General features: G+C 46.6%; 108 protein-coding genes and 2 other annotated features (1 of these 110 cut by a window edge). Of the genes, 29 read left to right on the top strand and 79 right to left on the bottom strand.

Annotated elements, in window-relative coordinates:
- The 4 genes in view from ACHWTJ_RS04850 to zapA are tightly spaced (at most 46 nt apart) and all read right to left on the bottom strand, a layout consistent with a single transcriptional unit that may run on beyond the window.
- Positions 1-1,516 carry the 5' portion of an endonuclease MutS2 gene (locus tag ACHWTJ_RS04850; RefSeq protein ID WP_394679207.1) on the bottom strand. 851 nt of this gene lie to the left of the window's left edge, so the window shows 1,516 of its 2,367 coding nt (coding positions 1-1,516); it begins with the start codon at positions 1,514-1,516; its stop codon lies off the left edge, out of view.
- Positions 1,517-3,232, bottom strand: a complete 1,716-nt coding sequence (gene polX / locus ACHWTJ_RS04845) for a DNA polymerase/3'-5' exonuclease PolX (protein ID WP_294750979.1) — start codon at positions 3,230-3,232, stop codon at positions 1,517-1,519.
- A 46-nt stretch (positions 3,233-3,278) separates the two neighbouring features.
- Entirely contained in the window at positions 3,279-3,827 is a 549-nt protein-coding gene (locus ACHWTJ_RS04840; RefSeq protein WP_294740443.1) for a CvpA family protein, read from the bottom strand.
- Positions 3,828-3,830: 3 nt separating this feature from the next.
- Positions 3,831-4,067, bottom strand: a complete 237-nt coding sequence (gene zapA / locus ACHWTJ_RS04835) for a cell division protein ZapA (protein WP_029342308.1) — start codon at positions 4,065-4,067, stop codon at positions 3,831-3,833.
- A gap of 120 nt (positions 4,068-4,187) precedes the next feature.
- On the opposite strand from zapA, the gene rnhC reads away from it, so the two are divergent.
- Positions 4,188-5,108, top strand: a complete 921-nt coding sequence (rnhC, locus tag ACHWTJ_RS04830) for a ribonuclease HIII (protein ID WP_294740442.1) — start codon at positions 4,188-4,190, stop codon at positions 5,106-5,108.
- Between the two features lie 22 nt (positions 5,109-5,130).
- On the opposite strand, the gene ACHWTJ_RS04825 is transcribed toward rnhC, so the two are convergent.
- Positions 5,131-6,597, bottom strand: a complete 1,467-nt coding sequence (locus tag ACHWTJ_RS04825) for a UDP-N-acetylmuramoyl-L-alanyl-D-glutamate--2,6-diaminopimelate ligase (protein WP_394679206.1) — start codon at positions 6,595-6,597, stop codon at positions 5,131-5,133.
- 246 nt (positions 6,598-6,843) lie between these two features.
- Here ACHWTJ_RS04825 and ACHWTJ_RS04820 point away from each other — a divergent pair, with 246 nt between their 5' ends.
- Both ACHWTJ_RS04820 and ACHWTJ_RS04815 read left to right on the top strand, forming a co-directional pair.
- Complete coding sequence (locus ACHWTJ_RS04820) at positions 6,844-7,272, top strand: MarR family winged helix-turn-helix transcriptional regulator (RefSeq protein ID WP_394679205.1); 429 nt, start codon at positions 6,844-6,846, stop codon at positions 7,270-7,272.
- Positions 7,269-8,456, top strand: coding sequence for an MFS transporter (locus ACHWTJ_RS04815; protein ID WP_394679204.1), 1,188 nt, complete (start codon positions 7,269-7,271; stop codon positions 8,454-8,456). Before ACHWTJ_RS04820 ends, ACHWTJ_RS04815 begins: the two co-directional genes overlap by 4 nt.
- Before the next feature lie 64 nt (positions 8,457-8,520).
- Here ACHWTJ_RS04815 and pheT read toward each other — a convergent pair whose 3' ends face one another.
- From pheT to infC, 8 genes are all read right to left on the bottom strand, one after another.
- Entirely contained in the window at positions 8,521-10,917 is a 2,397-nt protein-coding gene (gene pheT / locus ACHWTJ_RS04810; protein WP_294740438.1) for a phenylalanine--tRNA ligase subunit beta, read from the bottom strand.
- 12 nt (positions 10,918-10,929) lie between these two features.
- Complete coding sequence (gene pheS / locus ACHWTJ_RS04805; protein ID WP_035396564.1) at positions 10,930-11,952, bottom strand: phenylalanine--tRNA ligase subunit alpha; 1,023 nt, start codon at positions 11,950-11,952, stop codon at positions 10,930-10,932.
- 308 nt (positions 11,953-12,260) lie between these two features.
- Positions 12,261-13,046 carry a TrmH family RNA methyltransferase gene (locus ACHWTJ_RS04800; RefSeq protein ID WP_394679826.1) on the bottom strand — a complete coding sequence of 262 codons (786 nt, stop codon included), beginning with the start codon at positions 13,044-13,046 and terminating at the stop codon, positions 12,261-12,263.
- Positions 13,021-14,103, bottom strand: a complete 1,083-nt coding sequence (locus tag ACHWTJ_RS04795; RefSeq protein ID WP_294740436.1) for a M42 family metallopeptidase — start codon at positions 14,101-14,103, stop codon at positions 13,021-13,023. The genes ACHWTJ_RS04800 and ACHWTJ_RS04795 overlap by 26 nt, the downstream gene beginning before the upstream one ends.
- A 12-nt stretch (positions 14,104-14,115) precedes the next feature.
- Complete coding sequence (locus tag ACHWTJ_RS04790) at positions 14,116-14,598, bottom strand: dUTP diphosphatase (RefSeq protein WP_053454017.1); 483 nt, start codon at positions 14,596-14,598, stop codon at positions 14,116-14,118.
- A 117-nt stretch (positions 14,599-14,715) separates the two neighbouring features.
- A complete protein-coding gene (gene rplT, locus ACHWTJ_RS04785; protein WP_012371057.1) occupies positions 14,716-15,075 on the bottom strand; it encodes a 50S ribosomal protein L20 in 360 nt (119 codons plus the stop codon).
- Positions 15,076-15,112: 37 nt separating this feature from the next.
- Positions 15,113-15,307, bottom strand: coding sequence for a 50S ribosomal protein L35 (rpmI, locus tag ACHWTJ_RS04780; RefSeq protein ID WP_023469015.1), 195 nt, complete (start codon positions 15,305-15,307; stop codon positions 15,113-15,115).
- Between the two features lie 27 nt (positions 15,308-15,334).
- Complete coding sequence (gene infC / locus ACHWTJ_RS04775) at positions 15,335-15,865, bottom strand: translation initiation factor IF-3 (protein WP_029342318.1); 531 nt, start codon at positions 15,863-15,865, stop codon at positions 15,335-15,337.
- A 433-nt stretch (positions 15,866-16,298) separates the two neighbouring features.
- Here infC and ACHWTJ_RS04770 point away from each other — a divergent pair, with 433 nt between their 5' ends.
- Positions 16,299-17,768: a catalase gene (locus ACHWTJ_RS04770; protein WP_023469017.1), complete on the top strand. Its 1,470-nt coding sequence runs from the start codon at positions 16,299-16,301 to the stop codon at positions 17,766-17,768.
- Between the two features lie 48 nt (positions 17,769-17,816).
- Here ACHWTJ_RS04770 and ACHWTJ_RS04765 read toward each other — a convergent pair whose 3' ends face one another.
- The 13 genes from ACHWTJ_RS04765 to ACHWTJ_RS04705 form a co-directional block, all read right to left on the bottom strand.
- Positions 17,817-19,028 (bottom strand): hypothetical protein, encoded by a 1,212-nt coding sequence (locus ACHWTJ_RS04765; protein WP_394679203.1) that lies wholly within the window; start codon positions 19,026-19,028, stop codon positions 17,817-17,819.
- A gap of 194 nt (positions 19,029-19,222) precedes the next feature.
- On the bottom strand, positions 19,223-21,163 hold the full coding sequence (thrS, locus tag ACHWTJ_RS04760; protein WP_029342321.1) for a threonine--tRNA ligase: 1,941 nt from the start codon (positions 21,161-21,163) through the stop codon (positions 19,223-19,225).
- Positions 21,164-21,474: 311 nt separating this feature from the next.
- Positions 21,475-22,392, bottom strand: coding sequence for a primosomal protein DnaI (dnaI, locus tag ACHWTJ_RS04755; protein ID WP_023469020.1), 918 nt, complete (start codon positions 22,390-22,392; stop codon positions 21,475-21,477).
- A gap of 12 nt (positions 22,393-22,404) precedes the next feature.
- Positions 22,405-23,766 (bottom strand): replication initiation and membrane attachment family protein, encoded by a 1,362-nt coding sequence (locus tag ACHWTJ_RS04750; protein ID WP_023469021.1) that lies wholly within the window; start codon positions 23,764-23,766, stop codon positions 22,405-22,407.
- 72 nt (positions 23,767-23,838) lie between these two features.
- A complete protein-coding gene (nrdR, locus tag ACHWTJ_RS04745; protein WP_087681224.1) occupies positions 23,839-24,315 on the bottom strand; it encodes a transcriptional regulator NrdR in 477 nt (158 codons plus the stop codon).
- Between the two features lie 13 nt (positions 24,316-24,328).
- A complete protein-coding gene (locus ACHWTJ_RS04740; RefSeq protein ID WP_294740433.1) occupies positions 24,329-24,697 on the bottom strand; it encodes a hypothetical protein in 369 nt (122 codons plus the stop codon).
- 107 nt (positions 24,698-24,804) lie between these two features.
- Entirely contained in the window at positions 24,805-25,191 is a 387-nt protein-coding gene (gene speD, locus ACHWTJ_RS04735; RefSeq protein ID WP_023469024.1) for an adenosylmethionine decarboxylase, read from the bottom strand.
- A gap of 258 nt (positions 25,192-25,449) precedes the next feature.
- Entirely contained in the window at positions 25,450-26,493 is a 1,044-nt protein-coding gene (locus tag ACHWTJ_RS04730) for a glyceraldehyde-3-phosphate dehydrogenase (RefSeq protein WP_023469025.1), read from the bottom strand.
- Between the two features lie 148 nt (positions 26,494-26,641).
- Positions 26,642-27,235, bottom strand: a complete 594-nt coding sequence (coaE, locus tag ACHWTJ_RS04725) for a dephospho-CoA kinase (protein WP_294745335.1) — start codon at positions 27,233-27,235, stop codon at positions 26,642-26,644.
- Positions 27,232-28,062: a DNA-formamidopyrimidine glycosylase gene (mutM, locus tag ACHWTJ_RS04720; protein WP_394679202.1), complete on the bottom strand. Its 831-nt coding sequence runs from the start codon at positions 28,060-28,062 to the stop codon at positions 27,232-27,234. The genes coaE and mutM overlap by 4 nt, the downstream gene beginning before the upstream one ends.
- Before the next feature lie 16 nt (positions 28,063-28,078).
- On the bottom strand, positions 28,079-30,676 hold the full coding sequence (polA, locus tag ACHWTJ_RS04715; protein WP_394679201.1) for a DNA polymerase I: 2,598 nt from the start codon (positions 30,674-30,676) through the stop codon (positions 28,079-28,081).
- Positions 30,677-30,888: 212 nt separating this feature from the next.
- On the bottom strand, positions 30,889-32,622 hold the full coding sequence (gene pnpS / locus ACHWTJ_RS04710) for a two-component system histidine kinase PnpS (protein ID WP_294740429.1): 1,734 nt from the start codon (positions 32,620-32,622) through the stop codon (positions 30,889-30,891).
- The gene (locus tag ACHWTJ_RS04705) at positions 32,619-33,338 is read right to left on the bottom strand and encodes a response regulator (RefSeq protein WP_394679200.1); all 720 of its coding nucleotides are present in this window, start codon (positions 33,336-33,338) and stop codon (positions 32,619-32,621) included. The genes pnpS and ACHWTJ_RS04705 overlap by 4 nt, the downstream gene beginning before the upstream one ends.
- 211 nt (positions 33,339-33,549) lie before the next feature.
- Here ACHWTJ_RS04705 and ACHWTJ_RS04700 point away from each other — a divergent pair, with 211 nt between their 5' ends.
- Positions 33,550-33,975, top strand: coding sequence for a divergent PAP2 family protein (locus ACHWTJ_RS04700; RefSeq protein ID WP_035406299.1), 426 nt, complete (start codon positions 33,550-33,552; stop codon positions 33,973-33,975).
- Positions 33,976-34,024: 49 nt separating this feature from the next.
- Here the strand turns inward: ACHWTJ_RS04700 and ACHWTJ_RS04695 are convergent, their stop codons facing one another.
- The 11 genes from ACHWTJ_RS04695 to dnaE all read right to left on the bottom strand — a co-directional run bounded on the left by ACHWTJ_RS04695 (position 34,025) and on the right by dnaE (position 48,292).
- Positions 34,025-35,164, bottom strand: coding sequence for a zinc-dependent alcohol dehydrogenase (locus ACHWTJ_RS04695; protein WP_294745331.1), 1,140 nt, complete (start codon positions 35,162-35,164; stop codon positions 34,025-34,027).
- Positions 35,165-35,618: 454 nt separating this feature from the next.
- Positions 35,619-36,557 carry a malate dehydrogenase gene (gene mdh, locus ACHWTJ_RS04690; protein WP_294740425.1) on the bottom strand — a complete coding sequence of 313 codons (939 nt, stop codon included), beginning with the start codon at positions 36,555-36,557 and terminating at the stop codon, positions 35,619-35,621.
- A 22-nt stretch (positions 36,558-36,579) separates the two neighbouring features.
- Positions 36,580-37,854: an NADP-dependent isocitrate dehydrogenase gene (icd, locus tag ACHWTJ_RS04685; protein ID WP_294740424.1), complete on the bottom strand. Its 1,275-nt coding sequence runs from the start codon at positions 37,852-37,854 to the stop codon at positions 36,580-36,582.
- 71 nt (positions 37,855-37,925) lie between these two features.
- Positions 37,926-39,038 (bottom strand): citrate synthase, encoded by a 1,113-nt coding sequence (citZ, locus tag ACHWTJ_RS04680; RefSeq protein WP_294740423.1) that lies wholly within the window; start codon positions 39,036-39,038, stop codon positions 37,926-37,928.
- A 209-nt stretch (positions 39,039-39,247) separates the two neighbouring features.
- Positions 39,248-39,718: a DUF441 domain-containing protein gene (locus ACHWTJ_RS04675; protein ID WP_294740422.1), complete on the bottom strand. Its 471-nt coding sequence runs from the start codon at positions 39,716-39,718 to the stop codon at positions 39,248-39,250.
- A 57-nt stretch (positions 39,719-39,775) separates the two neighbouring features.
- Entirely contained in the window at positions 39,776-41,524 is a 1,749-nt protein-coding gene (pyk, locus tag ACHWTJ_RS04670) for a pyruvate kinase (RefSeq protein WP_294740421.1), read from the bottom strand.
- Between the two features lie 65 nt (positions 41,525-41,589).
- Entirely contained in the window at positions 41,590-42,558 is a 969-nt protein-coding gene (gene pfkA, locus ACHWTJ_RS04665; RefSeq protein ID WP_082318568.1) for a 6-phosphofructokinase, read from the bottom strand.
- 147 nt (positions 42,559-42,705) lie between these two features.
- The gene (gene accA, locus ACHWTJ_RS04660; protein WP_294740420.1) at positions 42,706-43,641 is read right to left on the bottom strand and encodes an acetyl-CoA carboxylase carboxyl transferase subunit alpha; all 936 of its coding nucleotides are present in this window, start codon (positions 43,639-43,641) and stop codon (positions 42,706-42,708) included.
- Positions 43,628-44,488: an acetyl-CoA carboxylase, carboxyltransferase subunit beta gene (accD, locus tag ACHWTJ_RS04655; RefSeq protein WP_294740419.1), complete on the bottom strand. Its 861-nt coding sequence runs from the start codon at positions 44,486-44,488 to the stop codon at positions 43,628-43,630. Before accD ends, accA begins: the two co-directional genes overlap by 14 nt.
- A gap of 21 nt (positions 44,489-44,509) precedes the next feature.
- On the bottom strand, positions 44,510-45,028 hold the full coding sequence (locus tag ACHWTJ_RS04650; protein WP_238237553.1) for a FadR/GntR family transcriptional regulator: 519 nt from the start codon (positions 45,026-45,028) through the stop codon (positions 44,510-44,512).
- Between the two features lie 102 nt (positions 45,029-45,130).
- Positions 45,131-48,292, bottom strand: a complete 3,162-nt coding sequence (gene dnaE, locus ACHWTJ_RS04645) for a DNA polymerase III subunit alpha (protein WP_394679199.1) — start codon at positions 48,290-48,292, stop codon at positions 45,131-45,133.
- A gap of 147 nt (positions 48,293-48,439) precedes the next feature.
- On the opposite strand from dnaE, the gene ACHWTJ_RS04640 reads away from it, so the two are divergent.
- Positions 48,440-48,634 (top strand): hypothetical protein, encoded by a 195-nt coding sequence (locus ACHWTJ_RS04640; RefSeq protein WP_294740417.1) that lies wholly within the window; start codon positions 48,440-48,442, stop codon positions 48,632-48,634.
- Between the two features lie 65 nt (positions 48,635-48,699).
- Here ACHWTJ_RS04640 and ACHWTJ_RS04635 read toward each other — a convergent pair whose 3' ends face one another.
- Positions 48,700-49,635, bottom strand: a complete 936-nt coding sequence (locus tag ACHWTJ_RS04635; protein WP_294740416.1) for a bifunctional oligoribonuclease/PAP phosphatase NrnA — start codon at positions 49,633-49,635, stop codon at positions 48,700-48,702.
- A gap of 63 nt (positions 49,636-49,698) precedes the next feature.
- Between ACHWTJ_RS04635 and ACHWTJ_RS04630 the strand changes: the two genes are divergently transcribed.
- On the top strand, positions 49,699-50,007 hold the full coding sequence (locus tag ACHWTJ_RS04630; RefSeq protein ID WP_035406252.1) for a YtpI family protein: 309 nt from the start codon (positions 49,699-49,701) through the stop codon (positions 50,005-50,007).
- A 52-nt stretch (positions 50,008-50,059) separates the two neighbouring features.
- On the opposite strand, the gene ACHWTJ_RS04625 is transcribed toward ACHWTJ_RS04630, so the two are convergent.
- Complete coding sequence (locus ACHWTJ_RS04625) at positions 50,060-51,370, bottom strand: DRTGG domain-containing protein (RefSeq protein ID WP_023469046.1); 1,311 nt, start codon at positions 51,368-51,370, stop codon at positions 50,060-50,062.
- 155 nt (positions 51,371-51,525) lie between these two features.
- On the opposite strand from ACHWTJ_RS04625, the gene ACHWTJ_RS04620 reads away from it, so the two are divergent.
- Positions 51,526-52,629 (top strand): Xaa-Pro peptidase family protein, encoded by a 1,104-nt coding sequence (locus tag ACHWTJ_RS04620; RefSeq protein ID WP_294740415.1) that lies wholly within the window; start codon positions 51,526-51,528, stop codon positions 52,627-52,629.
- Positions 52,630-52,674: 45 nt separating this feature from the next.
- On the opposite strand, the gene ACHWTJ_RS04615 is transcribed toward ACHWTJ_RS04620, so the two are convergent.
- The gene (locus ACHWTJ_RS04615; RefSeq protein ID WP_294740414.1) at positions 52,675-53,400 is read right to left on the bottom strand and encodes an SDR family oxidoreductase; all 726 of its coding nucleotides are present in this window, start codon (positions 53,398-53,400) and stop codon (positions 52,675-52,677) included.
- 154 nt (positions 53,401-53,554) lie between these two features.
- Between ACHWTJ_RS04615 and ACHWTJ_RS04610 the strand changes: the two genes are divergently transcribed.
- Positions 53,555-53,992 (top strand): universal stress protein, encoded by a 438-nt coding sequence (locus tag ACHWTJ_RS04610; protein ID WP_294740413.1) that lies wholly within the window; start codon positions 53,555-53,557, stop codon positions 53,990-53,992.
- Between the two features lie 108 nt (positions 53,993-54,100).
- Here ACHWTJ_RS04610 and ACHWTJ_RS04605 read toward each other — a convergent pair whose 3' ends face one another.
- The 4 genes from ACHWTJ_RS04605 to tpx all read right to left on the bottom strand — a co-directional run bounded on the left by ACHWTJ_RS04605 (position 54,101) and on the right by tpx (position 57,848).
- The gene (locus tag ACHWTJ_RS04605; protein WP_294740412.1) at positions 54,101-54,706 is read right to left on the bottom strand and encodes a 3D domain-containing protein; all 606 of its coding nucleotides are present in this window, start codon (positions 54,704-54,706) and stop codon (positions 54,101-54,103) included.
- Between the two features lie 303 nt (positions 54,707-55,009).
- Positions 55,010-56,221 (bottom strand): acetate kinase, encoded by a 1,212-nt coding sequence (locus tag ACHWTJ_RS04600; protein ID WP_023469051.1) that lies wholly within the window; start codon positions 56,219-56,221, stop codon positions 55,010-55,012.
- Positions 56,222-56,341: 120 nt separating this feature from the next.
- Positions 56,342-57,250, bottom strand: coding sequence for a class I SAM-dependent methyltransferase (locus ACHWTJ_RS04595; protein ID WP_294740410.1), 909 nt, complete (start codon positions 57,248-57,250; stop codon positions 56,342-56,344).
- Between the two features lie 100 nt (positions 57,251-57,350).
- Positions 57,351-57,848 (bottom strand): thiol peroxidase, encoded by a 498-nt coding sequence (gene tpx, locus ACHWTJ_RS04590; RefSeq protein ID WP_294743313.1) that lies wholly within the window; start codon positions 57,846-57,848, stop codon positions 57,351-57,353.
- A gap of 165 nt (positions 57,849-58,013) precedes the next feature.
- Here tpx and ACHWTJ_RS04585 point away from each other — a divergent pair, with 165 nt between their 5' ends.
- Together ACHWTJ_RS04585 and ACHWTJ_RS04580 are read left to right on the top strand one after the other, a co-directional pair.
- Positions 58,014-58,829 carry an NAD kinase gene (locus tag ACHWTJ_RS04585; protein ID WP_023469054.1) on the top strand — a complete coding sequence of 272 codons (816 nt, stop codon included), beginning with the start codon at positions 58,014-58,016 and terminating at the stop codon, positions 58,827-58,829.
- 90 nt (positions 58,830-58,919) lie between these two features.
- The gene (locus ACHWTJ_RS04580) at positions 58,920-59,687 is read left to right on the top strand and encodes a MerR family transcriptional regulator (RefSeq protein ID WP_394679198.1); all 768 of its coding nucleotides are present in this window, start codon (positions 58,920-58,922) and stop codon (positions 59,685-59,687) included.
- On the opposite strand, the gene ACHWTJ_RS04575 is transcribed toward ACHWTJ_RS04580, so the two are convergent.
- Both ACHWTJ_RS04575 and ezrA read right to left on the bottom strand, forming a co-directional pair.
- Complete coding sequence (locus ACHWTJ_RS04575) at positions 59,679-61,238, bottom strand: amidohydrolase (RefSeq protein WP_394679197.1); 1,560 nt, start codon at positions 61,236-61,238, stop codon at positions 59,679-59,681. The genes ACHWTJ_RS04580 and ACHWTJ_RS04575 overlap by 9 nt on opposite strands.
- Positions 61,239-61,305: 67 nt before the next feature.
- Complete coding sequence (gene ezrA, locus ACHWTJ_RS04570; protein ID WP_294740407.1) at positions 61,306-63,012, bottom strand: septation ring formation regulator EzrA; 1,707 nt, start codon at positions 63,010-63,012, stop codon at positions 61,306-61,308.
- A gap of 223 nt (positions 63,013-63,235) precedes the next feature.
- On the opposite strand from ezrA, the gene ACHWTJ_RS04565 reads away from it, so the two are divergent.
- The 3 genes from ACHWTJ_RS04565 (at position 63,236) to ACHWTJ_RS04555 (ending at position 65,235) form a co-directional block, all read left to right on the top strand.
- Complete coding sequence (locus tag ACHWTJ_RS04565; protein ID WP_394679196.1) at positions 63,236-63,721, top strand: GAF domain-containing protein; 486 nt, start codon at positions 63,236-63,238, stop codon at positions 63,719-63,721.
- A gap of 233 nt (positions 63,722-63,954) precedes the next feature.
- Positions 63,955-64,554 (top strand): 30S ribosomal protein S4, encoded by a 600-nt coding sequence (gene rpsD, locus ACHWTJ_RS04560; protein ID WP_023469059.1) that lies wholly within the window; start codon positions 63,955-63,957, stop codon positions 64,552-64,554.
- Between the two features lie 153 nt (positions 64,555-64,707).
- Positions 64,708-65,235, top strand: a complete 528-nt coding sequence (locus ACHWTJ_RS04555) for a biotin transporter BioY (protein WP_394679195.1) — start codon at positions 64,708-64,710, stop codon at positions 65,233-65,235.
- Between the two features lie 45 nt (positions 65,236-65,280).
- Here ACHWTJ_RS04555 and tyrS read toward each other — a convergent pair whose 3' ends face one another.
- Positions 65,281-66,528 (bottom strand): tyrosine--tRNA ligase, encoded by a 1,248-nt coding sequence (gene tyrS / locus ACHWTJ_RS04550; RefSeq protein WP_029342350.1) that lies wholly within the window; start codon positions 66,526-66,528, stop codon positions 65,281-65,283.
- Between the two features lie 56 nt (positions 66,529-66,584).
- Positions 66,585-66,791: a binding site (T-box leader), on the bottom strand.
- Positions 66,792-66,939: 148 nt separating this feature from the next.
- Here tyrS and ACHWTJ_RS04545 point away from each other — a divergent pair.
- The gene (locus ACHWTJ_RS04545; protein ID WP_294740406.1) at positions 66,940-69,462 is read left to right on the top strand and encodes a transglycosylase domain-containing protein; all 2,523 of its coding nucleotides are present in this window, start codon (positions 66,940-66,942) and stop codon (positions 69,460-69,462) included.
- A 46-nt stretch (positions 69,463-69,508) separates the two neighbouring features.
- Here ACHWTJ_RS04545 and acsA read toward each other — a convergent pair whose 3' ends face one another.
- Positions 69,509-71,212 (bottom strand): acetate--CoA ligase, encoded by a 1,704-nt coding sequence (acsA, locus tag ACHWTJ_RS04540; RefSeq protein ID WP_394679194.1) that lies wholly within the window; start codon positions 71,210-71,212, stop codon positions 69,509-69,511.
- A 146-nt stretch (positions 71,213-71,358) separates the two neighbouring features.
- On the opposite strand from acsA, the gene ACHWTJ_RS04535 reads away from it, so the two are divergent.
- The 4 genes from ACHWTJ_RS04535 to ACHWTJ_RS04520 all read left to right on the top strand — a co-directional run bounded on the left by ACHWTJ_RS04535 (position 71,359) and on the right by ACHWTJ_RS04520 (position 74,693).
- The gene (locus tag ACHWTJ_RS04535; RefSeq protein WP_394679193.1) at positions 71,359-71,991 is read left to right on the top strand and encodes a GNAT family N-acetyltransferase; all 633 of its coding nucleotides are present in this window, start codon (positions 71,359-71,361) and stop codon (positions 71,989-71,991) included.
- An 18-nt stretch (positions 71,992-72,009) separates the two neighbouring features.
- A complete protein-coding gene (locus tag ACHWTJ_RS04530) occupies positions 72,010-72,642 on the top strand; it encodes an acetoin utilization AcuB family protein (RefSeq protein WP_294740403.1) in 633 nt (210 codons plus the stop codon).
- Entirely contained in the window at positions 72,639-73,832 is a 1,194-nt protein-coding gene (locus ACHWTJ_RS04525) for an acetoin utilization protein AcuC (protein WP_294740402.1), read from the top strand. The genes ACHWTJ_RS04530 and ACHWTJ_RS04525 overlap by 4 nt, the downstream gene beginning before the upstream one ends.
- Before the next feature lie 105 nt (positions 73,833-73,937).
- Positions 73,938-74,693 carry a maltotransferase domain-containing protein gene (locus ACHWTJ_RS04520; protein ID WP_394679192.1) on the top strand — a complete coding sequence of 252 codons (756 nt, stop codon included), beginning with the start codon at positions 73,938-73,940 and terminating at the stop codon, positions 74,691-74,693.
- A gap of 53 nt (positions 74,694-74,746) precedes the next feature.
- Here ACHWTJ_RS04520 and ccpA read toward each other — a convergent pair whose 3' ends face one another.
- The 4 genes from ccpA to ACHWTJ_RS04500 all read right to left on the bottom strand — a co-directional run bounded on the left by ccpA (position 74,747) and on the right by ACHWTJ_RS04500 (position 78,307).
- On the bottom strand, positions 74,747-75,757 hold the full coding sequence (ccpA, locus tag ACHWTJ_RS04515) for a catabolite control protein A (RefSeq protein ID WP_394679191.1): 1,011 nt from the start codon (positions 75,755-75,757) through the stop codon (positions 74,747-74,749).
- Between the two features lie 158 nt (positions 75,758-75,915).
- Positions 75,916-77,001, bottom strand: a complete 1,086-nt coding sequence (locus tag ACHWTJ_RS04510; protein ID WP_023469069.1) for a bifunctional 3-deoxy-7-phosphoheptulonate synthase/chorismate mutase — start codon at positions 76,999-77,001, stop codon at positions 75,916-75,918.
- 203 nt (positions 77,002-77,204) lie between these two features.
- Positions 77,205-77,741, bottom strand: a complete 537-nt coding sequence (locus tag ACHWTJ_RS04505; protein WP_064299494.1) for a YtxH domain-containing protein — start codon at positions 77,739-77,741, stop codon at positions 77,205-77,207.
- Entirely contained in the window at positions 77,738-78,307 is a 570-nt protein-coding gene (locus ACHWTJ_RS04500; RefSeq protein ID WP_029342359.1) for a DUF948 domain-containing protein, read from the bottom strand. Before ACHWTJ_RS04500 ends, ACHWTJ_RS04505 begins: the two co-directional genes overlap by 4 nt.
- A 139-nt stretch (positions 78,308-78,446) precedes the next feature.
- Between ACHWTJ_RS04500 and ACHWTJ_RS04495 the strand changes: the two genes are divergently transcribed.
- Positions 78,447-79,559 carry an aminopeptidase gene (locus ACHWTJ_RS04495; RefSeq protein ID WP_294740400.1) on the top strand — a complete coding sequence of 371 codons (1,113 nt, stop codon included), beginning with the start codon at positions 78,447-78,449 and terminating at the stop codon, positions 79,557-79,559.
- Positions 79,560-79,612: 53 nt separating this feature from the next.
- Here the strand turns inward: ACHWTJ_RS04495 and ACHWTJ_RS04490 are convergent, their stop codons facing one another.
- From ACHWTJ_RS04490 to ACHWTJ_RS04460, 7 genes are all read right to left on the bottom strand, one after another.
- Positions 79,613-80,053 (bottom strand): DNA starvation/stationary phase protection protein, encoded by a 441-nt coding sequence (locus ACHWTJ_RS04490; protein ID WP_294740399.1) that lies wholly within the window; start codon positions 80,051-80,053, stop codon positions 79,613-79,615.
- A 92-nt stretch (positions 80,054-80,145) separates the two neighbouring features.
- Positions 80,146-80,661, bottom strand: a complete 516-nt coding sequence (locus ACHWTJ_RS04485; protein ID WP_023469074.1) for a DUF2179 domain-containing protein — start codon at positions 80,659-80,661, stop codon at positions 80,146-80,148.
- A 171-nt stretch (positions 80,662-80,832) separates the two neighbouring features.
- Positions 80,833-82,128 (bottom strand): UDP-N-acetylmuramate--L-alanine ligase, encoded by a 1,296-nt coding sequence (murC, locus tag ACHWTJ_RS04480; RefSeq protein WP_023469075.1) that lies wholly within the window; start codon positions 82,126-82,128, stop codon positions 80,833-80,835.
- A gap of 78 nt (positions 82,129-82,206) precedes the next feature.
- Entirely contained in the window at positions 82,207-82,941 is a 735-nt protein-coding gene (locus ACHWTJ_RS04475) for a hypothetical protein (RefSeq protein ID WP_294750582.1), read from the bottom strand.
- A 37-nt stretch (positions 82,942-82,978) separates the two neighbouring features.
- The gene (ytpR, locus tag ACHWTJ_RS04470) at positions 82,979-83,587 is read right to left on the bottom strand and encodes a YtpR family tRNA-binding protein (protein WP_394679190.1); all 609 of its coding nucleotides are present in this window, start codon (positions 83,585-83,587) and stop codon (positions 82,979-82,981) included.
- Positions 83,588-83,640: 53 nt separating this feature from the next.
- Positions 83,641-84,438, bottom strand: coding sequence for a DUF1444 domain-containing protein (locus ACHWTJ_RS04465; protein ID WP_294745250.1), 798 nt, complete (start codon positions 84,436-84,438; stop codon positions 83,641-83,643).
- Positions 84,439-84,491: 53 nt separating this feature from the next.
- Positions 84,492-84,800 carry a thioredoxin family protein gene (locus ACHWTJ_RS04460; protein ID WP_294745247.1) on the bottom strand — a complete coding sequence of 103 codons (309 nt, stop codon included), beginning with the start codon at positions 84,798-84,800 and terminating at the stop codon, positions 84,492-84,494.
- 126 nt (positions 84,801-84,926) lie between these two features.
- Between ACHWTJ_RS04460 and ACHWTJ_RS04455 the strand changes: the two genes are divergently transcribed.
- Positions 84,927-85,217, top strand: a complete 291-nt coding sequence (locus tag ACHWTJ_RS04455) for a hypothetical protein (RefSeq protein ID WP_294740394.1) — start codon at positions 84,927-84,929, stop codon at positions 85,215-85,217.
- An 88-nt stretch (positions 85,218-85,305) separates the two neighbouring features.
- On the opposite strand, the gene ACHWTJ_RS04450 is transcribed toward ACHWTJ_RS04455, so the two are convergent.
- Positions 85,306-86,319, bottom strand: a complete 1,014-nt coding sequence (locus tag ACHWTJ_RS04450; RefSeq protein WP_394679189.1) for a PTS transporter subunit IIC — start codon at positions 86,317-86,319, stop codon at positions 85,306-85,308.
- A 157-nt stretch (positions 86,320-86,476) separates the two neighbouring features.
- Positions 86,477-87,547: a M42 family metallopeptidase gene (locus ACHWTJ_RS04445; RefSeq protein ID WP_294745240.1), complete on the bottom strand. Its 1,071-nt coding sequence runs from the start codon at positions 87,545-87,547 to the stop codon at positions 86,477-86,479.
- A 119-nt stretch (positions 87,548-87,666) separates the two neighbouring features.
- Here ACHWTJ_RS04445 and ACHWTJ_RS04440 point away from each other — a divergent pair, with 119 nt between their 5' ends.
- Together ACHWTJ_RS04440 and ACHWTJ_RS04435 are read left to right on the top strand one after the other, a co-directional pair.
- The gene (locus ACHWTJ_RS04440; protein ID WP_012371126.1) at positions 87,667-87,969 is read left to right on the top strand and encodes a PepSY domain-containing protein; all 303 of its coding nucleotides are present in this window, start codon (positions 87,667-87,669) and stop codon (positions 87,967-87,969) included.
- Positions 87,970-88,038: 69 nt separating this feature from the next.
- Positions 88,039-88,395 carry a DUF1304 domain-containing protein gene (locus ACHWTJ_RS04435; protein WP_294740391.1) on the top strand — a complete coding sequence of 119 codons (357 nt, stop codon included), beginning with the start codon at positions 88,039-88,041 and terminating at the stop codon, positions 88,393-88,395.
- 35 nt (positions 88,396-88,430) lie between these two features.
- On the opposite strand, the gene ACHWTJ_RS04430 is transcribed toward ACHWTJ_RS04435, so the two are convergent.
- Positions 88,431-88,946, bottom strand: a complete 516-nt coding sequence (locus ACHWTJ_RS04430) for a hypothetical protein (RefSeq protein ID WP_294740390.1) — start codon at positions 88,944-88,946, stop codon at positions 88,431-88,433.
- 116 nt (positions 88,947-89,062) lie between these two features.
- Positions 89,063-89,704, bottom strand: coding sequence for a tRNA (guanosine(46)-N7)-methyltransferase TrmB (gene trmB / locus ACHWTJ_RS04425; protein WP_294740389.1), 642 nt, complete (start codon positions 89,702-89,704; stop codon positions 89,063-89,065).
- Positions 89,705-90,145: 441 nt separating this feature from the next.
- Between trmB and alsS the strand changes: the two genes are divergently transcribed.
- Positions 90,146-91,837, top strand: coding sequence for an acetolactate synthase AlsS (gene alsS, locus ACHWTJ_RS04420; protein WP_394679188.1), 1,692 nt, complete (start codon positions 90,146-90,148; stop codon positions 91,835-91,837).
- 11 nt (positions 91,838-91,848) lie between these two features.
- Complete coding sequence (gene budA, locus ACHWTJ_RS04415) at positions 91,849-92,562, top strand: acetolactate decarboxylase (protein WP_394679187.1); 714 nt, start codon at positions 91,849-91,851, stop codon at positions 92,560-92,562.
- A 41-nt stretch (positions 92,563-92,603) separates the two neighbouring features.
- On the opposite strand, the gene ACHWTJ_RS04410 is transcribed toward budA, so the two are convergent.
- From ACHWTJ_RS04410 to pepV, 6 genes are read right to left on the bottom strand one after another with little or no spacing between them, the layout of a single operon-like run.
- Positions 92,604-93,404: a phosphotransferase family protein gene (locus ACHWTJ_RS04410; RefSeq protein ID WP_294740386.1), complete on the bottom strand. Its 801-nt coding sequence runs from the start codon at positions 93,402-93,404 to the stop codon at positions 92,604-92,606.
- 51 nt (positions 93,405-93,455) lie between these two features.
- A complete protein-coding gene (gene pulA / locus ACHWTJ_RS04405) occupies positions 93,456-95,582 on the bottom strand; it encodes a type I pullulanase (protein WP_394679186.1) in 2,127 nt (708 codons plus the stop codon).
- Between the two features lie 49 nt (positions 95,583-95,631).
- A complete protein-coding gene (locus tag ACHWTJ_RS04400) occupies positions 95,632-96,507 on the bottom strand; it encodes a hypothetical protein (protein WP_294745232.1) in 876 nt (291 codons plus the stop codon).
- 1 nt (position 96,508) lies between these two features.
- A complete protein-coding gene (gene thpR, locus ACHWTJ_RS04395) occupies positions 96,509-97,027 on the bottom strand; it encodes an RNA 2',3'-cyclic phosphodiesterase (protein WP_294740383.1) in 519 nt (172 codons plus the stop codon).
- 7 nt (positions 97,028-97,034) lie between these two features.
- Positions 97,035-98,183, bottom strand: coding sequence for an MFS transporter (locus tag ACHWTJ_RS04390; RefSeq protein ID WP_394679185.1), 1,149 nt, complete (start codon positions 98,181-98,183; stop codon positions 97,035-97,037).
- Between the two features lie 59 nt (positions 98,184-98,242).
- Complete coding sequence (gene pepV / locus ACHWTJ_RS04385; RefSeq protein WP_394679184.1) at positions 98,243-99,640, bottom strand: dipeptidase PepV; 1,398 nt, start codon at positions 99,638-99,640, stop codon at positions 98,243-98,245.
- Between the two features lie 321 nt (positions 99,641-99,961).
- Here pepV and ACHWTJ_RS04380 point away from each other — a divergent pair, with 321 nt between their 5' ends.
- The gene (locus ACHWTJ_RS04380; RefSeq protein ID WP_023469095.1) at positions 99,962-100,180 is read left to right on the top strand and encodes a DeoR family transcriptional regulator; all 219 of its coding nucleotides are present in this window, start codon (positions 99,962-99,964) and stop codon (positions 100,178-100,180) included.
- A gap of 107 nt (positions 100,181-100,287) precedes the next feature.
- The gene (locus ACHWTJ_RS04375; RefSeq protein ID WP_394679183.1) at positions 100,288-100,920 is read left to right on the top strand and encodes an SDR family oxidoreductase; all 633 of its coding nucleotides are present in this window, start codon (positions 100,288-100,290) and stop codon (positions 100,918-100,920) included.
- A gap of 61 nt (positions 100,921-100,981) precedes the next feature.
- Here the strand turns inward: ACHWTJ_RS04375 and ACHWTJ_RS04370 are convergent, their stop codons facing one another.
- Together ACHWTJ_RS04370 and ACHWTJ_RS04365 are read right to left on the bottom strand one after the other, a co-directional pair.
- The gene (locus tag ACHWTJ_RS04370) at positions 100,982-101,701 is read right to left on the bottom strand and encodes a pseudouridine synthase (RefSeq protein ID WP_394679182.1); all 720 of its coding nucleotides are present in this window, start codon (positions 101,699-101,701) and stop codon (positions 100,982-100,984) included.
- Positions 101,688-103,352, bottom strand: a complete 1,665-nt coding sequence (locus ACHWTJ_RS04365; protein WP_394679181.1) for an oligosaccharide flippase family protein — start codon at positions 103,350-103,352, stop codon at positions 101,688-101,690. The genes ACHWTJ_RS04370 and ACHWTJ_RS04365 overlap by 14 nt, the downstream gene beginning before the upstream one ends.
- 192 nt (positions 103,353-103,544) lie before the next feature.
- Here ACHWTJ_RS04365 and ACHWTJ_RS04360 point away from each other — a divergent pair, with 192 nt between their 5' ends.
- Complete coding sequence (locus ACHWTJ_RS04360) at positions 103,545-104,816, top strand: NAD(P)/FAD-dependent oxidoreductase (protein ID WP_294740377.1); 1,272 nt, start codon at positions 103,545-103,547, stop codon at positions 104,814-104,816.
- A 61-nt stretch (positions 104,817-104,877) separates the two neighbouring features.
- On the opposite strand, the gene ACHWTJ_RS04355 is transcribed toward ACHWTJ_RS04360, so the two are convergent.
- The 5 genes from ACHWTJ_RS04355 to ACHWTJ_RS04335 form a co-directional block, all read right to left on the bottom strand.
- Complete coding sequence (locus tag ACHWTJ_RS04355; protein WP_023469100.1) at positions 104,878-105,855, bottom strand: hypothetical protein; 978 nt, start codon at positions 105,853-105,855, stop codon at positions 104,878-104,880.
- A 131-nt stretch (positions 105,856-105,986) separates the two neighbouring features.
- Positions 105,987-108,392 (bottom strand): leucine--tRNA ligase, encoded by a 2,406-nt coding sequence (gene leuS, locus ACHWTJ_RS04350; protein WP_294740376.1) that lies wholly within the window; start codon positions 108,390-108,392, stop codon positions 105,987-105,989.
- 46 nt (positions 108,393-108,438) lie between these two features.
- Positions 108,439-108,661: a binding site (T-box leader), on the bottom strand.
- A gap of 38 nt (positions 108,662-108,699) precedes the next feature.
- On the bottom strand, positions 108,700-109,344 hold the full coding sequence (locus ACHWTJ_RS04345) for an HAD family hydrolase (protein WP_394679180.1): 645 nt from the start codon (positions 109,342-109,344) through the stop codon (positions 108,700-108,702).
- Positions 109,345-109,438: 94 nt separating this feature from the next.
- Complete coding sequence (locus tag ACHWTJ_RS04340) at positions 109,439-110,473, bottom strand: GNAT family N-acetyltransferase (RefSeq protein ID WP_394679179.1); 1,035 nt, start codon at positions 110,471-110,473, stop codon at positions 109,439-109,441.
- Positions 110,474-110,656: 183 nt separating this feature from the next.
- The gene (locus ACHWTJ_RS04335; protein ID WP_394679178.1) at positions 110,657-111,835 is read right to left on the bottom strand and encodes an MDR family MFS transporter; all 1,179 of its coding nucleotides are present in this window, start codon (positions 111,833-111,835) and stop codon (positions 110,657-110,659) included.
- A 153-nt stretch (positions 111,836-111,988) separates the two neighbouring features.
- On the opposite strand from ACHWTJ_RS04335, the gene ACHWTJ_RS04330 reads away from it, so the two are divergent.
- The gene (locus tag ACHWTJ_RS04330) at positions 111,989-112,588 is read left to right on the top strand and encodes a class I SAM-dependent methyltransferase (RefSeq protein ID WP_294743311.1); all 600 of its coding nucleotides are present in this window, start codon (positions 111,989-111,991) and stop codon (positions 112,586-112,588) included.
- A 50-nt stretch (positions 112,589-112,638) separates the two neighbouring features.
- Here the strand turns inward: ACHWTJ_RS04330 and ACHWTJ_RS04325 are convergent, their stop codons facing one another.
- The 3 genes from ACHWTJ_RS04325 to metK form a co-directional block, all read right to left on the bottom strand.
- Positions 112,639-113,343: a serine aminopeptidase domain-containing protein gene (locus tag ACHWTJ_RS04325; RefSeq protein WP_035396459.1), complete on the bottom strand. Its 705-nt coding sequence runs from the start codon at positions 113,341-113,343 to the stop codon at positions 112,639-112,641.
- 78 nt (positions 113,344-113,421) lie between these two features.
- A complete protein-coding gene (locus ACHWTJ_RS04320) occupies positions 113,422-113,910 on the bottom strand; it encodes a GNAT family N-acetyltransferase (RefSeq protein WP_394679177.1) in 489 nt (162 codons plus the stop codon).
- Positions 113,911-114,047: 137 nt separating this feature from the next.
- Positions 114,048-115,256 (bottom strand): methionine adenosyltransferase, encoded by a 1,209-nt coding sequence (gene metK / locus ACHWTJ_RS04315; RefSeq protein ID WP_023469108.1) that lies wholly within the window; start codon positions 115,254-115,256, stop codon positions 114,048-114,050.
- Between the last annotated feature and the right edge of the window lie 87 nt (positions 115,257-115,343).

Below are 115,343 nucleotides of genomic sequence, written 5' to 3'. Positions count from 1 at the left end.
CGATGATCCGGTCTTCGAGTCCGAGACGTTTTGAAATCTCGAACGCGTTTGAGCGTCCGGGTACACCGATGAGTAAGCGATACGTCGGACTGAGTGACTCGACATCAAATTCCATCGATGCATTGACGACTCCTTCTCGATTATAGCCGTACGCTTTTAATTCCGAATAGTGTGTCGTCGCTGCAACACGTGCTCCGCGGCGTTTCACTTCATCAAGAATCGCGATCGCTAGGGCAGCCCCTTCTGTCGGGTCCGTTCCCGCCCCTAATTCATCAAACAGCACCAAACTCATAAAATCGATTTTCTCCATCATCGAGACGATGTTCGTCATGTGCGAACTGAACGTCGACAAGTTTTGTTCAATCGATTGTTCATCCCCGATATCGGCATAAATCGCATCGAAGACACTGAGCTCCGTCTCATCTGCTGCCGGTACGTATAGTCCTGATTGCACCATCAATTGCAGAAGACCGATCGTCTTTAAGGTAACCGTCTTACCACCGGTGTTCGGACCGGTGATGACGAGTGATGTAAAATCGCCACCTAGCGAGACAGTGATCGGTACGACTTCATCTTTCGGGATGAACGGGTGTCGAGCTTCCTTCAAAATGATATGGCGATTTTCATTCAAGCGTGGCTCGACCGCTCCGATCTGATGACCGTACAATGCTTTCGCCATGATGAAATCAAGTTCTGCTAATACATCAAGATTGATGCGCAGCGAATCACCGACACTCCCGACAAGTGCTGATAATTGGGCAAGGATTCGTTCGATTTCCGCCCGTTCTTTCAAACGCGCTTCTTGAATCTCGTTGTTCGCAGAAACGACAGCTTGCGGTTCGATGAATAACGTCGCACCGGACGCTGACTGATCGTGGACGATCCCACCGAACGCTTGACGGTATTCTTGTTTGACCGGGACACAGTAGCGATCATTTCGCATCGTCACGATGGCGTCAGACAGCATCTTTGCTTTACTGCGTAAGACGTTATCGATTTTTGAACGGACCTGTCCTTCGAGCGAGCGTAGCTGACTGCGTAACGCTCGTAATTTATCACTTGCCGAATCTTGGACAGTTCCTTGATCGTCAATAGCATGTCGAATCCCTTGTTCAATCTCAACGAGCTTTGTGATTTGTTCGATGCGGCTATCGAGGCGCGGTAATCGTAAATCCGCATGGTCTTCATGTAGTCGTTCCTGGAACGCCTTCACTTGACGTCCCGAATAGACGACGTCTGCGACGGATAGAAGTTCACTCGTCGAGAGGACCGAACCGATTTCTGCTCGTTTGACTTCACTCCGAACGTCCGTCAATCCACCGAACGGGTAACGGTCACGTAATCGGTAAACCGTTGTTGCTTCCGTCGTGACAGCTAACAATTCCTTGACCTGTTCGAACTCTTCCGCCGGACGCATCGCTCGGACGAACTGTGCTCCGAGTGAACTGGCCGTGAAGGCTAACATATTTTCTTTTAATTTTTCATATTCTAAGACGCGTAATGCGTTGGCATTCATTTAATCCACTCCTAAACGTTTTCGACCGAAGAATTCAACTGCTGCTTCAGCCGTCCACGTATTGATGACATCAGACGCCTCCAAATAAGCTTTACGAGCATGGAGGACTCCAAGTTTCATATCTTCTAACATTTCTGGTCGGTGTGTATCCGTATTGATCAAAATTTTCACACCAGCAGCCTTTGCTTTCGCCAAGGAACTTGCTGTCAAATCAAATCGTGCCGGGTTGGCATTCATCTCAAGCGCAGTTCCTGTCTCGGCTGCTAGTTCGATCAATTGATCGACGTTGACGGCATAGCCCTCTCGTCTACCGATGATTCGTCCCGTCGGATGGGCAATCAAGGAAACATAAGGATTACGACAAGCATTCTCGAGCCGCTGCATGATCTCTTCTTCCGTCTGATCGAACTTTGAGTGAATCGAGGCGATGACATAATCCATTTCTTTTAAGAAATCATCTGCATAATCGAGTGATCCATCAGGCAAGATATCCATCTCGACACCACATAAGATCGTCATCTCAGGATGTTTCTTGCGTGCTGCTTCAATTTCGACACGTTGCGCACGTAGACGCTCTTCCGTCAATCCATTGACGAACTTCATATATTTACTATGGTCGGTAATCGCCATCCATGTATACCCTCGTGCAGCACACGCATCGACCAGTTCTTCAACAGATAATGTGCCATCTGACCATGTCGTATGCATGTGCACATCGGCTTGAATATCCTGTTCCGTCAAAAGGCGTGACAAATCCTGCTCGAATTCGTGTCGTCCTGCACGTAATTCAGGGGCGATGAACGGTAAATCATACCGCGCAAACAATTCTTCTTCCGTCTTCGGCTGCACTAAACCGTTCTCTGTCTCAACGCCATATTCAGAAATACTTTCCCCTCGCTCTTTCGCAAGTTGGCGCATTCGCACATTGTGATCCTTCGAACCTGTGAAGTGATGTAAGGTGGATGCATACGCCGCATCATCAACGATTCGGAAATCAACCGCGATATAATGAACGTCTCGTTTTAAGACGAGCGATACTTTTGTACTACCGGCAGCGATGACTTCATCGATGAGCGACAGTTCCAAGAGTTGCTCTTTGATCCGTTCTGGTTCGTTCGTCGAGAGAATGAAATCAAGATCCTTGCACGTCTCCTCTGCTCGACGGAAACTTCCCCCTACTTCAAACCGAATGATTGCATCAAACGATGCAATTGTCTGATTTAATTCAGCGACGACCTTTCGCATGACACCATATGGTAATCGTTCCGGTCGTGTTTCAAACGTTTCAAGTGCTTTAACATATTTCTCGACCGTCTTTTTGCCGAATCCAGGCATCGCCTCGACTGTACCATCTGCCAATTTCTCCGCAAAGGAATCTGCATCAATGACGCCGACTTCATGCAGTTTAGCGAGCTTTTTACCACCAAGACCCGGAATTTTTAGTAAAGCAATCAGTCCTTCCGGAACTTCTTGTTCGAGTTCCGTTAGTGCCGTACTCGTTCCCGTTTCCCGGTATTCCTCTAGAACAGCAGCCGTTCCTTTACCAATCCCCTTCATCGCCGTGAAATCCTCGATCGCCATGAAGTCGGCATCAGACGCTTCGAGGATACTTGCTGCTTTTCGGAAAGCATTGATCTTAAACGGGTTTTCCCCTTTAACCTCTAGGTAGACTGAAATTCGTTCCAAGTGACGCATTGCATCTTGAATCGTACGCATGTGCAATTCTCCCCTCAAAAAAAGCTCCCATTTAACGGGAGCATGTTTATTTTATCAATCCAACTTGATCCATCAGCCAATTCGCAAGAAGCGGTGTGTGTTGGATGATGAAGCTTGCTAAACTCGAGTCTGCGATCGCATCCTGTATCGACTGAATCGGAACGAATGCCGCTAAGAACAAGAGCAAGAAGATGAAGATATACATCTCGATGAAACCAAAGACGCCACCTAACAATCCTTTGACTTGTTTTAAGATCGGGACATTTGTCAACGAATCAAACATCGACAATAAGATCGCTAAGATGATTTTTGTACCGAAGAACAGGACGACGAACCAAAAGGCTTTGTAGAACACCTCGTCGAGTCGTGCTGAACTTGGAATTGCAAACATCGTCAAGTCGATTCCCGCATCATCTAGTGTCGACGGATACGGTACCCACAAACGGAATTTCGTCGCCAGTTCCTCATAGAACGACAAGGCGACGATGAAGGAAATGATCAGGCTGAGCAAATGCCCGGCCTGCAATATGACTCCCCGTCGGACCCCTGTCATGACACCTAAGGCGAGAAGTAATAAAATAACGAGAGAAATCATAGTTTATAGTTCACCCAAATTCTTTTTGATTTTTACATAATCACTACCAATATTAAGCGCCGCTAGGACGGCGATTTGACGAACGTCGAGTTGTGGAGCTTGTTCTCGGATTTCTCGAATTTTCGTATCCACGAGGAGACCCACTTCGCGTACGTGTTCTGGCGACTCCGTTCCGACAATCGTATAATCATTGCCTGCGATATGAATCGTCGTCCGGTTCAACCCTTCTGAATCAGCCATTTTTCTGTCCTCCTCATACTTTGCTTCTTTCATATAGTACCATCATTTTCGTTTTAGGAAAAGAAGTCCCCCATCGGTCTTAAGGATGGTATGCTTAATCCCGGAAAGGGAGGTTATCTCGTGGGAACTACCGTTTTACGCTTATCTAAAGAAAAGCAAGACCTCGTCATACAAGAGTTTAAACAAGGACAGACGAAGAGTCCACCATATGCCCGCTTCGCCGCCAAAGTACCTGGATGTGTCATCACGATTTATAATTCTGGAAAAGTGATGTTTCAAGGAACAAAAGCAGAAGAGATCGCCGCACGTTTTGGTACGGCTACGCCGACCAAATCGAAAGAACCACTTGTTTCATCGTTACCGAATGGTTTTGCAGAATGGTCCGTCGCTGGCAGTGACGAAGTCGGGAAAGGCGATTTCTTTGGTCCACTCGTCGTCGTCGCTTCCTTCGTCGATCGAAGGCAGATCGCACTTCTTCACGAACTTGGTGTTCGGGACTCAAAATATCTGAACGATACCGAAATTCGTCGGATTGCTCACGATCTCCATGCCGTCATTCCGTATACGTACCGCATCCTACACAATCCAGAATACAATCAGATGCAACGCACGATGACACAAGGAAAGATGACCGCTCTGATGCATAATGATGTACTTGAGCGACTTCTTGACCAACTGGAGACAAAACCAGAAGCGATTTTGATTGATCAGTTCGCTGAAAAGACCGTTTACTACAAACACTTGTCTGGTGTCATCAATCCCGTTCGAGAAAATGTCTACTTCTCGACCAAGGCGGAACAACTCCATGTCGCCGTCGCTGCATCATCGATCATCGCTCGTGCCATTTTTCTGAAGGAAATGGACAAGTTAAGTGAAACAACAGGTGTCGTCATTCCGAAAGGTGCTGGCGCGAAAGTCGATCAGGTCGCTGCTTCACTGATTTTACGTCATGGCGCTGACAAACTACGTGACTGGACGAAAGCCCATTTTGCAAATACGAAAAAGGCACAACAACTAGCTACGAAACGAAACCGACCATGACCTTAACGGAATGGTCGGTTTTTCAAATGACGGATTCTCCTTCAGACAACCGTTCTAGTTCCGCAAGCAGTATGTGTTTTTCATTAAAAGGGATCGCTTTTGCACCGATTCGTTCTACCTCATCATGACCCTTCCCGATGATGACGATGCGTTTCCCTTCGTGCGCTAGATGCGCTGCTTGTACGAGTGCTTCATGACGGGACATATAACAACCAATTAACCGATTTTTTGGAATATCAACGATTAACTCATCGATGATTTGATTCGGCGCTTCTGACCTTGGATCATGGACCGTCGCGATGATGTGTTCACAATATCTACCCGCGATTCGTCCCATCTCCGCTCGTTTTGTTCGATCACGTTCTCCAGCTGCACTTAAGACGACCGATAGCGACTCCCCGGAAGAAGTGAGTGCCTGTAAACATTTTTCTAGACCATCCGGTGTATGGGCATAGTCGAGATAAATCTCGCAAGGTGCCCAGTCCAGCCGTTCGAGTCGTCCTTTCGGCAATTCCAGTTCTGGAATATGACGAATCAATGCGTACAGATTGGCATCACCCGCTCGAAGTAATCCCATCGCTGCGGCTAAATTCGCCGCGTTGAATTCACCTAGTAAAGCTGTCGGCACGCGTGTCGTCGTTTCGTCGATCCGCACATTGACGGTGTCCGTCAACCATTCAACCGCGATCTGTGACGTACGGTGTGGCTGCGTCGTATACCAAATGACAGGTTGCAAAGGTGCAGATTTTCGCATGACACGACTCCATCCATCTTCTCGATTCAAGACGATCGCTCGACCATTTGACGCGGCGACTTGTTGAAACAACAAAGTTTTCGTCTTGGCATAATCCTCCATGGAATGATGGTAATCCAAATGATCATGCGTCAGGTTCGTAAACGCTGCCGAGTGGAAAGACACTCCCTCGACTCGACCTTCAGCTAGCGCATGAGAAGACACTTCAATGATGCAATCAGTCACGCCCTTTTCAACCATTTCATACAACAGTCGATGTAAGATGATCGCTTCGGGCGTCGTATTCGGCGTCTCGATGAGTTCCTCATCAATTCGTGCGCCGACCGTGCTAATCATGCCGGCTTTTACTCCTGTCGCCCGAAAAAGATCGTACGCCAATTTCGTCGTCGTCGTTTTTCCGTTCGTTCCCGTTACTCCATAGACACGTATTTTTTGACTCGGGTGATCGTAAAAACGATTAGCGACTTGACCTGCGAGGCGCTTTGTATCTGGTACGGTGATGACTGGAATCGGACAGTCGGAAAACGATCGTTCAGCTAAAATTGCTACAGCACCGTTCTCGATCGCTTGATTGATATAATCGTGACCATCAACGGTGTAGCCGTTGATACAGATAAATAATCCGTCCGATGTGATTTGCCGTGAATCGGTGGCGATATTCGTGATGATTGGATTGATTGCTTCATTGATGTTGATTGGCAATAATTCAGTCAGAAGCTTCGCTAGTCGATTCATGATGTACTCTTCCCTTCTTCTCTCTATGTCCAAATAACCCAGTCTACTTGTCGAAAGAGCAGTCGCTTAATGTTTCAAGTAAATCAAATACTCTTTTACGGAACATACCCCGTTTGAAGGTTGCTTAATCTTTTCATTCGATAACATCATTTATGTTAGAGAAGGAATGACAGTCTTTCACCTTGCACATCTTAATCGGCTTTGATACACTCTTAAAGTTAACTAGTTAACTAAAGGAGAAATAAAATGCTCTATACACAAGAAGATGTTCTCGGACAATTATCAAAAGTCTCACGTCTCGTCAAACGAGAGATTGATGCTACTTTGCTTCCATACTCGTTACACACGGGTCAATGGGCATTAATTAAAGCAGTTGCATTACTACAACCTGTTTCACAAGTCCAATTGGCCAATTATCTAATCATTGAAAAACCAGCTGTGACGAAAACTGTCTCACGTCTTGAGACGCTTGGTTTCATCACTCGGACGAAAGAAGGACGAACGCACTTTGTCTCGTTGACACCTCTAGCCATCGAACGTTTCGATCAAATCGACGCTGCGGTCCAAAAGACCCATCAACGATTACTCGCCTCCTTCTCCCTCACCAATCAGCAACAGCTCGGTGAATGGATGACACACCTACTCACTCTACATCGACAGGAGGAATCTTCATGACCGCTCGATTATTCTCGCGTCATTACGTCATGACGCTCATCATTAATCTATTGCTCTTCATCACGTTTTATTTATTAAATGCCTCACTTCCTTTACTCGCTGCTAAACAGTTTCCAGTTTCCGCTTCAGCACTCGGGTGGATCGTGACGAGTTTTATCCTGGCAACCGTCTGTTCTCGACCATTGATTGGTCACTGGTTGGATCGTTACGACTTAAAGCGCATCCTGATGATCTCTGCCAGTCTCTTTACAGTCATGAGTATCTGCTACATGCTCGTTCTACCTTTGGAATCATTTTTTTATCTAATCATCATCCGTATCATCCACGGGTTTAGTTTCGGAATGTTATCTTCTTCGATTAGTCTCGCCGTTACGACATTGATTCCAAAAACACGTCAAGGTGAAGGGATGGGCTATTTCGTCCTATCGATGAACTTGGCATCCGTCCTCGGTCCTGTCATTGGTCTTGCCTTTATTCAAGAAAAAGCATTCGTTTTGTACTTCGTGACAGTTGCTGCCCTAGCAGTCATCGCCTTGTTGTTAATGACACGTCTACCGCTGACGAGTCAACATGTTCCAAGCACGTCCGCGTTTCGTTTAAGTCAGTCCCTCTTCTTATCGCGTCCGCTTTTGTTAGTAGCAACTCTGTTGGCAGGCGTTGCGATTTCTAGTACATCAGCGTTTATTTCACTGTATACGGACTCAATCGGACATGTCGCATATGCTTCTTATTTTTATGCGTTAGTCGCTCTCGGGATGGTCGGGATTCGACCGATTGCTGGGAAACTGTTCGACCAGCGAGGTGCCGCATTCGTGTTGTTGCCATCGTACGCCCTATATATGATGGGTTTTGTCATTCTCGGCATGTATCCATCATTTGCTGGTTTATTGACTGCTGCTATCATCATTGGTATCGGTTCTGCGTCCATCTTCCCGGGTCTTCAAACGGTCCTATTGAACTTCGCACCTCCTGCACAGAAAGGGAAAGCCATCTCGACCTTTTTCCTTGCTTACGATACAGGTTTTGGAATCGGTGCCTTGATTCTTGCTTCTGTCGCAAGCGGTATCGGCTATTCCAATATGTTCTTGTCCTGTAGTCTGATCGTTCTCGTAAGTGGTCTACTGTATTTCATCTTTACGAAACGACAAGCTGCGTCATCTGAAACAGAAGAACTTGCTTCTTGAATCTGTCGTCAAACGAAAACAGCCGCCTTCCTCTGAAAGGAAAGCGGCTGTTTATTTATTCTGATTATGCGCGAAGTTCCGCATTGAACGATTCTTTCACTGCATCAACGACTCGCTGTTGCGCTGTCGTGATTTCTTCATCAACTAATGTCCGTTCTTTGTTTTGATAACGGAGGGAGAAAGCGAATGATTTTTCATTCTCTCCAACATTCTCACCTGTATAGACATCGAACAATTCGATTGTCTGAAGAAGTGGACCGGCTGCTTCCGTCATGACATCGACGATAGATTGTGCCGTCACTGATCGCTCGACGACGATTGCTAAGTCACGTGTCATCGATGGGAAACGTGAGATTTCCGAGTAGACCTGCTCTTCTTTCGTACGTAGTGCCATTGCCTCTACCTCGAAGACGTACACTTCTTTTAGACCATACTGTTCTTTTGACAGACCAGGATGCACTTGACCGACGAATCCGATCGCTTCTCCGTCAAGCAGAATGCGTGCCGTCCGTCCTGGGTGCATCGAAGGAATGCTCGCTGTCTCGAACGTCAACGTGACACCGACTGCAGTTGCGAGCGTCTCGACGATTCCTTTCATGACGAAGAAATCCGTTTTAACAAGTGTTCCGTGAGCACGATGTTGTTCTGAGACACCAACAGCGACGCCACCGATCATTTCTTGTTCGATCGGAAGTGTCTCAAGTGACGCATCTCGTTGCAAATAGACGCTGCCGAGTTCATAAAATGCGACATCGGCATGCTGTCGTGCGACGTTATGCTGCGCGACTTCAAGAAGTCCTGGAATGAGTGACGTCCGTAGTGTCGAACGGGCTTCACTGATTGGCATTGCCAGTTTGACTGGGTGCAAATCTTCTCGTTCATTGAATTGCATCGCGCGTTGTTCGCTTGTCAATGAATACGTAATCGCTTGCGAAAGACCCGCTCCCTGCAATGTCCGGCGTAATTGACGACGGTGGATGTTCCGTTTTGGTAAGAAACCACGGCTCGCTTCAGACGGTAAGCTTGAAGTCAGTGCATCATATCCATAAAGACGAGCGACTTCTTCCGCTAAATCAGCTGGAATTTTCAAGTCTTGGCGGCGCGTCGGTACGCTGACCGTCAAGGCATCACCCGACAACTCAACACCAAGACCAAGACGCTCGAGTAACGTTTGCATGACCGTTCCTTCGATTTCCATACCAAGACGGTGATTGATGTACGAGACACTCGCTTCAATCAAGTGATCATCAAGCTCAAGCGTTCCGGCTTGAGCGACACCCGCTTGAACCGTTCCACCCGAGAGTTCAGCAATCAAAGCTGCTGCCCGATCGAGTGCTAACAAGACACGACGTGGATCAACACCTTTTTCAAAACGAGCACTCGAGTCCGAACGAAGCCCAAGAACACGGCTCGTCTTCCGGACAGAAATCGGTGCGAAGTAAGCTGATTCTAAAATGATCGATGTCGTGTTTTCATCGACTTCAGTATTCGCTCCGCCCATGACACCAGCAAGCGCGACCGGGCGTTCACCGTCTGTGATGACGAGCATCGAAGAATCGAGCGTCCGTTCGACTTCGTCGAGCGTCGTGAACGATTCCCCTGCGCGCGCTTGACGCACGACGATCCGTTTGCCGAGTTTTTCAGCATCGAACGAATGTAGCGGTTGACCTGTCTCAAGTAAGACGAAGTTCGTAACGTCGACGACATTGTTGATCGGACGAATGCCGTTCGCGATCAAGCGGTTTTTTAACCAAGTCGGTGATTCTTGAATCGTCACGCCTTGAATTTCTCGTGCTGCGTAGAACGGGCAGTCCTCTGAATCAAGCGTCACGTCGACTGTCGTCGCAGTTCCTGCTTCTTTGACTTCAACGACCGGAAAAGTCGGTGTCGTATCATAAAGCGCCGCCACTTCGTGTGCGACACCATACATGCTGAGGCAGTCCGACCGGTTCGGGGTCAATCCAAGTTCGAGGATTTCATCGCGTAGACCGAGTAATTCTAGAACATCTTGTCCCGGTGTGACGGGTTCACGGAACGTATGGATTCCGTCTTGCTCATCTTCTCGGATGTATTTCTTTTCGAATCCGAGTTCTTCGAGTGAACAGATCATCCCTTCCGAGACGACACCGCGCAATTTGGCACGTTTGATTTTAATACCCGGTAAGCGAGCTCCGACACGCGCGACGATGACATCTTGTCCGGCTTCGACGTTCGGCGCACCACATACGATTTGGACCGGTTCGTCTTGTCCGATATCGACCGTCGTGACGTTCAATTTATCTGCTTCTGGATGTTTTTCTTTCGTTAACACACGTCCGACTACGATGTTGTTTAACGCTTCATCCCGGACATCGACACCTTCGACTTCGATTCCGCTCTTTGTAATCAAATCAGCCAAGTCTTGTCCTGATGTGTGACTGACATCCACATATTCGTTTAACCATTGTTTTGAGACTAACATCTGCGTTCCCCCTTAAAACTGTTCGCTGAAGCGAACGTCATTCGTATAGAAGTGACGAATATCATCGACACCGTATTTCAACATGGCAATCCGTTCGATACCCATCCCGAATGCGAAACCTGACATTTTCGTGCTATCATACTCAGCCATTTCGAGAACGTGAGGATGAACCATTCCCGCACCCAGAATTTCAATCCAGCCTGTCTGTTTACAGATGTTGCATCCTTTACCGCCACATTTGAAGCACGAGACGTCGACTTCGACGGACGGCTCTGTGAACGGGAAGAAACTTGGGCGTAAACGGACTTCACGTGCTTCACCGAACATCTGCTTCGCGAAGGCTTCAAGCGTTCCTTTTAAATCTGCCATCGAAATCGATTCTCCGACGACGAGTCCTTCGACTTGCATGAATTGGTGCGAGTGCGTCGCATCGTCTTCGTCTCGACGGTAGACTTTACCTGGGCAAAGAATGCGAATCGGTTCACCTTTAGAAGCAAGCATCGTCCGTGCTTGAACCGGTGACGTATGCGTTCGCATCAAAATTTCTTCCGTGATGTAGAACGAGTCTTGCATATCACGTGCCGGGTGATCCTTCGGTAAATTCAACATCTCGAAGTTGAACAGATCTTGCTCGACTTCTGGACCTTCGGCAATCGTATAACCGAGTCCGACGAAGATGTCTTCAATCTCATCCGTCACCTGTTGCAAGAGGTGCGCATGACCGACCTTTTTTGGACGTCCTGGTAACGTGACGTCAATTGCTTCCGCTGCCAGTTTCGCATCCATTTCTTGTTGTTTGACAGCTGTCAGACGTTGTTCCAATTGCTCTTGGATCGCTTGACGGACCGTATTCGCGATCTCACCGACGACTGGTCGTTCTTCCGCTGATAACTTTCCCATTCCTCGTAATACTTCTGTGATCGGTCCCTTTTTCCCGAGATACTTGACTCGGACATCATTGAGATCTTTTTGTGTTGTTGCCTGATCGACTAATGTCAACGCTTCATCGCGTAATGCTTCTAATTGCTCGCGCATCTTTCCCACTCCTTTAGTTGAAGATATAAAAAAACGCCCCTCCGGCAAATGCCGAAGGGACGATGTAAACACCGTGGTACCACCCTTGTTTGACTTTTCAATCGAAAAGTCCTCCAATTGCGCGATAACGGGCGCATCCCGTCACGATCTCTCGTGCGACTCCGGAGTGAATTCGGTTAGCAGATTCACGAAGCAGTTTTCAGTCTACGACCGCTTCTCCCTGATTGAATCGTTCCCTAACGTACTCTGTTCCATCAACGTCCATGATGTATTCCTGATGTTCACTTTAGCATGAACGCCTGTTGGTTTCAATCCACGCTTGCAAAATGATAGAGCAAAATGCCTGCCGCTACTGCCGCATTCAATGACTCCGCTTTACCACGGATCGGGATGTAGGCACGCTCATCACAGTACGAGAGTAACTCTGGCGCCACGCCTTGTGCTTCGTTCCCGATAATTAAACCGAGTGCATCCATCGGTGCGATCCCTTGATAAGACGTCGCTCCTTCTAACGCCGTGCCGATTACCGCAATCCCTTGTTCATGCAAGGCATTGACTGCCTCTTCGAGTGGCATGGAGATGACCGGTAGGTGGAACAGCGATCCTTGCGTCGCACGGATGACTTTTCCGTTATAGACGTCAACTGTTCCCGGTCCGACGACGACACCATCGAATCCAGCTGCGTCAGCAGTCCGAATCATCGTCCCGACGTTCCCTGGATCTTGCAGACGATCGAGCAACAAATAGCGTCCTCGCTCTAATTGTGCCGAAGCTTGTTTCATCTCACAGACAGCGAAGATGCCTTGCGACGTTTCCGTTTCAGCCAGTACTTTGATGACGGCTTCATCAATCGTAAAGACATCGGCATTTCGTTTCCAAGAACCGGGTACTTGATACGATTCACGCACGATCAATTCCTTGACGATTCCAGCGCGAACAGCCTCTTCAATCAAGTGTTCTCCCTCAATCAAAAAGCGATTCGTCTGCAGACGTCCTTTTTTCGTTAAGAGTTTTTTCCATTGTTTAACGATTTCGTTCTTTGCTGATGCGATATGCTTCATTATTTTATTACCCCTCGTAGATCGCTTGGACAGTCTCCGCATCAAGACGTTTTGTCACAGCAACGACTAAATCGACGGCTGCTTCGAAATCGGCTTTATGCATGATTGAGACGTTCGTGTGCAGATAACGAATCGGTACAGTCAATGCAAGTGATGGAACACCTGTATTCGATAAGTGGAACTTCGCTGCATCCGTTCCGCCACCTGGAGTTAAGTCCAGTTGATATTTGATATTTTCTTCTGTTGCGACTTTCGTCACGAAATCGATCAATCCACGATGTGCGATCATCGACGCATCGAACATGATGACTTGAACGCCTTCACCGAGTTTCGATAATGCTTCACGATCAGTCATTCCTGGCGTATCACCTGGGATACCTGTATCGACAGCAAAGGCGATCGATGGTTTGAGTAGATGTGCGACGGTTTGAGCCCCACGTAACCCGACTTCTTCCTGAACAGTTGCTCCCGCGAAAATCGTATTCGGATGTCCGTCTGCTTTTAAGCGTTTGATTGCTTCAATCGCAATAGCACAACCAATCCGGTTGTCCCACGCTTTTGCCATCAAGAAGTTCTCATTTTTCATCACAGTAAATTCGCAATGTGGAACGACCGTATCACCTGGACGAATTCCCCAACCGTCGACTTCGTCTTTTGATGAAGCACCGATATCGATGAACATTTCTTTGATGTCGACCGGCTTATTGCGCGCTTCCGGTGGTAAAACATGAGGTGGTTTTGCACCGATTACACCTGGAATGACTTCACCAGATGACGTCACAATATTCATACGCTGTGCCAAGAGAACCTGACCCCACCAACCGCCGAGTGGTTGGAAACGAAGGAATCCTTTTTCATCAATCTTCGTGACCATGAATCCGACTTCATCCATGTGACCAGCAATCAATACACGTGGTGCATCTTCGCCTGCGCCTTTATGTTCAGCAAAGAGACTACCGAGACCATCCTGGTGGAATGCTTCTGCATGAGGTTCTAAATATTCACGCATGAGGCTCCGGACTTCTTTTTCGTTTCCCGGTACACCTGTTGCGTCCGTGAGACGTTTTAGCATATGTAATTGTTCGTTCATCTGATTTCCTCCTTAGTAACCGTTGTCTTGTCGCACATGGTTTGCTTCATTTTTAGAAATGTAAGCCTTGAAAATCATATCCTGTGTAAAGCCTAGTGTAGCACCTAATGCAAGGTATGCACCAATCAGAACATCATAACTTTGTTCCGTCCGCGAAATCGCGAAGACGTTCGTTTTGTTATAGACGTCTAAAAAAGCATCCGTTGCCGTTAAATAGAAGTCACCTTCTGCAAAATGATTCTTCTTATACTCAAGTGCTAGACCTAGTGAGAGTAGAAAATGGACGCCATCGACATATTCCTCAAGAATTGTGACTTGAGCGGATGGTCCCTTCTTCGACCAGAACTTAAAGCAACGTGTCTCGTTCGCAAGTTCACCGAGCTCGACCAATAAGGCGAGCAGACGCTCGTCGAATTGATTGCCTGTCAATTGATGTTCTGACTGAATCCGTTTATCCAACTGTTCTTGCATCTCAAAAAGTGTCAACCAATCCATCTTTAATTCTCCTTCTATCTAAAAAAATCATATGACCGTCTCATCGACGTGCCTTCTTATTTTATCATTAAATCGAAAAAACGTCGGAGAATTAAATTCCCCGACGAATTGTAGAACTTAAGCGTTCAATTTTGCTTTTGCTGTGTCAGCAAGTGAAGCAAATGCAGTTGCATCTGTAACTGCGAGGTCAGCGAGCATCTTACGGTTAACGTCGATACCTGCTAATTTAAGACCATGCATCATGCGGCTGTAAGAAAGACCGTTGATACGTGCTGCCGCATTGATCCGAGTGATCCAGAGGCGACGGAAGTCACGTTTCTTTTGACGACGGTCACGGTAAGCGTACATGAGAGATTTCATGACTTGCTGTTTCGCAACCTTGAAGAGTGTATGTTTCGAGCCGTAGTAGCCCTTAGCTAATTTGAGTTGTTTTTTACGACGTTGACGAGTCGTATATCCGCCTTTTACGCGTGGCATATAAATTCCCTCCTAAATCTGTATACGATTGGATAAATTACTTCGCGATCATGTGACGGATGCGTTTGAAGTCACCCGTAGATACCATGCTAGCTTTACGTAATTTACGTTTCGCTTTTGTTGATTTGTTACCGAACAAGTGGCTTGTGTAAGCACGACCACGTTTCAATTTGCCAGAAGCAGTACGTTTGAAACGTTTAGAAGCACCGCGGTGCGATTTCATTTTAGGCATGAGAGATTCCCTCCTACTTCGATTCGATTAGTCTTCTTTCTTAGGAGCAAGCACGAGGAACATGCTGCGTCCTTCCATCTTCGGTCTCTGTTCCACAACACCGAACTCACTTAAATCCGTTGCGAGGCGTTCGAGAACGCGTTTACCGATTTCCGAGTGAGTGATGGCACGACCGCGGAAACGAATGCTCGCTTTCACTTTGTTACCATTCTCCAAGAATTTCTTCGCATTACGGAATTTCGTTTGGAAGTCGTTCTCCTCGATCGTCGGGCTAAGACGAACTTCTTTCATCTGAATCACTTTCTGATTCTTCCGAGTTTCTTTGTCCTTCTTTTGCATCTCGAAACGGTATTTACCGTAGTCCATGATCTTACAAACTGGCGGCGTCGCTTGTGGAGCGACCATGACGAGGTCAAGTTCCGCTTCCTCTGCGAGACGTAGCGCTTCGTTGCGTGATTGGACACCTAGTTGAGCACCATCCGCTCCGATAAGACGAACTTCCCGGGCACGGATGCTTTCATTGATTAACAGATCTTTGCTAATGGTTAGCACCTCCATCGTGCAATGCACGAAAAATGAATGATAGAAAACGCTATAAAAAAAGCGTCGGCAGTTCTTCCCGCCCACACTCATAAGGAACGTCAAGGCATAGCAATCGCTACACATTGCGTATCTTCATGATGAACCAGTACGAGTCGTCATACATGGTGAGAAGCGGGATGCTTCTGCTTTGTTGTCATTTCACTTTGCTATCATAGCACTTGTTTTCCCGTGATGTCAAGCCGCTTTCTATGTTCTTACAGAACGTTGCTCACATACTTGATTATAATAGCAATCCTTTAACGGATAAGCAAGAAGTTTCTAACCTGTTTTTCACGGGTACACTCTTTACATGGAAAAAAGATTCAGAACATTCGCAAGCAAAATTGTTTATTTAGAATGATTATTGTTTTATAATCAATTTAATCTTACATAAGGAGGAGAATAACAGATGACTGAAAAACGATTAACGACCAATCAAGGTGTACCGATTGGAGACAACCAGAATTCACGTACTGCTGGACGTCGCGGACCGACGCTATTAGAAGACTATCAATTAATTGAAAAGATGGCCCATTTCGACCGGGAACGTGTTCCTGAGCGCGTCGTACATGCTCGTGGATTCGGTGCTCACGGTGTCTTCACTGTGAAAAACTCGATGAAAAAGTACACGAAAGCTGCGTTTTTACAAGAAGAAGGGACAGAAGTTCCTGTCTTCGCCCGTTTCTCGACTGTTATTCACGGCACGCATTCTCCAGAGACACTCCGCGATCCACGTGGATTCTCTGTCAAGTTCTATACAGAAGAAGGAAACTGGGATTTCGTCGGGAACAACTTGCCTGTCTTCTTCATTCGTGACGCCATGAAGTTCCCGGATATGGTGCATTCGCTTAAACCAGATCCACGCACGAACATTCAAGATCCTGACCGTTACTGGGACTTCATGACACTTCGACCGGAATCAACGAATATGCTCATGCACCTCTTTACGGATGAAGGAATTCCTGCAAGCTACCGTAAAATGCGTGGTTCTTCCGTCCATTCATTCAAATGGGTGAACGCTCATGGCAATACGGTTTACGTCAAATTACGCTGGGTACCGAAAGCTGGTATTCATAATCTCTCAGCAGAAGAAGCGACAGAGATTCAAGGAAAAGACTTCAACCATGCTTCAAACGATACGTTCCAAGCGATTGAAGATGGCGATTACCCGGAATGGGATCTGTTCGTACAGGTGCTCGATCCGGCTGACGTCGATCAGTTCGATTTCGATCCGCTCGATGCGACAAAGGATTGGTTTGAAGATGTTATCCCGTTCCAACACGTCGGTACGATGACATTGAACAAAAATGTCGATAACTATTTCGCTGAAACAGAATCAGTCGGGTTCAACCCAGGTGTCTTGATTCCAGGGATGTTGCCATCTGAAGATAAGTTGTTACAAGGTCGCTTGTTCTCTTACTCGGACACACAACGTTACCGTATCGGAACGAACTACCAACAACTTCCGATCAACTGTCCGTTCGCACAAGTGAACAACTATCAACGCGACGGCGCAATGCCAGTCGGTCAGCAAACGAGTCCGGTGAACTACGAACCGAACCGCTATCAAGAAGAACCTAAGGAAACACCAGAGTACACGGAAGAAAATCAACCGTTGCTTGATGATAAACATGGTCGTCTCGAAATCGAGAAGACGAATAACTTCGGTCAAGCCGGCGAAGTATACCGTCGTTTGACAGAAGACGAGCAAGCAGCCCTTCTGAAAAACCTTGTTAATGATCTCGAGCAGGTTCGTCATGAAAACACGGTCTTGCTTGCAATCTGTAACTTCTACCGTGCTGATGCTTCACTCGGTCAGAAACTATCAGAAGCGCTTCAAGTCGATATCGAACCGTTCTTACAACAAATGCGTTCATAACGTAAAACAAGCACCCTCGACGCTAGTCTTGGGTGCTTGTGCTTGGTTTTAGTACGGAACAAAGTCATATCGTTCAGCTGTTGCATACGTATATTCGTTTAATTTCGTAAATAAGACGATTCTTCCTAATCCAACATCTTTGACACTATTTTGTTGCATGTATTGTTTTTCTGTTTCCGTAAATGAGTTATAAATTGGTGCATATCCATCGCTTTGAAACGGTTGCATTTGAATCGCACGATCGGCGTTTTCGAACGTATTATAGCGAATCGTTCCGCCGATGATGCCTCGCCCTAAAATCGTCATTGCTTTTCCGTCTGCCCGGTGTACATTGCGAATCGTATTGTTGATAACGGTCGGATTTTTCCAGTTCATCATTGAAATGGCATAGTCCTTCGTCTTATCGATCAAGTTATTTTCAATCCGGATATTCGTGTGTAAACGATTCTCTGTATATTGATGTGTGCCAATGGCGACGTTAATGTTAGAAAAAACATTGTTTCGAATCGTGATATCCGAATTCGGTGTACCATCTTGAGCAGACCACTTCCACGGAAAACCTTTCGTGATTGGATCCGGTGTGTCTAAGTTGATCGATTCGTTTGGTCCTGTATTCGCTATCATCGTCGCATCCACAAACTTCATATTTTCAATCGTCGCGTTTTTCGTCGCGTCTAACTCCATCGCATGTGACCCTTTTTGATTACGCACTGTGATGCCACCGATATATAAATTTTGATTGTGTGCAATCGCAAAGGCAGATCCTCGTGAAAAACCGTTTAAATCGATTTGCGCGTTCCCTTTTCCTATGATGCGTGCGTTTTTCGTACCGTTGTATTTCGACATTTTTTTATTCAGACGTAACACAGACGGTGCTACTAGGTCAAAGACACTCGTGGTCGCACTGATTTTCGACGTCCCCGTTTCAGATGTCTTTTTGATGATGACTCCGTCTTCTAAAATGACCGTCGTGTTCGATGGGATTCCGACACGCAGGGGAGATAGATACGTTCCTTTCGTTAAAACTAGTGTACCTCCACCCTCTTTTTCAAGTCTTTCTAAATAAGAACGCATCGTATAATGATTTCGCGTTTTCGCATTGTAGGTCGTATATTTTCGAATCAAGGGATCGATCGCTTCTGTTTTTGGTGTAATGCGATATGTCTTTTTTGTTGTCGCTGCTTTGGGCTGTTCAGCTGAAGTTCCCATGAACAAGAGAGAGGCAGCAAGCGTTACTGTCAGTGTTCGTTTCAATGTCATACGTCCTTTCTACTCATAAAACAAATTTATCCATTTCCCATTACATTCTAATCCTTTTCCAAATAAAAATAAATATTTCCATCTTCTTTTTTTAAAAATTAACTCTCTTGTTTATCGGATCTACTCCATTTGTTTTAAAGGATATACAAAAAAAACCGATCATCCCGTAAAACGGAACAATCGGTAATACGTCATTATTTTGAACGGTTCGCGATTTCTTGTTCTAAATCAGCGACGAATTGTTCAAGTGATGCGTTGCTTGAGTCTTTTGAACCGTAGCGACGAATGTTGACTTCGCGCGATTCGACTTCTTTATCACCTAGAACGAGCATGACTGGTACTTTATTGACTTGTGCTTCACGAATCCGGTATCCGAGTTTCTCGTCACGGAAATCTGTTTCGACACGAATTCCTTTTTTCAACAAGATCGCTTTGATTTCACGGGCATAGTCTTCATGAACTTTAGAAACCGGAATCAATTTCACTTGAACAGGTGCGAGCCATGTTGGGAAAGCGCCTTTGTATTCTTCGATCAAGTATGCAACGAATCGTTCCATCGTCGAAACGACACCTCGGTGTAAGACGACCGGACGGTGATCTTGTCCGTCATTTCCTTTGTACGTCAATTCGAATCGCTCTGGTAAGAGGAAGTCGAGTTGGACTGTCGAAAGCGTCTCATCTTTACCAAGTGCTGTCCGAACTTGAACGTCAAGCTTTGGTCCGTAGAAGGCAGCTTCGCCTTCTGCTTCGAAATATTCCAGTTCGAGCTCATCCATTGTTTCTTTCAACTCACGTTGCGCCATTTCCCAAATCGCATCGTTATCGAAGTACTTCTCTTTATCCGCTGGGTCACGGTACGAAAGACGGAATTTGTAATCCGTGATTCCGAAGTCAGCATAGACTTCTTGAATGAGGTGAACGATAGCTTTGAACTCATCCTTCATTTGGTCAGGGCGAACGAACGTATGCCCATCGTTAAGGACCATGTAGCGAACGCGCTGAAGACCAGTCAAGGCACCAGACATTTCGTAACGGTGCATGCCACCAAGCTCCGCGACACGAAGCGGTAAATCACGGTACGAACGCGGTTCGTTCTTGTAGACCATCATGTGATGTGGACAGTTCATCGGACGAAGAACGAGTTCTTCATTGTCCATCTCCATTTTCGGGAACATGTCATCTTGATAGTGATCCCAGTGACCCGATGTCTTGTATAGATCGACTGAACCGAGAACCGGTGTGTAGACGTGCTCATATCCAAGTTCGAGTTCTTTATCGACGATATAACGCTCGACCGTCCGACGGATTGCTGCTCCTTTTGGTAGCCACATCGGGAGTCCTTGACCGACTTCTTGAGAAGTGAAGAACAAGCCAAGTTCCTTCCCGAGCTTACGGTGATCCCGCTCTTTCGCTTCAGCGAGGAAGTGGAGATGTTGTTTCAGCTGATCTTTTGTCGCCCATGCTGTACCGTAAATCCGTTGTAACATCTTGTTTTTGGAATCACCACGCCAGTAAGCACCAGCAATGCTCATCAATTTGAAGACTTGTAACTTCGCTGTCGCTGGAACGTGAGGTCCACGGCAGAGATCGAAGAATTCGCCTTGACGGTAAATCGTCAAATCCTGATCAGCAGGAATCGATTCGATCAATTCGACTTTCAACGGATCATTGAGTTCTTTATAGATCGCGAGTGCTTCGTCGCGCGAGACGACTTCCCGTTCGATTGGCAAATTCTCACCGGCGATTTTATTCATCATTTTCTCGATTTCTGGTAAGTCTTCTTCTGTCAGACGACGTTCCATATCGATGTCATAGTAGAAACCATTCTCGATTGTCGGTCCGATTCCAAGATGAATCGTTTCATCTGGGTACAGACGTTTGATCGCTTGTGCCATCAAGTGAGCTGAAGAGTGACGAATCAAGTCGAGTCCTTCTTCTGAATCCGGCATGATCAATTCGATTGTGCCGTCCTCTTCGATTGGACGACGGTAATCGATGGCGTGCCCGTTTAGTTTGGCAGCAAATGCTTTTTTACGAAGTCCTGGGCTGATTGATGCAGCGACTTCTTCTGCTGTCGTACCGACTGCGAATTCCTTTACGGCGCCATCTGGAAATGTAAGTGCGATGTTTGACATGACTGTTTCCCCCTTTAACAAAATAAAAAAGACTCATCCCTAAAAAGGGACGAGTCTTAATCTCGTGGTACCACCCTCGTTCCCGGACCATTCACTGGTTCGGCTCGAACACGCGTTAACGGGCGTGAGGCGCAAACGGATTAGCCCCGTTCGTGCTATGAGGGAGTAAAGACATGAATGATTCCATGAGAAGCTTCCACCATTCTTCTCTCGCTAGTTTGGTTCATTTCATACTTCATATCCTCAATCGTTGCATCGTCTATTGACGTGTCATTAGTATAACGAATCGGCCGCTTCCTTGACAAGGAAAATTAGTAGCGACGTCGATTTTCACCAAGGAACTCGATCGGTTGTGTCGTCGTCCGGATCCGTTCCATCAGTCGTGCGGCTTTTAATTTATCGCCTTGATCGTTCGTAATCCCGAAATGGAGCTCGAGTTCATCATACGATAAGTTCGAGCTGAACAATGTCGGCAGACGATGCATCATACGATATTGCAAAATGATCCCAAACAATTCATCCCGTACCCACGGACTGATCGACTCTGCGCCGATATCGTCAATTAATAAGACTGGAATCGTTTGGAAGCCTTCGAGGAACGTATCGAACGAGTCAGACCGGATCCGTCGTTTCGCTTCAGCGACGAACCCCGGGGCATGGACGAGAATCGTAGCAATCCGTTCTTTCTTCAGTGCATTCCCGATCGCAGCCAAGAGATACGTTTTCCCGACACCAAAGCTACCGTGCAGGTACAGTCCCTTTACATGCTCTTTTGAACGCAGATGATTGAGGAACTGCGAAGCCGCACGCAAGGCGAGCTTCCGGTCCGTCGTCGACAAGTCGAAATCACTGAAGTTCGCATCGCGCACTTCATCTGGCAGGAACAAGCTCTTGAATTTCTTCTCAAGCGCACGTTCATCCTCGCGGTCTTTGAGTGCTTGTGACTTCTCATACGAGACGACGATCTGTCCTTTTTCGACGTGCAGGATCGGCTGGTAGCCTTCGATGACGGCTTTACTTTCAATCAGTCGATTTCCGTCCATCTGTTCCGCGTATTCATTCAGCTTGAGCATGCCCCGTTCGATCATCCGTTGATCGATTTCCGGATGTGTCCGTAAGAACATGACGACCCCCGGATGAGACAACACCCGTTGTTGAATCGCTCGAACCGATTCTGCGACGTCCGGTCGACTTAATATTTTTTCGATAGATGATTGGATATGTTCCATGTCCCGACTCCTTTAGTTCCCCTTCAGTTCTCGTAAGATCCGTTCCATCTCTTCATCGTCTGGAACATCTGCTTCGAAACTCGCTTTTTTAGAGGCTTCATACTGCTGTTGTTTTGCCTTTTCTTCTTGCAACCACTTCGGATTCGGACCACCGTTCGTATTGCTTGTCCGTCCCCGACGTCCACCAACGGTCTGACGCGCGCGTTCTTGTTTTTGCTCCTGTTTCTTCGCGATCAAGTCATCCTGCTCCTGCGTTTTCGCCAGTGCTTCGGACGCCGTCACGTACCCTTTCTGTTTCCAATCATCGACGATCGATAAAAGGAAGTTCTTACTGAATCGGTTGTCTTTTTTGACGACGAGCGCATAGTAGTAAGCGGCATTGACGATCCCAGACGACATTTCATAATCGATGATCAGTTGCTGGATCAACTCTTCATCGCGTTCAGACAGCGCTTTGACCTTCCGTAACTTCGCGACATAATGCTTCGGATGGGTGCTTTCCATCGTTTCCGTCGCTTCGACGTCTCCGACCTCGATTGTGTCGAGTGAGGCGACCTTCGCTTTTTTCTCGCGGCTGAGTTTTTGTTTCGCTGACAACATCATCTGTTTGCAACGTTCTTGTTTCTCAGCATCGGTCATCGGCAAGTATGCTTCGTGACGGAAACGGGCATTCAACAGTTCCGCCATCAATGCTTCATTCGACTGCGTGACGTAAGCAAGCTTCACGAGCAGATGATCGATCGCCTTTGAGTAAAATGTTCGTGGCAGGAAACGATCAGTTTGTCGCTTCATCTCTTCTAGATCAAACGAATAATCAAATTCATACACCGCACGTTCCTGTTTCGCATAAGCTTTTGGCTGATGCGCGGAAGCAAGACCAGCCTTCACATCGAATACTTGATCAAACCGAACCGTCCGATCAACGATGTTCTTCGGAAGTGGCTCTGTCCGGAAACGATGCTGTAACGACCGGAACCGGATTTCACCAACGCGGTAGAACAGCAGACTCGATAACACTCCATCATTCAAGAAAGTGTTCGGCGCGAGCGGCACTCTGATTTGATAGATGTAGCGATACGCGGCTTGGCGCGCTTCGAACGTCCGAATCAACCCGATGCCTTCTAGCTTGAATAACTCTTCCTTGAACTCATCGACCGAAAAACCGAGTAGCGTTCCAAGTTCCGCATGGGAGATGTATTGGGATTTTGTTTTCCCCGGAATCATCTCACTCCAAAAGGTTTGATAGAGCCCAAGCGCTTTGACACCGATGATTGGTTGGTACAAATAATATAAAGATTGATAGGCTTCACGGTCGACGACACCATTGCTCATCACTAAGCAAAGATCGGTACCGGAAAGTTCACGTTCTACCATCTGACTCGTCCTTTCCTTAGGGAGAAAAAGAGAGGTACGCTGACCGGACAGACGACCTCTCTCATATCACGTTCAATTTTCACGGTCATTTTCTTGATGTCGCTCCATCAGCTCTGAGAGCTCTTGGAAGAAGACATTGATGTCCTTGAATTGTTTATAAACACTCGCAAAGCGGACGTATGCCACTTCATCGACGGAAGCTAATTCATTTAACACGAGACGTCCAACCTGCTCACTTGGAATCTCATGCTGAGCCGTCGCCCGTAATGCCTTTTCAACCCGACTGACGACCATTTCCAGCTGTTCAATCGAAATCGGACGTTTTTCACAGGCACGCACTAGTCCCCGCAAAATTTTCTCGCGATTGAATTCGTCACGTGTTCCGTCTTTCTTTACAATGATTAAAGGGGTCTGTTCGACCATTTCGAATGTCGTAAAACGATAGCCGCAAGACTCGCATTCACGTCTTCTTCGAATCGAACCGAAATCCTGGACTGGTCTTGAGTCCAGTACTTTTGTTCCGTTAAAATTACAGGCTGGACAGCGCATGCCGTACCTCCGTTCAGGTGATTTCTTTTGTTCCAATCATTTTTAATCGGTATCCTGCGTCAAGCGACGCATAGATGCGCTCGATGTGTTTTTCGAGATCAGGTCCGAGAAGACTTTCACGGTGTAAGAAGAGATCGACAGCCGTACGTCCGCCTGCGACCATGATGACGGTCGCGAGTCCGTCGACTTCTTTTAATGTAAAAGCGAGTTCTCCACGTTCCGCGTCAACACGACGAACCGTTCCGCCATCTTGCTTTAAGATATTTTCTAAACCAGCAAACAACATTTCAACCGTTGCCGCGTAGTAGTGTGTGCGTAAGTTTTCGTTTTTATGTGTATCGGATGTCTCTAGCTGTTTTTGCAAACGTTCCTTCAGTCCCATGGTCATCCTCTTTTCTTTGTTTCTTCTACTATTAAGAATAACAGACGTCAGACATATTAAAAAGCCCTCGTCTGAACGACGAGGGCTTGACGAATTCGTGTGTATTGTCAGTTGACGTGCTGGACAGTAGCCGCTGGAACTTGAACAGGTCCCATACCACGTGGAATTTCGACATTTTCACGGATTTTCGCATCGAGCTTTTCAGCAATATAATTCGCTGCGATGGCTGGATCGATCCGATCCCCACAAGTAAAGACATCAACCGATGCATACCCGTGCTCTGGGAAACTGTGAATCGTTAAGTGCGATTCAGAGATAATGACGACGCCACTGACGCCGTGTGGTGCAAACTTGTGGAATGCTACTTCTCGTACTTCTGCACCTGCTTGAAGTGCTGCGTCAACGAAAAGTCGTTCAACGAATTCCATGTCGTTCAATTTTTCAGGATTACAATCCCAAAGTTCTGCAATAATGTGTCTTCCCATAGTATCCATTTGTGGATCCCCCCTACATTCAATGGTCTTCAAAGTAGTTGATCACTTACTTTGCGCCTGAGTCGTTCGCACCCACGGGGGAAAGTTAGTCCAGAGAGGTCCTAACCCTTTAAGCTGCGATTGCCAGACCGATTGAAGTTCACGATTTGAATTATAGCGAGTATCAAAAAGATACACAAGGATAAATTTCAAAAATTAATACATTTCTAGAAAAAAAACGGGACAGATCCCGTCATTCCTGGAATCTGCCCGTTATCATTAATTCAATTCAAGTTCTTTTTCAACCGTTCCCATCGCCTCTAAATGCGCCGAAACAAGGTGTACGAGATCGACGACACGGCAGGAGTAACCCCACTCATTATCGTACCAAGCGAGGACCTTCACCTGACGACCTCCCATGACCATCGTCGAGAGTCCGTCGACGACCGTCGAACGCTCTTCTCCGTTGAAGTCGATCGAGACGAGCGGTTCCATTGTCATTCCTAGAATGCCTTCAAGCGCACCGTCCGCTGCCTTCGTGAACGCTTCGTTCACTTCAGCAACTGTCGTATCGCGACTGACTTCTACGACAAGATCGACAAGTGAGACGTTTGGTGTCGGGACACGAAGCGCGAGTCCATTCAATTTTCCTTCCAAGTGTGGTAAAACGAGAGAAATCGCCTTTGCCGCACCTGTTGATGTCGGAATGATCGATGAGCCGCACGCACGGGCACGACGTAAATCCTTATGTGGATTATCGATATTATTTTGATCGTTTGTAAACGCATGCACCGTCGTCACGAGACCGGATTCGATGCCGAATGCCCGATCGATGACTTGCACGACAGGTGCGAGACAGTTCGTCGTACATGATGCGTTCGAGACGATAGCATCTGTTTCATGATCATACATGTCGTCATTGACACCCATGACGATCGTCCGGACATCCCCTTTAGCAGGTGCCGTGATGACGACCTTTTTTGCGCCTGCCACTAAATGCTTCGCAGCACCCGTATCTGAGTTGAACTTTCCTGTCGCTTCGACGACGATATCGATGCCGAGTTCCCCCCACGGCAATAGCTCAGGATTGCGTTCACTGACGATTTGAATTTGTCTTCCGTCAACCATCAACGCCCCATCGATGATGTCGACCGGATAATTGAATTTCCCGTGTACTGTATCGTACTTGATTAAATGCGCGAGCGTTTCGACTGGATAACTCGCATTGATTGCTACGACTTCGCTTTTCCCCTCAGCGATCAGACGTCGAAAGACCATTCGACCAATTCGACCAAAACCATTGACTGCCACCTTGACTCCCATGTGCGGATCCCCCTTCAATGTGACGGATGTAGCTCCGTTTACAGATAGAACTATATCATGAAATGTAAGCGATTTCATTATGTTCTCTAAAAAAAGTGAGAGAAGATGGAAACTTCTCTCACTTCACGATTTTTTTCATGTTCTGTCATCATCTGCGGTGATCGTCGTATCGACTTAACCACCGATCGATTTGTTGGTATAACGAATCGAGACTACCTTCGTTAAAGAACACATCATCTGCAAGCTCTTTTTTCTGTTCGATGCTAAGTTGCGCATGAATACGTGCATATGCTTCTGCTTCCGATAGATCATTACGTTGTATCAATCGCCTTAACTGCATGTCCTCTGGACAATAGACGACTACGACACGATCAAATAGACTCCGCCAATCTCCCTCGAGCAGCAATGGAATATCAAAAACAACAAGCGAATGTCCTGAACGTTCATAGGCATCTGCTTCATCGAGCATCTGTTGTCGAATAATCGGATGCATCAACTGATTCAATTGTTGTCGTTTTTCACTATCCTGAAAAATAATTTGTCCAAGTTTTGGACGAACGAGACGTCCTTCCTCGAATGCTTCCGGGAAGACCATCTTGACCGCCTCATAGGCTCGCCCTCCCGGCTCAACGACTTCTCGCGCAACGAGATCCGCATCGATGACTGCTATTCCTTTTTGCTTCAGATAGCTAGAGACCGTACTTTTACCGGTGGCGATACTGCCCGTCAGACCCACCCTCATAAGGCGACCTGTTGGCACGTCGGACAGAAGTGTGTTCCCCGTCCACCGACTTTGATTTTTTCAATGGCAGTGCCGCAACGGGGACACGGTTCGCCCTTTTGACCGTATACCGCGAGTTGAAGCTGGAACTCACCTTTTCCGGAAGGTGAGACATAACTTCGGATCGTACTTCCTCCCGCTTCCACCGCTTGTCGTAAGACGTCGATTCCGGCTTGATGAATGCGTGAGATATCGTCAAGTGTCAAGGCACCGGCTTTTGTTAACGGATGGACGCGTGCCGCGTGAAGGGTCTCATCGACATAGATGTTACCGAGACCAAGGAAAATCGATTGGTCGAGCAATGCCGTTTTAATCGGACTTCTTTTTTTACGAATTAAATTCTCCGCTAATACTTCTGCTGTGAACTCCGGATCAAACGGTTCACGCTCCAGTTGTGCCAGTGGAGCAGTCTGCATCGCTGTTTCCTTATCACGCAACTCCATCGTTCCGAACTTTCGAACGTCATTGTAATGAAGCTCCGAACCATCCGTGAAACGGAAGACGACATGGGTATGTTTATCCCGCTCGACCGGTTGCGGATACGGGAAGTACTTCCCCTCCATCCGTAAATGGCTGACGAGATAAAAACGATCAAAATCAAAGAGTAGGAACTTACCGCGACGTTCAACACGTTCGATTCGTTCTTGATGTAAGGCATCTGCAAATGGTGCTACTTCCATCCCCCGAATCATTTTCGGATGGTAGACTTTGACGGAAGAGACTGTCTTTCCAGAGACCGAACGTTCTAAACTGCGGCGAACGGTCTCGACTTCAGGTAATTCAGGCACATCTATTCCTCCTTGCTTACTTCGTTTCGTACCACGTATGTCCTGCGCCCCCATCGACGCGTAGCGGTACGGATAGTTCGACGGTCTGCTCCATCGCTTGCTTGACAAGCGCTTGTAGCGCATCGAGTTCTTCGTCTGGTGCTTCAAAAATCAATTCATCGTGTACTTGTAATAACAAACGTGCTTTCAGATCAGATGCCTGTAAGGCAGCATGGACATCAAGCATCGCTTTTTTAATGATATCCGCAGCCGAACCTTGAATCGGTGTATTAATTGCCGTACGTTCGGCAAAACCGCGTAAGTTGAAATTTTTCGAATTGATATCCGGGATGTTACGGCGCCGGTTCATCAACGTTTCGACGAATCCATTCGCTCGTGCCGTCTCGATCGCCGTATCCATAAACTGTTTGATTTGTGGGAACAGCTCGAAATAACGATCGATGAACGATTGTGCTTCCTTCCGCGTGATGTTCAAGTTTTGTGACAGTCCATAATCGCTGATACCGTAAATGATGCCGAAGTTGACAGCTTTCGCCTGACGCCGCATGTTTCCTGTGACATCCTCCGGTTCGACACCAAAGACACTACTTGCCGTTTGAGTATGGATATCCTCATCATGGAGGAACGCATCGACAAGCGTCTGATCCTGCGACATATCAGCCATGACACGTAATTCGATTTGTGAATAATCGGCAGCGTACAGTGACCAGCCTTCTTCACTCGGAACGAAGGCTTTTCGAATCTTCCGGCCTTCTTCAATCCGAATCGGGATATTCTGAAGGTTCGGATTGACCGAACTTAAACGGCCGGTCTGGGCGATCGTTTGAGCAAAACGAGTATGAATCTTTCCGTCTTCCTTTATGACTTTTTGTAATCCTTCGACATACGTCGACTGCAACTTTTGGAGCTCGCGGTAAAGCATGATGTGATCGATGACCGGATGCAATGGGCGCAGTTTTTCAAGAACGTCTGCGGCAGTCGAATAGCCGGTCTTTGTTTTCTTGAAGGCGGGTAGTTCGAGTTTTTCAAACAGAATCACACCGAGTTGTTTCGGTGAATTGATATTGAACGACTCACCTGCCGCTTCAAAGACCAACGTCTCAAGTTCCGTAAGACGTCCGGCAAGATCTGATTGCATCGATTGGAGCGTCGCGACATCGACACGAATCCCCGTCCACTCCATCTCAGCGAGGACACCTGATAATGGACGCTCTAGTGATTCATACAGCTCATATTGCTGATTCGCCTTCAACTCTTCCCGGACTTTCGGGAACAATAATTCGATCATCCGTGCTTTCTCTGCAAGATAAGGGTGTAATACGTCATCCGCTGGTGCTAGCCGTTTAGCTCCCTTACCGAGGACTGCTTCTTCGTTCGGTGCCATCAATGCATAATGACCAGCAATTGAAGCGAGGGTCGTACCGCCACTTAAGTTCAATAAGTAACCCGCTAATAATAGATCCTCATAACCGTTTAAGGTTAAGCCATGCTTACGCAATGCGAATGCGACTTGTTTGGCATCGAGACAAATCTTTCGATGTTCCGACTCGATCCATTGGCGGAATGCCGGATCCTCGACAAGCGTTGGGGCAGCAACATAGATCGTGTCAGGCGTCGCAATCGCAAACCCAATGATGTCTTCTTCCATGTAATCCTCTCGCAGCTGTTCAGCGAGCAACACCGCATCGGTGACGTTTTCAGGAAGTGAAGTGATTGTCACGACATTCAACTGCTCTTTATCCTCTTCTTTGACGACAGGAGCGAATCGATTCGTCAACGACTTGAAGCCAAGCGACTGGAACAACGAATACGGCACTTGAGTATCGACATCACGAATTTGCAGATCATCTAGCGTCGTCTCAAGCGGGACATCGACCTTGATCGTCGCGAGTTCTTTCGAGAGTCGCGCTAACTCTTCGTTCGCGATGACTTTTTCCTTCTGCTTCCCTTTTAAGTCCTCGACGTGCTCATACAGTCCCTCAACAGAACCGTATGCCGAAATTAATTTAACCGCCGTCTTTTCACCAATCCCAGGAATCCCCGGAATATTATCCGATTTATCCCCCATTAACCCCTTCAGATCAATCATTTGAATCGGTTTAAGACCACCGTATGTCTCAGCGAACAGTTCCTCTGTCATGCACTGGACGTCCGTGATGCCACGCTTCGTGATTAAGACTTCGACCTTATCCGTGACGAGTTGAAGTAAATCCTTATCACCCGTGACGATCCGCGTCCGATCCGTCGGCATCGTCCGTGCGAGCGTTCCGATTAAATCATCTGCCTCATAGCGATGGAGTTCCATCATTTGAATGCCGAGCGCTTCGCAGATGTCCCGAACGATTGGAAATTGCTCACGTAGTTCGGACGGTGTCTTTTCTCGACTTCCTTTATACTCCTGATAGACATCGTGACGGAACGTTTCACTCGAAGCATCAAATGCAACGAGCATATGGGTTGGTTGTTCTTCCTCGAGCAACTTCAATAACATCATCGTAAAGCCGTAAGCTGCATTCGTATTTCGTCCTTGCGCATCCGTCATTGGTGGTAATGCGAAAAACGCCCGATAGGTCAACGAGTTCCCATCAATCAATAGCAATTTATTTTCCATCATCTACGCCCCTTTAATCGATTTTCTGTTCCTATTGTATCACTCTGCACACATTTGTTCGCTAAAAACGACCAAAAAAAGACGATTGACTCACGAAGAGTCAATCGCCAAGGGCATGACGACATGGGAGCTGATCCAGTCGCCATACAGATGATGAAGAAGGTACTTTCATCATAAGATACGTCTATTAAGGAAATGTGAATCTACTGTGAAATTCAGCCATGTTTTGGTAAACGAATCGTAAACGTCGTTCCTTGCTGCTCTTCTGAAACGACTTCGATTTCACCGTGGTGAAGATCGACGATGTGTTTAACAATGGCTAGTCCAAGACCCGTTCCGCCTGAATTACGGCTTCGTGCCTTATCGACGCGATAAAAGCGCTCGAAGATGCGCTGCGTCTCTTTCGGATGAATACCGATTCCATCATCTTTTATGATGAGTTGGACAGACTCTTCTCCATCCTCGAGTTGGATCCAGACATTGCCACCGTTCGGCGTATAGTTCAGCGCATTCGCAACCAAATTGACGACGACCTGTTTCAACCGATTCAGATCTGCTCGGATGAAGACTTCTTCCTCTGTTTCGATATGAATCGTCATCTCTTTTTCTTCTGCTCGTCGGTGTAGGAGTGCTGCTGTCTCCCGAACGAGACTCGTCACGTCAACGATTGCTGTCTCGAGCTGATAGTTGTCTTGTTCTAAACGAGACAGCTCAAGCAAATCTTCCACCAATGTTTGCATTCGTTCCGATTCGTCATGGATGATCCGTAAAAACTGCTCTCGGATTTCCGGAACATCTTGCGCACCATCGAGTAATGTTTCCGCAAATCCTTTAATGGAGGTTAGTGGTGTCTTCAATTCGTGACTGACGTTCGCGACGAAGTCTTTACGCATCTGTTCCAGCTTCTTGATTTCCGTGATGTCGTTGAATACGACGGTCGTTCCCTGCACCCGACCATTCTTATCGAAAATCGGAGCAGCACTGACCATGAACGTCCGACTATTGATACCGAACCGGACACTCGACTGCTTTCGATTCGGTTTTTCCGTCAGATAGACATCTTCAATCACCTGACTCATCTTTTCATTCGGAAGTACGCGGTAATACAATTTTCCACTAGATGGTTCATGAATATGGAACATGTCCCGGTAGGTGCGGTTGACGAGCAGGACGTAACCCTTCTCATCAATTAGCATGAGACCGGCTCCCATGTATTCGATCAAGGATTCTAAGCGTGCCCGTTGCATCGCTTCACCGGACGATGCATTCTCGAGATTTCGTGCGAGGAGATTGATGGATCGCCCTAAATCACGTGATTCATCCGGTGCCGCTAACTCGTAGACGCGTGACTTATAATTTCCATGTGACAGCTCGTGCAATACATCGGTCGCCTCCGCGATTGGTCGTAGGAACCGTTTCGTTGAACGATAGATTGTCAAGAAGATGATCACGAGTGACGCAAGGAGTGATAAGAAGATGACCGTCCAAATACGCGAATAGATGATATTCAAATCTTTGGCATAACGAATGAAACTGACGTACACTTCTCCACCATCCGCTGTTGGAACAGGCTTCGTGAACTGGACGACACTGTCATCCGTCTTCGATTCAAACGTACCATCTTCGGGAATCGCTGAGAAATTGAGTGTTGCGACTTTCAGTTTCGTGACATCAACCGGGGTACCGGCGATGATTTCCCCACGTCCGTTAAATAAAATCATGTCAAAATTGGATTCGGCATACAATCGATTCACGTATTGTGCCATATCAGAAACTTCGCGCCCTTGTAGGATCGTCTCGACAAGAGAGGTTTCATCCATCAGTTTTTCCTTTTCATTTTGAACATAGAATTCCTTGAATGATTGTCCAAGTAGAAAACCAAGTGCAACAAGCACCAGACTGATGAAAGAAATCATTTTAAAGATGAACCGTTTCCGATACTTACTCATTCTGGCTTCGGCTCCTCCATCTTATACCCGAGACCGCGAATCGTTTTGATATAAATCGGTTTTTTCGTATTCGGTTCGATTTTTTCACGGACATGACTGATATGCACGTCCACGATGCGCGTATCGCCAACAAAATCATAGTTCCAAATCGCAGATAACAGTTGATCTCGTGTCAGGACACGTCCTTTATTTTTAGCGAGATATACAAGCAGTTCAAATTCCTTAGGTGTCAGTTCAAGACGTTCTTCTGCTTTGAACGCTTCATAGTTATCCGGAACGATTTTGACATCACCAATCAGAATCGTCCCGTCCGTGATCTCATCCGGAGATACGGTCTGATGACTCATCCGTCGTAAGATTGCTTTTACACGGGCAACGACTTCGCGAGGACTAAACGGTTTTGTCAGATAATCGTCCGCACCGAGTTCGAGACCGAGCACCTTATCAAACTCATCGTCCTTTGCCGTCAGCATCAAAATCGGTGTATTGATTTTTTGTTGGCGTAGCCGTTTGCACACTTCCAGACCATCGAGTTCCGGCAACATTAGATCTAGTACGATTAGTGCGGCATCTTGCTTTTCCGCAAGTTTCAAGCCTGACATCCCATCATGTGCCGTTTCGACGACGAAACCAGCCTGTTCTAAATTAAACTTTAATAGTGTTGCAATCGACAATTCATCATCTACCACGATAATTTTATCTTTCAAACCTTGCATCCCCCTCAAGTTTCGTTCTTTCGAATGAGGAATTCCGTGGAATCCGCTTCGTCTGTCTTCATCTTACCGACTTTCACAGGAAAATCACAAATCTTTCTGCTGTTTCTTTACATAATCTTTAAAGGAGATACCGAATCAAACTAGATCGTTCGTGTAAAAGCGATAAAAACGGGGAATCAATACATATCGTTTATTGTAGGAGGTAGAATGTATGGAATGGAACCATCCCCTTTTTGCAGCCATCACGGCATGGTTCATCGCTCAAGCAGCAAAGCTTGTCACGAGTTTGGTACGGACCCGAAAGTTCGACCTGGAGATCATGTTTGCTTCCGGTGGTATGCCTAGTTCACATAGCTCGACCGTCGTCGCGTTAGCCGTAGTCATCGGTTTTCAGGAAGGCTTCTCGTCTTCGCTCTTCGCACTCGCTGCCATATTTGCCACGATCATCATGTATGACGCGACGGGAGTTAGACAAGCCGTTGGTGTTCAGGCAAAATTACTCAATGATTATTTCAAAGGAATTCGTCACGAGACTCCTCTCCTGAATGAACTCGTCGGTCACACCGAGTTTCAAGTATTCGTTGGTCTCTTACTCGGTTTGGCTGTCGGTATCTTGTGGCCCGTTTTCTTCTTTTAATGCAACAGCCCATCCAAAAATCGGATGGGCTGTTTGCATATGAGATAACTTATGGTTTCAAGACGACCTTGATACATCCATCTGTCCGATCATTAAATGTTTGATAGGCAGACGCAGCATCATCGAGTGCCACTCGATGCGTCACGATGTCCGTCGGATCAAATTCCTTATTGATGATTTTCTGGAACAGTTCCGGCATCAAATGGACGACGGGAGCTTGTCCCATTTTCAGTGTGATATTCCGGGTAAAGAAATCGCCAAGTGGGAACTGATTGTATTTTTTAGCGTAAACGCCCGTCAACTGTACGGTACCAAACTTCCGGACAGCGTCCTTCGCAATATCGATCGCACTCAACGTGCCTCCTTGCAGACCAATCTTTTGTTCGATTTTTTCAACAGGTGACATCTTCCCATCAAAACCGACGCAATCAATGACGACGTCTGCCCCACCTTGCGTCAATTCTTTAATGTAAGCACCACTTTCTGCATGATCTGAAAAATTCACCGTTTCGACTTTATTTGTCACTTTGGCGTGATTTAATCGATAGACTTGATCATCCACCGCAATGACACGTTTCGCACCCTGCATCCATGCGAATTTTTGTGTCATCAGTCCGACCGGTCCCGATCCGAGTACGACGACCGTATCCCCTTTTTTCACACCAGCATGTAAGACGCTCCAATATGCTGTAGGTAAAACGTCAGACAAGAACAACAATGCTTCATCTTCTAGTTCACACGATTCAGGAATCACGAGTGGCATGAAATTTCCGAACGGCACTTTTAAATATTCCGCTTGACCACCGGGATGTCCACCAAACTCTTCTGTAAAACCGAAGTATCCGCCTGTATCGACATGCGGATTTCCGTTTGAGTTATCGCATTGACTCTCCATATCATGTTCGCAAAAGAAACAGTGACCACAAGCAACGTTGAACGGTAACACGACACGGTCTCCCCGCTTGACCTTCGTCACGTCTGGTCCAACTTCCTCAACGATGCCCATTGGTTCATGACCAATGACATAGTCTTTGTGAGCCGGCATATTTCCTTGATAGATGTGTAAATCCGAACCACAAATCGCGGTCGACGTGATTTTCACGATGATATCATCGTTTTTGTCAATCGATGGATCCTTGACTTGTTTGACTTGGACATCTTTAGTTCCTTGGTACGTTACGGCGCGCATGTGGAATCCCCCTTAGTGGAATAAAATGACGTACCTTTGTCCTTACCCTAATACAAGCATTTATTCTGCATGTTTTTTAAAATTGGAACTTTTATCCTACATGGATCGTATGATGTGAAATAAGCAATTTATATTACACGCTCATATATGAAAGGAGCCTATCTCGTGGCACGCTGTACTGTTTGTCGTCAATCTTGGTCTGCTCGAACGATTTATCGTTTGATATGGTCTGCTCACGGACTACCTTGCCCGTATTGTCAGAATCCACAGCACCTCCATATGGAACACCAAGGTTACTTCCTTCGAATCGGTTATTTGGTTCCATGGTTCACATTTCTGCTCATACTGGTCTGTCCTTGGTATGCTAAATTATCACACCATGCCTCGCCTTATCGATTATGAAAAGGCGAAAAAGACGAACCTGTCGAAAGTGACAGATTCGTCTTTTTTAGATTCAGGATTTTAATAAGTCGAGTACTGAACGGACGGTAGACGCAGATCGGTTCAGCGCTTCTTGTTCATCGGCAGTCAGTTCGAGTTCGTAGACATGCTCGACACCATTCCCACCAAGGATGACCGGTACACCAAAGTACATATCGTTGTATCCGTATTCGCCTTCGAGATAAGCGATGGCCGGAAGAATACGTCGTTGGTCCTTCAAGATCGCTTCAACCATCTCAGCGATTGCCGCTGCCGGTGCGTAATAAGCGGAACCGTTTCCGAGTAACTGAACGATTTCACCGCCCCCTTTACGGGTCCGGTCAACGATCGCATCCAATCGTTCTTTCGATACGAGCTTCTCAATCGGGATTCCCCCTACTTGCGAATAGCGCAGTAGCGGTACCATATCATCTCCGTGTCCACCAAGCACGAACCCCGATACGTCCTTCACAGAAACGTTGAGTTCTTCTGCTAAGAATGTCCGGAAACGTGCTGTGTCGAGGACGCCGGATTGACCAATGACACGCTCTTTCGGAAAACCAGATGCTTGATAGACCGTATACGTCATCGCATCGACAGGGTTCGTCAAAACAATGATGATTGATTCCGGCGCATGCGCGACGACTTCCTTCGTCACAGCTGTCATGACGGCAGCATTCGTACTCACGAGGTCTTCACGGCTCATACCCGGCTTTCGCGCGATACCGGCAGTGATGACGACGATATCCGCACCGTTGATGTCCGCATAATCCGATGTCCCTTTTACCGAAGCATCAAATCCGATGATTGGCGCTGCTTCTTGTATATCGAGCGCCTTTCCTTTCGTCGGATTTTCTTGCTCTGGCCGGTCGACGAGGACGATATCTCCTAGCTCTCGTTGAGCAAGATAGAGTGCCGTCGTCGCTCCCGTAAAGCCACTTCCAATGACTGCGATCTTCTTCCGTCTGTTCATCGACTCATTCCTCCTGATCGGATTACATGTTTTTGATGAGTTCGTCCGCGAATTCAGAACACTTCACTTCAGTCGCACCATCCATGAGACGCGCGAAGTCGTATGTGACGACTTTCGATTCAATCGATGTTTCCATTGATTTGATGATGAGATCTGCTGCTTCGTTCCAACCGAGGTGACGGAACATCATTTCGCCTGACAAGATGACAGATGATGGGTTTACTTTATCGAGTCCAGCGTATTTCGGTGCTGTACCGTGAGTTGCTTCAAAGATTGCGTGACCTGTCATGTAGTTGATGTTTGCTCCAGGTGCGATTCCGATACCACCGACTTGTGCAGCAAGTGCATCCGAGATGTAGTCACCGTTCAGGTTCATTGTCGCAACGACATCAAACTCTTTTGGACGAGTCAAGATTTGTTGTAAGAAGATATCAGCGATTGAATCTTTTACGATCAATTTACCAGCAGCTTCTGCGTCTGCTTGTGCTTTGTTCGCAGCATCTGTTCCTTCTTCTTCTTTGATACGATCATACTGGTTCCAAGTGAAGACGTGCTCTGCATATTCACGCTCAGCAAGCTCATAACCCCAATTTTTGAAAGCTCCTTCAGTGAACTTCATGATGTTTCCTTTATGAACGAGTGTCAGTGAAGCACGTTTGTTCTCGAGTGCATATTCGATTGCTGCACGAACGAGGCGTTCTGTTCCCTCTTTTGAAATCGGTTTGATTCCAAGACCAGATGTCTCAGGGAAACGGATTTTATTGACACCCATTTCGTTTTGAAGGAATTGAAGCAGTTTTTCAGCACCTTCGCTGCCTTCTGCATATTCGATTCCTGCGTAGATATCTTCAGTGTTCTCACGGAAGATGACCATATCTGTATCTTCTGGGCGTTTAACCGGTGAAGGTACACCTGTGAAGTAACGAACTGGGCGAAGGCATGTGTATAAGTCAAGCTCTTGACGAAGTGCAACGTTCAATGAACGAATACCGCCGCCGACTGGTGTCGTAAGTGGTCCTTTGATTGCAATGATGTGCTCACGGATGAGATCAAGTGTCTCTTCCGGCAACCAGTTGCCTGTCTTGTTGAATGCTTTTTCGCCAGCGTAGACTTCTTTCCATTCAATCTTCTTCTCACCGTTGTATGCTTTTTCAACTGCTGCATCAAATACACGTACCGCTGCGTTCCAGATGTCAGGTCCTGTTCCGTCACCAATGATGAATGGAATGATTGGAGAGTTTGGAACTTGAAGTGTACCGTTCGTTACTGTAATGTTTTCGCCTTGAAGTGTAGCCATGTCTAAAAATCCCCCTTAAGTAATTGTAATCTACATCAAAAATCAGGAGAGGATTACTCCTCTCCGTCCTTTTAACGTTCTTCGATGGACACGTATGTCCGGTGCGTTTCACCCGTGTAATCTGCACGTGGGCGAATCAGACGATTATCGCTATACTGCTCTAAAATGTGCGCCAACCAACCTGACATCCGACTTACTGCAAAGATTGGAGTGAATAGTTCTGTATCAAGTCCAAGTGCATGGTACGTAGAAGCGGAGTAGAAATCAACGTTTGGTTTCAATCCTTTTTCCGACTGGACGATTTCGTCGATCTTAACTGACATCTCATACCATTTCGGTTCCCCGATTTGAGCGGTCAGCTGACGACTCATTTCCTGAAGGTGCTTCGCACGTGGGTCGCCGTCTTTGTAGACACGGTGACCGAAGCCCATGATTTTTTGCTTGTTCTCAAGTTTATTATGAACATACTCGTCAACCTTTTCAACCGAATCAATTTCAAGCAACATCTTCATGACAGCTTCGTTCGCTCCACCGTGAAGAGGTCCTTTTAATGCGCCCATCGCTGCCGTCACACCTGAGTAGACGTCAGAGAGTGTCGCAACACAAACACGTGCCGTGAACGTCGAAGCGTTTAACTCGTGATCTGCATGAAGAACAAGCGCTTGATTAAACGCTTTTTCAGCAACTTCTGTCGGCTCTTCGCCTGTCAACATGAACAGGAAGTTTCCAGCGTAAGAAAGACCTGTTTTAGGTGCGATTGGTTCTTGTCCTTTTTTGATACGCGCATACGCTGTGACGAGTGTTGCGATTTGCGCTTGTAATTTGATGGCTTTAGCGTAATTCGCCTCTGTCGACATATCTTCCGATGTTTCATCGTAAAGCGCGAGTTGAGAGAGCGCTGTCCGAATCGTCGCCATCGCATTCGCCGACTTTGGTGCTGCCTTCATCGTCTCGAGAACGGCAGTCGCAACTGGCGCTTCGGAAATCAATGCTTCCGAAAGTTGCTTTAATTCCTCTTCTTTTGGTAGACGGTCGTTCCACAATAAGAAGACGACTTCCTCAAATGAGGCGTGCTCCGCCAAATCATCAATCGTATAACCGCCATACGTCAATTGACCATCGATGATCGAACTGATTTTCGATGTAGTCGCGACGATTCCTTCTAAACCTTTAGTTTGCGTCATGACAATAATCCCCCTTTTTTTCCCCAGAAATTTAAAACGCTTTCATTTCCGTATTGAAAAAAAGACGTCCACTCAAGAGTCGTTCCCCATGCTTGTACCGCTGTACTCTTGAATAGACCATCTTGTTTCTGTTCTTAGTATAAACAAAATTACCCAAAAAGTGAATGAACTTGCATACTATTATCAAAAAATTAATTCATATCCCTCGCTCATCCCGTGAACGTTTTTGCGATGACATCCCACATCCCGATGACGAGCGCAGCAATACCAGCACCAATCAGCGGACCAACAGGTACTCCTCGGAAGATACCAACTGCGAGAATCGTTCCGGCAAGCAATGCCGTCGTGACGAGTGGATCTTCTTTCATCAGTCCGACACCGTGTGCTGCGACGATTGCAACGAAAATGCCTGATAAAAAGGAAATGATACCGATGTGTCCTCGAATACTTTGAATAAGTTCCTTAAAGCCGATATCCCCTGCAGCAATCGGTACGAGGATTGCTGCCGTGATCAATGTGACGCCCCACGTGATTCCTTTCGCCTGCAAAGAAGGAAACAGTCGACCATCCAGTCCGATCGCCTTGACAATCAATAGGAAGGCTGCAGCGATAATCAATGATTTATTTTGTGCGATGACCCCGATGAAGACGAGGGCAATCAAAAATAGATAAGCTTCCATACGTCCTCCTCATGAAAAAAGACGGACATGACCTAAGTCACGTCCGTCATGAATGGATTATGCGTTATACAGTTTACCTGTCAATGGATCGATTGAGATCATTTGACCGTCTTTGAAGACTGTCAATGCATCTTCGACACCAACGATGACTGGTTTACCGAGTGATGGTCCAACGATTCCAGCATGGCTTGTCAATCCGCCATCAACTGTGATCATTGCTGCAGCCATCTCGATTGCAGGCATCATGTCACGATCTGTTGAGTTCGTAACGAGGATCATACCAGGTTTTGCTTTCGCGTTTGCTTCTTCAGCATTGTTTGCGATGACGACTTCACCAACGACACCACGTTCGCCGATTCCGCGACCGTTCGCGATCTCTTTACCAACGATGTGGACTTTCAACATGTTCGTTGTACCAGCAGTCAATGCAGGGATACCAGCCGAGATGACGACGAGGTCACCGTCTGTGACGAAACCAGCCTCTTTCGCTGTATCAGCGGCAAGTGTCAACATATCATCCGTGTTGTCTGAGAGATGATCGACGACGATTGGGTATACGCCCCAAACGATGTTCAACTGACGTGCGACACGTGCGCTTGGTGTAACAGCGACGATGTTAGGCTCCGGACGGTATTTCGAGATACGTGCTGCTGTGTAACCCGATTGTGTCGGTGTCAAGATTGCTTTTGCATCCAAGTTGATTGCTGTATGCGTAACGGCTTGAGCGATCGCATCCGTTACTGTGTGCTCACTGCGTGTCTGACGATCTTTCAACAAGAGTTTATAGTCGAGCATTTTTTCTGTACGTTTCGCGATCGAGTGCATCATTTTGACAGATTCAATCGGGTAATCCCCTGCTGCTGTCTCACCTGAAAGCATGATCGCATCCGTACCATCAAGAATCGCGTTCGCGACGTCTGATGCTTCAGCACGTGTTGGACGTGGGAAACGTTGCATCGAATCAAGCATTTGTGTTGCTGTGATGACCGGTTTACCGAAGTCATTACAAAGCTTGATCAAGTCTTTTTGAGTTGGTGTCACGTCTTCTGTTGGGATCTCGATACCGAGGTCACCACGCGCTACCATCAAACCGTCTGAAATCGCGAGGATTTCTTCGATGTTATCGACACCTTCTTGATTCTCGATTTTCGGGAAGATTTTGATGTGAGTCGCGTTGTTTTTCTCAAGCAATTGACGAATCGCAACGACATCAGACGCACGGCGCACGAATGATGGTGCGATCAAGTCGACATCACTCTTAATTCCGAATTCGATGTCAGCTACGTCTTTATCAGTCAAAGCAGGAAGGTTAACCTTCACGTTTGGCAAGTTGACACCTTTTTTCGTTTTAATGACACCTTCGTTTTCGATCGAGCAACGAAGTTCACGGTTTGGAAGTTTTTCAATTACACGAAGACCGATGAGACCATCATCAAGCATGATCATCGAACCAACTTCGACGTCATCATAAAGTCCTTCATACGTAACAGAGAACTTATCTTTTGTTCCGACGATTTCGTTTGCGTCACCACTGACGACGATGACTTCTTGTCCACGAACGAGAAGTGCTTTTCCATCTTCAAACGTATGTGTCCGGATTTCTGGACCTTTCGTATCAAGAAGAATCGTAACGATTTTGTTTGCTTCTTTTGCTGCACGACGGATATCCGTGATTCGTGCACCGTGTTCTTCATAATCGCCGTGTGAGAAGTTCAAACGAGCGACGTTCATACCTGCTTCGATCATTTCTGGAAGACGTTTTTCTGACGCCGGTCCGATCGTACATACAATTTTAGTTCTACGCATATTCCATAAACCTCCTACGGTGTTTGGCCAAGTTCTCTTGCCCATTCCAATCCTATCGACGTTCGTTAAATCGAAAGCTGTTTTGAAAGCTCGAGGATTTCAAGGTCCAGCTCATGTTTATTCTCGTCGAGTGCCTCATCGATATCGAGATCAATCATTTTACCACCACGCACACCTACGACGCGTCCTTGTTTTCCTTCAAGCAGGATTTCGACGGCATGTGCCCCCATCCGACTTGCAAGTACACGGTCTGCTGCCGTTGGTGCTCCACCACGTTGAACGTGACCGAGAACCGTGACACGTGTATCGAGACCTGTTTCTTTTGCGATAGCGTCACCAACATCTTGTGCGCGACCTGCTCCTTCAGCGACGATGACGATCGAGTGTTTCTTCCCTCGATCAACCCCACTTTGAATACGAGAAAGAACTTCTTTTAAATCCTCAGGACGTTCAGGAACAAGAATCGATTCCGCTCCACCAGCAAGTCCTGCATATAATGCGATATCACCTGCATCGCGTCCCATGACCTCGATGACATACGTCCGCTCATGCGACGATGCCGTATCACGGATTTTATCGATCGCTTCAAGCGCTGTGTTAAGCGCCGTATCGAAACCGATCGTATAGTCCGTTCCTGGAATATCATTATCGATCGTACCTGGAAGACCGATCGTCGGGAAGCCGAGTCCCGTCAATTTTTGGGCACCACGATACGACCCGTCTCCGCCTACGACGACGAGTGCATCAATTTCAAATTTCTTAAGATTGACAACCGCTTTTGCTCGTCCTTCTTCGGTACGGAACTCAGGGCAACGTGCCGAACGTAAGAACGTTCCACCTCGTTGAATGATATCCCCGACTGAGCCAAGATTTAATTGAACGAGATCTCCGTTAATTAATCCTTGGTAGCCATTGTAGACACCGAATACTTCTAAGCCATGAAAAATCGCTTTACGCGTGACAGCACGCACCGCAGCGTTCATACCGGGTGCATCGCCGCCACTCGTTAAGACAGCAATCCGTTTTAAACTCACGTTAATCACCTCTCCATTAATCTGAATCTAAAATAGCACGTTGTTTTCTTGTTTTACAACAGGGCAGATTGCATAAACTTTCACTAGCTTTTTCATCACTGATTCCGGAAATGAGGATTATCAATCATGATAGCGATTACATGGTGCTTATGTGCCAATTTGGTGATATTTTTCAGTCCGCTGATCGATGAGCTCTTCCTTGGTCAGATGAACCAATGTTTCGAGCTTCTGTACCAATACAGTTTTTAATTTATCCGCCTGTAATGACACATCAAGATGAGCTCCTCCGACGACTTCAGGGATGATGGCATCCGCGATACCGAGGCGCAATAAATCAGGTGCTGTGATTTTCATTGATTCCGCAGCCTTCTCCGCAAGACTTGCATCTTTCCATAATAATGCTGCAGCTCCTTCAGGAGAGATGACGGAATAGGTCGAGTTCTCAAGCATCAAGAGCTGATCACAAACGCCAATTCCTAACGCACCACCTGAACCGCCTTCACCGATGACGATCGAGATGATTGGCACTGTCATACCAGCCATCTCAAACAAGTTCTTCGCGATGGCTTCACTTTGACCGCGTTCTTCCGCCGCACGCCCTGGGTATGCCCCTTTCGTGTCGATGAACGTAATAATCGGTCGATTGAATTTTTCCGCTTGTTGCATGAGACGCAGTGCTTTTCGGTATCCTTCTGGATGTGGCATCCCGAAATTACGACGAATGTTTTCTTTTGTATCTTTTCCGCGTTGATGACCAATGATCGTCACGGGGCGACCATTCAGTGTTCCGATTCCACCAACGATGGCTGCATCATCATACCCATGACGATCACCGTGGAGTTCGATGAAATCTTCACAAATTGATTCAATGTAATCGAGTGTCGTTGGACGTTCTGGATGGCGCGCCAACTGAACACGATTCCACGCTTTCATATTCCCGTAAATATCGAGTTCTAACCGATGAAGGCGTTCTTCAAGAAGTTGTAGCTCTTCCTTGAAATCAAGTCCTTGTGTTTCCGCCATATCATGAAGTTCAAGAATTTTTTCGCGTAACGCGATGACTGGTTGGTCAAATGGTTGCATGGTTCGTTCCCTCCGCATGTAGCTTTAAGATTCGCGTATAGTACGTCTTCAAATCGTGTCGTGATACGACATCGTCCAGTTGACCTGCTTGTAATAAGAATTCTGCTGTTTGGAAATCTTCCGGTAGTTTTTCACGAATCGTCTGTTCGATGATCCGGCGACCGGCAAATCCAATTAGCGCACCTGGTTCAGCAATATTGAAATCACCGAGCATCGCAAAACTTGCAGATACACCACCGGTCGTCGGATGAGTCATACACGAAATATAAAGTAACCCTGCATCTGAATGTTGCTTTAAGAAGAGACTCGATTTCGCCATCTGCATGAGACTGACCATTCCTTCTTGCATCCGTGCTCCGCCTGAAGCAGAGAAAATCGTGACAGGTAGACGATGTTTCGTCGCGTAACGAACCGCTTCAGAAATCGCAGCACCTACTGCCGCGCCCATCGAGCCCATCCGGAATCGCGCATCCATGACACAAGCGACGAGTGGGTGACCATTCACATTCCCGACGCCACAGACGATCGCTTCCTCAAGACCCGTTCTGACTTGGTCGCCTTTTAATTTTTCCGGGTAGTTCTCAAATCCGAGTGGATCCGCTTGAACAGCCGGCAGGTCAAAATATGTCACCGAACCTTCATCGAATAATTGCGTAAAACGTTCTTGCGCAGTCAATGGGTGATGATACCCACATGAACAGACGCGTAAGTTCGCCTCCAGTTGTTTCGTATATTGGATCAATTTACATTTCGGACATTTTGTCATTAAGCCAACCGGCACATCGACACGTTGCTCCTTTGAAGTCAACGTGACGAACTTTTTAGGTTTTCGAAAAAATGCTTGCACGTTCAGTTCCCCCTTGTCATCCTATGGGCGGTTCAAGAGTTGTTCCCGTTCCGCCTGCGTATAGAGTTCCCCTTGACCGAAGCTTTTATGGAAGGCATTGACTTGTCGCCAGATTCGTTCAAACAAATCGTTATCGACCGTCTGAATCAACGTCTCACGAAACGCCGCATCGGATGCAACGACTGGTGCAAGCACCGAAAGGTCATCCAGCTGCGCGAGCGCTGCTTGCTCAAGCAAGCGAAGCGTTCCTGCCAAATCTTCGAACTTCGAATCGCCAGTCACTAAGAATTGAGCGATGATTTGAATATAGGTGTGATCGTCACGGTTCAACAGAAAGCTTCCGCCTCCATGTCGTGTCTCGACGATGCCTAAATAAGCGAGCGTCCGTAATGCTTCTCGTACGGACGGTCGGCTGATGGATAGTCGTTCTGCCAGTTCCCGTTCTGATGGAATACGGTCTCCTGGAACTAATCCATCTTGTTCGATCATCAATTTAATCGCCGCGATATTGGCTTCAAACGCATTACGTTTCTTCTCCATATCGATACGGCACCACCTTTCTGACCCTTCAGTCGGTTGCTTTCATCGGTGGCATTGGTCAGACCAATTACCCCTTATTATAACAAATCTTATTACCTACTACTAGTTTGAGCGAGGGACATTTTTCAGGACGACATGATCCTCACCAAACTGCATACGTAGACGAGCTAGTAATTCTTCATCATGTCGCACCGCATAAAGCGGCGGTAACGATTTTGTCTCGCGTGAATCAGCGTAGCGAACGACGACTGGAATGTCGCCCGGTGCCGCTTCTAACAACTGTTCGAGTGTGGCTAGCTCATTTTTTGATGTTAACTTGACGAACAACACATCTTGTCCGAGCGGCCGGAGACGTTCCAAAATGAACTGACGCTCCTCGTCCCGATCTTGAACCTTTAGCTCGATCAATAAGACGTTCCCTAAGTAAAGTGATCGACGGAACCGTTCATATTGATTCGGGAAGACAACGACTTCTTCATTCGAATACCCATCGACCGCCTGGATGACCGCCATCGTTTGACCGCGTTTCGTCTTGAATTCTCGGATTTGATCAATATAGCAGACTAAATAATGCGTGTCTGCTCCGACACTAAGATCATGAAAATAAACAGATTCAACCGGAGCTTTCATTGCTGTCGTCAAAGGAGAATACGTCAACCAGAACCCGAGTGCGTCTCGTTCCAGACGCGCCCAGTCGGAATCGCTCCGTTTCGATGACTTCTGCGTCCGGCGTTTCCCGAGGATCGCTAGTTCGTCCGGCAATAAGGTATTCGATGATTCCGTGAAGTACTCGAGCACCTCTTGTTCAGCGAGTCCACGATCACCGTGCGTCGCTCGGTCTAATGCACCACTATAGAGTAGTAATTCGATTTTTGCCCGTTCCTTTTTGCCCCATCCGACGTGAGTCAATAGATCGGCGATCGTCGCCGCGTGCTTCGACGCTTCTTTTAACCGCTCGAACTCTCGCTCGGAAATACCTTTAATCACATGGATTCCAAGTCGAATCCCCTTGCCTTCTAATGAAGAACGATAATCAGAAATCCATACGTCCGGCGATAGGACAGGGAGACGGCGTTCGCGCAACAACCGGACAAGGCGTTCCGGTTGTTCCACCGAAACGAGTAAGAAGATTTGCGGGAAATGCGCTTTGATATACCCGAGAGCATAACTAATCTTTGAGTAGGCGACTGCATGGCTTCGGTTGAATCCATATCCGGCGAATCGTTCAATTTGTTCATAGAGTGATTGAGCGATTGCGTCATCGAACCCGTTTGATCGCGCACCTTCTAGAAAACGCATCCGTTCCTGTTCAAGCGAATCCGTACTTTTCTTGGAAATCGCACGTCGTAATATATCGGCTTGCGCAAGTGTGAAACCAGCCACTCGTCGTGTGATTTCCATGACTTGTTCCTGGTAGACGATGATGCCATATGTGGACGACAGTACTTCTTCTAAGACAGGATGCACCATTTGATAAGGTTGACCGGCTTTTCGTTTCGCGTACAGATCAATGAATTTCATCGGTCCCGGACGATAGAGTGACATCGTGGCGACCAAATCCTCGAATCGATTCGGTTTCACTTCACGCAATGTCTGTTTCATACCCGACGATTCGAATTGGAAGATGTCATCTGTATCGGCGCGGGCAAAGACCTGGAACGTCGCCCGATCTTCTTCTGGAATTTGCGCGAGCGTAAAAGAGGGATGTTCTCTTCGAATTAATTCTTCCATTCGACGCAAACGACTGAGATTGCGGAGTCCCAGTAAGTCGATCTTCAGCAAACCTTGACGCTCTAGTGCCTGCATCAGGAACTGGGTCACATATCGCTCGTTTGGTCCCGTCTCGACAGGTGTCGTCTCGACGAGATTCTCAGACCCGATGACGACTCCGGCTGCGTGAACCGAACGCTGTCGCGGGAGACCTTCGACTGCTTGCGCCAGCTGCAAGAGCTGTCGGCGTTTTTCACTTCCAGAGAACCAGCGATACGTCTGTTTATTTTGTTCGATTCCTTGTAACGTCGTCGATTTCCCAAGCTGCTTGACTGCAGCATCCAGTTCGTCTTTTGAAAACTCCAGCGTTCGTCCGACGTCTCGCAGAGCGGCTTTAGCACCAAGCGTCGATACTGTTCCGATTTGAGCGACATGGTCTTTTCCATAACGCGACACAAGATCTTCTAATACCTCTTCGCGTCGTTCATCTTCGATATCGATATCGATATCCGGCATCGAGATCCGCTCTGGATTCAAGAACCGTTCAAAGAGTAATCCATACTTCAACGGATCAACCGTTGTGATCCCAAGCGCATAACTGACGAGTGATCCGGCTGCTGAACCACGACCCGGTCCAACATGGATGCCTTTCGCTTTTGCGCGTCGGATAAGTTCCTCGACGATCAAGAAATAATCAGCAAATTCGGTTTGTTCGATGACGGACAGTTCATAGGCGAGCCGTTCCCGCGCCTCTTTACTTTCATGACCGTGTGCCAATAATCCTTCTTCAGCATGCGTTCGCAGCATCGCATTCGAATCTTCTGCGACACGCGGTAACGGGCGTTGCTGAAATGGTAATTCTAAGCGTTCAGTGGTCGCGGCAAATTGCTCAGCCATCGTGATTTCTCGCTCCGTAAAGTCTTCGAGTAACTCTTCTCGAGTTTTTAAATGCATCAGACGGTCTGTCTTTTGAGCTTGGAATGTCGTTGCTTCGCGAATCGCACGTATCGCTTGATAGGCTGACGCTTCATCTCGACGAAGATAACGGACGGGATCGACTGGGATCGTCTCCACACCGAGTGATGCGGCTACTTCCCGATAACGTATACGACTCTCTCGTTCGACCGTCGAGCGACTCGAAGTCACCCCCATATATGTACGCGCCCCTTGGACGTATCCCATCCACTGCACGACGGAACGACGGAGACGTGTCATATCTTCCGATGCCTGACGAAGCGGGACGAGTACCGCGATGAGCGACGAAGCTTCGGTAACCGGTTGTTCGCTAGCTAATCGGTACAATTGACGTAAGCCATCAGAAGAAAAAGCAAACCATAAGATACAACACTCTTCTTCCTCGATTTGCTGTTCTAGGCCAATGACCGGTTGTATCTGTCGACGTTGACACGCATCGATGAATGCCGGAACTCCGGTTAATGTCGTTTCACAGATGATTGCTCGTCCAAGCTGACGACGAACAAGCTCGTCGAGGTACGTCTCGATTCGAATCAAACTTTGTAATGGACTATATTGTGTCCGGACATTTAAGTGCATCTTCTATTCTCCTTTCTCTTCTGATGTAAGCTTTAAAAAAGTTTTCAGAACATTCATATCTAACTAACTCAAGTACTCGCCATCTGATTTATTATTCGCTACAATAAGTATAGAAATATCATGACGGGTACGGAAGGAGCATTTCTCATGATTTTGAATCGTAGTCAAATCGCACGTGAAAAGGTTGAACAACTCAAGTTAGGTGTTACTGCTTTTACTGAAACGGAAGAAATCGCTGAGAAGATTCGCAAATCGGTCGCTGAACTTCAACTGAATGTCATTGAAGACCACACCGATCGTGGCGTTTGGTTCATTCCGCAAGACGAAACAAAAACGAAATAAGCATAAAAAGGCTGTTCGCTCCACTTCCTCACGAGAGGAATGAGACCGAGCAGCCTTTTTTCCATTTAAAACTGGAAGTTCGCAGCGACCTCATTCAGACGATCAACGACCCGTTCGACTTCACTTAACTGTCCGATCGTCGCACCGGACGCCATTGGATGTCCACCGCCATTGAATTCTTTTGCAACTTCATTAATGACCGGACCTTTTGAACGAATTCGGACACGAACTTCCGTATCCGTTTCGAGGAACAGCGCCCAGCACTTCATTCCTTGCAAACCAGCAAAACTATTGACGAGTAAAGAGGCTTGTTCAACCGTTGCTCCAAACTGCTTTAATGTGTCTTGCGATAATACAACATAGCCGACACCTTGATCCGTCAATTGAATATGTTGAAGGACATACCCTTGCAAATGAAGCGCCGCAAGTTCGGTTTGATACATATTCCGATATAACCAGTCTGTATCAATCCCTGCATCAATTAATTGCGCCGCGACTTCAAAGGTCCGTTTTGTCGTGCCACGGAATTGGAAACGTCCCGTGTCACCGACGATTCCTGCGTAGAATTGAATAGCAGCTGACGCCGGAATGTCGTACCCCCATTCGTTTAATACATGAACGAGCAGTTCCGAAGTTGAACTCATCGTTGTGTCGACGAGTTGCACTGGTGCGTATGGGTCCTCATCCGGATGATGATCGATTTTAATAACGTCTTTCCCAGTCATCGCGACCTTCCCGTCAATCCGCGCTTGATTCGCCGTATCCAAAATCACGACTAACGCCTCTTTGTATAATTCATCGTCTATCTGATCGAGTTCCCCCATGAATGACAGTGATGTTGCCATCTCACCTGCCGCCAAAACTGTTTTTTCAGGGAATTGATGTTGTAGTGTCAATTGTAAGCCGAACTGACTACCGAGTGCATCGGGATCTGGTCGTTCATGACGATGAATGATGATCATATCTGCCGCTTCAATTAGTTGTTTGATTTGCTCTTTCACTGTGCACAGCTCCTCTAATCTTGATATGATATGAGATGAAGATAAAAAGGAGGTCCTTTTGACATGCAATTCATCCTCATCGCTCTCATCGTTTTCTCGCTTGGTGGGTATTTGTTAGCAAAACGCCGCGCGTTCCATACGAAAAGCACGAACCGAAAATACTTGTTCAATACACAAGCAAGCATTTGGTTGAGTCTGTTCGTCATCTTATTCGCCGTCAATCAGTTCGTTTCCGGGAACGGATTAACGACACTCGTCGGAAAAGTCGTCTGTTCTATTTTAATCGTCGTCGGCGTTGCCTCATTCATCGCTGGTTTCATCCGGTACAAAAAGATTTATCCATATGTCGTCCGCGAGATGGAGCAATCCTGAGCGCGATTCAGAGGAACCGAAGTCAATTGACTTCGGTTTTTTTTATATACCATTAACGATCAATAAGTTGGGACGTCACGAGCGCTTTCGCTACGATTTGTGTCCCTTGATACATTTCGACATCGACTTTCCCGAATTTCCGACCAACGTCAAAGACATTGGCCCGAATCGTTACGGTGCTCTCGATCTGAACAGGTTTAATGAAATAGATGCTGACGTTTTCGATGACAAGGTCACCTTTCTTCATGTGACGCAACATCCGCGTCGCCCCTTCGACTAGAAGCGTCGTCAACACACCACTCGAGGCAGTCCCCATGAAGTTCGTCATTTGTGGCGAAACCTCAAGCGATAAGTACGGTCCCCGTTCGTCCTCTGCTGCTTTGATTTGCCCTGTGATCAAATCGTCGAACGTCTCTCCGACTTGAGGTTGACGATTCGCCAGTTGCAATGCCTTGAGGACGTCTTGTCGACTAATGATCCCAAGCAATCGTCCATATTGGTCGATAACCGGCAACATCTCAATCCCTTCCCAGACCATCTGATGCGCGGAATTCGTGACACTCGTTCGAATACCAACCGTGATCGGATGACGGGTCATGACTTTTTCAACAGCCCAGTCATGTGGACGGTCAATAATGTCCTTCGCTGTCACGACACCGACGACCTTCATTTGTTCGTCGATGACGGGATAACGGTTGTGTTTCGTCTGCTCATTCAACTCATGCCAGCGTGAAATCGGATCCGTCGTCTGTAAATAGAACGTGTCATGTAACGGGATCAGGATATCCGAGACAAGTAAAATTTCTTTTTTAATCAATCGGTCGTAAATCGCTCGGTTGATCATCGTCGCGACCGTGAACGTATCATATGACGTCGAAATGATCGGTAACTCCATCTCATCCGCCAATCGTTTCGCATCCTCTGTCGTATCAAATCCACCAGTAATCAATACAGCAGCTCCCGCTTCAAGCACGAGTTCATGCGCTTTTTCACGATTTCCAATGATGACGAGACTGTCAACATCAATATAACGCATCATCGCTTCGAGCTTCATTGCGCCAATGACGAATTTTGTCAGTGTCTTGTGTAATCCGTTTCGTCCACCGAGAACCTGACCATCAACGATGTTCACGACTTCCGCAAACGTCAGCTTCTCGATATTTTCTTTTTGTTTCTTTTTGATTCGAATCGTTCCAACTCGTTCGATCGTCGAGACAAAACCAAGATTCTCCGCTTCCTTGATGGCGCGATAGGCCGTTCCTTCGGATACGGTCAAATCCTTCGCGATTTGTCGGACGGAAATCTTCGTTCCAACATCAAGATCTTCGATATGTCGAATGATCTGTTCGTGTTTCGTAGGCATACTGTATCCCTTCTTTTCCTTTTTTCTACTCTCCTGTCATTATACTGTACTACTCGAAAGATGAAAACGTGTACTAGTCTGATTTGCGATAAATGTTTTTCGAATCGGACGATGGTATACTTATGTAGAAAATGAGTAGAGAGGTGGAGTCATATATGAGCGAACGCACGAATCAAATTAGTGATTTCTTAAAGGAACAAGGAATCGATTTAGCTGTCATCACTTCGAAGGCGAATGTCTTTTATTTTTCAGGAGTCTACGCTGAACCCCACGAACGTGTCATGGCGGTCCTCGTCGACGTAACCGGTAAACATGTATTATTCTGCCCGGCACTCGAAGCAAGTATTGTCGCAGCTAGTCCTTGGGAAGGAGACGTCGTCACGTATGAGGATCATGAAAATCCTTTCGATCGCCTAGCAGAATTATTCGCGACATTCGAACACTCGAATAACCGAATCGGTATCGAAGGTGAACATATGACGTTCAGCCGCTATCAGGAACTGAGCTCCCGTCTTGAGAATGCCGCGATCCTTGATATTGGTGAGTCGCTGCAGAAATTACGCTTGAAAAAAACATCAGAAGAAATCGCTATCCTTCAAGAAGCAGCAGCACTTGCGGACGAAGCGATTGAAATCGGTAAGCAAACGATTCGTCCTGGAGTCACAGAAATGGAAGTCATCGCGAAGATTGAATATGAAATGAAGAAAAAAGGCGTTCGCGAGATGTCGTTTGATACGCTCGTCCTATTTGGCGCCAACAGTGCGGATCCGCACGGCGTACCCGGTGACCGCGTCATCCAAGACGGCGACTTCGTCCTCTTCGATCTCGGTGTCGTGTGGAAAGGCTACTGTTCGGACATTACACGGACCTTCATTTATGGTGAAGCAAGCGAAGAACAAACGAAAATTTATGAAACGGTTCGTCGAGCACTCGAAGCCGCGACAGAGGCGAGCCAGATCGGTGCGACGCTCGGTTCGTTAGATAAGGCAGCCCGCGACGTCATCACAGATGCTGGCTACGGAGAGTACTTCACGCACCGCGTCGGTCACGGACTCGGAATCGAGGTTCATGAATTCCCATCCCTCGCGTCAAACAACCTACTGACGGCTGAAGCTGGTATCGTCTACACGCTTGAACCAGGCATTTATGTCCCAGGTGTCGGCGGTGTCCGCATCGAAGATGATATCCACCTGACTGCGGAAGGTCCAGTTGCGTTAACTCGCACACCAAAACATCTTCAATCCATTCCGTCATCTTAAGTTAAGAAAAACACCTAATCCATCGCTTGGATTAGGTGTTTTTGCTTACTTACGCGATTGATGGACGACGTTGACGCCACCGGTCACATCAAGGATCGCTCCTGTGATCATACTAGACTCTTCTGCTAGCAAGAAGGAGATGGCGCGGGCGATATCTTCCCCGACACCTGTTCTTCCGACCGGTGTCGCCTCATCTTGCTCCGCTTCAGAAATCCGTTTCGTCTTATTGTCACCAACGATGTTTCCTGGATTGACCATATTGACCGTGATGCCATGTTCCGCTTCTTCAAGCGCCACACTCTTCGTCAGACTCACCATTCCGCTTTTAGCAGCGGCGAACGCTGCCCGGCATACCCATCCTGGCGCTGTTGCGCTTTCTGGAAAACCATACGTGATGATCCGACCGTAAGCTTGTTTGCGCATGACGGGCAATACTTGACGTAACAACCAAAAACTAGCGGTCAGATTACCTGTGATGACTTCGTTCCATTCTTGATCAGTATAATCCACTAACGCTTTTCGTTCGAATATATAGGGTCCTGCATTAAGTATCAACGCATCAATCCGACCTTGTTCATTAATCGCTTGTTGAGTTGCACGTTCCAATTCTTCTTGGTTCGTCACGTCTGCTTGAATCGTCACAAGATTCGGATGTGTAAACTCGGGTTCAGAACGATGAAACGCTGTCACTTTCCACCCTTCTTCCAGCAACTGGCGTGTTACTCGTTCTCCCAGTCCTTTTGTACCTGCTGTAATTAACGCGTGCCTCATCTTGGCATCGCCCCCTTTCACTGACTCCATCTTACGACGGAACGGAAAGGAAGGACAATTTTTAGAACTCATCGAATGTTTCGTCCGCTTCCAGTAAGAGAATGGTATAATTAGGGTGTACTCATCATATCGATTACGAAGGGATGGATTCATCATGGCAATCGTCTATCATAATGTACTTGTAGCAGTAGATGGCTCAAAAGAGGCAGAGCGTGCCTTCGAGACGGCAATCGATGTTTCATTGCGAAATGATGCAAAATTGATCATCGCACACGTCATTGATACACGGACATTCGCAACAGTAGAAGCATATGACCGTACCATCACGGAACGTGCTGAATCTTATGCGCAGGAATTGCTAGACGAGTACGTCAAGACCGCTCAAGATCGTGGTGTACAAGAAGTCGAAGTAGCGATCGAATACGGCTCACCCAAAGTCACGATCGCCAAAAAACTTGCTCCTAATCACGATGCCGATTTAATCATCTGTGGCGCAACTGGTTTAAACGCTGTCGAGCGTTTCTTCATCGGTAGTGTATCTGAAAGCATTACACGGTATGCCAAATGCGACGTCTTGATCGTCCGTTTATGAATCACTCTTCCAGAAAAAGCCTCTCTTCCTTCAGCTCAAAGGAAGAGAGGCTTTTTAGCGACCTACTTAAATAAAAAAACCATCGAACCGATGTCCGATGGTTTGAAATCATTTGTATTTTACTGTGACCGTACGACGACCCCAGTTGAATGCTTCTGAACGAGAGTAGTAAAGGATATCCATCTTCTTCCCTTTGATGGCACCACCAGTATCGGCAGCTGTATACGTCCCTTTTAATTTCCCTTTGTAATACACTTTCACTGTCGAACGAAGTGGAATGACACGAGGATCAACCGCTACGACTTTCTTTTTCGAGCTTTTAATGTTCCAACCGATCGCTGTCAAGTTACCACTACCTGGATCATACGGTGTGTAAGCTGTTGCGCTTACGTTCGTAACTGTTTTCCAACCACCGGTAGATTGTTTTTTCGATCCGCTCGATTTTACGAGTTTTGAGTATTTTGCGCTTAGATAAGCCGTTTTACCTTTGTAGCTTACTTTGTACCAGTTACCTGTTTTCGCTTTATATGCTAACGTTTGGTTCTTATATAGAAGACCGAGTTTTTTCGACGAAGTAGTAGCTTTTTGACGAATGACTAGGCTATCGACTGTTGACTTGACGCTTTTTTTAGTTGCAGCTTCTGCTTGAAGACCTGCGAACGAACTGAGTGCTAACACGACCGTTAAAACACTTGCGAGCATCCGTTTCATCATGTATTTTCTCCTCCATCATTGTTTCGTGTTTGTTAACTGAGATTAATATACATGACAAAACGAGGGAGTGCCGTTACATATAGACCACAAAAATATGTCTGTACTATTACCGTTATGTTACAAAAGACTCATTTTTTTAAGAAATCACTCCTTTTTAGGTTTATTTTTACGAGGATGACGATTCTTTTTTCGTTATATGACAAACGCCGTAACAATAGATCATATGTTCGTATATATTTTTTTGAGATTTCATACAAAAAAGGACTGAATCGTTGAAATAACGACTCAGTCCTTTTGAACCGATTATGCGTTTTGAGCAACCAATCCACCAACGCGAACTGTGTCGCGTGCGATCATCAATTCCTCGTTCGTTGGAATGATGATGACTTTAACTGGTGAGTGTGGGTAGTTAATGAAGAGTTCTTCTCCACGAGCTCCGTTGTTGAGTGATGGATCCCAGTAAACGCCCATGAATTCAAGACCACGTAAGACACGCTCACGGATTGAATCTGAGTTTTCACCGACACCGGCTGTGAAGATGATCGCATCAACACCATTCATCTCAGCAGCGTATTGCCCGATGTATCCGTGGATACGGTTCGCGAAGATACGGAGTGCCATCTCTGAACGGTGGTTTCCTTCCTTCGCAGCCGTCTGGACGTCACGCAAATCACTTGAGAGACCAGATAAACCGTAGATTCCAGACTCTTTGTTCATGACGTTCAAGACGTCTTCTGCTGTTTTCCCTGTTTTCTCCATCAAGAATGGAATCAAGGCTGGGTCAAGTGAACCAGAACGTGTTCCCATCGTGATCCCTTCAAGCGGCGTGAATCCCATCGTCGTATCGATTGATTCGCCACCAGAAACTGCTGCGATCGATGCTCCGCTACCTAAGTGACATGAAATCAAACGGAGGTCTTTTAACGGACGACCGAGTAATTCAGATGCACGTTCCGTAACGTATTTGTGGCTCGTACCGTGGAAACCATATTTACGGATACCGTATTCTGTGTAGTAATCATACGGCAAGCTGTAAAGGAAGTTTTCTTCTGGCATCGTTTGATGGAACGCCGTATCGAAGACTGCCACTTGTGGTACTTCCGGAAGCAACGCTTGGAATGCCCGGATTCCGATCAAGTTTGGTGGAATGTGGAGTGGTCCGAGTTCTGTGTACGACTCGATATCATGCATGACTTCATCTGTGATCAATACAGAGTCTGCATATTTTTCTTTACCATGAAGCACACGGTGACCGACACCTTTAATCTCATCGTAAGACGAGATGATTCCGAACTCCATCAATTTTTCGAGCGACAACTCGACTGCTTCTTTATGTGTTGCAAGTGGGAGAACATCTGTATACTTTTGTCCTTCACCATATTTAATCGTAAAGATTGCATCGTCTTTACCGACGCGTTCAACGAGTCCGACTGCGATCATCGTTTCGTTCGGCATTTCGAGCAATTGGAACTTCAAAGACGAACTACCTGCGTTTACCGCCATAATTTTTGCCATGATTTTTCCCCTTTTCCATTTGAATCCAATGAACATTCACATCTGTTTAGTTTTTCTTCTATTTCTGTTCTACAACTAGAATAGTCAAATTAACGACAGATTTCAATCACTTTGCGTAATTCATTTTAATTCTGTGTTAATCCATTCATCAATCTGTTTCACCATACCACCAAACGCGCGGGCATCTGTGAACGACGGCAACTCAGCGAGCAATGCTTGTTTTGGCATCTTCATACCGGCTAAATGATTCCGGACGATCAAATAACTTTTTGCTGCCTGTTCTTGCTTGAACATCGTAAGTGGTAACTGCAAAATACCGATGACATGCGCTTTTGATTCGAAGTACTGTTTCAACTTTCCTTCTGTGTCATGCTGGAACAATCCGTTTGGAATGACGAAGACACCGAACCCACCTGGCTTGACGTATTGCATCGCTTGTTCGATCAATAAGAAATGACTGTAACTCATGCCTTCGTCTCGTTTCAAGATGTATGAAGCGGCTGCTTCTTCATCTGGATAATAGCCAACAGGAAGATCAGCCATCGCAAGATCGACCGGATCTAGCAATAATGGTCGCAATGCATCTTGATGCGTATACGTGACAGGATAGTCGAGTAATTCCGTTACCGCTGCCGATAAACGAATCAATGTCTCGTCTACCTCGACCGCTTCAGCAGATGTACCTGTCGAAAGCTGACTCAAGACAGCATGTAACATGCCACCTGTTCCACTCCCTAAATCAAGTAGTCGGATGTCCTCCTTACCTACCAATTTCCCGATTAGATAACCAGCAAACAAAGCGACACTGTCCGGCGTCGGTAAATGGTTCGGTTGTGCTTGTTTCATCCCCTCTAGGATAGCAAGCGATACTGCCTTCCGAATAACCTCTTTGTCTACATTTTCAGTATGACGGTCGTTCAACCGGTCGATCACAGTCGTCAACGCTTCTAAATAAGGCATATCAAGATCACGTTCAATTTGTTTTGTTTGACGCGTCAATTCCTTATATAACTTTTCTAACGGCTCCATGTACGTCATCCTCTCCAAAACGAAACGGCCCCCCGTAGAGCGGGAGCCGTTTCTATCATTAGTTCCATTGTAACGCTTCAGCGTCGTTTGTAAACCATTCTTACTTCGCTTCACGCGCCGCAGCGAGTGCTGCTTCGAAATTAACCTCATCCGTTGATTCTTCGAGGTATTCGACATACGTGATTTCGTTGTTCGAATTGATGACGAAGACAGAGCGAGCAAGCAGACGTAATTCTTCGATTGCCACACCGTACTGTGTGCCGAATGAAAGATCACGGTGATCAGACAATGTCACGACTTGATCAAGTCCGCTTGATGCACACCAACGACGTTGTGCGAACGGAAGATCGTTTGAGATCGTCATGACTGTGACGCCCTCGATTTTAGCTGCCTCTTCGTTGAATTTACGTGTCTGCGCATCACATACGCCTGTATCGATCGATGGCACGACGCTAATGATCCGAACGCCTTGATATGTATCGCGTGTTACCGGCGATAAGTCATTAGCAAGGACGTGAAAGTCTGGTGCCGTTTGTCCGACTTGAACCGTCGTACCTTGAAGTGTGATTGGATTTCCTTTGAATGTAGCCATGTGAATTCCCCTTTTCCCCTGATTGGATATGCGTTATTTTCTATTTAACTATAGGAATGTTCCGGGAAGATGGCAAGCATTCTGCCATAATTGATGGACTTCAGTACCCGTCTTTCTAAAAAACAGGTATAATGAAAGAGTTCATGAAACGCTTTCAAGGGGGAATTGACCATGGCTCGAAATAATGTCTACCTGTACTACCGAAATACACAAAGACACGAGACGCAGGTACGAAAGTTGATCGATGTCGGTACACGATACGGATTGAATGTCGTTCAAGATCATCGACAAGCAAACATCATCGTCTCGATTGGTGGAGACGGGGCTTTCTTGCAAGCGGCACGCTTCACGGGTTTCCGTGATGATGCCATCTATGTTGGATTCGCTGAGGGACCCAACTCGTTCTACTGTGATTTTGACATCAATGATCTTTCCGCTGTCGAAGCCATCTTTAAAGAGACAGGCAACCGTGTCTCGGATGGTGAAATCGAAGTACGTCGTTATCCACTACTTGAAGCATCCATCAACGGTGGACCACCGATGCTCTGTCTGAACGAATGTTCTGTGAAATCAAGCATCATCAAATCACTCGCAATCGAAGTCTATATCGACGACTTCCTGTTTGAGACATTCCGCGGGGATGGGATGGTCATTTCAACACCAACGGGCTCTACGGCTTATAACAAGTCGCTTTCTGGTGCGATCGTCGATCCATTGATCCACTGTCTCCAAGTCAGCGAGATTGCTTCGGTCAACAACAACCGGTACCGGACACTCGGTTCTGCTTTCTTATTGAATCGTGGACGGAAACTCTCGTTACGCATCATCGAAGACGGGAATGATTATCCAATTATCGGGATGGACAACGAAGCACTCAGTCTGACACGAACGGATTCAGTCGATATCCAGCTTTCTGAAAAAGAACTTAAAACCGTCAAACTGACGAACAATACATTTTGGCATAAGATTCAACGCTCGTTCTTATGACAACAAAAAAATCTGCCTCCTTGGGGCAGATTTTTTTGTTGCGTCTTCCGTTACGTCACCCCTTATACTCCAATCAAAGGAGGTACACAGATGATGTATTCCACTCAAGAAATCGCCAAACTGACCGGCGTCACAAAACGAACACTCTATCATTATGAAACGATCGGTCTCTTAGTGCCAAAGCGTAGCGATGCCGGCCACCGAAGTTATAGCAGGGAAGATCTTTTACGTTTACAACAAATCTTGCTTTATCGTTCACTTGATTTTCCACTGTCAGAAATCCGAAGATTACTCACGCAACCTGATTTCAATCATCACACGATACTGAAAAAGCAGATTGCACTTCTTCAAGAAAAAGCTTCGCGTTATCAAATGCTCGCTCAACTCGCCGAACAGACATTACTCACCTTAAAAGGGGGACTCCCGATGAAAGACGAACAATTATTCCGCGGTCTACGGCATGACGAGATTGTTACGCATGAAAAACAACATGCAGATGAAGTCCAGCAACACTATGGTGACACCGACGCATATCGGATGAGTACCAAAAGACAAAAACAACGTACTCCGAATGAGAAAGAACAACTGAGCACCATGCATAAACAGCTCGATCAGCGCTTGACGACCCTTTATCGCGACGGGCACGCGACGACGGATCCGGACGTTCAACAAGTCGTCAAAGATCAACATGACTTCATTGATACGCACTATTATCCATGCGAATTATCTCTTTTTGCGTTACTCGGCAAGATGTATGTGTCTGACGAACGATTCCGTGCCTATTACGATGCGTACGCACCCGGACTATCTACGTTCTACTCGGAAGCTATTTCACACTATGCGCAAACATCACACTAACGTAGCTTCCGCCTGATAAACGGTTTTTCCGGCTTGGACCGTCTCGACCAAACGGTTATTCAAGATGGCTTCCCCACGCAAGCGATAGAAGTCTTCTTCAAAGATGACGAAGTCGGCATCATAGCCTGGTAAGAGTAACCCTTTTCGACCATGTGTTTCCGTCGCGAGATGCGGATTTTTCGTAAAGAGCAATAAGGCTTCAAACATCGATAATGTCTCGTTTGTCTTATTGACACGCCCTGCCGTTCCTTCGGTTGCTGCATACAGTGACCGTCGGACATCCGGGTCAGAGATCGGTGCATCTGCTCCGCCACACAATAATGCGCCTGTTTCTGCCAGTGAACGTAAACGATAACTCCAGTCTAAGCGGTTCAATCCGAGTCGATCGACGATGAAGTCGGCGTCATCTAATAAAAAGACAGGTTGAACGTCAATCAAGACCGGTAATTTCCGAATCCGGGCAAGCGTCTCCGGACGGACGACCGTCGCATGAATGATACGATCTCGTTTTCCTTTTGGTGCCGGATACTTCTCGAGCACCTGTACGAACCGTTCAATCGCTAAATCACCGATGACATGTGCTGCGACCGTGAACCCGTAACTACGTGCGCGTTTGACGAGTTGTTCGAGTTGTTCTGGCGTATGCACTTCGATGCCGCGTGTCGACGGGTCATCGGAATAACCACGACCGAGAAGAGCGGTTCGCCCTCCGAGCGCGCCGTCGACGAACAGTTTCATCGCACCAATTGACATTGTCTCCGGTAAAGTAGGGTGTTGTTGCACGAACTCATCGATGACAAGATGATGCACGAGTAAATGCGTATGGAAGCCTGTCTCTTGCGTCACTTCCTTATATGCTTGCAAGATTTCCGCGACATCCCCGTGATACGACAAATCTTCCGTATGTGCCGCAATAATGCCATATTGGTATAGATTCTTAATCGCTGATCGAAGGGACGATTTATTTCGTTCCAAGTTTCCAGCCTGTAACGTATAGAGAGGTTCAAGTGCCGCATCATACAAGAATCCATCCGCTTCACCGTTGTCGGATAAACCGATCTTTCCACCCTCGATGACGGTTGAGGCTTTATATCCGAGTTGTTGGAATAAGACGTCGTTGACGAGTGCTGTATGCCGGTCTGTCCGTTTCAACAAGGCAGGTGCGTCAGGGAACATTTGGTTCAGCCATGCTTTCGTCGGTGCACGATCAAGTTTCGTTTCATCGTACCCTTCCGCCACATGGATTCCATTGATTGGTTCCGCCTTGAGAAAAGCTTGTCCTAACGCTTCAAGCGTCGTATAACGCGAGGCATCGACACGATTGATTGCTTCCCCGTAACCGATCAGATGAATATGGGCATCTGTAAAGGCGGGATATACAGCTTTTCCGTTCAAGTCGTGAATCTGATCAATACGTCTACCGAAACGGCGGCGCAGCTTTCCTTCTTCCCCCATCGCGATGATCCGCGTCTTCTCGACGAACATCGCTGAATGGACATCCTCTTCGTGTGCCATCGTTCGAATCAATCCGTTTACGTATAGTGTTCCCATTCCACTCACTCCTCTTTTTACAAAAATAGGGTGACCATGACGGTCACCCTGAATTGTCGATCCTGATTTAAACGTGCAATGTTTCTTCTGGTGCACACGACCGTTTAATACGTTCGATCGCGGCCGGATCGTATTCATTTAGGACACGTTCCGCTAAGACAATCGTTCGTTCATAGTCTCCTGCTAAGAACTTCGTTTCCGCGATCGTCAGCGACATATGTATCTCGTTGTCGTGGCGACGGTATCGGTTCGCATACTGGACGAGCCGTTCGGCATACGTGACTTCGAACACTAATGTATCTAACCGTTCTTGCACATGTTTAAACGTTTCTTGGACGTCTTGACTTTGTGCGACGATCGATCGAACGTTAAACGGCAACTCCTCTAACCGTGTTTCAAGCGTCTGCAGTGAACGATTCGCATTTCGAAGCGCTTCTTCCACCTCAGCCGGTAAGTTCGGTAATCCGAGTCGTTTCAGACGGAGGCGTGTCTGCGACAGCTGATGACGCCATTCGACGATTCGTTCGCGAACTTCCGTCTCTTCTTTTCGAAGTGCCTGGAGTTCGACCGTAAAGCGTTCGTACTGAATCATCAACTGTTCTTCGAGGCGAATCGCATCGCGCATCTGATCTTCGAGCATACTGAACGGGATGATTTTTCCGGCAATCGACTCATCAAGATCTTTCGCTGCTTCAAACAGTAGCTCTTCGTCACGCTGGATCGTCTCATAGTGAATCCCTAAATCTGCTGAGATTTCATATTTTTCACGTAAGATACTGAATTCTTGTGCCAACTGATGAATCCGTTCACGCATCCGTAGCGCTTTTTGTTTCAAAAATTGGTTTTCTTTTTTCACTTGATGACGCGCATCGACCTCACGACGGAACGTATCATACATTTGATCAACATCGGCTGATAACTGTTGAATCGCCTCTTCTAAACCATCGACTTCTAGCATTTCGATTTTCTCAGAAAGACTCAGGCGTTGTTCCTCGAACCGTTTGATCTCGGATTGGAGACCAAGTGGTTCAAGTGGATACCCATCTAACGACATTTCCTTATAGCCCGCTCCGAGCTGATCAATCCGTTGACGTAATTCATGAGCCAGAATCTTCCATTGTTTCGGTACGAGTTCGACGAGTTGACGTGTCGTTGCTACTTCTTGCTCGAGTAGCAAGCTTGTTTCATACGCCTTCGTCACTTCACCTGAAGCTTCGTACTGACACATCTCATTCCAGTGCGCGTCGATTTGTTCACTTCGTTCTTCCAGACGCGCAAGCGCCGGACCGAATGAGTTCGCTTGAATCAATAACGATTTCCGGACTTGACCTGAATCGGCTTCTCCTTGCGATTTCAGTTCGGCTAGAACCGATTGATTCGTTTTGAATGTCGACATCTCGACGAGCATCTCATCGATCAACCCTTCGAGTTCTGCAATCAGTTGTTCCGTTACTTCGAGGTCATTCTTGACGGCGATGAACCGATATTTATCGAGCGCTTCCTCCGCCCGGTAAAGAGTTTCATCGATTTGGGCGACGTGGACCGTTAATAACTCTTCCCACGCTTGATGCCAGGAGCTGAACTTCGTCTCCGTCTCACCCGCCATCGGTAGTTGCTTTAAGTCCTGCAACTCCTTTGGAATCGATGCACTGACGATGCCTTGTTTGCGCATATCAAGTTCATCGATTTTCGTGTAGTATTTTTTTCGACTGATCATGCTAAATAGCATGACGAGTAATACGATGACGATGACTCCGATCACCCATGCCCACATTTGTCACGACCTCCACTCTGTCCTACGACTTTAGATTTTCTCTAAATCGCAATAATCTTATCCTTATAATAGTATAGCGCAACCGTTTTGCATAGATTTACAAGGGCTTTTCCTGATTTCTTCCGCTGTTTTGAATCCTTTTTCCAAAAATCAATTGTTTGTCAGCTACGTGAAAACTCGTTAAACTAAAAAAAATACGCTTTTCACGGGAGGAATTTTTATTATGTTCGAAACAAAGACATATGAAGGTGACCGGACGAAACAATACGACATGCTCTCAAAACAACTTGATGCGCTGTTAATGGGAGAAGACAATCAAGTTGCGAACTTATCGAATGCGAGCGCGTTACTCAATCAGTTCCTCGACCGTATCAACTGGGTCGGCTTCTATCTGACTGATGTGGAACAAAACCAACTCGTCCTCGGACCATTCCAAGGACTTCCAGCATGCGTCCGTATTCCATTTGGTCGTGGTGTTTGCGGAACGTCCGCAGCAGAACAGACGACACAACGAATCGAAGATGTACATCAGTTCCCAGGTCACATCGCATGTGACGCGGCTTCGAATTCAGAAATCGTCATTCCACTCGTCAAAGACGGACAAACGATTGGTGTCCTCGATATCGACAGCCCAGAATTCAACCGTTTCGACGAAGTCGATCAAGCTGGTCTAGAAGCATTCTGTACGACACTGCTTCGCCATCTGTAATTCTGATTGACAGTCGATTGTCCACACCGTATACTTGTAAAAGTGCAGAAATGATAACGATAGCGGTCAAATCGCTTACGTATCACATTTCATGACTCGGTGAATAACCGGAGGGGCATCGTGTAACTTTGCTATCAAGCGAGGGTGCCACATCATGAAATGGGCGTAATGTGGGTTTGATGGCGTTATTATTTTTATGCAAATAATAACGAACAATAAGGAGGAGTCTTATTATGGCTCGCTATACAGGTCCAGCTTGGAAACTCTCACGTCGTCTCGGTATCTCACTTACTGAAACAGGAAAAGAAATCGCAAAACGCCCTTACGCACCAGGTCAACACGGTAACAGCCGTCGTAAAGTATCTGAGTACGGTCTTCAACTTCAAGCGAAGCAAACACTTCGTCACATGTACGGAGTAAACGAACGCCAATTCAACCGTATCTTCAACGATGCTGGCAAAATGCCTGGTATCCACGGTGAGAACTTCATGTTCTTACTCGAAGCACGTCTTGATAACGTCGTTTACCGTATGGGTATGGCTCGTACACGTCGTGCTGCTCGTCAGCTCGTTAACCACGGTCACATCCAAGTTGATGGACAACGCGTTGATATCCCATCATTCCGCGTGAAACCAGGTCAAACGATCTCAGTTCGCGAAAAATCGAAGAACTTTGTCGTTATCAAAGAAGCACTCGAAGTTGCTCCAGCAACTAAAGACTTCGTTACTTTCGATGCTGAGAAGCTCGAAGGAACGTTCGTCCGTCTTCCTGAGCGTTCTGAATTGAACGATCAAATCCAAGAACAACTCGTCGTCGAGTACTACTCACGTTAATCGATTGTTCCAGCACTCACTTCGGTGGGTGCTTTTTTTATGCCTATGACTAAAATGTATACCTGGTCTTAAAAAAAGAGTGACGCCATCCATTCGTCTGTGTTAACCTTTAAATACACATAGTTAACACAAATAGAAAAGAGGACTTCATTCATGAAAACAAGAGATTTAACATTCATCGCCCTTGGTGCTGCCATCATCGCTGCCGTCAGCTCTTTGCCACAGATTCAACTTGTCGGTGCCGTTCCAATCACGCTTCAGATGCTCGCGATCATGACGGTCAGCGCGATCCTCGGAGGCAAACGCGGCGGACTCGCTGTCTTGATTTTCTTATTGCTCGCAGCAGCTGGTCTACCGGTACTTGGCGGAAAAGGGGGACTAGCCCCATTTGTCGGACCAACCGTTGGTTATTTGATTGCCTTTCCGATTGCCGGATTCTTCATCGGACTTGTTGCTGAAAAAACGCGTCGCTTCGTTCCCCTCTTCATCGGGATGATCGTCTTTGGTCTTGGTTTAGTCTACCTGCTTGGAACATTTGGTCTAATGGCTGTACTCGATCTATCGTTCAAAGATGCTTTTGCGATTAACTATCCTTTCATCTTATGGGATACAATCAAAGCTGCCATCGCCACGACGATTGCTGTTCGCTTGTTGCCACTCCGCTTATTCCGGACAGCTTAAAAAAACGCTCTCTGCATCTAAGTGCAGGGAGCGTTTCGTATATCATCAAGCATGCTCGACGACGAAGTATTTTTTCTTTCCGCGACGTACGATCGTAAAGCGACCAATCGCATCAGCTTCTGTGATTTCTTTCGTTAAATCTTGCTCGCGTTCTCCGTTCAGGTAGATCGCACCGTTTGTTACGTCTTCACGTGCTTGACGTTTTGACGGACTGATCTTCGCCTCAACGAGAACGTCGACGAGGTTTGTCGCTTCACCGAGTGTGAAGCGCGGCATTCCTTTGAACGCATCTTCGATATCTTCGACTTGCAACGATTTAATATCTCCACTAAAGAGTGCCGTCGTAATACGTTGCGCTTGTGTCAGCCCTTCTTCACCATGGACGAGAACTGTCATCTCTTCTGCGAGACGACGTTGCGCGACACGCTTCTCTGGTGCTGCCTTGACTTCTTCTGCGAGCGCGTCGAGTTCTTCGTGCGTTAAGAACGTGAAGTATTTCAAGAACTTGATGACGTCAAGATCGTCAACGTTGAACCAGAATTGGTAGAACTCGTACGGTGACGTTTTGTCAGCGTCTAACCAAACCGCACCACCTGCTGTCTTACCGAATTTTTGACCGTCTGCTTTTGTAACAAGCGGTACCGTCAATCCGAATGCTTTTTCTTCATGACCCGCACGACGAATCAATTCCATCCCTGCTGTGATGTTCCCCCACTGGTCACTACCTCCGACTTGAAGACGGCATCCTTTGTCTTCGTAGAGTTTCAAGAAGTCAAATGATTGAAGTAACATGTATGAGAACTCAGTGAATGAGATCCCGTTTTGAAGTCGTGAGTCAACAGAGTCTTTCGCAAGCATGTAGCTGACCGGGAAGTGTTTTCCGATATCGCGTAAGAAATCGATGATCGTCAAATCTTTCGTCCAGTCCAGGTTATTGGCGATCGTGACCGGGTTTTCTCCTTCAAGCGGTAAGAAACGTGACAACTGGTCCTTAATCCGATTCGCGAACTCTTCGACGATATCCGATGTGTTCAACGAACGTTCTGTTGCGCGACCACTCGGGTCTCCGATCATTCCCGTTGCTCCACCAACGAGACCTACGACATGGTGTCCTGCTTGTTGGAATCGTTTTAAGACTAAAATCGGTAACAAGTGCCCGATGTGCAATGAATCAGCTGTTGGATCGAAACCCGTGTATAGAGTTGTTGGTGTCTCGAGTAATGTCTTCAATCCTTCTTCATCCGTCATTTGGTTAATTAAACCGCGAAATTCTAAATCCTCTAATAACGTCATTGTGTCTCCTCCTAAAGTTCACTTTTAACAATAAAAAACCGTCCCTTCGTCTAAGACGAAGGGACGGAAGATTCCGTGGTACCACCCTGATTGCCCTTTACATAAAAGGACCACTTGGTTCGTCGATAACGGGACGGACCGCTTGATTTCTCAAGAAACTCCCGGAAGCGTAATTCGTAAGTTCACTGTGTCCTAGTTCGCAGCACCACTAGGTCTCTGTCACAGGGAGTGACTTACTACTGTATTCCGATCACTGTTTAACGTAATATATGAAAATAAGATGGTTTCATGATACGTCGAAGGCGAATCCGCTGTCAAGTCCGATTTCACTGGTGGATTTATGGTATAATACGTCTATCTGTGATTTAATAATAATTTACCCCTAAGTTTAAGATGTAAAGGAGATCATTTATGCGCGAGAACTGGTTCAAGTTTTGGAATCATCCCCGGACGAAAGCCGTTCGGCACTGGTCGAATATCACATACGATGTTTCATGGAACATCATCTTGTTTCTCATCATAGCAGTCCTACTTGTTGGTAGCTTTTCTGTCGGTGCAGCGGGTGGCTACTTCGCATCCCTCGTCAAGGATACCAAAGCACCACCATTGGCTGAGATGAAGCAGGAAGTCAACAGCTATGCCGTCACGAGTCAAATTTATTGGGGCAGTGGTGAAAAGCTGACGAACATCTCAACGGATGAAGAACGTCAGCCTGTCGATATTAAAAATATCTCTCCTTATTTGATTGATGCGCTTCTATCAACAGAAGATGTGGATTTTTATCAGCATGATGGAGTCGTTCCAAAAGCAACGCTACGTGCCGTCTTACAGGAACTGACGAATTCTGCATCACGTACTGGTGGAAGTACACTGACACAGCAATTGATTAAAAACCAAATTTTAACGAACGAAGTTTCATTCGAACGAAAAGCAAAAGAGATTCTCTTGGCATTACGCCTCGAAAACGCAATGTCAAAAGATGAGATTTTACAAGCGTATCTAAACGTCGTCTCATTCGGTCGTAATTCGCTCGGTCGTAATATCGCTGGTATTGAAGCCGCATCACGTGGCGTATTCAATAAATCCGCAAAAAAACTGACTTTGCCACAGGCAGCTTTTCTTGCTGGTATTCCGAAAAACCCTTACTACTACACACCTTACCTGCAAGGTGGCGTTGTCAAAAAAGATTTAACCCCAAGCGTCAACCGAATGAAAACCGTATTGAAGCGAATGTATGTCGCAAAAAATATCACGAAAGAACAGTATGAAAAAGCAATCAAGCATGATATTACAAAAGATTTTGCGAAGCAATCGAAACGCTCGCGTGACACGTATCCGTACGTCTATGATTTGGCGGAACGCGAAGCAACGAAAATTATGACGAAATATCTGATGAAACAAGATGGTGTGAAAGAAGATGAAGTGAAACCATCTGAACTGGCAGAGGTCCGTGCGAACTATCAAGATCAAGCACTTGTCGCACTTCGCCAAGGCGGATATAAAGTCCACTTGACGCTTGATAAAAAGATACACGAAGCGATGCAACAACCTGCAAAGAACAATGCGAATTTCCCGGGCGGTATGCAGTACAAGCAGGTCGTTGATCCAAAAACGAAAAAAACCGTTTCGAAACAGGACCCAGAAGAAACAGCAGCGGTTATGGTTCAAAATGAGACGGGCCGCATTCTTGGATTCGTTGGCGGACGCTATATGGATGGGAAAGCCGATGATTTCAACCGAGCATTCCAAGCCAAACGTCAAATCGGATCAACGGCTAAACCGATTCTCGTTTATTCAAACGCTATTGAGAATGGACTCATCACTCCGGCATCTACCGTCAATGATGAAGAGTATTATTACCAGACCGTACCACGTCAACCAGGTGACCGTCCGATCAAGAACGAAGGTGGTCGTTACCGTGGTAATGTGACCGTTCGTACGGCACTCGAACTATCATTGAACGTACCCGCCGTTAAGATTTATGAGAAAATGAATATGTCGAATTCGATTCAGAAACTCGTCGATATGGGTGTTGAAGTACCGGATACGATCCGTTACGCTCCTTCTGCGGCACTCGGTACGATGGAAATCACACCGGTTGAACTCGCTGGTGCTTACGCAACACTCGCGAACTATGGTGAATTCGTGCAACCATACGTTATCTCGAAAATCACGAAAGATGGAAAAGACATCTATAAAGCGAAACCGAAGAAAAAACGAATTTACGAACCACGAACGGCTTACTTGACGCTTGATATGATGCGTGGTGTCTTTACAAAAGGTACGGCAACATTTGCAAAAGACCGATTAAATGTTCCTGGAGACTGGGCTGGTAAGACAGGTACGACCAATGATGTCAAAGACTCTTACCTCGTTGGTTCGACACCTGGTGTGACCCTTGCCGTCTGGACAGGACATGACCAGAACAACTCACTCATCGGTCCGTCAACGTACTATCAACGTACGCAGACGCTGTGGTCACAGATGGCGAATGCAACGTATGGCGCGAACAGCAGCTACTTCAAGTCCGGTGCCCGCTTTACGCAACCATCTTCTGTCACCTCAGATGACTTCAAAAATAGTGGTCGTTTCAAAGAAGAGGACAAAAAGAAAAAAGAAGAGGAAGCGAAGAAAAAAGCAGAAGCTGAGAAGAAGAAAGAAGAAGCTAGACAAGAAGAACAAAAGCAGGAAGAACAAAAGCAGGAAGAACAAAAGCAAGAGGCTCAACAAAACGAGCAACAACAAGCTGAAGCAGATGCGAAGAAAAAAGCAGAAGAAGACGCAAAACGTGCTGCCGATGCGAAAGCAAAAGCCGAGGCAGACGCTAAGAAGAAAGCAGAAACGGACGCTAAGAAAAAAGAAGCAGATGTGAAGAAACAACAAGAACAACAAAAGAAACAAGATGAAAAGAAAAACGATGCTTCTGAAAACTAACAAAAAGGATGAATCACCTGTTGCGGTGATTCATCCTTTTTTACGGTCAATCCTCCATCGTCGATAGATCACCTGTTTCTAAGTTCAATTCCCACGCTTTCAGAACACGGCGCATGATTTTACCACTTCGTGTCTTCGGCAACTTATCTCGGAAATCGATTTCTCTCGGTGCCGCATGAGCAGCAAGTCCCTCTTTGACGAATGCTTGGATTTCTTGTTTTAGCTCATCCGTCGGCTCGTAACCATCACGCAAGGCAATGAATGCCTTGATGATTTCACCGCGAACTGGATCTGGTTTACCGATGACACCGGCTTCTGCGACAGCTGGGTGCTCGACGAGACGACTTTCAACCTCGAACGGACCAACCCGTTCTCCAGCCGTCATGATGACGTCATCGACACGTCCTTGGAACCAGAAGTAACCTTCGTCATCCATATAGGCAGAATCCCCTGAGACATACCATCCTTTAAAGAAATAGGATTCATATTTCTGCGGATTGTTCCAAATTTGACGCATCATCGATGGCCATGGTGTTTTTAAGGCAAGGTTCCCCATTCGGAATGGCGGTAACTCATTTCCTTGATCATCAATGATCGCAGCCTGAGTTCCTGGAATCGGTTTCCCCATTGATCCCGGTTTGATGTCCATCGACTTGTAGTTACAAATCATCATTGCGCCTGTCTCCGTCATCCACCATGTATCATGAATCCGTTGATCAAAAGCTTCTTTCCCCCAACGAATGACTTCCGGGTTCAACGGTTCTCCGACAGACAATACATGACGAAGACTCGAGAGATCATGATGATTTGCAACATCCGCTCCCGCTCCCATCAACATCCGGAAAGCCGTTGGCGCACTATACCAGACTGTTACCTTATACTTCTCGATGACGCTGTACCAGAAGTCCGGATTGAAACGTCCACCGACGACGACGTTCGTCGCGCCATTCAAGAATGGTGCGAAGATGCCGTAGCTTGTTCCTGTGACCCATCCCGGGTCAGCCGTACACCAGTAGACATCATCTTCTTGGAGATCAAGTACCCAGCGACCTGTCATTAAATGCTGAATCATCGCATTTTGAACATGGAGGACACCTTTTGGTTTCCCTGTCGATCCTGAAGTATAGTGTAGGATCAATCCGTCTTCACGATCCAACCAGACCGGTTCGAATACGTCGGATGCTTGCTCGAACGCTTTGCGGAAATCGAGTAATGTGTCCGATTCTTCGATATTTTCGTCGACAAGCACTACCTTTTCAAGTGATTCCAATTCCCCGACTGGAACACGTGGGAGTAATGCCTTCGTCGTCACGAGTAACTTCGCTTCAGAATCAAGCAAGCGATCGCGAACTGCTTGTTCCATGAATGCTTCAAATAACGGACCGACGATTGCACCTACCTTCAGTGCGCCAAGCAAGGCAAAATACAGTTCCGGTGAGCGTGGCATGAAGATGAAAATACGGTCACCCGTTTTGACCCCTGCATCGACTAATACGTTTGCCGCTTTATTCGTCAATCGTTTCATATCTGCATAGGTGAAGTGTTGCTCCGTCGTTCCATCGAAATAGATCAGCGCATCCTTGTTCGCCCGCTTGCCTTCTGCGTGGCGGTCGATTGCTTCATGAGCCATGTTGACTTTCCCCGTTGTCGCCCATGAAAAGTACTGCTCAGCATCTTTCCAGTCGTACGTGTTCGTCTCATCATACTCTGCTAACCAATGTTTCCCCGGAAGCGCTTTCAAAACTTTCATGTCTCGTTCCTCCCCTTCTATGTTTTCCTCTTTATTATAAGCTAGTTATCCGTCAGTTCAATCCATTTGCCGTCAATTTGTTAAAAAATGCCTCTCTTTGCTCAAGCGCTTTCGTCTATAATGAATAAGAAGGTGGTGACGCTTACATGTTTGAAAAACAATTCAATCATCGGACGCACGAAACATCACTCGGTCCCGTTGACATCGAAGGTCCCGTACCGAGTCAAACACTTGCAACGTATACACTCGATTCAGGGTTGACGGCTTTTCGTCCACCCGCTGAACAACATCAAGCGCTCGTTGAGATTGCAGACCTTGAGGAAGGACGCATCATCGTCGCTCGTCAAGGAACGGAAATCATCGGTTATGTGACTTACTTATATCCTGATCCCTATGAAACATGGAGCGAAGGAAACAATCCGTACATCTTGGAACTCGGAGCGATTGAAGTCTCCTCTCGGTTCCGCGGACAACAGATCGGAAAAAAATTACTTGAAGTCTCCATGATGGATCCCGCCATGGAACACTATTTGATTTTAACGACTGAATATTACTGGCATTGGGACTTAAAAGGAAGCGGACTATCAGTCTGGGATTACCGAAAGATCATGGAGAAGATGATGAACCATGGGGGTCTCATCTTCTTCCCGACCGATGATCCGGAAATCGCCTCTCATCCCGCTAATTGTTTGATGGCGCGTATCGGAAAACACGTCTCCCCTGAAGTCGTCGCTCACTTTGATGCGCTACGCTTGAGAAGACGTTTCATGTATGACTGAGCTCGAGGAGGAATCGTCATGTTAATCGAACAAATCATGAATACGACGTGCATCACGATGCAACCGACGAATTCCATCGCACATGCGGTTGAACTCATGAAACGTCATCAGATTCGTCATATTCTTGTCGTCAATGCCCGTCATGAACTTGTCGGTCTCGTCGGACTAAAGGAAATTCAAAGCGCAAGTAGTATCTTTCATCCGGATACAGCAAAACAGGATCTACAGTATCCGGTCTCAAGTATCATGATTGAAAGTCCTGTCACGGCCCATCCGCTTGATTTTCTCGAAGATGCGGCTGTGCTGTTTTATGAATATCGCTTGACTTGTCTGCCAATCGTCCGCGGTCGACGCCTTGCCGGTGTCGTCACGGAAACGGATTTGTTACGGACATTCGTTCAATTGACGGGTGCACTCGAACCAAGTTCTCAAATCGAAATCCGTGTTGAGAACACTGCTGGAACGTTAGCAAAGATTGCCGCACTGCTTGCTAAAACGAATATCAATATCTTAAATGTACTCGTGTATCCAACAGACGATCCGTATGTCCGGATCGTTGCGTTTCGTGTCCAGACGATGAATCCGATTCGGATCATCGAAAAGTTACGTAAAGAAGGATTCGATGTACTTGGACCGGATGTGAGCAGATGAAGGATTTTGCCTACCTGTACAGTCCTGAAGAAGCGACTTATCGGTTTTCGGAGACGCATCCATTCAATCCGATTCGCCTCGAATTAACGGTTTCCTTGCTCGAAGCGATGCATCAATTAGATGACATTCCTTGTATCGCGCCACGTCATGCAACCGATGAAGAATTGGCACTCGTTCATGATCAAGATTATATTACTGCCGTCAAAGCAGCAGGAACCGGAGCATTAACACCTCTTAAGGCACAGATGTACGGTCTTGGAACAGAAGATACTCCTTTGTTCCAAGGGATGCATTCCGGCGCTTCTCTCCTTGTCGGCGGCACGATTGAAGCGTGTGACCTCGTCTTATCTGGTCAATATAAACGAACCTTTCATATCGGTGGTGGCTTACATCACGGATTCCGTGGGCGTGCCTCTGGTTTTTGTGTCTATAACGATACCGCTGTCGCCATGGCAGCGATGATTGAAAAATATCACTGTAAAATTCTTTATGTTGATACGGACGCCCATCATGGCGATGGAGTGCAATGGGCATTTTACAATCGAAAGGACGTCATGACGTTGTCTCTTCATGAGACGGGTCGCTATTTGTTTCCAGGAACGGGAATGGTGACGGAACGGGGGTCTGAAGAAGGGTATGGATTTAGTTGGAACGTGCCCTTGGACGCCTTTACAGAAGACGATTCGTTTTTACTCGCGTATGAGACGGCACTCTTTGAAGCGTGCGAATTATTCCAGCCGGATCTCATCATCACACAAAATGGTGCCGATGCACATGCACTTGATCCATTGACTCATCTATCCTTAACGATGAAAAGTTATGAGCAGATACCTCAAATCGCTGTCGCTGCCGCAAATAAATATACGAATGGGAAAATCGTAGCTCTAGGAGGCGGTGGCTATGACTGGTATCGTGTCGTCCCACGCGCGTGGAGTCAAGTTTTTGCTGCCATGACCGGACAAGCTCCGTTTCGTGGAGAGATTCCTACTTCATGGCAAAAACGTTGGAGTGGACAAGAAACAACCCCACCAACATACTGGCATGATCCAACACCACTCTACCCCGCCATTCCGCGACGACCTGAAATCGAAGAAAAAAATTGGGAGACCGTCAAACGACTGATTTGGCCGTTCGTTAATGATGAGCGTAAGAAACAATTGACTGCGACTTCCCCCTACTCCGTTGATTAATTGACTTTTTATCTTCACATTTATTTCGTTCGGAGTTCACAACTTGTTGCTATACTAAATATGGAATTTTTACTTAGTAAATGAATAATAGTTGGGGGAATCATCATGAAAAAGGCATGGCTTTATTCCGGTCTTATTCTATCGACGGGAATCGTACTCGCAGGATGTGGCAATGAAAAGCAGGCGATGGATCACGATAACATGCAAGGGTCAGGCAAACCGACGGTCGAGGTCAACGTCAATGTTCCAGCCAAGACAATGGAAGAAGATAAAGTTGTTTTTAAAGCGTCAGCTGTCGAACAAAAGAAGCCAGTTAACCTCGAGGACGTGACATTTGAAGTTTGGGAAGCCGGAAAACAAGACGGTGCCCATCAAAAGTTCAAGGCAGCCTTGAAAAAGACGGGTTCTTATCAAGCAGAAGCTAAACTGGCTGAAGGTGAATATGAAGGACTATATCATATCAATGATAAAAAGGGACTCCATCATATGGATAAAATCTCATTCGTTGTCATGGATCATTCACATGAAAAAGAGGAAGCATCGCACGAGCATGGACATGATCATGAAGCCGTCGACGGTCTGTCTGTCCATTACATGGGCGCAACAAAAGCGAAAGCGGGTGCCGAACTTCCTGTCTCCTTTCATGTTTTCCTTGATGGGAAACCGCTAAAGGCGAACGTACAAGTAGAAGTCATTGAAACCGGTATTGAAAAGCATAACTACGTTCCTTTAGAAAAAAAGGGTGATGCCTACAGCGGGAAAGTGACATTGACTGCACCTGGTCAAACGACAGTTCGACTCCATGTCGAAAATGACCAAATCCATCATCATCAAGATGAACTTATTACCGTCGCGAAATAAAAAAACGTCTCTTTTTTCAAGCAGCTTGCTTGAGAGAAGAGACGTTTTTTCGATTAAGGACGTGTCGAATCCCGTTGTTCGATCCGGTGTGGTAACGTGACATCGTTCGTTTCGATTTCTTCTTTATTTAAGATTTTCGTCAATAGACGCATCGAGACTGCTCCGATATCATACATCGGTTGAACGACAGTCGTCAGTTTCGGACGAATCATCGTCGCAAGACGTGTGTTATCGTGTCCGATGACTTCGAAGTCTTCCGGTACACGGTGTCCGGCATCCTGTAAAGCATGGATGACACCAAGAGCCATCTCATCCGTTCCAGCAAAAATCGCGCGTGGGCAACCTTCTCCAAGTTCAAGCAATTGATTCATCGCCTTCATTCCTGAATCATACGTATAGTTTCCAAGGACGACATTTTGCTCGTTAAACGGAAGATTTGCTTCTTCGAGTGCTCGGCGATAACCCGCAAATTTCTTTTCACCATTGATTTGCTGTTCGAGTGGTCCAGTGATGAATCCAATCCGTTCATGTCCACGGTCGATCAAAGACTTAACAGCATCGTGCGCAGCACTCTCATAATCGATGTTGACGGCAGGAAGATCATAATCTTGATTCAACGTCGCAGCAAGAACGATCGGAACCGGTGATGTTTTGAACTCACGAACGAGATCCTCGTGCAGACGTCCACCCATGAAGATGATTCCATCCACCTGTTTTCCGAGTAATGTATTGAGCAAATGAATCTCTTTTTCCCGATTTTGGTCGGAGTTACATAAAATGATGTTATATTTATACATTGTCGCGACATCCTCAATCCCGCGTGCTAAATCCGCAAAGAAGATGTTCGAGATATCGGGCACGATGACACCGACCGTCGTTGTTTTTTTACTTGCTAGTCCACGGGCAACAGCGTTTGGACGATAACCAAGCTGTTCGATTGCGTCTTGGACCTTCTTTCGTGTAGATGGTTTGACATTCGGGTTTCCGTTGACGACACGCGATACGGTCGCCATCGAAACAGCAGCCTCTCGCGCGACATCGTAAATCGTAATATTACTATTCAAAACAAATTCCTCCTTTAGTATGATCCATCTCAAGTGTTTTCATTTCGTTTTCATTTTTAGGCAACACGAAAGGAAGACAGGAAAAGATACTTTTCTTTTCCCATTCTTCCTTCATTGTAAAACGTTTTCATTCGCTTTAGGTTACCCTTTTTCGGAAATCATTGAACGTTTAGTGCCGGAAAGGTAGTCGTCAAGTTTTCGATGAACGTATCGAATTCTTGGAAATCGAGTTGTTGGTTCGCATCAGACAACGCAAGTGCTGGGAACGGATGGACTTCGACCATGACAGCGTCTGCCCCGATCGCATACGCCGCTTTTGCTGTTGGCAAGAGTAAATCCTTACGTCCTGTCGAGTGCGTGACATCGACCATGACAGGGAGATGCGTCTCTTGCTTCAGAATCGGAACTGCTGAGATATCAAGCGTGTTCCGTGTTGCACGTTCATACGTCCGAATACCACGCTCACATAAGATGACTTGATCGTTACCGCTCGCCATAATGTACTCAGCCGCGTACATGAATTCCTCGAGCGTTGCAGAAAGACCTCGTTTTAAAAGAACCGGTTTATTCGTACGACCGACTTCTTTGAGTAAATCGAAGTTTTGCATGTTGCGTGCGCCGACTTGGATGATGTCGACATATGGTAAAGCAGATTCAACGGCGCTCGGTGTCATGATTTCAGTGATGACATGCAAGCCGTGCGCGTCCGCTGCTTTTTTCAACATCTTTAGACCTTCGAGCCCTAGGCCCTGGAAATCGTAAGGCGATGTACGTGGTTTGTACGCTCCGCCTCGCATGAACTTCACGCCATGTTTCGCGAGCTGTTCCGCGACTTCAAATACTTGTTCTTCGCTCTCGACCGCACACGGTCCAGCGATCAATTGTTGTGAACCGTCTCCGATAACGGCATCTCCGATCCGTATGATCGTATTCGTCGGTTTTTGTTTCCGTGATACGAGTAATTTCCGAGTCCGGTCCTCTCCTTGCAATTCGAGAGAAGCTTTGAAAATTTCTTTAAATACATGCTGAAGGCGTCCTGTTTCAAAAGGTCCATGGTTATTAGCGGCAATTGATTCGAGCATTTGACGTTCTCGAACAGGGTCGTATCGATCAAGCCCTTGTGCTCGTTTGACTTTTCCGATTTCAACGGCAATTTGACCTCGTCTGTTCATCAATTCCAATAATTCTGCATTCACTAAATCGAGTTCATCACGTAATCTTTTTAATTCTGCATGTTGATCCATGTCCTACCACTCCCTAATCAGCATATAGCTCGTAATAGCAACTAATTATAGCGAACTCTTTCCCTGTTGTACATAAAGAAGCTGCATGATTTCTTAAAATATGAAAATAAATTACGTTTTTTCATATAATTTTTTTTTATGATTTCTCTATCAAGGAAACATAGAAAAAGAGCCCTCGTGATGAGAGCTCCTCAATGTATTGATTATTTCTTATGATTCACATCAGACTGCGGATCATTGTCTTCCTCTTGTTCGTCTGCTAACTGTTCACGTAACTCCGAAAGTTCAACGACCGTTTCCGTGTCGATTTCTTCTGCCACTGACGCCCCATCTACTTCGTCGCCGATTTCACGTTCGATGTCCCGTACGAGCTGTTCTGCTTCTGCGAGAGCAGCATCGATGCTTGCCTGATCCTTCTCAAAGCCCGCATATTGTGCCGCTTCTTGAACCGTTGAATTATTCTTTGCTTTTTCAATGACAGGTGCTGCCTTATCTTTCGCTAGTTGAATCCACTCACCTACAAGTGGCTCCGCTTTTTCGCGGACAACTTGTGTCTGTTCCGTTAAACGTTGACGCGCAGGAGCTGTACGCTCGTCAATCAGATTGCGTACTTCACGACCTGATTTTGGGCTAGAAAGGAGAGCTGCCGCAGCACCAATCAATCCACCAACGATGACTCCGGCCAAGAAGCCTCCTCCTTTAGAAGAATCTTGTGCTTGATATGGGTGTTGTTTCGTCATGATTTACGATCTCCCTTCAACTCATCTGGAATGCTTTCGACGTCCGGTACTGACACGACTTCCGGTGTGACCGGCGCCTCTGCCTTTTTCCGGAATCGACGACGTGGCTTTTTCTCAACCGTCGTTGTTGCCGTCGAATGATTTTGAACCGTAGTCTCTGCTGGTTTATTTTTCTTAAATAACTCTACAGCGACTGAGCCCCAACGGACTGCTTGCGCAATCTGTTCTTTATTCGTATCCGCCGCACCAGCAACCGTATCGGATACTGTCCGGACAGAATCTGTCACTTTGTTTAATGACGTACCGAGTTCTTCGATCGAGTTTGCGACAGGTGCAAGCAATTCTGTTTTTTCTTCAATCGTATCGACCAGACGATTCGTCTTATGTAACAACGCTGTCGTCTCCATCATGATACCGTCTAATTGACGTTCGAGTCCTGCTGTCGTGTTGGCTACATTGTTGAGCGTCTTACTCGCAGCACCTAATACACGGGCAAGGAAAATGACGAGCACTACGAATGCGATCGCAGCGACTAATCCGGCGATTCCGCCTAATGTGATTTCCATGGTTCTTGCCTCCAATTTTTTTGCATAGTCTTTTGTTGATAGTTCGACATGTAGCAAGTCGTTCCTGCTACTCCAAATGGTTTATTTCCGTTACAATGATAAATGAAACCTACATCATCCATTTCGAGGGGGAAATTACATGCGTGACCCACGTCTTACTCAATTGGCAACGAATCTCATTAATTATTCGGTTGCCCTTGAACCTGGTGAAAAAGTATTGATTGAAAACTTCGGCATCGAACGCGAACTGGTCGAGGCGCTCGTCGAAGCTGCCTACGCAGCTGGCGGTCATCCGTTCGTCTTACTTAAGGATAATCGTATCCTACGAAAATTATACCGAAATGCTTCAGAAGAGCAACTCCAATTGATGGCAGACATCGAACGCAAGCAAATGCAAGCGATGGATGCATACATCGGACTGCGTGCTGGTGATAACATCAACGAACTATCGGATGTACCGGCTGAACAAATGAAACTGTACGGTCAAACAATTGGTAAGATGCACACACAAGATCGTGTCAAAGGAACGAAATGGGTCGTCCTTCGCTTCCCAACTGCATCGATGGCGCAACTTGCCAACCAATCGACAGAAGCATTCGAAGATTTCTACTTCGATGTCTGTACGCTTGATTATGAAAAGATGGGACAAGCGATGGAACCACTCGTCGACTTAATGAACCAGACAGATCGTGTTCGTCTCGTCGGACCAGGAACGGATCTAACGTTTTCAATCAAAGACATCCCAGCCATCAAATGCGCCGGAAATGCTAACATCCCAGACGGTGAAGTCTTTACGGCACCCGTCAAGGATTCGGTCAACGGTGTCATCTCATATAACACACCATCTCCGTATCAAGGGTTTACGTTTGAAAACGTCAAACTGACGTTTAAAGACGGTAAAATCGTCGAAGCGACGGCAAACGATACAGATCGGATCAACCAAGTCTTCGATACTGATGCTGGTTCTCGTTTCGTCGGCGAATTCGCGATCGGCGTCAATCCCTTCATTCAGCATCCGATGAAGGATATTCTATTCGATGAAAAAATCGATGGTAGCTTCCACTTCACACCAGGTCAAGCTTACGAAGAAGCCTATAACGGTAATGATTCATCCGTTCACTGGGATCTCGTCAACATCCAACGCCCTGATTACGGTGGTGGAGAAATCTGGTTCGACGACGTCTTGATCCGTAAAGACGGTCGTTTCGTCCTTCCAGAACTCGAAGTCCTCAATCCTGAAAACCTGAAATAAGAAAAAGCGGATGGTCGGTCCTTCATAGGACCGGATCATCCGTTTTTATTATCTTACTTTTTCAATGTCGCACGGAGCATCCAAATTTGTTTTTCGATTTCCTTCGCTTGACCCAGCAGATCATCTTCCACTGTCACGTCTTGTGCCTCAAGGTGTTCTATCGCATCAAGCATCTCTTTTCGGACTTGTTGGAAGTCTTTGATGACTGAATCGATCATCTCATCTGCAGACAAACCTGATTTTGCTTCTTCAAGTGTCGTTTGCTCTAGATACTCTTTTAGCGTCGCTGAAGGTGTCCCGTTATTCATCAAGAGACGTTCCGCAACGACATCGTATTGCTCAGACACCCATGTATACAGTTCTTCAAGCTTCACATGGAGTGTCAAGAAGTCTGGTCCTTTGATGTACCAGTGGTAATTGTGGAGTTTGACGAATAGGACCCCATAGTTTGCCACCTGCTGATTCAAAGCTGCTTTTGCATGATTACTGATCATCTGATATTCCCCTTTCCTGATTTCAAATGACGTTCTATTTCATCTTTATCCTTAAATAACAAAGGATAAACATCATTTTCAGGAAGAGTGTTTCATCGCGGACGTTTTAATCCCTTTAGCATGTATCCACCTTTGAAATCGACGGAATCGAATGCGACGAGGAATGCTTTCGGTTCGTATTCTTCAACGAGATTACGAAGCACTTTCATACGTGTTCGAGCCGCGAGCACATCTAACCGATAACGGACACCGTCTCGTCCTTGACCTTGGTAATGTGTCACACCGAAACCATTATCGCGAATGACTTGAATCAATTCCGCTGGAAATTCTTGCGTATGCACTTGAATCATATTGTAACCGATAGCTAGTTTTCGTTCGACATATCCACCGACGAGTATTCCTAGGCCAAATCCGAGCGCATAAACAACCATACCAAGCGTCGTCAAATCTTGAAAAACAATTCCTAGTGCAAAAATGTAAATCAATGTTTCCACCGTACCAAATAATCCGGCAATGACAGTCCGCCCTTTGACGAGCATGATCGTCCGTAATGTCAAAACTGGAACGTAAATCAACTGGAGCAATAAGATGAGTAAAATCTGTCCCATGGTGTCTTTCCTTTCTGTAATAACTTCAACACATACACACTATTTCAAACTTTATTTCAAGATGCAATCCTATTTTAGATTTTCCTCATCGGTTTTTTGAAATTACTATCATAATTCAAATTTACGACAAAAAAAGCGCCACTCGGGTCGAGTGACACTTTGGGTTTTCGATTATTTTACGCTTTGATACTGATGCTGATACGTTTGGATGTCGCCCGCTCCCATGAATAGAAGCACAGCATTTTCATGCTGACGTAGAACAGAAACGTTATCGCGCGTCAGAATAGAAGCTTGCGGGATTTTCTCCTGCAAATCTTCGACGCGAACTTGCCCTTCCTGCTCACGTGCCGATCCAAAGATTTCGCATAGATATGTCGCATCTGCTTCACGTAAAGAAGTCGCGAAATCATCCATGAATGATTTCAAGCGTGTGTACGTATGCGGTTGGAAAATCGCAATGACTTCACGGTCCGGATATTTCTTCCGTGCCGACTCAATCGTCGCGCTGATTTCCTTCGGATGGTGCGCATAATCATCTACTAAGATTTGTGTGCCGAATTCCGACTCACTGAAGCGACGTTTTACACCACCAAATGTGGCTAAACGTTCAGCAACGTCGTCTTTGCTCAACCCTTCGTACTGACAGATCGCAATGACAGAGAGTGCATTCAAGACATGATGACGACCGAATCCTGGAATAAGGAACGTGCCGTAGAAATCATCACGTAAATAGACATCAAACGATGTTCCATCTGGCGTTGACGTCGCATTTTCCGCACGGAAGTCATTGTTCTCTCCGAATCCATAATAGAGAACAGGTACATTCGCTTGAATGTTTTGAAGATGTTCGTCATCTCCACAAGCAACGATCGCTTGCTTAACCTGCATCGCCATTTCTTGGAATGCCGAAACGACGTCATCGATTCCTGTGAAATAATCCGAATGATCGAAGTCGATATTCGTCATGATAGCGTAGTCCGGCTTGTAATATAAGAAGTGACGTTTGTATTCACATGCCTCGAAGACGAATGCTTTCGCATCCTCTACTCCTGCCCCTGTCCCGTCTCCGATCAAGAAAGCTGTCGGTGTAATACCGCTCAAGACGTGTGAAAGCAAACCTGTCGTCGACGTTTTTCCGTGTGAGCCTGTAATGGCAACCGAACGATATTCATTTGCTAGGTGTCCTAAGAAATCATAATAATGATGGATGGTTAAACCAAGTTCATTTGCCCGTGCGATTTCTGGGTGATCATCTCCAAAAGCATTCCCTTGGATGATGACATAATCTTCTTTGATGTTATCCGCATTGAACGGGAAAAATGGAATTCCCTTAGCCCGTAACGCGTCTTCAGTAAAAATGTGCTTTTCGATGTCTGAACCTTGCACCTCATGATTCATCTCATGTAGTACTTGGGCGAGCGCACTCATCCCTGTTCCTTTGATTCCAACAAAATGATACTTTGTCATATAAAAGCCCTCCAATTCACGTTCCGGTCCGTACCATCGGGCTCGGGTACAAAACCTGTACCATTATAGCAAACCGATTTATTTTTTACCATGTAAATTATTTTGTTCTCGACGTGCGCGATACATCGCCATTAAATCTTTCGTCGTCATGACGACGTTGACAGGCGGCCCGACCGGTTTTTTCACTTCCGACTGAATAGGTGCTACCACTTCCGCTTCAGCGACAGATGGATTCAAAATCGAAGTGACTTCTTCCGATCGTTGTTCCTCTGCTTTTTGTTCATCAAGAAGTACCTCGCTCGATGTATCCGCCGGAACAGTTTGTTCTTCCACGGTCTCACGAATAGAAGGCACTTCGCTTATCGATTCTTCTACAACCGTTTCTTCAGTTTCTAGCACGGTCGGTAATTCCACTTCGTTCACATGATCTTGATTAGCTTCAGGTTCCGGTACGAGTAATTCGACGTCCGTCACCGGTACAAGGCCAGCATCTGCTTCCGCTTCGTCTAATACGACTTCCTGCGCGATTAGTTCTTGATTCGTCAAAGCAACCTCATCAGTAATTCCCTCTTCGACTGTTTCCGAAACCTGCTCACTCGTTTCCGTTTCTTCCGTAGCTTTTATGGTTTCCGATGCAGATTGCTTCGGACGTTGGAATCCATAAATCGGTGAAGGCACATCCGTTAAGACGAAGCGATCTTCACGCTCCTCTTTTTTCGGACGTTCTACCGGCTTTGTCTCACGTTCCCCCGCAAGCTCTCGACGAATCCGGGCAGCCTGCTCCTTCAGTGACTGTTCATAACGATTACTCATACGTTCACCCCTCCATCTTGTTAAAAAATCGGTCGAATCATCGACCGATTGAGAATGCTTCCCCTACTGCTTTTGTATCATCGAGTACAAGAATCCCTTTTTCTTGTGGTGCATCGGCAAGCCCGAGCTCACGCGCTGAACAAAGCATACCGCTCGATGGTACACCGCGTAACGCCGAAGGACGAATGATTAAACCAGACGGCATGACTGCACCTGGTTTAGCGACGACAACTTTTTGACCCGCCGCTACATTCGGTGCTCCACAAACGATTTGTAAAGTTCCGTTGTCTACTTCTACCTGACAGACCGACAATTTATCAGCATCCGGATGTTTCTCGCAAGAAGCAACGAACCCAACAACGAATTTCGAAGAATAATCCACTTGTTCGAGTGACAATTCGATATCTCGATTCGCTAGTTCCTGTTGGATGCGTGTTGCCAATTCTTCCGTCAATTCAATCGGTCCTTGTGTCTCGATCGTAAATGTAGTCGAAGCATCAAACAGATTGTAGCCGATGACACGATCACCATGCTTGATGATTGCTACGTCTCCTTCACGAATCGCTGTCACTTCCGCACGTGGTGCATCTTCCAAAATGATCATTAAGACGTCGCCGACGCCCTCTTTATTATAAAACACATTCATTCAATCCATGACTCCCTTCCGTCTTTCTCACAATGCCTATTGTATCAGATTCTTCACTCTTTCGGCTGCTTGTTTTTCGCAAGGACGAAGACTGGCTCCAGATTGCCATCTTCATATAAGAATGGTAAAGCTGTGACCGGTACACGACCGTTCGAGAAGAAGTCAAACATCAGTTGCTGTAAGACATCATATCCGGCGTCATTACGAATATCTGCGAAAATCAGTACATCCTGATGCGGAATACCGACAGCGAACTCCCCTTCGATTCGCGCCGCATAATCAGCTAATAACGTCTTATTCAAGACACGACTCGCCTCATATCCGTCTCCAAGACTCAAGAAATAAAAGAGGTTCCCCGCGACTTCATCTTGTTTAAATGGCGCATCAAGCGATTTCAGGTTAAAACGCGCAGCTTCTGATAGCTGTTCAGCCGTCCATTCTGCTGATGCCAATAACTCCTCGTCGATCAAACGATACGTCGCGCCTAAATCAAGTGCGTACATAATTTTCGTCTCACCGGTATGTGGTGTGCTGACGAGCATTTTCCCTTCTTTTGTCGTATCAGCAAACGATTTGGCGCGAATGACAGGGAATATCTTCTGCTCTTGTCCAGCGAGTGAGATGTGATCTGTTTGCCCAAGTACAGCACGGATGTATTCAATCGTCTCTTCGACTGCGATGACTCCTCTTCGTTTTGCTTTTGCGACGAGCGGATTCAATCCGACATCAACGCCTGATTTATCATGCTTCCGTTCAATTCGTAACACGGACTTTTCACGATCGAAATACGTCGTATACCCTTCTTTTTCGAATGTTTGCGTCATCATTCTTCGGATTTGTTGTAGTTCCACTTGATTCCATCCTTTCTATCATGAAAAAAAGCGAGTCAGCGCTCGCTTTTTTCTTAAACCGTTTCTAAAAATGCTGTCACTTGTTCTGGTGTCTTCCGCTCTTTCCCGACATAACGTCCTGTTTCTTCACCATCACGGAACGCGACGAAACTTGGAATTCCGAAGATGTCCATTTCCTGGGCAATTTCAATATGATCGTCACGATCGACATAGTAAAATTCAAACGTATCAAACGTCTGCTCGATTTCCGGCATGAACGGATCTAAGAAACGGCAATCCGGGCACCAGTTTGCTGAGAATAAAAAGACGGCTTTGTCCTGTTTTGCTGTATCAAATTCTTGTTTGGATTGTAATGTTTTCATGATGATTTCCTCCTTTGATTTCCCTAGAAGTCATTGCTCTCATCATAGCATATTCAAATGTGACTGTGCGTTTTCGTGCTTGGTTTGCTATACTGCAACTAGAAAACACCTGGAAAGGACTTCACTATGGCAGATCAACCAATCAAACATCCGTTCGAACGCTTCGTTGGCTTCATCGGCATGACGAGTTGTTTACGTTACGGCTATTCCTTCATTGATTCTGAACGGAGCTTACCCGAAATTCTATTATATCTAGTCGTCGGTTTTGCGGTCATCATTCTACTCGAAGCACTCGGAAAACGACTCGCCCGGAAATTACCTGTCGTGCGCATGCGTTATTTGACTCCTCTCTATCTCATTTATCTCTATGTCTTCTTCACGAGTTTTTATTCGAGTTCATTCGGATTCTCTTTATGAAATGAAAAAAGCTGATTCAAAAAGGTATATCCTTGTTTATCCATCCTTCGGTTAAACAGGTACATCCTTTAAAATCAGCTTTTTGTATTTAATATTCGATTTTTAAGTCACCATCTTGAATCCGACCGAGTCGTCGCAATAGCCGATAGATAAGATAACTGATGATGCCGGGTGCTAAGAAACAGAGAACAGCGACTGCTATGTAATATTCCATTTCGAACCCCATCGTTTTTAATAACATCAACGGACCAACGAATCCGCTCGTTCCCATACCAGAACCTTCCGGGTTGCTTTCAAGCGTTAACAGAACAGTCGCGAATGGCGCTAAGATGGCACCTGCAATCGTAGGCGGAATAAGAATCCAAGGATTGCGGATAATGTTTCCGACTTGGAGCATCGATGTGCCGATACTTTGTGCGATGACGCCTCCGATCCCGTTATCACGATAACTGATGACACCAAAACCAATCATCTGTGCGGCACAGCCGATCGTCGCCGCACCCGCAGCAAGTCCATCCAATCCAAGCATGATTCCAAGGGCAGCGCTCGATATCGGTGCCGTCAAAGCAAGTCCCATGACGGTAGCAATGAAAATACCCATGAACAAAGGTTCACGTTCCGTTCCCCAGCGAATCAACTCACCGAGATCCGTCATCCCTTTTCCAATCCATTTCCCGGCGTAACGTCCAGCAACAAATCCAGCTAACAACGTGACGAATGGTGTCAATAAAATATCGAGTCGCGTCGTCTTCGACACGAGTTTTCCAATTTCCGTCGCAAGTAGTGTCGCGATGTAACTGCCAGCCGGTCCGCCCGCTTCATATCCAAATGCTCCAACGGCAACTGCTGCGAACAAGATAAGCGGTGGTGCCTCAAGCGCAAACGCTACAGCTACACCGATTGCTGGTCCGGTCAACGCGATTGCCTGCTCGCCTAATTGAATGAGAAACTTTGCTTCGATACCGCGATCTACCAATCCTTCTCCGATCGTACGAATAATCAAACCCATGATCAAAGAACTGAACAGACCAAGTGCCATATAACTTAATACGGTGATGAAATATACTTTAGGGCTAAGTGAGATTCCCTTTTGCTTGAACATTTTGTCACGTCCTTTACTCAACATCGCGTATCATTATATCAAATCCACTTCCGATCCGACTAGACTGTTTTTTCAACTGACAAGACAGCCCATACTTACATCGTTCTTATTAAACAAAAACAGACAGTGGATTCAAATCCACTGTCTGTCATTTCATTTACTTGACTTGCAATGTCGCAAGCGTCGTCGTATCGAGGTTCGTGACGAGTTTCCGAAGCAATTCCTTCGCCGCATCATAGTCATCCGTATGCATGATCGATGCATGCGTATGGATGTAGCGTGCTGGTAAACCAACGACTGTCGTTGGAATCCCATTATTCGAACGATGGATAACACCACCATCGGTTCCACCTGCACCGACATAATATTGGTACGGAATCTTGTTCGATTCTGCCGTATCGAGGACGTAATCCGTCATCTCTTTTGAGAGGATCATGACGCTGTCTTTGATACGGAGTAATGGTCCTTGTCCGAGTTGACCGAATTCCGTTTTGTCTCCTGATGCATCATTGGCAGGAGAAGCGTCGACGACGAACGCCACATCAGGATCTATGAGTGCTGTCGCTGTTTGCGCTCCGCGCAACCCAACTTCTTCTTGAACCGTTGCGCCTGAATAAAGGATATTCGGATGATCCGCCGCTGTTGTCTCTTCTAACAATTCAATCGCCATTCCGACACCATAGCGGTTATCCCATGCTTTCGCCATGATCTTTTTCGGATTCGCCATCGGTGTGAACGGGAAAAATGGTACGGCAGGAATACCTGGACGTACTCCAAACGATTCCGCCTCTTCTTTTGAGTCCGCACCGATATCGATGAACATGTCTTTGATCGCCATCGGCTTATTGCGTACTTCTTCTGTCAATAAGTGTGGTGGAATCGATGCGATGACACCAGGGATGACACCGTTGTCCGTACAGATCGAGAAGCGTTGCGCAAGCAACACTTGGCTCCACCAGCCACCGAGCGGTTGAATCCGCAACATTCCGTTCTTCGTGATTTGCGTCACCATGAATGCCACTTCGTCCATGTGCCCGGCAACCATGACTTTTGGTCCAGCTGCATCCCCAGTTCGTTTTCCAAAAATCGACCCGAGTCCATCCGTAACGATCTCATCCGTGACAGGCGTGATGCGTTCGCGAACGAACTGACGAACGTCGTGCTCAAACCCCGGCGCCCCATTCAATTCCGTCAGTGTTCGAAATAACTCTCTCGTTTTTTCATTCATATGTATCGCCTCCTGCTTCTCATTATACAAAAAATTGCTTCTATCACTTAACCTTTTGTTTCTCTCTGAACGAATTATTTGGTACAGTAGGAATAGAACCTGTAAGGAGGGGAATTTTAATGAAAAAACGCTATTGGATTATCGGATTGGCAGCAGCTGTCGTCGCCGCTTTCGCAGTGAAGAAAGCCGTTGATAACAAACAACTTTCTGCCGAGGAAGCGCTCGAAATCACGAAACGCACATTTTCAGCAAAAGGACGTGTCCAAGGTGCATGGATCTCTGCAACACCAGAGGCTTACGCATATGAGTCACGTGACTACCAAAGCTACAAAGGTGGCATCTCGGTCCTTGAAGGTGATGACGAAAAAACGTATCAATTCACAGTTGATGCCGAAACTGGCGCACTACTCGAATACGCTTAATCAAAAGACCGTGCTTCGATCGACGAAGTACGGTCTTTTTTCAACTTTCCTATAAAGGTGGTATGACTCATGTCGATTCTGGCTACAATCTTCGTTTTACTCGTTTCCTTAGAACACTTTTATATTATGGCTCTTGAAATGTTCTTTTTATCCTCTAAGGCGGCACGACGTACATTCGGACTGACGGATGAAGCGATCGCATCCAAGCAAATCCAGACGCTTTTTGCCAATCAAGGTCTCTACAACGGCTTTTTAGCAGCCGGTCTTCTGTTTGGTCTGATCCGTGAGGATGTTGCTGTCCAACTGTTCTTTTTAGCTTGCGTGATCATCGCCGCACTCTATGGCGCCTTGACGGCTAATCGTTCCATTTTACTCAAACAAGGCCTACCTGCCATACTCGCTTTCATCTTCGTATTATTAGCATAAAAAACCTCTATCCGAACGGATAGAGGCTTTTTTGATTAACGTGGGTTATCGTTGCGTTCGTAGATTGGATTCATGTATTCCGTCGTCGAATATAGACGTGGAACAACAATGTACAAGACGATCGCTGGTACAGCGATGATCAACAACATCAAGAGTACCGGTAACCAGTAAACGACTTTTTGATGAAGATTGTCCGAGTTGCTGTCGATGTACTCTTTTACGCCATCAACTTTTGCAGCGTCGGCACTCGTCAACAATTTACCGCTATCGGCATTGAAGAAGTGGATTTCACGTTTGATTGTGATGAAGATGCCGTCACGGACTGTCTTGATGACAGCGATTCCGCCAATGACTTCTTCTCCTTTTCCGTTCGTGAACGTCTTCGGATCCTCGATTTCGACCGAACCTTTTTTATAATCGTAATGCGTCGTTGGTAATTCCTCATCTAATGCTTTTGTCATTTCTGAGGTATCAACCGCAGCAAGTACCGATTGACCGATACTTAACGCGAGAAAGAGCGCCGTTACGAAGGCTAAGCTTTTCTGCCACATCCCCAAATTCCCCCTTTACCTATAAGTACAAGTTCTTCAGTCAACAACATTGTACCAATTAATAAGAAAAAAGTGTGAAAGAAATACCAGGAAAATAAGAAAACTTTTTGTCTAAATTAATTTTGGTACGTTGCTTCCATTCGATAAATTGGTTGTCCCATTGAAGAAAAACGCTCTTCGTACTCTGTTCGAACGTTATCTTCCGGTTCACTCGCATGTAAATCAAGCGACATCCAGTCAAAACGCATACCGTATGCCGACATCGTCATCAGACTCGATTCGAACAACTTGCGATTATCGGTCTTGAAGTGAATTTGCCCTTTCGCTGGTAAGATATCTTCATACGTCGAGAGGAACGTTTTATACGTCAAACGACGTTTCGCATGACGTGTCTTCGGCCAAGGATCAGAGAAGTTAAGATAAACGCGTGCCACTTCTCCTTTTTCGAAGTAATCGCGTAAATCTTTTGCATCGACTGTCAAGACGCGAACATTTGCTTGTGGAGCCTCTACTAATTTTTGAACAATTGTCACTGCCACACTTTCAAAAAGTTCAATCGCGATGAAATTGATCTCCGGATGTTGGTTCGCCATCCCTGTGATGAAGGCCCCTTTTCCTGATCCCACTTCGATGTAGATCGGATTATCATTCTTGAACTCTGTCGCCCAGTCTCCTTTCAGGGATGCTGGTTCTGCTATATAGATCGAGGATTGTTCCTTCATATAATCCTGCGCCCATGGTTTATGTCGTAAACGCACTATCGTTCATCCTTTCCAAACTTAAATTATCCGCAGATAAGTTTATCATGATTCGGGTAATTATATAAGAACTTCTTCAATTCCGCTTGAAGAATGTTCAGCAGTTCGTCACTTGAGAAACAGTGAGCAATCTACTACACTAAAGGTACGTAAGAACTATAAAGGAGGGCTGTACCATGGAAGACTTCTTGATTGCTTGGGGCTCCCCCATCGTTCTCGTCATGGGCATCTGTGCCTTATTCGTCTGGGCGACTTTTGGAAAAGTCGACGTTGAATAAGCGCAATCTCTGTACCTTGTGTAACTATACACAAGGTACTTTTTTTATTCCCTAAATGAATTTAGGTTGGTTTTACCATGAAACAGATGTATACTTTTTTTGAAACAGATTATTTATTACAGCTATCGAACACCAAAAAACGTTGGTAAAAAGGAGAATTGTAATGAACGAAAATAAAAACAGTGATTCAAAAGAACTAGTACAGAAGAAAACAGGTGCAGACTTAGTCGTCGACTCACTCATCGAACAGGGTGTGGATTACATTTTTGGTATTCCTGGCGCCAAAATCGATTCCGTCTTCAATGTGTTACAGGACCGGGGACCTGAACTCATCGTTGCACGCCATGAGCAAAACGCTGCATTTATGGCTCAGGCCATCGGTCGCTTGACAGACAAACCAGGCGTTGTTCTTGTGACATCTGGTCCAGGGGCATCAAACTTAGCGACAGGTCTTGTGACGGCGAACTCTGAAGGTGACCCCGTTGTCGCAATTGCTGGAGCTGTCACACGGGCCGATCGTTTAAAACGAACACATCAGTCAATGGACAATCAGGCACTCTTTACACCAATTACGAACTTTAGTGCGGAAGTACAAGATGCCGATAACATTCCAGAAGTATTATCCAATGCTTTCCGTACAGCTGAAACGACTTCCGGTGCTGCTTTCGTTAGTATCCCTCAAGACGTCGGATTGAGCGAAGCGAACGTCACGGCATTCCGTGCAGTTGAAGCACCGAAGCTCGGTGTTGCACCAGAAGCTTGGGTAGAAGAGACGGCTCGTTTGATTCAAGATGCGAAGCTGCCTGTTTTGTTACTCGGTATGCGCGCGAGTCAGCCGGACGTCGTACATGCGATTCGGTCCCTGCTCAAACATGTCTCGATTCCTGTCGTCCAGACGTTCCAAGCGGCCGGCACATTATCACGTGAGCTTGAATCGAATTTCTATGGACGTGTCGGACTGTTCCGTAATCAGCCGGGAGATGCGTTACTTGCAGAGGCGGACCTCGTTCTCTCGATTGGCTATGACCCTATCGGCTATGATCCGAAATTCTGGAACCAACCGACGCACGACCGGACGCTTGTCCACATCGATCAAATGCGCGCTGAAATTGATCACTTCTATCGTCCAGATCGTGAACTTGTCGGTGATATGGCGAAAACGGTCGATGCGATCGCTGAGCGCCTGCAACTACTCACTTTACCTGAGAGTTCCGCGCAATTCCTCGAAGGCTTACATCAACGTCTTGTTGATCGCGATGTTCCTCCAGTCGCGGATTCTCCATTGACACACCCGCTTTATTTCATGAAGACGTTACGCGAAAAAATTGCGGATGATGTCACGGTCACAGTCGATGTCGGCTCTCACTATATCTGGATGGCACGTCACTTCCGTTCGTACGAACCGCGCCATCTTCTCTTTAGTAACGGTATGCAAACACTTGGTGTCGCGCTTCCTTGGGCAATCGCGGCAACACTCGTCCGTCCAGGTAAGAAGGCCGTCTCGATTTCAGGTGACGGCGGATTCCTCTTCTCTGCGATGGAACTTGAAACAGCTGTCCGCTTGAACTCACCACTCGTTCACTTCGTATGGCGTGATAGCGGATTCGATATGGTCGCGTTCCAACAGGAGATGAAATACAAACGGAAATCTGGTACATCATTTGGTGACGTCGATCTCGTCAAATATGCTGAGAGTTTTGGAGCAAAAGGACTACGCGTCAATCATCCATCTGAACTAGCCGCGATCATGGATGAAGCACTCGCGACAGAAGGCCCAGTCATCGTAGACGTCCCGATTGATTACCGCGACAATATCGCACTCGGTGAACAAGTTCATCTCGATCAATTGAACTAAGGAGGATTCACATGGCACACGATAAAACACTCGTTCAGATTTCAACCATGATGGCATTGCTTGATGGGGTATTCGAGAGTGAAGTCACGTACGCGTCCGTTCTTAATCAACGGAATTTCGGTATCGGAACATTTGACCACTTAGACGGGGAGATGATTGGTTTCGATGGTCAGTTCTATCAACTTCGTTCGGACGGTAGCGCTCGACCACTTCAACCTGAAACGACGACACCGTTCGCGACATTGACCCATTTTGAGCCGGAGCAAACACTTTCCGTGACGGAAGAGATGTCGAAATCGGCATTCGAACACTGGCTGAATGAACAACTACCGACGATCAATAGTTTTTATGCCGTTCGGATTGACGGAACGTTCACTAAGGTTCAGACGCGTACCGTCGCTCGTCAGGAGAAACCGTTCGTTCCAATCACGGAAGCTGTCGCTTCTCAAAGCGCGCGTACTTTCGAGCAAACGAAAGGAACACTCGCCGGTTACTACACACCACGGTTCGGTCACGGTATCGCCGTCGCTGGCTATCATCTCCATTTCATCGATGCTGAACGTGCGGGCGGCGGTCATGTCTTTGACTACACGGTCAAGAACGTCACCGTCACATTCGAAGAAAAACCGCAGCTTGATTTACGTTTACCAACGACTGAAGCGTATCGATCGGCAGACCTCGAAAGCCACGATATTGAAAAAGAGATTAAAATCGCAGAAGGTTAAACAAAAAAGCGTGTCGTTCCTTTTTCGGAATGACACGCTTTTTAGTCGTTAGAGTATTCAAGTAGCTGTTCTAGAAAATGATAGCTGTCCTCGACATCCGGATGACGCATATCTTCATACCAATACAAGGATAATACGGCTTGCGCTACAACATACCAGTGCATCCGTTGTTTCAGATCACTCGTCAATGGATGACCATAATGTTCGAACCATTCGGGCCAAGCCGCTTCATCAACATAACTGTATAACATCATCCCGAGGTCATACGCACGGTCGGCAATAATCGCATCATCCCAGTCGTTCAGGTAGAGTTGACCGTCCGCTCCCGTCAACCAGTTATTATGATTTAGATCTGAATGACAGACGACTTGTTCGTCCGTTCTTACTTGCTCGAGATTTCGTTCGAGATAAATCATCGCATGTTCTACCAATTCCGGGTTCTCTAAATCTTCTGGTTGAAAATATAAGCGACATTGACGCAATAACTCATCAGGTTCGATCGGACGTTGGTCCAGCTGTTGTAGCATGAACAGCAATTCTTTCGAATCATGGATTTTTCCAAGCAAATGTGCTACTTCAGGACGCTCCATCATTTCCGGCTCCAACTCATCGCCTTCAATGAATTGTTGCGCACTGATGACGTCCCCGCTATAGATCCGTTTCGTCCATAATAATTTCGGGACGATTCCGTCCGCGGATAAAATCGCCAAAAACGGCGATGAATTTCGTTTTAAGAACAATTTTGATTGTCCTGTTGAAGCAATGTACGCTTCTCCTGTGATTCCACCTGCTGGCGTAAGGGTCCAGCCTTCGCCAAGCGCATCTAAAATATCTAATTCCATTATAATCCGCTCAACTTTTTTAGTAGATTTGCCTAAGGCACAATGCTTATCTTAACACGTCGCAATCGTCGTTGACAACGGAAGGACTTGAATCCTATCGACACCTTTCAGAAGCGGTTCGACAGAGGCGTTATCTCCCTGCACATGCACATTCCAGCGCGAGTGATCGAGTGAGACTTCCACGATTTCGTGCGTCGTATTGTAGACAACGAGCGTTCGTTGCCACGCATCATATGAGTGGATCGCTTCGACTTCGTAGGCGATGACACCCGGTCGTAAGTTGATGAAATGAAGCAGTTCCCGAATCTGATTCGCCCGGTGCAACCGGAATCCGCCGTGCATTCTACGAATTTGTAATATTGTCTTAATATACGCGACGAGGGAGAGGTGATCATCCCTACGTTCCCAGTCCATTCGATTGATCTCGTCTGGTGCGTTATAGCTGTTTTCAACACCTTGTTTCGTACGCAAAAATTCTTGACCTGCGTGAAGAAATGGAATGCCTTGTGCAAGCAAAGCGATCGTTTGTGCTAATCGACTCATCCTTAGCAACTGTTGTTCGTCCGCTTCCGGACAGGAAATCTTAAATTTGTCGTACAGTGTATGATTATCGTGCGCCTCGACGTAATTTATGGAATAGGTCGGTTCTGGAAAGCGTCCGTACGTTTGGTTATCGATATGAACACTCCCCGCAATCCCGTTTCGGACTTCCCCTTCCTTCCAACCATCTCCGGCAACGAATCCTCGATCGTATTCACTAAACGTCGATCCTTTCAAGGCATCGCGGAACACGTCATTAAAATGAGCGATTCGCGGCATTTGCGCAGCGGAGGCACTCATCGCTTTGAGTCGTTCCGGTAACGCTGTCGCAAGATCCCAGCCTTCTCCATACACTAGAATCGTTGGATCAATCGCATCGAGCGCTGCGCGAACATCGTTCATCGTCTCAATGTCATGAATCCCCATTAAATCAAATCGAAAGGCATCAATGCGGTAGACACGAGCAAAGTACGTCAAACAGTCAACGATGAGGCGGCGCATCATGAATCGTTCGGATGCGGTATCGTTTCCAACACCCGTTCCGTTCGATAGTGTGCCGTCAACTTCGTAACGGAAATAATAGCCCGGAACGAGCAATTCCAGAGAGGAACGTTCCCGAACGAATACGTGGTTCATGACGACATCGAATGTGACACGAATGCCTACTTCATGGAGCTGCTCTATCATTTCTGCGTACTCTTTGACGCGAACGAGCGGTGAGACCGAACTCGCGTAACTCCCGGCTAATCCGAACCAAAGCATCGGATCATATCCCCAGTTATATGGCGTTCGTGTCCGCTCATCGGTCGTCTCGAAAAAGTGGACCGGTAACAGTTGCAGATGGGTGATCCCGAGGTCAAGAAGATAATCGAGTCCTGTCGCATGTCCGCGAGGAGAAATTGTTCCTCGTTCTGTCATCCCTACGTATTGTCCCGGATGACTTGAACCGGCGGAACGGTCAATCGTAAAATCGCGAATATTCGCTTCATAAATGACAGCGTCCGACGGTTTGACGAAAAGAGGACGCGCGACTCGCTTTGGAAACCACTCGGCAATCGTCTGTTCGACGTCGACGATGACACCGTATCGACCATTCTCCGATATCGCACCAGCATACGGATCAACGACTTCTTGTGTTCCAAGATACGTCGTCACTTCATACCGGTACCAATGCTCAGCTATATCCCGTTCGATTTGAAGCTGATAGACACCTTGCTCTTGTCGTTCCATTTCACGCCTTCCAATTACCTGCTCCTCTTGATTGTACACGATGCATACGATTCGTTCCGCGACCGGTGACCAGACAGCAAAATGATACGCTTCCTCTTCTTCCCAGACACCAAGCTTCCCTTCGTAACGGTACTTCCGCTCGAACGCTTCCGTCCGCACTAAACGATCGGGAACGACACGGATTGACCTGCCTGCTCCAAATACCTCGTATCGGCATTCTAGCTCGACTGGTTCAAGAACCGTTAACTCATAAACCACGAACTGTTCTTCTCGATGCGTTTCGGTCTGTTGAATTTCAAGCGATTGTCCATCACATTCAAGTGACCAGTGGATTGACGGATTGCCTTCGACCTCGACCCGGATGCTTTGAAACGATAAAAACTCTGCCCGGATCACTGGTATTGCCACCTCTTGGTTCGTCATGTCTTTCGCAACGACAATGCCGTCGCTCCCTCCCTTATTCTTGAATGCGTGACTGTTCCTCACTCTGGATTGCCATTTGAAACGGAATCGATACGGTTTCTTTTAGGATTTTTTCACACACACGCATTTGAGCGGCTTTTGTATGAGTCGCATTCCCATTCATACGATTCAACCACTTAGGAAAATCCACTTTATTGACATACGTTGTCGTCGTTTCTTTTGGAATCTTATCAAAATAACCGCTTGGCGCTAAAACAACGCGTTCGACAGGTAAATCGAAGTCACGACCAAGAATCGTATGCAAAATATCTTCCGTTCGTTTTAAACTGATGTTCGGGTTTAAAATCTGTTTCACAGAGGCTTTGAACGGTTGTTCCCGCCACAACTTATCTCGTCGAATGTGATAAATACTCTCTTCGCCATCGAGCCACTCCATGATGTAAATCGCAGAAGGTCCTACAATAAAAGGACTCAACTCAACTTCACCGACTTGATAGTGAATGACAGCACGATAAAACATCGCATACTGTTCGTTCAACAAATGCAGCATCTGATAGAAATCCAAATGACGCTTCAATGGAATTCGCCAAATGTCTTCTTCATCTGCTCCCCCTGCGACATTCAGAAGTTTTTGTAATTCAAGACGTTTTTTGTACCATTTATCAAACGCTCTTTTGGATAATTGTTTACCCGGAAGTTGAACGACTTCCTTTTTCTTCATTACCTGCCACCACTTTTTAGGACGAATCAGCGTTTCGCCCGGAAACAGTTCTCCTGCTTCCCATTTACGATAGACGTTCGCGTAATCAAGCGCTTGATGCTCACCAAAACGTTTTGTCATCTCAAGTGGATTTTTTTCAAATCGACTATCTAAATCGTATAGTTTCATCAAGATTGCGATGGGAATCACCTCACTCTTCTTTACCTAGTTGAACCCGGTAGATTGGTTCATATCTTGGTGAAGCTTCTGGTCTTATCTCAAACAAAACAAGTTCACGAACAGTCCATTCTACCGGTTGTATCGGACTCGTCGTCCATTCTTCCGCCTCCGCGCGCCACTTCTTCGCGATCGTGACATGTGGAACGAATGGTTTAGTTGCATTTGGATCGACCTGACTCGCTAATTGAAACAGTTCATCCGCTTCCGTCCCGAATCCGACGACACGTGGTCGTTCGTCTCGTCCGAACGCAATCAGACGATCTAATCGAAGCACGAACGGTTCGATCGTGTGCGCAATCTCCTGCAACTGCTGTTTCCATGACTGCTGTTCTTCTATCTCCAATGGTCCAAAAAAACGAAGCGTCAAATGGTATTCTTCTAACGTATAGACATTTCGAAAGTAATCAGGTAGAGATAAATGTTTAGCAGTATTGGCTAAATCTTCAGAAGGAATCGGTAAGGCAACAAAAAAGTGTCGTTCCTGTCTCATCGTATCTTCACTCCTTCATTCGACCACTGATACCGTACAGAACGGCACCAAGAATACTGCTACTTGTATATACCCAAAAGACAGTATAGATTGTACTTTGCTCCAGCACAAAACCACTCATCAAATTAAACAGCGCTGTTGCTAGTCCCGTCGTCGTCGCCATATATGTACTGACAGCTGTTGCGACCATCGTCTCTGGAACGAGCGATCGAACATAGTCTAAAGCGACAGGAATCAACAATCCAACGATCATTCCTTGCATCGCCGACAATACCCAAAGCATGACAATTGGAAGCTCTAATGCGATCATTGCCGTTCGAGCAGCTGACAGCAAGGAAATGAAGACGAGAACCGGAATCGCTCCGAATCGTAACAATAGACGCGAGGCGATGCGCATGAACGGGATTTCGCACAGAACGGCGACGAAGAATAATGTCCCGACGAGCGCCGTCGTCTCACCACGAATCGTGACGTAGCTGCCAAAGTAATAATTATTAGCGAAGATCGGTCCGAAGATCAAACTCCCTCCCGCTAGGAATAATAGGAAGCGTCGATTCGAAAAGAGTTGTTTCAACGGTACTTGTTGTCGATGTGAAACGTTCACACTCCCCGTCTCTTCAATACCAATCAACACCAGAAAACCAAGAATCCATGCTGCACCAGTCGCATAAAAAATCAGACCAAGTCCACCCTCCTCGGTGATTTGTCCAAGGATGAAGACTGCTAACGCAAACCCGGCTGATCCGAAAAGACGCAAAGCGCCATAATCCACCTTACGTTTTCGTGTATATTCGATCGCCAACGTATCAACAAGTGGAATATGCGCGCATTGAAATAACGCCCATATACACGAAATCAATAATAAAAGCAGATAAGCAGAGGTCAACAGATAGCTCAACGTAAAGATACCTGCAGCGAGCATAGCAACGAGTAAGAGACGTTTCGGCTTCCCGAGTCGATCTGCCGCGATGCCCCAAACGGGCTGTAAGAAAATAGAAAGAATCGGTCCAATCGCAACGATCGTACCAATCTCTGAAGCCGATAATCCAAACGCATCGTTTGAGAAATAAAGCGCAAGATACGGAATGAGTGCTCCTTGCCCAAAGAAAATAAAGAAATACAATGCTTGGAAATGATAGGTTTGACGATTTTTCACACGAAACTTCCTTTCAAGAAGCAATCCCCCCATCTTTACGATGCGGGGATCATCAGTCATTATTTTGCGAGTTCATAAATCGCTTCTGCGTAGATCGCGACAGCAAGCAAGAGTTCATCAAAATCAACATATTCATCGACTTGGTGGGCAACTTCAGGACCACCCGGGAAGACTGGTCCAAATGCTACACCTGCTGTCAACGAACGAGCATATGTGCCCCCACCAATTGCTATCAGATCAGCTGATTGGTTCGTGTGGCGCTCATACACAGCACTTAGCGTCTTGATCAATTCATGATTCGGATCAACATAGTGCGGTGTCATATGCGTTCGTGTCTCTAACTCGAAGCCATATCCTGCCGCGGCTTCCTTGATGATTTGCAGACGTTCCGTGAAGTCTGCCGTGTATGGATAACGGATGTTGATCGATGCCGTTCCTTGCTCTTCGGCATAACGGAATACACCGCCATTGATTGTTAAGTCACCTGTCTCATCTGAAGCAGCGACACCAATCGCTACACCGCGAGAATCCCGGAACATGTGCGTCACGAGTTGGATGTAACGACGACCGTTATAATCCAAATGAAGATTGTTGAGGAAACGTGCCAAATGTAAGGCAGCATTTTTACCATTGTCCGGCTCCATCGCATGGGCTGCGACACCATTGACATCAAGTACGAGACCTTCCGCTTCTTGCTTAACTGTTCCCGTCAAACCTTGTTCTTTAAGATAAGCATGAAAATCCGTTTCAAGCGTTCCTACTTCGACGACACGAAGAAGCGCTTGGGCATGTCCAGGTACCATATTCGGACGTTCGCCACCTTCAAAACGAACAAGATGGTAGCCTGTATCAGAAGATTGCGCTGGTTTCCCTTGAATCAATAACCCGTCATAGAGTCCTTTTTCCGCATTGATGATCGGGAAGTCGGCATCTGGTGCGAACCCGAGAGTCGGCATCTCTTCATGTTTGAAGTAATGATTCACACAACGCCATTCACTTTCTTCATCTCCCCCAGCAATCAAACGAATGCGCTTCGAGAGCGGTAATCCGAGTTCTTTGACGATTTTCAAAGCATAATACGCTGCCATCGTTGGTCCTTTATCATCGATTGCTCCACGCGCATACAGTTTTCCATCTACAAGCGTCGGATTGAATGGACCGTATGTCCAGTGATCGCCACCAGCTGGTACGACGTCTAAGTGACAAAGAATACCGAGTAACTCTTCCCCTTGACCATACTCCAAATGTCCGGCGTATCCGTCGACATTTTTTGACGTGAACCCGTCGCGTTCCCCTGTCGCGAGCATCCAATCGAGGGCACGTTTGACTTCATGACCAAACGGTGCGCCCTCTTCGATCGTGGATTCGTCGAGTACACTCGGAATCCGTAATAGTTCTTTTAAATCTTCTAATAAGTCCTCGCGACGTGCGAGTACTTCCTCTTTCCAATTCACCATCTGATTTCGCTCCTTCATTACGGGTTTTGGATTCGTTTCCTATACACCTTCCTAGTATAGCGAATATTCGTTCAGATACGAACATCCAAATTCTGTTTTCTTTTTTATTTATTGAAATGACGAACATTCATCTAAAATAAAATCTAAACTATCGACTTTACAAACCATTTGAATATGTTTTTTACGAAAACGTTCGGTTAAATTACTTGCATTTTAATATCAAAACGTTATACTAAAGGCGAAACAACTGGATATTGCATTGTCTTTTGTCACCCGAAGCTTTAGAACACTATTCTATCCATTGGGGGAGTGGTTATACCAATGAAAGATTCTACAGACCGTATGTTGACCCGGATTAAATCAATCTATCTCTACATCCAAGAGAACGGAGCTACTACGACAGCAGAGTTGGTTGAAGAGTTTGGCATCACTTCAAGGACCGTCCAGCGGGATTTGAACGTGCTTGAATACAACAATCTCATTGTGAGCCCTCGACGCGGTACATGGACGTCGAGTAAGAAACAAAAGCAAGCGGGTTGATCCACTGTTTCACTATGTATATCTTTCGATGACGCGATTCTTCGCGTCTTTTTTGTTATCTTTTTTAAAACGTGGGGTATAGCTATTGGGAGAAGGAGATGATGAGCATGAATATTTTAATCATTGGAGCAAACGGAACGACGGGACGCAAGATGGTCGAATTGATCGCTAAACAAGGAGATCACCAAGCGATCGCGGTCGTACGGGAAGAAAATCAAATCAACGATTTGATTGCACTCGGCGCATCTGAAGTCAGACTTGGGGATTTGACGAAGGATGTCAGTGGCGTCATCAGTAACGCGGACGTCGTCATCTTTGCAGCGGGTGCTGGTGGCGCATCGGACGAATTGACACGCGCCGTCGACCAGGAAGGTGCGATCAAAGTCATCGATGCAGCAAAATCGAACGGGATCGATCGTTTCCTAATGCTCAGTTCAGTCGGTACGGAAGAACCGAAAGGCGAACTAAAAGTGTATCTTGAATCGAAAGCAGCAGCAGACGCTCACCTCAAAGAAAGTGGACTCGACTATACAATCGTCCGTCCTGGTCCGCTCAGCTACGATGACCCAACAGGTACTGTTGAAACGAAAGAGCATTTTGATTCATACGAAGATCGTAAGGTGGCTCGTGACGATGTGGCAGCGCTGTTCGTTCACTTGATTGATCATCCGACACAATCTCGTGTATTCGAAGTACTCAGCGGTCCTTATCCGATCGCAGAAGCACTACGTAATCAATAATTAAATCCCACAATAAAAGGCGATGGAATGTACGTTCATTCCATCGCCTTTTCGTTTTGCTTTATTCAGGTTGCCAATCAAATAACGACAATTCCTCTTGTGTCAGTTCACGGTAGTCCCCGAGTGCAAGTGCCGAATCAAGCTCTAAGCGACCAATCGAGCGCCGTTTCAAGAATGTGACCTCTTTACCTAGGGCAAGCATCATCCGTTTGACTTGATGGAACTTCCCTTCCGTGATCGTCAATTCAAGCGTTGAATCTGTTTCTGTCGTCGATAAGATGACGAGTTTTCCTGGCTTTGCCTGATAACCGTCTTCTAAGGTGACGCCTGCCGCAATTGTCTCGACGTCTTCTTGCGTCAATACACCTGTCACTTCCGCGTAATACGTTTTTTCAACGTGTTTTTTCGGAGACATCAAGGCATGATTGAACGCTCCATCGTTTGTCAGTAACAACAAACCTTCTGTATCCTTATCAAGTCGCCCGACCGGAAACGGTTTGAAATACGTCACGTCTTCAAACAACAGATCGATGACGGTCTCATCTCGTTTATCCTCCGTCGCACTAATGACACCCGGTGGTTTATTCATCATCAAGTAGATGTATTTTTGATACGTGACCGGTTCGCCGTACATCAGAACCTGTTGTGACTCGACATCGACATGTTGTTTCGGATCACGAACGATCTCACCATCGACTTGAATTGCCCCTGCCTTGAGCAAAAGTTTTACTTCTTTTCGGGAGCCTGCTCCCATGTTGGATAACAATTTATCTAGACGCATGATTTCGTCCTCGTTTCAATGAAAATTTACGCCCTAATATGACCTCTGCTAAACCACTCCAAATCGAAAGCCCTGCAAAAATAGCAATTCCGACTACCGCACCGATGATCAGGATCAACAGAGATGCCCATGTCGTCTCTGGTAAGAAGGACACCATTCCCCACTTCATGAGCGCGACAACCGCCCCCATCAACGCACTAATGATTAGAATTAACGATGTCCGGCGCAAGACGGTACTAAATGGAAACTTCACTGTTTGTGTGATTCGGAAGAACATCAATCCCGTCGCAACAAGGTAACCGATGATCGTTGCATAACCGGCACCTGTCCCGTCACCTGTCAAATGAATCAACGGTGCATTCAAGAGATACTTCGCAAGTAGTCCGGCAATCGTCGCAACAATCGTGAAGTATTGCCGGTTGATTCCTTGTAGGACTGCCGCTGTGACCGAATACAAGGCGAGGAACAACGCACTTGGCGCATAACTTAAGAGATAGACCCATGCAGCCTGATCTTTCGGGAAGAGCACATGGAACGTTTCTTCACTGAGGAGAATCATACCGACGACTGCCGGAATCGTAATAAAGAAGACGAGTTGATAAATCTGCGAGATTTGAGCCCGTACTTTCCGCATATCTCCCTGTGTGAATGACGCTGTCAAGAGCGGCGTCGCAGACAGCGATAATCCAGTCGCGACAGATACTGGAATCAGAACGATTTTATGACTATCCGCAATCAGATAGGCCGTTGCATTTCCAGCAGCTTCGAGTGTATAACCGATACTTTGTAATGCGGCATTCATCGTATTTTGATCGATGACTTGATAAAGCGGCGTCGAAACGCCTACCATGACGATTGGAATCGCATAGGCTAACAACTCTTTGTACAAATCCGTTAACGGGCGATCCGGCGAACGGACGGTTTGAGTTGCACGGAGTTCTCGTAATCCACTCGCACGTTTCCGGAAGTAGTAAATCAGAACGGCTATACTTCCGATTGCCCCAATAAATGCGCTGAATGTTGCAATCGTCGCTGCCCATGCAATCCCAGAATCAAAGAGATAGATGGCGATGCTGACTCCTGCGAGCAAGAAAATGATTCGGACGATTTGTTCCAAGATTTGCGAAATCGCAGTCGGTCCCATCGATTGATACCCTTGGAAGTATCCACGTGTCATACTCATCGGCGGAATCAAGAGTAAAGCAAAACTGACTCCTCGAATCGTCATCGTGACGGCATCGACGTATGCCGCTGAATCGACGTCCCCACCAGGAATCGCTCGGTGAGCTAAATACGGCGCGAGGAAGAATAAGGCGAGAAAAGAAACAACGCCGGTCAAGGACATGATTTTCAGACCAGATCGATACAATCGCTCACTCGTATCGTATTCCCCAAGAGCATTATACTTGGCGACGAATTTTGAGACGGCAACGGGAATTCCCGCTGTCGCAACACCAATCATGATCGTGTAATAGTTATAGGCATATGTATAAAACATAATACCTGTAGCACCGACCATGAACTGGAATGGAAAGAGGTAGATCAAACCTAGTGCGCGGGAAATCAGTGACGCACCGGAGAGGAGCATCGTCCCACGAACGAATCCCGCATTACCAGGAGAAGTGGACTGTTTATTGTTGACTGTGGACATGGTAACATCCCTCACGCTTTCTAATTTTTAAACTCGACATTCTAATCTTGACTGTCTCATTATACAAGTTCTTTCGTACACAATTGCAAATCATTATACCGCTGTCTTTCTGGAATTGAAAGAGACGGTTTGTTTACAGTCGCAACTTCTGCTAAAGTGAAACAAGCAGAATTCTATGAATGAGGTGACCATATGTACGATGTAATCGTAATCGGAGGCGGACCGAGCGGCTTGATGGCAACGCTCGCCTCTTTACAAGCTGGAGCTCGAACGCTCTTGCTCGATAAAGGGAATAAACTAGGACGGAAGCTCGCAATCTCTGGCGGTGGACGCTGTAACGTCACGAATCGAAAACCACTAGACGAGCTCGTCCAGTCAATCCCGGGAAATGGACGTTTCTTATATAGCGCCTTCTCTCAATTTAATAATGAATCAATCATCGAACTCTTCGAAGGATTTGGTGTCGCACTTAAAGAAGAGGACAATGGTCGGATGTTCCCTGTCTCGGATAAAGCAGCAGATGTCGTCCGTGTGTTGATTGATCAGATCCGCGCGCATGGTGCCGAGATTCAAACGGATGCGCAAGTTGCCACGCTCGATTTCCATCCGGATGGTTCTTTTGCAGCTGTCATATTAGAGAATGGCATGCGTCTTGAAGCGAAAAGTTGTATCGTCGCGGTTGGTGGTCAATCTGTTCCGCATACCGGTTCAACGGGTGACGGCTATCCGTGGGCTGAAAAAGCGGGTCACACGATCACGGAACTCTTCCCAACGGAAGTGCCGATTCTGTTAGGTGATACGTTCATTCACGAAAAAACATTACAAGGGCTGTCTCTGCGTGACGTCGCTCTAACGGTCCACGGTAAAAAAGATAAGGCGATCAAGACACATACAGGTGATCTACTATTCACACACTTCGGTTTAAGTGGTCCGATTGCTTTACGGTGTAGCCAATATACGATCAAAGAACGCAAACGTTCGAAAGAAACGATCGTTCATCTATCGATTGATCTCTTCCCGGACGAATCCCTCGGTGCCTTAACGGAACGTTTCCAGGCAGCCCTTGCCGCAAATCCGAAGAAAACAGTCCGCAATGCCCTTCGTGGTTTCGTACCAGAACGGCTGCTTGAACTCCTATTCGCTCGAATCGGCTTTGGCGATGAAGTCTGTACACAAGTGAAGAAACAAGACTGGACGGACTTCCTCCAACAATTGAAACGATTCCCACTCAGAGCAACGGGAACGCTCGATTTCGATAAAGCCTTCGTCACGGGTGGTGGCGTCTCGATCAAAGAGATTGATCCAAAAACAATGATGTCGAAAAAGGCCGAACGGTTATTCTTCGCTGGTGAAATTCTTGATATTCACGGCTATACGGGTGGATACAACATTACAGCCGCGTTCGTGACGGGTCATTGCGCCGGTAGCCACGCCGCAGAAATAGCACGTGACACTGTCTCTTAATATGAACAAGACCCGATTCGTCTGTGTTAATCAGAAGAATCGGGTCTTTTCTTTTTAAGCATCAGTCAATCGGTGTGAACGATCGGCTCGAGAATTTATCTGTCTCGACTAAGGCAAACAACTCATTATCTTGTACGAAAATCCCTTTTGAACCATAGACCTTCGGACTTGCCGTTTCTCCCGTGATCGTCTGATCTTTCTGATCAATCGAATAGAGATAGAGTGCTTCTGAATCAAGTGTGTAGATGCGCCCTTGTCGTTCCGCAAGACCAATTGGTCGGAAGTCGGATTCAAATACTTTCTTCGCATCACTTCGCATCCCATTCGCCGGTTCAATTTTACTTCGTTCCACGATCGATAAATACGGCGGCTTTTGCTTTTTCTTTAAAGCGCGTTTTTTCTTTTCTGACGCATCTGGATCAATCTTAATTTTATCCTCTTTCATGGCGAAACGAGTCAATTCCACACGTCCGATCGCACGGATATGATTGATCGTATAGAATTCCTTTTTCTTCGCATCATATCCAAGTCCATGGAAACTGTCTCGAATCGTCGTCCCCTGTACTTTTTCACGTTTTTCTTCGCTCCAGACCCCATCTTTTCGCGTGATTGTCACCAGAATCTGATTCGAGGTCAATAAAGCGACGGTCTCTCCGTCAACGAGTGTCATGCCATCAAGTCCCGAAAGAAGTAGTTTTCCTTCTTCTAATTGAAAAGATGCATTGATTCTCTCACCTGTTCCACTAATTTCAAAGAAACGATAATCGTCTGTGACGACGAGGTACGACCCGATGGAATCATCATATAACATCTGCTGGACATTCTTAATTAATGGTTCTTCCGGATTCGGAATGGCTGAAGGCGTTTTCGTCGGCACCTGTTTGACAGCTGCCTGATGCTTCGATTGCGTCTCGATTTTCGCGAACGTTTCCTGAATACGCGACATCGTCTCTGGTTTTGAGAAGACGAGCAGTACACAAAGAATCAAACCCGAAACGACGGCAAAAATCGTTGTATAGACTATATAAGATCGTTTCATTGATGGTAATCGCCTTTCTTTCTCGGTTTCTGATTCAGTGTATCAGAAGGACGTTCAAAAAAAAAGCGGACTTGCGACGGAAATGAAGAAACCCCTTCCATTCATATCAAGTGAACGGAAGGGGTCATGACTTAGTTCGCCACGATATTGATGAGTTTTTTCGGTACGACGATGACTTTTCGAACCGTCTTGTCGCCGATCCATTCTTGTGTCTTTTCATCGGCAAAGGCAAGTGCCTCGATTTCTTCTTTTGTCGCGTCGATATTGATTTCGATTTTCGAGCGAACTTTTCCGTTCACTTGAATGACGAATTCCATCGTATCGCTGACGAGTTTCGATTCATCGAATGTTGGCCATGCCGCATACGTCAATGTCTCTTCAAATCCAAGTTGTTCCCAGAGTTCTTCACCAAGGTGCGGTGCAACTGGTGTTAACAATTGGATGAATCCACGAAGGAAGTGACGCGGAAGAACTGGCTGTTTGTTTGCTTCGTTGACGAAGACCATGAGTTGCGAAATTCCAGTGTTGAACTGGATGTTCGCGAAGTCTTCCGTAACCTTCTTGACCGTCTGATGGTACGTCCGCTCGAAGTCAGCATTGACTTCTGTGACGTCTTGAATGTCTGCTGTCCGTTCGAACAAGCGCCAGACACGATCGAGGAAACGACGCGCCCCGTCAAGACCGTTCTCAGACCAGGCAACCGATGCATCGAGTGGTCCCATGAACATTTCATACAAGCGTAACGTATCTGCACCATGCGATTTGACGATTTCATCCGGATTGATGACGTTACCGCGTGATTTCGACATCTTCTCGTTGTTCTCTCCAAGAATCATCCCTTGGTTGTATAACTTCTGGAATGGTTCTTTTGTTGGCACGACGCCTGCATCATACAAGACTTTATGCCAGAAGCGTGCATACAATAAGTGGAGAACGGCGTGTTCCGCACCACCGATATAAATATCGACCGGGAGCCAGTATTTTAATTTTTCTGGATCCGCGATCGCCTCTTCATTGTGCGGATCGATGAAACGAAGATAATACCAGCAGCTTCCGCCCCATTGTGGCATCGTATTCGTCTCGCGACGCCCTTTCATTCCTGTTTCAGGATCCGTATAATCCAACCAGTCTTCCGCAAGCGCAAGTGGTGATTCGCCTGTACCAGACGGCTTGATCTCCGGAATGATTGGAAGTTCGAGCGGTAATTCCTCTTGGCTGAGCGTCTTCATCGAACCATCTTCCATATGAACGACTGGAATCGGCTCGCCCCAATACCGTTGACGACTGAACAACCAGTCGCGGAGACGATACGTGATTTTCTTACGTCCGACTTGATTCGTTTCGAGTTCAGCAATCATCGTCTCGATTGCTTCTTGTTTTCCAAGACCATCAAGCATATGCGAGTTGACGTGTTCGCCCTCTCCTGTATAGGCTGCTTCATCAACGTTTCCACCCGCGACGACCTCAACGATTGGCAAGTCGAATTGTTTCGCGAATTCATGGTCGCGCTCATCATGTCCTGGAACCGCCATAATTGCACCCGTTCCGTACGAAGCAAGGACATAATCAGCGATCCAGATCGGAAGACGATCACCTGAGATTGGATTGACGGCGAAAGCACCCGTGAAGACACCTGTTTTTTCCTTCGCTAAATCCGTCCGCTCGAGGTCCGACTTCGTTTGGACTTGCGAAATGTATGCATCGACGGCTTCCTTGTGATCCGCTGTCGTGATATCAGCTACGAATGGATGCTCCGGTGCAAGCACGAGGTACGTCGCACCAAAGATTGTGTCCGGACGTGTCGTAAAGACCGTGACTTGTTTTTTATGTCCATCAATCGTGAAATCGATCTCAGCACCTTCTGATTTTCCGATCCAGTTCCGTTGCATCTCTTTGACAGAATCTGGCCAATCGAGATCATCGAGATCTTCAAGAAGACGATCCGCATATTCCGTGATTTTCAAGACCCATTGACGCATCGGGACACGCACGACCGGATGATTTCCGCGTTCAGATAATCCGTCGATGACTTCTTCATTCGCAAGAACGGTTCCGAGTGCCGGGCACCAGTTGACCGCAACTTCGTCCACGAACGCAAGTCCTTTTTCATACAACTTCGTAAAGATCCACTGTGTCCATTTGTAATACTTCGGATCCGTCGTGTTGATTTCACGATCCCAGTCATAGGAGAATCCAAGTTCTTTCAACTGACGCTTGAACGTCTCGATGTTTTTCGCTGTGAATTCACGTGGGTCATTCCCCGTATCGAGGGCGTATTGTTCTGCTGGTAACCCAAACGCATCCCAACCCATTGGGTGCAAGACGTTGTATCCTTGCATCCGTTTCATCCGTGCAAGGATATCGGTTGCTGTGTAGCCTTCCGGGTGTCCAACGTGGAGTCCGGCACCTGACGGATACGGGAACATATCAAGGGCATAAAACCCTTCTTTTTCTGGATCTTCTGTCGTGATGAAGGCGTTGTCTTGATCCCAACGCGCCTGCCATTTTGGTTCGATTTCGCGATGATTGTACGGCATGTCTTTTCCTCCTCTAATCTAAAAAAACCGGTCTTCCGCCCCTAGGAATAGGGACGAAAGACCGGTTTGGCTTCCGCGGTACCACCCACGTTGTCTGTCTATGACAGACCGCTTGATTCACGGATAACGGTGTGAAAGACCGGATTCGCTACTACGATTTCACGAATCGTGCTCCCTGACGAGTTCACGGTTGTTACCGACTGGTTCGCACCTTCCACCAGCTCTCTTGACGGCACCTTTCCCCTACTACTTCAGTTCCATGCATTTGACTATCTTTTCCTAGTGTAATCTGTTTCTTCCTCAAGCGTCAACGCTTCCGTAAAATTTCCTCGATTTCTGCATGCGATCGCGCAATATGATCTGCTTGTTCCAAGCGTTGCGCTGGCATCCGGTCATCAAGAAGCGCAATTACTTCCATGCCTGCTGCCTTCGCACCGATCATCCCGTTCGCTGCGTCTTCAATGACGAGACAGTTCTCAGGTGTATGTCCGATACGCGATGCTGCTAATTTAAAAATCGCAGGATCCGGCTTCGAACGGACGACTTCTTCCCCACTGACGTAGTGTGTGATCGGAAGCTCATAATGACGGATGACGCGTTCGATTTTTTGAAGCGAACTCGAAGAAGCGATCCCGATATCGTAACCAAGAGACGTCGCTTGTTCGATGACTTGTTTGACTCCATCTTTTAAACCACATTCCTCCGGTTTTGCATGGATTTGAAACAAGCGATGTTCTTCCTCAAGTAACGCACTCGCTGTTTCGGGAAGCTCGTGTTGCACAACAAGTTCTTCCCACATCTCATCTCCTGTTTTTCCCATGAACGTCGCATACTGAACCGGATCGAGCGGAATCGATAACGTTTTGAACATCTGCTGATGGACCTCAAAGTAGCGGATTTCACTATCTAAGATGACCCCATCCATATCAAAAATAAGACCTCGTTTTTTCAAGACACATCCCCCTCAATTGATCTATCATGGTTTCAGCATATCAAAAAAACGACTACACGATGTAGTCGTTTCACCTTCTCCATTTAGTTACTGTTTAACTTGTCGCCATTTGGACACTGGTTTGTCGGTAAGCTGGAAAATAATCCGAATCAGCATCTGACCCGTATCGTATACATAACTGATCGTATATAGCTGGCTGAAAAATCGATTTTCCTTGATGATACTCAAATAAACGATATCCGGTGTAACGGCATTTACTCTCAAAGAGACTATCCCGTTCTTGATATCCACCCCCGAGATGTTGTTCGACAAGACCGCGTGCTTTCGCCTGAAGAATCGCTTCGTACTCGAGTCGCTGATTCGGGAACATCTTCGCTTCGTCCCGCTTACAACCAATCAAATGACCGTGAGCATATTCTTTTCCGAGCAATACGAAGTATCCACCAACAGGTTCTCCGTCGATTTCCGCAATCAGTAACAATGGCTCACAGAGTGGATTTGCTTCAAATAACTGCTCAAAATAACTCACCGTAAAATAGTAATGAGCCGAAGCATTCTTTCGGTCCATCGTTTCATGATATAACGCTACAAAAACAGGTAGGTCGTCTCGCGTTCCTATTCTGACGGTTAAAGGAGAGGCAAGCGATTTGCGAATCATACTTCTCGTCTTCTTATGAAATGTCTGCATGATGTCCTCTATTGAAGGGCGTAAATCGATACTCGTCGTATGACGGATGAAGGAGACTTTCGTCCAATCCCGCATGAAACGTTCATTTCCCGTCAATGGATTAAAGCGAATCATTTCCGAGACGATCGCTTCTCGCTCTGCCCACCTTTCAAACAATAAGCGTGCATGCTGCATTTCAGCCGCAGTCAGTTGACCGATGATTTCCGGTCCACCATAGCCATACGGCGTGATGAGATCTGAATAAGGCGTATCAAAAATCCGGCGCTTCAAAAAGGGATAGAACAGTGTTCCTGCATCACCTTCATAACGGAATAGCACCGCTTGCTCAGACGGTCTAGCGTTGAGCGTGACGTATTGGTGACTGTAGAAGATATCAAGAGGTTGTTGCTGTACGTGTGTCGTCCAAGTTGTGGCATCTGTGATGAATTGACACCTTTCCATTCGTGCACCTCCAGTCAAAAAGAAGCAACGTTCATATGACCTTTCTTTTTCAAGTTCTTGATTAGAAAGTACCCGTTTCTTTGCCGAAATATTCCATATTATTAAATGTTTATTTTATGGTTTTGGAACGAATGACGTAACAAAAGACAGCGGTCATAATGTCCGCTGTCTTACAGATGATGCTCATAATGTGATTTTTGGAATAGCACGAAGGAAGACGACGCCTGCTAACAGAATCAATCCAATCAATGTCAAGAAGACCGCTGACATACCGGATAAATCATAGATCAACCCTCCAACGGTCGGACTGATCATCCGCCCCGCTGAAGCAGCAATATTAACGTACCCTTGGAATTCTCCTTCTTTTCCGATCGGTGCGAGTCTCGCCGCCATAGCAGGAACCGCTGGCCAGATGAACATCTCACCGATCGTCAAAATGATCATCGCGACGAGGAACATCTTAAAGCCGCCTGCGAACGGAACGATCAGATAAGACAAGAGGAAGATTCCTGTACCGGTCATCAATTGTCGCTTTAAGTCATCTCCAAACCAACGAAGAATAGGTGTTAGTAAAGGTTGTGCGAACACGATGAGTGCTCCGTTGATCGTCCAAAGAATCGAGTACTCGGAAATCGTGACACCGAGCGATTTCGTGTGTACAGCAAATGTTCCTTGCCATTGCACATAAACGAACCAAAGCAAGGCATAACCGATCGAGACAAGCAACATCGTCCGTGCCGCACCGCGTGCAAGGGGTGTGCGTGTCGTTTCGATCTCGTCATGTGCCGCATGCATCCGTGCAGGTGCCTGAATCCAGGATAAACCGACGAACAAAATGATGGCAAAGGCGATGTAGAGGACGAGATTAGCGATGAAGATGTACTGAATCGAAAAGGCAGCAATTTGACCACTGACTGCTGTCCCGAGCGCTACACCGACGTTTTGTGCGACATAGATCGCGTTAAAGGCACGTCGCCCGCCTTCTGGCCAGATGACACCCGTCATCGCGTAGATCGTCGGAAAAACCATCCCACCGACGAATCCAATCAATCCAAGCATCGCGACGTATCCGAGGTACGTCTGATGAAACAGCAACAAGCCAACGGAAGACAGGACAAGTCCGATGACACTGATGACAAGCGTCTCCTTGCCGCCGAGACGGTCAAACGCTTTTCCACCTAAGTAGTTTCCGACGATTGCTAAGGCCGAGTTGACGAACAATGCCATCCCTGCTTTTGTCATCGACTCTCCTAAATATTCATGAATATATAATGTATTAAACGGCCATAAAAAAGAGGATCCCGTCGTATTGATGGCCATCGCAAGGACGAGGATCCAGACCGCTTTTGGTAATTTTGGCATACCTGTGGTCCTCCTATTTCATTCTCAACCTTGCCACTTTACGCAATCCGTCCCCTAACTGTCAAGCTACTTCGCTTTTCGTCAACGAATCAAAAAATGATATAATGCAGAAAGAATCTTGCACATACTGAACCATTACTAGAAAAACAGACTATAGGAACAGGAGTCTATGCCATGTCACTTGCCCGTGTACTACCTTATACGAAACAATTACTCGAGTCCGTTATCGAACCTGGAGACTGCGTCGTCGATATGACTGCCGGAAATGGACATGATACACAGTTTTTAGCAGAACGCGTCGGTCCAGATGGAAGGGTCCTTGCGTTCGACGTCCAGGCACAAGCCATCGAGGAGTCGACGCGACGTCTCGACGAAGCCGGAATGTTAGCACGCGTCGACCTTTACCATGAAAGCCACATCCATGTCGGTGCCCGTCTTTCGGACGAACAACGTCCTGTCCGCGCTGGTGTCTTCAATCTCGGATACCTACCTGGAAGCGACAAATCAATCACGACGACCGGAGAAGAGACGCTCGAAGCACTCGATGCCCTCCTCCCGGTCCTCGCTCCCGGCGGTCTTGTCGTCCTCGTCGTCTATCACGGGCACCTAGAAGGAAAACGAGAACGCGACGCTGTCCTCGATTACGTCACCGCCCTTGATCAGCAAGATTATGCCGTTCTCCAGTACCGTTTCTTGAATCAACAAAATCATCCCCCGTTCATCATCGCGATCGAGAAAAAAGTACGCGGATGACGGGACACAAAAAAGTGATGCCCTTTTTTAGAGGCATCACTTTTATTACTTCATTCCTCAACAAGCTTAAAGAACAACATTAATTTTTCTGCAAACCGTGTGTTCAACCGTTCGAAACTAAAATGCGGAAAACCGTGTAGACGTTGTAAGTAAATCTGATCGCCACCCATTTTCCGGCATACTTCAAGCGTCAACTTGACGTCTGCGAACTGATCGTCCGGTGCATAAAAACAAGCCAAGTTCACACGTGGTAGTTTTTTTCGTTCCTCGTCATGTACGACGATCTCTTCTTCGATTTCCCGGTACTGTGCATAGGTCAGTTCACCGATACGAACGGTATCTTCCGTACTTTGACCAAACGGCAACGTACCGAGTGGCGCATCGGGCCGGAAACGATCGAACGCACTTGCGAAGACTTGTTTGACGCCTCCGAGTTGTTTTGAAGGGTGCCAATCAAACAACGGTGAAATAAACGCAAGGCTTGCGACCGGTAATTCATACTCTTGCAACAGACGATTGACGACGAGTGCGCCCATGCTACATGCGACGATATGAATCGGTAGCTTGCGTTTCCCGGCTTCACGTAATGCTTCTTTTAACAGTTGACCATGTTCTTCAAACGAGATACGACGTGGTGCGTCAACGAGCAGTACTTCATACTCTCGTTCGAGTACCCGAATCAAAGCTTCACTCGGACGGGCACGCAGTTGTAACGGATAGACTAATACGATGATTCCTGTTGGTTGTTCAACCACAAACTCACCTCTTCACTTCATACTTCCTTTTTACGATACCTTATTTCAAACGCACACGAAACCGTCCCAAGACGGATTTCACGAGGCGACATGGCGAAGACGAATGACAGATTCTACTTGCCCAAAGACTTCTTCTGTCATCTCACTGAGTTCTTCAAAACCGAATGAGGTCAAAAACTGACGCGCTTTATAGTTACGTGCTTCTACGTATACTTCGAGTGGGACGGCTTCTTGTCGTTCGAGTTCCCGGATCAGCCGTCGCCCGATTCCGTTTTGCTGATATTTCGGTAAAACATATAGACGAACGATTTCCCACGTTCCCTCAACATCAACAGCATGAATGAAACCGACGATCTCCTCGTCGATGATTCCGACATAAAAATACTCTCCCCGTGCTTCTTCCGCCGTCCGGATCGCACGAACGACTTCTTCTTGCGGATACGCCTCCTGCACGAAATGCGCTTTCGAACGCTCGGAATAGATTTCTGCATACGTATCCAACCAAGATGTGACGGCAATGTCATGAATACGTCCTGCATCAGCTGGAATAGCTTCGCGTATTTCCATAATCGGAACCCCCCTTTGTATTCATACGAATCGACTCATGTACTTTTACCCTCTTCTAGAAAAAACATTCGTTTCCTGCAAAGTTCCCCTGAAACAAAAAAGTCCGAAAACCCGCGTAGGATTTTCGGACTTTTTGATTATGCGAAACGTTTTGCTTGTTCTTCAAGAACTGCTGCTTTATCTGTTTGCTCCCATGGAAGCTCAACATCTGTACGACCGAAGTGACCGTATGCAGCTGTTTGACGATAGATCGGACGACGGAGATCAAGCATGTTGATGATTCCAGCCGGACGAAGATCGAAGTTTTCAGCAACCAATTCGACGAGTTGCGCTTCAGGAAGTTTTCCTGTACCGAATGTGTCAACCGCGATTGATACCGGATGCGCAACACCGATTGCGTACGCGAGTTGAACTTCTGCTTTATCTGCAAGACCTGCAGCAACGAGGTTCTTCGCGACGTAACGTGCTGCGTATGCAGCTGAACGGTCGACTTTTGTTGGATCTTTACCTGAGAATGCTCCACCGCCGTGGCGTGCGTATCCACCGTACGTATCAACGATGATCTTACGACCAGTCAATCCAGCATCTCCTTGTGGTCCACCGATGACGAAACGACCTGTTGGGTTGATGAAGAATTTCGTTGCTGCGTCGATATATTCAGCCGGGATGACCGGTGTGATGACGTGTTCTTTCAAGTCAGCTTGGATTTGCTCAAGCGTGACTTCTTCTGCGTGTTGTGTCGAGATGACGATCGTATCGACACGAACCGGCTCGTTGTTCTCGTTGTATTCGACCGTGACTTGTGTTTTTCCGTCCGGACGAAGGTAGTCGAGTTGACCGTTTTTACGCACTTCTGCCAAACGGCGTGCGAGACGGTGAGAGAGAGAGATTGGAAGTGGCATGAGTTCTGGTGTTTCTTTCGTTGCGTAACCGAACATGAGACCTTGGTCTCCTGCACCGATTGCATCGATTTCTGCATCAGACATGCTACCTTCACGTGCTTCAAGCGCTTGGTCGACACCAAGAGCGATGTCTGCTGATTGCTCATCGATTGATGTCAATACAGCACATGTGTCCGCGTCAAAACCGTATTTCGCGCGTGTATAACCGATTTCACGAATCGTTTCACGGACGACTTTTGGAATGTCGACATAAGTCGATGTCGTGATCTCACCTGCAACGAGAACGAGACCTGTTGTAACAGAAGTTTCTGCCGCAACACGCGCGTTTGGATCCGCTGCGAGGATTGCATCAAGAATTGAATCCGAAATTTGGTCACAGATTTTATCTGGATGACCTTCAGTGACTGACTCCGACGTGAATAGTCGGCGATTAAGGTTTGTCATGTATGACCCTCCCAAAAAAGAATTTGACGGTGTACTCATTTCCCCTAGTTGAGTGGGACGGTAAAATGAAAAAAACCTTTCCAAGTC

The sequence above is a fragment of the uncultured Exiguobacterium sp. genome (genome assembly GCF_964277885.1).
GTDB lineage: Bacteria > Bacillota > Bacilli > Exiguobacteriales > Exiguobacteriaceae > Exiguobacterium_A.
This window is presented reverse-complemented; position numbering and strand designations above follow the sequence as displayed.

Coding starts and splice junctions, on each gene's coding strand:
- pheT (WP_294740438.1), bottom strand. CDS start 10,917: ATGTTAGTCTCAAAACAATGGTTAAACGAATATGTGGATGTCAGTCAC.
- zapA (WP_029342308.1), bottom strand. CDS start 4,067: ATGGCTGATTCAGAAGGGTTGAACCGGACGACGATTCATATCGCAGGC.
- ACHWTJ_RS04625 (WP_023469046.1), bottom strand. CDS start 51,370: ATGCCTACGAAACACGAACAGATCATTCGACATATCGAAGATCTTGAT.
- ACHWTJ_RS04790 (WP_053454017.1), bottom strand. CDS start 14,598: ATGGATTGGTTGACACTTTTTGAGATGCAAGAACAGTTGGATAAACGG.
- ACHWTJ_RS04600 (WP_023469051.1), bottom strand. CDS start 56,221: ATGGCAAAAATTATGGCGGTAAACGCAGGTAGTTCGTCTTTGAAGTTC.
- ACHWTJ_RS04605 (WP_294740412.1), bottom strand. CDS start 54,706: ATGATGAAACGGATGCTCGCAAGTGTTTTAACGGTCGTGTTAGCACTC.
- icd (WP_294740424.1), bottom strand. CDS start 37,854: ATGGCTACACTTCAAGGCGAAAACATTACAGTAACGAACGGTACACTT.
- ACHWTJ_RS04355 (WP_023469100.1), bottom strand. CDS start 105,855: ATGAAACGATCTTATATAGTCTATACAACGATTTTTGCCGTCGTTTCG.
- infC (WP_029342318.1), bottom strand. CDS start 15,865: ATGGAGGTGCTAACCATTAGCAAAGATCTGTTAATCAATGAAAGCATC.
- ACHWTJ_RS04525 (WP_294740402.1), top strand. CDS start 72,639: ATGAAGGATTTTGCCTACCTGTACAGTCCTGAAGAAGCGACTTATCGG.
- ezrA (WP_294740407.1), bottom strand. CDS start 63,012: ATGTGGGCATGGGTGATCGGAGTCATCGTCATCGTATTACTCGTCATG.
- ytpR (WP_394679190.1), bottom strand. CDS start 83,587: ATGAATGTGTTTTATAATAAAGAGGGCGTCGGCGACGTCTTAATGATC.
- ACHWTJ_RS04705 (WP_394679200.1), bottom strand. CDS start 33,338: ATGCAAGGTTTGAAAGATAAAATTATCGTGGTAGATGATGAATTGTCG.
- acsA (WP_394679194.1), bottom strand. CDS start 71,212: ATGAAAGTTTTGAAAGCGCTTCCGGGGAAACATTGGTTAGCAGAGTAT.
- murC (WP_023469075.1), bottom strand. CDS start 82,128: ATGACAAAGTATCATTTTGTTGGAATCAAAGGAACAGGGATGAGTGCG.
- ACHWTJ_RS04440 (WP_012371126.1), top strand. CDS start 87,667: ATGAAAAAACGCTATTGGATTATCGGATTGGCAGCAGCTGTCGTCGCC.
- ACHWTJ_RS04675 (WP_294740422.1), bottom strand. CDS start 39,718: ATGGAAGCTTATCTATTTTTGATTGCCCTCGTCTTCATCGGGGTCATC.
- ACHWTJ_RS04500 (WP_029342359.1), bottom strand. CDS start 78,307: ATGGAAATCACATTAGGCGGAATCGCCGGATTAGTCGCTGCGATCGCA.
- ACHWTJ_RS04770 (WP_023469017.1), top strand. CDS start 16,299: ATGACTGAAAAACGATTAACGACCAATCAAGGTGTACCGATTGGAGAC.
- dnaE (WP_394679199.1), bottom strand. CDS start 48,292: ATGCACTTAAATGTCCGGACACAATATAGTCCATTACAAAGTTTGATT.
- rpsD (WP_023469059.1), top strand. CDS start 63,955: ATGGCTCGCTATACAGGTCCAGCTTGGAAACTCTCACGTCGTCTCGGT.
- pyk (WP_294740421.1), bottom strand. CDS start 41,524: ATGCGTAGAACTAAAATTGTATGTACGATCGGACCGGCGTCAGAAAAA.
- dnaI (WP_023469020.1), bottom strand. CDS start 22,392: ATGGAACATATCCAATCATCTATCGAAAAAATATTAAGTCGACCGGAC.
- ACHWTJ_RS04410 (WP_294740386.1), bottom strand. CDS start 93,404: ATGGAATTAGATATTTTAGATGCGCTTGGCGAAGGCTGGACCCTTACG.
- ACHWTJ_RS04335 (WP_394679178.1), bottom strand. CDS start 111,835: ATGCCAAAATTACCAAAAGCGGTCTGGATCCTCGTCCTTGCGATGGCC.
- coaE (WP_294745335.1), bottom strand. CDS start 27,235: ATGAGGGTGGGTCTGACGGGCAGTATCGCCACCGGTAAAAGTACGGTC.
- ACHWTJ_RS04435 (WP_294740391.1), top strand. CDS start 88,039: ATGTCGATTCTGGCTACAATCTTCGTTTTACTCGTTTCCTTAGAACAC.
- leuS (WP_294740376.1), bottom strand. CDS start 108,392: ATGCCGTACAATCATCGCGAAATCGAACCAAAATGGCAGGCGCGTTGG.
- ACHWTJ_RS04340 (WP_394679179.1), bottom strand. CDS start 110,473: ATGGAAAGGTGTCAATTCATCACAGATGCCACAACTTGGACGACACAC.
- ACHWTJ_RS04450 (WP_394679189.1), bottom strand. CDS start 86,319: ATGTTCAAGCAAAAGGGAATCTCACTTAGCCCTAAAGTATATTTCATC.
- ACHWTJ_RS04490 (WP_294740399.1), bottom strand. CDS start 80,053: ATGATCAGTAATCATGCAAAAGCAGCTTTGAATCAGCAGGTGGCAAAC.
- tyrS (WP_029342350.1), bottom strand. CDS start 66,528: ATGACGTTATTAGAGGATTTAGAATTTCGCGGTTTAATTAACCAAATG.
- ACHWTJ_RS04485 (WP_023469074.1), bottom strand. CDS start 80,661: ATGGGACAGATTTTACTCATCTTATTGCTCCAGTTGATTTACGTTCCA.
- ACHWTJ_RS04695 (WP_294745331.1), bottom strand. CDS start 35,164: ATGCGCGCCGTAACGTACCAAGGAACTAAAGATGTCCAAGTCAAACAA.
- pheS (WP_035396564.1), bottom strand. CDS start 11,952: ATGCGCGAGCAATTAGAAGCATTACGCGATGAAGCGTTGACATTAGTC.
- ACHWTJ_RS04460 (WP_294745247.1), bottom strand. CDS start 84,800: ATGAAAACATTACAATCCAAACAAGAATTTGATACAGCAAAACAGGAC.
- ACHWTJ_RS04545 (WP_294740406.1), top strand. CDS start 66,940: ATGCGCGAGAACTGGTTCAAGTTTTGGAATCATCCCCGGACGAAAGCC.
- ACHWTJ_RS04445 (WP_294745240.1), bottom strand. CDS start 87,547: ATGAATGAAAAAACGAGAGAGTTATTTCGAACACTGACGGAATTGAAT.
- ACHWTJ_RS04750 (WP_023469021.1), bottom strand. CDS start 23,766: ATGGTAGAACGTGAACTTTCCGGTACCGATCTTTGCTTAGTGATGAGC.
- ACHWTJ_RS04795 (WP_294740436.1), bottom strand. CDS start 14,103: ATGAACGAACAATTACATATGCTAAAACGTCTCACGGACGCAACAGGT.
- ACHWTJ_RS04650 (WP_238237553.1), bottom strand. CDS start 45,028: ATGGAGAAGAAACGTAATGCGTTTGAAGCCAATATCGCGGCGATTAAA.
- rplT (WP_012371057.1), bottom strand. CDS start 15,075: ATGCCACGCGTAAAAGGCGGATATACGACTCGTCAACGTCGTAAAAAA.
- ACHWTJ_RS04630 (WP_035406252.1), top strand. CDS start 49,699: ATGCAATTCATCCTCATCGCTCTCATCGTTTTCTCGCTTGGTGGGTAT.
- ACHWTJ_RS04375 (WP_394679183.1), top strand. CDS start 100,288: ATGAATATTTTAATCATTGGAGCAAACGGAACGACGGGACGCAAGATG.
- ACHWTJ_RS04320 (WP_394679177.1), bottom strand. CDS start 113,910: ATGGAAATACGCGAAGCTATTCCAGCTGATGCAGGACGTATTCATGAC.
- ACHWTJ_RS04475 (WP_294750582.1), bottom strand. CDS start 82,941: ATGAGTAATCGTTATGAACAGTCACTGAAGGAGCAGGCTGCCCGGATT.
- thrS (WP_029342321.1), bottom strand. CDS start 21,163: ATGTCAAACATCGCACTTACATTTCCAGATGGCGCCGTAAAGGAATTC.
- citZ (WP_294740423.1), bottom strand. CDS start 39,038: ATGACGCAAACTAAAGGTTTAGAAGGAATCGTCGCGACTACATCGAAA.
- ACHWTJ_RS04585 (WP_023469054.1), top strand. CDS start 58,014: ATGGCTCGAAATAATGTCTACCTGTACTACCGAAATACACAAAGACAC.
- ACHWTJ_RS04455 (WP_294740394.1), top strand. CDS start 84,927: ATGGCAGATCAACCAATCAAACATCCGTTCGAACGCTTCGTTGGCTTC.
- ACHWTJ_RS04380 (WP_023469095.1), top strand. CDS start 99,962: ATGAAAGATTCTACAGACCGTATGTTGACCCGGATTAAATCAATCTAT.
- ACHWTJ_RS04700 (WP_035406299.1), top strand. CDS start 33,550: ATGGAATGGAACCATCCCCTTTTTGCAGCCATCACGGCATGGTTCATC.
- pepV (WP_394679184.1), bottom strand. CDS start 99,640: ATGGTGAATTGGAAAGAGGAAGTACTCGCACGTCGCGAGGACTTATTA.
- ACHWTJ_RS04820 (WP_394679205.1), top strand. CDS start 6,844: ATGCTCTATACACAAGAAGATGTTCTCGGACAATTATCAAAAGTCTCA.
- rpmI (WP_023469015.1), bottom strand. CDS start 15,307: ATGCCTAAAATGAAATCGCACCGCGGTGCTTCTAAACGTTTCAAACGT.
- ACHWTJ_RS04430 (WP_294740390.1), bottom strand. CDS start 88,946: ATGTGGCAGAAAAGCTTAGCCTTCGTAACGGCGCTCTTTCTCGCGTTA.
- ACHWTJ_RS04530 (WP_294740403.1), top strand. CDS start 72,010: ATGTTAATCGAACAAATCATGAATACGACGTGCATCACGATGCAACCG.
- ACHWTJ_RS04360 (WP_294740377.1), top strand. CDS start 103,545: ATGTACGATGTAATCGTAATCGGAGGCGGACCGAGCGGCTTGATGGCA.
- ACHWTJ_RS04520 (WP_394679192.1), top strand. CDS start 73,938: ATGAAAAAGGCATGGCTTTATTCCGGTCTTATTCTATCGACGGGAATC.
- ACHWTJ_RS04580 (WP_394679198.1), top strand. CDS start 58,920: ATGATGTATTCCACTCAAGAAATCGCCAAACTGACCGGCGTCACAAAA.
- ACHWTJ_RS04610 (WP_294740413.1), top strand. CDS start 53,555: ATGGCAATCGTCTATCATAATGTACTTGTAGCAGTAGATGGCTCAAAA.
- polA (WP_394679201.1), bottom strand. CDS start 30,676: ATGATGGAAAATAAATTGCTATTGATTGATGGGAACTCGTTGACCTAT.
- ACHWTJ_RS04640 (WP_294740417.1), top strand. CDS start 48,440: ATGATTTTGAATCGTAGTCAAATCGCACGTGAAAAGGTTGAACAACTC.
- alsS (WP_394679188.1), top strand. CDS start 90,146: ATGAACGAAAATAAAAACAGTGATTCAAAAGAACTAGTACAGAAGAAA.
- ACHWTJ_RS04505 (WP_064299494.1), bottom strand. CDS start 77,741: ATGACGAAACAACACCCATATCAAGCACAAGATTCTTCTAAAGGAGGA.
- ACHWTJ_RS04510 (WP_023469069.1), bottom strand. CDS start 77,001: ATGGATCAACATGCAGAATTAAAAAGATTACGTGATGAACTCGATTTA.
- ACHWTJ_RS04535 (WP_394679193.1), top strand. CDS start 71,359: ATGTTTGAAAAACAATTCAATCATCGGACGCACGAAACATCACTCGGT.
- polX (WP_294750979.1), bottom strand. CDS start 3,232: ATGCGTACGATTCAAGATGCAATGCGTCACTTGGAACGAATTTCAGTC.
- ACHWTJ_RS04575 (WP_394679197.1), bottom strand. CDS start 61,238: ATGGGAACACTATACGTAAACGGATTGATTCGAACGATGGCACACGAA.
- budA (WP_394679187.1), top strand. CDS start 91,849: ATGGCACACGATAAAACACTCGTTCAGATTTCAACCATGATGGCATTG.
- ACHWTJ_RS04495 (WP_294740400.1), top strand. CDS start 78,447: ATGCGTGACCCACGTCTTACTCAATTGGCAACGAATCTCATTAATTAT.
- ACHWTJ_RS04565 (WP_394679196.1), top strand. CDS start 63,236: ATGTTCGAAACAAAGACATATGAAGGTGACCGGACGAAACAATACGAC.
- speD (WP_023469024.1), bottom strand. CDS start 25,191: ATGGATACTATGGGAAGACACATTATTGCAGAACTTTGGGATTGTAAT.
- ACHWTJ_RS04365 (WP_394679181.1), bottom strand. CDS start 103,352: ATGTCCACAGTCAACAATAAACAGTCCACTTCTCCTGGTAATGCGGGA.
- ACHWTJ_RS04730 (WP_023469025.1), bottom strand. CDS start 26,493: ATGGGAGTCAAGGTGGCAGTCAATGGTTTTGGTCGAATTGGTCGAATG.
- mdh (WP_294740425.1), bottom strand. CDS start 36,557: ATGAACAGACGGAAGAAGATCGCAGTCATTGGAAGTGGCTTTACGGGA.
- nrdR (WP_087681224.1), bottom strand. CDS start 24,315: ATGCGCTGTCCAGCCTGTAATTTTAACGGAACAAAAGTACTGGACTCA.
- ACHWTJ_RS04815 (WP_394679204.1), top strand. CDS start 7,269: ATGACCGCTCGATTATTCTCGCGTCATTACGTCATGACGCTCATCATT.
- ACHWTJ_RS04615 (WP_294740414.1), bottom strand. CDS start 53,400: ATGAGGCACGCGTTAATTACAGCAGGTACAAAAGGACTGGGAGAACGA.
- ACHWTJ_RS04825 (WP_394679206.1), bottom strand. CDS start 6,597: ATGAATCGACTAGCGAAGCTTCTGACTGAATTATTGCCAATCAACATC.
- ACHWTJ_RS04840 (WP_294740443.1), bottom strand. CDS start 3,827: ATGATTTCTCTCGTTATTTTATTACTTCTCGCCTTAGGTGTCATGACA.
- ACHWTJ_RS04555 (WP_394679195.1), top strand. CDS start 64,708: ATGAAAACAAGAGATTTAACATTCATCGCCCTTGGTGCTGCCATCATC.
- thpR (WP_294740383.1), bottom strand. CDS start 97,027: ATGAGACAGGAACGACACTTTTTTGTTGCCTTACCGATTCCTTCTGAA.
- ACHWTJ_RS04620 (WP_294740415.1), top strand. CDS start 51,526: ATGAGCGAACGCACGAATCAAATTAGTGATTTCTTAAAGGAACAAGGA.
- ACHWTJ_RS04765 (WP_394679203.1), bottom strand. CDS start 19,028: ATGACATTGAAACGAACACTGACAGTAACGCTTGCTGCCTCTCTCTTG.
- ACHWTJ_RS04370 (WP_394679182.1), bottom strand. CDS start 101,701: ATGCGTCTAGATAAATTGTTATCCAACATGGGAGCAGGCTCCCGAAAA.
- metK (WP_023469108.1), bottom strand. CDS start 115,256: ATGACAAACCTTAATCGCCGACTATTCACGTCGGAGTCAGTCACTGAA.
- accA (WP_294740420.1), bottom strand. CDS start 43,641: ATGCAACCATTTGACCAACCAGTCATCGCGTTACGCGAAAAAATTCTT.
- ACHWTJ_RS04740 (WP_294740433.1), bottom strand. CDS start 24,697: ATGGGACTGAAGGAACGTTTGCAAAAACAGCTAGAGACATCCGATACA.
- ACHWTJ_RS04595 (WP_294740410.1), bottom strand. CDS start 57,250: ATGGAGCCGTTAGAAAAGTTATATAAGGAATTGACGCGTCAAACAAAA.
- pnpS (WP_294740429.1), bottom strand. CDS start 32,622: ATGAGTAAGTATCGGAAACGGTTCATCTTTAAAATGATTTCTTTCATC.